At 67.9% G+C, this 112079-nt stretch carries 106 protein-coding genes and 1 tRNA gene; 62 read left to right on the top strand and 45 right to left on the bottom strand.

The window, feature by feature from the left end:
- Positions 1 to 148 precede the first annotated feature (148 nt).
- Positions 149 to 1348 carry an amino acid aminotransferase gene (locus ACSQ2F_RS12025; protein ID WP_436023045.1) on the bottom strand — a complete coding sequence of 400 codons (1200 nt, stop codon included), beginning with the start codon at positions 1346 to 1348 and terminating at the stop codon, positions 149 to 151.
- Between the two features lie 100 nt (positions 1349 to 1448).
- On the opposite strand from ACSQ2F_RS12025, the gene uvrB reads away from it, so the two are divergent.
- The 9 genes from uvrB to fdx all read left to right on the top strand — a co-directional run bounded on the left by uvrB (position 1449) and on the right by fdx (position 9805).
- Positions 1449 to 3590 carry an excinuclease ABC subunit UvrB gene (gene uvrB, locus ACSQ2F_RS12020; RefSeq protein WP_436023043.1) on the top strand — a complete coding sequence of 714 codons (2142 nt, stop codon included), beginning with the start codon at positions 1449 to 1451 and terminating at the stop codon, positions 3588 to 3590.
- 81 nt (positions 3591 to 3671) lie between these two features.
- Positions 3672 to 4259 (top strand): low molecular weight protein-tyrosine-phosphatase, encoded by a 588-nt coding sequence (locus tag ACSQ2F_RS12015; protein WP_436023041.1) that lies wholly within the window; start codon positions 3672 to 3674, stop codon positions 4257 to 4259.
- A gap of 172 nt (positions 4260 to 4431) precedes the next feature.
- Positions 4432 to 4965, top strand: a complete 534-nt coding sequence (gene iscR, locus ACSQ2F_RS12010; RefSeq protein ID WP_436023039.1) for a Fe-S cluster assembly transcriptional regulator IscR — start codon at positions 4432 to 4434, stop codon at positions 4963 to 4965.
- A gap of 25 nt (positions 4966 to 4990) precedes the next feature.
- The gene (locus ACSQ2F_RS12005; RefSeq protein WP_436023037.1) at positions 4991 to 6211 is read left to right on the top strand and encodes an IscS subfamily cysteine desulfurase; all 1221 of its coding nucleotides are present in this window, start codon (positions 4991 to 4993) and stop codon (positions 6209 to 6211) included.
- Between the two features lie 45 nt (positions 6212 to 6256).
- Positions 6257 to 6670 carry a Fe-S cluster assembly scaffold IscU gene (iscU, locus tag ACSQ2F_RS12000; protein ID WP_436023035.1) on the top strand — a complete coding sequence of 138 codons (414 nt, stop codon included), beginning with the start codon at positions 6257 to 6259 and terminating at the stop codon, positions 6668 to 6670.
- A 2-nt stretch (positions 6671 to 6672) separates the two neighbouring features.
- Complete coding sequence (gene iscA / locus ACSQ2F_RS11995; protein WP_436023033.1) at positions 6673 to 6996, top strand: iron-sulfur cluster assembly protein IscA; 324 nt, start codon at positions 6673 to 6675, stop codon at positions 6994 to 6996.
- 88 nt (positions 6997 to 7084) lie between these two features.
- Positions 7085 to 7603 carry a Fe-S protein assembly co-chaperone HscB gene (gene hscB / locus ACSQ2F_RS11990; protein WP_436023031.1) on the top strand — a complete coding sequence of 173 codons (519 nt, stop codon included), beginning with the start codon at positions 7085 to 7087 and terminating at the stop codon, positions 7601 to 7603.
- Positions 7604 to 7607: 4 nt separating this feature from the next.
- Positions 7608 to 9464 (top strand): Fe-S protein assembly chaperone HscA, encoded by a 1857-nt coding sequence (gene hscA, locus ACSQ2F_RS11985; protein ID WP_436023029.1) that lies wholly within the window; start codon positions 7608 to 7610, stop codon positions 9462 to 9464.
- 2 nt (positions 9465 to 9466) lie between these two features.
- Complete coding sequence (fdx, locus tag ACSQ2F_RS11980; protein ID WP_436023027.1) at positions 9467 to 9805, top strand: ISC system 2Fe-2S type ferredoxin; 339 nt, start codon at positions 9467 to 9469, stop codon at positions 9803 to 9805.
- 156 nt (positions 9806 to 9961) lie between these two features.
- On the opposite strand, the gene ACSQ2F_RS11975 is transcribed toward fdx, so the two are convergent.
- From ACSQ2F_RS11975 to ACSQ2F_RS11940, 8 genes are all read right to left on the bottom strand, one after another.
- Positions 9962 to 10420, bottom strand: coding sequence for a chemotaxis protein CheX (locus ACSQ2F_RS11975; RefSeq protein WP_436023025.1), 459 nt, complete (start codon positions 10418 to 10420; stop codon positions 9962 to 9964).
- A 4-nt stretch (positions 10421 to 10424) separates the two neighbouring features.
- A complete protein-coding gene (locus ACSQ2F_RS11970) occupies positions 10425 to 10799 on the bottom strand; it encodes a response regulator transcription factor (protein ID WP_436023023.1) in 375 nt (124 codons plus the stop codon).
- Positions 10800 to 10813: 14 nt separating this feature from the next.
- Complete coding sequence (locus ACSQ2F_RS11965; protein WP_436023021.1) at positions 10814 to 12955, bottom strand: ATP-binding protein; 2142 nt, start codon at positions 12953 to 12955, stop codon at positions 10814 to 10816.
- Between the two features lie 79 nt (positions 12956 to 13034).
- Positions 13035 to 13835, bottom strand: a complete 801-nt coding sequence (locus ACSQ2F_RS11960; RefSeq protein ID WP_436023019.1) for an ABC transporter ATP-binding protein — start codon at positions 13833 to 13835, stop codon at positions 13035 to 13037.
- Positions 13836 to 13851: 16 nt separating this feature from the next.
- Positions 13852 to 14748, bottom strand: a complete 897-nt coding sequence (gene ntrB, locus ACSQ2F_RS11955; protein WP_436026806.1) for a nitrate ABC transporter permease — start codon at positions 14746 to 14748, stop codon at positions 13852 to 13854.
- A 31-nt stretch (positions 14749 to 14779) separates the two neighbouring features.
- On the bottom strand, positions 14780 to 16030 hold the full coding sequence (locus ACSQ2F_RS11950) for a CmpA/NrtA family ABC transporter substrate-binding protein (protein WP_436023017.1): 1251 nt from the start codon (positions 16028 to 16030) through the stop codon (positions 14780 to 14782).
- 245 nt (positions 16031 to 16275) lie between these two features.
- Positions 16276 to 16929 (bottom strand): ANTAR domain-containing response regulator, encoded by a 654-nt coding sequence (locus ACSQ2F_RS11945; protein WP_436023015.1) that lies wholly within the window; start codon positions 16927 to 16929, stop codon positions 16276 to 16278.
- A gap of 90 nt (positions 16930 to 17019) precedes the next feature.
- Positions 17020 to 17307, bottom strand: coding sequence for a hypothetical protein (locus ACSQ2F_RS11940; RefSeq protein WP_436023013.1), 288 nt, complete (start codon positions 17305 to 17307; stop codon positions 17020 to 17022).
- A gap of 204 nt (positions 17308 to 17511) precedes the next feature.
- On the opposite strand from ACSQ2F_RS11940, the gene tsaD reads away from it, so the two are divergent.
- The gene (gene tsaD, locus ACSQ2F_RS11935; RefSeq protein WP_436023011.1) at positions 17512 to 18537 is read left to right on the top strand and encodes a tRNA (adenosine(37)-N6)-threonylcarbamoyltransferase complex transferase subunit TsaD; all 1026 of its coding nucleotides are present in this window, start codon (positions 17512 to 17514) and stop codon (positions 18535 to 18537) included.
- Positions 18538 to 18579: 42 nt separating this feature from the next.
- Here tsaD and ACSQ2F_RS11930 read toward each other — a convergent pair whose 3' ends face one another.
- Entirely contained in the window at positions 18580 to 19041 is a 462-nt protein-coding gene (locus ACSQ2F_RS11930; protein ID WP_436023009.1) for an Hsp20/alpha crystallin family protein, read from the bottom strand.
- Positions 19042 to 19384: 343 nt separating this feature from the next.
- Here ACSQ2F_RS11930 and rpsO point away from each other — a divergent pair, with 343 nt between their 5' ends.
- The 23 genes from rpsO (at position 19385) to ACSQ2F_RS11815 (ending at position 40577) form a co-directional block, all read left to right on the top strand.
- A complete protein-coding gene (gene rpsO, locus ACSQ2F_RS11925; RefSeq protein ID WP_085750380.1) occupies positions 19385 to 19651 on the top strand; it encodes a 30S ribosomal protein S15 in 267 nt (88 codons plus the stop codon).
- A 261-nt stretch (positions 19652 to 19912) separates the two neighbouring features.
- The gene (pnp, locus tag ACSQ2F_RS11920) at positions 19913 to 22030 is read left to right on the top strand and encodes a polyribonucleotide nucleotidyltransferase (RefSeq protein WP_436023007.1); all 2118 of its coding nucleotides are present in this window, start codon (positions 19913 to 19915) and stop codon (positions 22028 to 22030) included.
- A gap of 22 nt (positions 22031 to 22052) precedes the next feature.
- Positions 22053 to 23039 carry an NAD(P)H-quinone oxidoreductase gene (locus tag ACSQ2F_RS11915; protein WP_436023005.1) on the top strand — a complete coding sequence of 329 codons (987 nt, stop codon included), beginning with the start codon at positions 22053 to 22055 and terminating at the stop codon, positions 23037 to 23039.
- Between the two features lie 14 nt (positions 23040 to 23053).
- Positions 23054 to 23794: a triose-phosphate isomerase gene (gene tpiA / locus ACSQ2F_RS11910; protein ID WP_436023003.1), complete on the top strand. Its 741-nt coding sequence runs from the start codon at positions 23054 to 23056 to the stop codon at positions 23792 to 23794.
- 40 nt (positions 23795 to 23834) lie between these two features.
- Positions 23835 to 24281: a preprotein translocase subunit SecG gene (secG, locus tag ACSQ2F_RS11905; RefSeq protein ID WP_436023001.1), complete on the top strand. Its 447-nt coding sequence runs from the start codon at positions 23835 to 23837 to the stop codon at positions 24279 to 24281.
- A gap of 149 nt (positions 24282 to 24430) precedes the next feature.
- Positions 24431 to 24515 (top strand) — tRNA-Leu (locus tag ACSQ2F_RS11900).
- 66 nt (positions 24516 to 24581) lie between these two features.
- Positions 24582 to 24941, top strand: a complete 360-nt coding sequence (locus ACSQ2F_RS11895) for an NADH-quinone oxidoreductase subunit A (protein ID WP_436022999.1) — start codon at positions 24582 to 24584, stop codon at positions 24939 to 24941.
- A 15-nt stretch (positions 24942 to 24956) separates the two neighbouring features.
- On the top strand, positions 24957 to 25433 hold the full coding sequence (locus tag ACSQ2F_RS11890; protein ID WP_056659068.1) for a NuoB/complex I 20 kDa subunit family protein: 477 nt from the start codon (positions 24957 to 24959) through the stop codon (positions 25431 to 25433).
- Between the two features lie 12 nt (positions 25434 to 25445).
- Entirely contained in the window at positions 25446 to 26042 is a 597-nt protein-coding gene (locus tag ACSQ2F_RS11885) for an NADH-quinone oxidoreductase subunit C (RefSeq protein WP_436022996.1), read from the top strand.
- Entirely contained in the window at positions 26042 to 27295 is a 1254-nt protein-coding gene (locus tag ACSQ2F_RS11880; protein WP_436022994.1) for an NADH-quinone oxidoreductase subunit D, read from the top strand. The genes ACSQ2F_RS11885 and ACSQ2F_RS11880 overlap by 1 nt, the downstream gene beginning before the upstream one ends.
- A 4-nt stretch (positions 27296 to 27299) precedes the next feature.
- Positions 27300 to 27803 (top strand): NADH-quinone oxidoreductase subunit NuoE family protein, encoded by a 504-nt coding sequence (locus ACSQ2F_RS11875; protein ID WP_436022992.1) that lies wholly within the window; start codon positions 27300 to 27302, stop codon positions 27801 to 27803.
- Positions 27804 to 27817: 14 nt separating this feature from the next.
- Complete coding sequence (gene nuoF, locus ACSQ2F_RS11870; RefSeq protein ID WP_436022990.1) at positions 27818 to 29173, top strand: NADH-quinone oxidoreductase subunit NuoF; 1356 nt, start codon at positions 27818 to 27820, stop codon at positions 29171 to 29173.
- Positions 29174 to 29198: 25 nt separating this feature from the next.
- Positions 29199 to 31511, top strand: coding sequence for an NADH-quinone oxidoreductase subunit NuoG (nuoG, locus tag ACSQ2F_RS11865; protein ID WP_436022988.1), 2313 nt, complete (start codon positions 29199 to 29201; stop codon positions 31509 to 31511).
- A gap of 13 nt (positions 31512 to 31524) precedes the next feature.
- Positions 31525 to 32589, top strand: a complete 1065-nt coding sequence (gene nuoH / locus ACSQ2F_RS11860) for an NADH-quinone oxidoreductase subunit NuoH (RefSeq protein ID WP_436022986.1) — start codon at positions 31525 to 31527, stop codon at positions 32587 to 32589.
- A gap of 5 nt (positions 32590 to 32594) precedes the next feature.
- Complete coding sequence (gene nuoI / locus ACSQ2F_RS11855) at positions 32595 to 33092, top strand: NADH-quinone oxidoreductase subunit NuoI (protein ID WP_436022984.1); 498 nt, start codon at positions 32595 to 32597, stop codon at positions 33090 to 33092.
- 54 nt (positions 33093 to 33146) lie between these two features.
- Entirely contained in the window at positions 33147 to 33794 is a 648-nt protein-coding gene (locus tag ACSQ2F_RS11850) for an NADH-quinone oxidoreductase subunit J (protein WP_436022982.1), read from the top strand.
- Positions 33791 to 34129, top strand: coding sequence for an NADH-quinone oxidoreductase subunit NuoK (nuoK, locus tag ACSQ2F_RS11845; RefSeq protein WP_436022980.1), 339 nt, complete (start codon positions 33791 to 33793; stop codon positions 34127 to 34129). The genes ACSQ2F_RS11850 and nuoK overlap by 4 nt, the downstream gene beginning before the upstream one ends.
- A gap of 2 nt (positions 34130 to 34131) precedes the next feature.
- Positions 34132 to 36156: an NADH-quinone oxidoreductase subunit L gene (nuoL, locus tag ACSQ2F_RS11840; RefSeq protein WP_436022978.1), complete on the top strand. Its 2025-nt coding sequence runs from the start codon at positions 34132 to 34134 to the stop codon at positions 36154 to 36156.
- A 21-nt stretch (positions 36157 to 36177) separates the two neighbouring features.
- On the top strand, positions 36178 to 37671 hold the full coding sequence (locus ACSQ2F_RS11835) for an NADH-quinone oxidoreductase subunit M (protein ID WP_436022976.1): 1494 nt from the start codon (positions 36178 to 36180) through the stop codon (positions 37669 to 37671).
- 21 nt (positions 37672 to 37692) lie between these two features.
- Positions 37693 to 39171 (top strand): NADH-quinone oxidoreductase subunit NuoN, encoded by a 1479-nt coding sequence (nuoN, locus tag ACSQ2F_RS11830; RefSeq protein ID WP_436022974.1) that lies wholly within the window; start codon positions 37693 to 37695, stop codon positions 39169 to 39171.
- 10 nt (positions 39172 to 39181) lie between these two features.
- Positions 39182 to 39487, top strand: a complete 306-nt coding sequence (locus tag ACSQ2F_RS11825; RefSeq protein WP_436022972.1) for a DUF2818 family protein — start codon at positions 39182 to 39184, stop codon at positions 39485 to 39487.
- A gap of 9 nt (positions 39488 to 39496) precedes the next feature.
- A complete protein-coding gene (locus ACSQ2F_RS11820) occupies positions 39497 to 40096 on the top strand; it encodes an NUDIX domain-containing protein (protein WP_436022970.1) in 600 nt (199 codons plus the stop codon).
- A 25-nt stretch (positions 40097 to 40121) separates the two neighbouring features.
- Positions 40122 to 40577 carry a DUF1178 family protein gene (locus ACSQ2F_RS11815; protein ID WP_436022968.1) on the top strand — a complete coding sequence of 152 codons (456 nt, stop codon included), beginning with the start codon at positions 40122 to 40124 and terminating at the stop codon, positions 40575 to 40577.
- A 21-nt stretch (positions 40578 to 40598) separates the two neighbouring features.
- Here ACSQ2F_RS11815 and ACSQ2F_RS11810 read toward each other — a convergent pair whose 3' ends face one another.
- Both ACSQ2F_RS11810 and ACSQ2F_RS11805 read right to left on the bottom strand, forming a co-directional pair.
- The gene (locus tag ACSQ2F_RS11810) at positions 40599 to 42002 is read right to left on the bottom strand and encodes an FAD-binding oxidoreductase (protein WP_436022966.1); all 1404 of its coding nucleotides are present in this window, start codon (positions 42000 to 42002) and stop codon (positions 40599 to 40601) included.
- Positions 42002 to 42391, bottom strand: a complete 390-nt coding sequence (locus ACSQ2F_RS11805) for a DUF2069 domain-containing protein (RefSeq protein WP_436022964.1) — start codon at positions 42389 to 42391, stop codon at positions 42002 to 42004. The genes ACSQ2F_RS11810 and ACSQ2F_RS11805 overlap by 1 nt, the downstream gene beginning before the upstream one ends.
- Before the next feature lie 20 nt (positions 42392 to 42411).
- On the opposite strand from ACSQ2F_RS11805, the gene ACSQ2F_RS11800 reads away from it, so the two are divergent.
- The 11 genes from ACSQ2F_RS11800 (at position 42412) to ACSQ2F_RS11750 (ending at position 56758) form a co-directional block, all read left to right on the top strand.
- Positions 42412 to 43650 carry a YihY family inner membrane protein gene (locus ACSQ2F_RS11800; RefSeq protein WP_436022962.1) on the top strand — a complete coding sequence of 413 codons (1239 nt, stop codon included), beginning with the start codon at positions 42412 to 42414 and terminating at the stop codon, positions 43648 to 43650.
- Positions 43651 to 43768: 118 nt separating this feature from the next.
- Positions 43769 to 44236, top strand: a complete 468-nt coding sequence (locus tag ACSQ2F_RS11795) for a CBS domain-containing protein (RefSeq protein ID WP_436022960.1) — start codon at positions 43769 to 43771, stop codon at positions 44234 to 44236.
- A gap of 123 nt (positions 44237 to 44359) precedes the next feature.
- The gene (gene aroC, locus ACSQ2F_RS11790) at positions 44360 to 45469 is read left to right on the top strand and encodes a chorismate synthase (RefSeq protein WP_436022958.1); all 1110 of its coding nucleotides are present in this window, start codon (positions 44360 to 44362) and stop codon (positions 45467 to 45469) included.
- Positions 45470 to 45771: 302 nt separating this feature from the next.
- Positions 45772 to 48504: a S8 family serine peptidase gene (locus ACSQ2F_RS11785; RefSeq protein WP_436022956.1), complete on the top strand. Its 2733-nt coding sequence runs from the start codon at positions 45772 to 45774 to the stop codon at positions 48502 to 48504.
- A complete protein-coding gene (locus ACSQ2F_RS11780; RefSeq protein WP_436022954.1) occupies positions 48501 to 49001 on the top strand; it encodes a protease complex subunit PrcB family protein in 501 nt (166 codons plus the stop codon). Before ACSQ2F_RS11785 ends, ACSQ2F_RS11780 begins: the two co-directional genes overlap by 4 nt.
- Positions 49002 to 49199: 198 nt before the next feature.
- Positions 49200 to 51143 carry a protein-disulfide reductase DsbD gene (gene dsbD, locus ACSQ2F_RS11775; RefSeq protein WP_436022952.1) on the top strand — a complete coding sequence of 648 codons (1944 nt, stop codon included), beginning with the start codon at positions 49200 to 49202 and terminating at the stop codon, positions 51141 to 51143.
- A 68-nt stretch (positions 51144 to 51211) separates the two neighbouring features.
- Entirely contained in the window at positions 51212 to 51877 is a 666-nt protein-coding gene (locus tag ACSQ2F_RS11770; RefSeq protein ID WP_436026804.1) for a DUF1624 domain-containing protein, read from the top strand.
- A 187-nt stretch (positions 51878 to 52064) separates the two neighbouring features.
- Complete coding sequence (locus tag ACSQ2F_RS11765; protein ID WP_436022950.1) at positions 52065 to 54884, top strand: response regulator; 2820 nt, start codon at positions 52065 to 52067, stop codon at positions 54882 to 54884.
- 4 nt (positions 54885 to 54888) lie between these two features.
- Positions 54889 to 55251 (top strand): response regulator, encoded by a 363-nt coding sequence (locus ACSQ2F_RS11760; protein ID WP_436022948.1) that lies wholly within the window; start codon positions 54889 to 54891, stop codon positions 55249 to 55251.
- Between the two features lie 49 nt (positions 55252 to 55300).
- Positions 55301 to 56047: a 23S rRNA (guanosine(2251)-2'-O)-methyltransferase RlmB gene (rlmB, locus tag ACSQ2F_RS11755; protein WP_436022946.1), complete on the top strand. Its 747-nt coding sequence runs from the start codon at positions 55301 to 55303 to the stop codon at positions 56045 to 56047.
- A 237-nt stretch (positions 56048 to 56284) separates the two neighbouring features.
- Complete coding sequence (locus tag ACSQ2F_RS11750; RefSeq protein WP_436022944.1) at positions 56285 to 56758, top strand: hypothetical protein; 474 nt, start codon at positions 56285 to 56287, stop codon at positions 56756 to 56758.
- A 19-nt stretch (positions 56759 to 56777) separates the two neighbouring features.
- Here the strand turns inward: ACSQ2F_RS11750 and ACSQ2F_RS11745 are convergent, their stop codons facing one another.
- Genes ACSQ2F_RS11745 through ACSQ2F_RS11730 form a run of 4 tightly spaced genes read right to left on the bottom strand, consistent with a single transcriptional unit; the run spans position 56778 to position 60109 of the window.
- On the bottom strand, positions 56778 to 57329 hold the full coding sequence (locus ACSQ2F_RS11745) for a chromate transporter (protein ID WP_436022942.1): 552 nt from the start codon (positions 57327 to 57329) through the stop codon (positions 56778 to 56780).
- The gene (locus ACSQ2F_RS11740) at positions 57326 to 57898 is read right to left on the bottom strand and encodes a chromate transporter (protein ID WP_436022940.1); all 573 of its coding nucleotides are present in this window, start codon (positions 57896 to 57898) and stop codon (positions 57326 to 57328) included. The genes ACSQ2F_RS11745 and ACSQ2F_RS11740 overlap by 4 nt, the downstream gene beginning before the upstream one ends.
- Positions 57891 to 59102 (bottom strand): MFS transporter, encoded by a 1212-nt coding sequence (locus ACSQ2F_RS11735; protein WP_436022938.1) that lies wholly within the window; start codon positions 59100 to 59102, stop codon positions 57891 to 57893. Before ACSQ2F_RS11735 ends, ACSQ2F_RS11740 begins: the two co-directional genes overlap by 8 nt.
- Positions 59099 to 60109, bottom strand: coding sequence for a D-2-hydroxyacid dehydrogenase family protein (locus ACSQ2F_RS11730; RefSeq protein ID WP_436022936.1), 1011 nt, complete (start codon positions 60107 to 60109; stop codon positions 59099 to 59101). Before ACSQ2F_RS11730 ends, ACSQ2F_RS11735 begins: the two co-directional genes overlap by 4 nt.
- 98 nt (positions 60110 to 60207) lie before the next feature.
- On the opposite strand from ACSQ2F_RS11730, the gene ACSQ2F_RS11725 reads away from it, so the two are divergent.
- Complete coding sequence (locus tag ACSQ2F_RS11725; RefSeq protein WP_436022934.1) at positions 60208 to 60717, top strand: DUF1993 domain-containing protein; 510 nt, start codon at positions 60208 to 60210, stop codon at positions 60715 to 60717.
- A gap of 75 nt (positions 60718 to 60792) precedes the next feature.
- Positions 60793 to 63213, top strand: a complete 2421-nt coding sequence (locus ACSQ2F_RS11720; RefSeq protein WP_436022932.1) for a penicillin acylase family protein — start codon at positions 60793 to 60795, stop codon at positions 63211 to 63213.
- 49 nt (positions 63214 to 63262) lie between these two features.
- On the opposite strand, the gene mltB is transcribed toward ACSQ2F_RS11720, so the two are convergent.
- From mltB to ACSQ2F_RS11700, 4 genes are read right to left on the bottom strand one after another with little or no spacing between them, the layout of a single operon-like run.
- A complete protein-coding gene (mltB, locus tag ACSQ2F_RS11715) occupies positions 63263 to 64393 on the bottom strand; it encodes a lytic murein transglycosylase B (protein WP_436022930.1) in 1131 nt (376 codons plus the stop codon).
- 10 nt (positions 64394 to 64403) lie between these two features.
- Entirely contained in the window at positions 64404 to 66449 is a 2046-nt protein-coding gene (locus tag ACSQ2F_RS11710; RefSeq protein ID WP_436022928.1) for a transglutaminaseTgpA domain-containing protein, read from the bottom strand.
- Positions 66446 to 67456 (bottom strand): DUF58 domain-containing protein, encoded by a 1011-nt coding sequence (locus ACSQ2F_RS11705; protein ID WP_436022926.1) that lies wholly within the window; start codon positions 67454 to 67456, stop codon positions 66446 to 66448. Before ACSQ2F_RS11705 ends, ACSQ2F_RS11710 begins: the two co-directional genes overlap by 4 nt.
- Positions 67457 to 67481: 25 nt before the next feature.
- Positions 67482 to 68234 (bottom strand): lipase secretion chaperone, encoded by a 753-nt coding sequence (locus ACSQ2F_RS11700; protein WP_436022924.1) that lies wholly within the window; start codon positions 68232 to 68234, stop codon positions 67482 to 67484.
- Positions 68235 to 68733: 499 nt separating this feature from the next.
- Here ACSQ2F_RS11700 and ACSQ2F_RS11695 point away from each other — a divergent pair, with 499 nt between their 5' ends.
- On the top strand, positions 68734 to 69603 hold the full coding sequence (locus ACSQ2F_RS11695) for an alpha/beta hydrolase family protein (protein WP_436022922.1): 870 nt from the start codon (positions 68734 to 68736) through the stop codon (positions 69601 to 69603).
- A 151-nt stretch (positions 69604 to 69754) separates the two neighbouring features.
- Here ACSQ2F_RS11695 and ACSQ2F_RS11690 read toward each other — a convergent pair whose 3' ends face one another.
- Both ACSQ2F_RS11690 and ACSQ2F_RS11685 read right to left on the bottom strand, forming a co-directional pair.
- Positions 69755 to 70723, bottom strand: a complete 969-nt coding sequence (locus tag ACSQ2F_RS11690) for a recombination-associated protein RdgC (protein WP_436022920.1) — start codon at positions 70721 to 70723, stop codon at positions 69755 to 69757.
- 73 nt (positions 70724 to 70796) lie between these two features.
- Positions 70797 to 71726, bottom strand: coding sequence for an AAA family ATPase (locus ACSQ2F_RS11685; RefSeq protein WP_436022918.1), 930 nt, complete (start codon positions 71724 to 71726; stop codon positions 70797 to 70799).
- Positions 71727 to 71838: 112 nt separating this feature from the next.
- Here ACSQ2F_RS11685 and ACSQ2F_RS11680 point away from each other — a divergent pair, with 112 nt between their 5' ends.
- From ACSQ2F_RS11680 to ACSQ2F_RS11655, 6 genes are all read left to right on the top strand, one after another.
- Positions 71839 to 72774, top strand: a complete 936-nt coding sequence (locus ACSQ2F_RS11680; RefSeq protein WP_436022916.1) for a histone deacetylase family protein — start codon at positions 71839 to 71841, stop codon at positions 72772 to 72774.
- Between the two features lie 64 nt (positions 72775 to 72838).
- The gene (locus ACSQ2F_RS11675; protein WP_436022914.1) at positions 72839 to 74113 is read left to right on the top strand and encodes a mechanosensitive ion channel family protein; all 1275 of its coding nucleotides are present in this window, start codon (positions 72839 to 72841) and stop codon (positions 74111 to 74113) included.
- Between the two features lie 191 nt (positions 74114 to 74304).
- Complete coding sequence (locus tag ACSQ2F_RS11670; RefSeq protein WP_436022912.1) at positions 74305 to 74799, top strand: TlpA family protein disulfide reductase; 495 nt, start codon at positions 74305 to 74307, stop codon at positions 74797 to 74799.
- A 103-nt stretch (positions 74800 to 74902) separates the two neighbouring features.
- On the top strand, positions 74903 to 75121 hold the full coding sequence (locus ACSQ2F_RS11665) for a DUF4266 domain-containing protein (RefSeq protein WP_436022910.1): 219 nt from the start codon (positions 74903 to 74905) through the stop codon (positions 75119 to 75121).
- The gene (locus ACSQ2F_RS11660; RefSeq protein WP_436022908.1) at positions 75108 to 76295 is read left to right on the top strand and encodes a DUF3570 domain-containing protein; all 1188 of its coding nucleotides are present in this window, start codon (positions 75108 to 75110) and stop codon (positions 76293 to 76295) included. Before ACSQ2F_RS11665 ends, ACSQ2F_RS11660 begins: the two co-directional genes overlap by 14 nt.
- A gap of 65 nt (positions 76296 to 76360) precedes the next feature.
- Positions 76361 to 77236: an FAD:protein FMN transferase gene (locus tag ACSQ2F_RS11655; RefSeq protein ID WP_436022906.1), complete on the top strand. Its 876-nt coding sequence runs from the start codon at positions 76361 to 76363 to the stop codon at positions 77234 to 77236.
- Between the two features lie 64 nt (positions 77237 to 77300).
- Here the strand turns inward: ACSQ2F_RS11655 and ACSQ2F_RS11650 are convergent, their stop codons facing one another.
- From ACSQ2F_RS11650 to lexA, 8 genes are all read right to left on the bottom strand, one after another.
- Positions 77301 to 80069, bottom strand: a complete 2769-nt coding sequence (locus ACSQ2F_RS11650; RefSeq protein WP_436022904.1) for a carboxypeptidase regulatory-like domain-containing protein — start codon at positions 80067 to 80069, stop codon at positions 77301 to 77303.
- A gap of 93 nt (positions 80070 to 80162) precedes the next feature.
- On the bottom strand, positions 80163 to 80888 hold the full coding sequence (locus ACSQ2F_RS11645) for a hypothetical protein (RefSeq protein WP_436022902.1): 726 nt from the start codon (positions 80886 to 80888) through the stop codon (positions 80163 to 80165).
- A gap of 149 nt (positions 80889 to 81037) precedes the next feature.
- A complete protein-coding gene (locus tag ACSQ2F_RS11640; protein WP_436022900.1) occupies positions 81038 to 81460 on the bottom strand; it encodes a YbaN family protein in 423 nt (140 codons plus the stop codon).
- Between the two features lie 6 nt (positions 81461 to 81466).
- Positions 81467 to 83008 (bottom strand): glutamate--cysteine ligase, encoded by a 1542-nt coding sequence (gene gshA / locus ACSQ2F_RS11635; RefSeq protein ID WP_436022898.1) that lies wholly within the window; start codon positions 83006 to 83008, stop codon positions 81467 to 81469.
- Between the two features lie 163 nt (positions 83009 to 83171).
- Positions 83172 to 84641, bottom strand: coding sequence for an acyltransferase family protein (locus ACSQ2F_RS11630; RefSeq protein ID WP_436022896.1), 1470 nt, complete (start codon positions 84639 to 84641; stop codon positions 83172 to 83174).
- A 45-nt stretch (positions 84642 to 84686) separates the two neighbouring features.
- Positions 84687 to 85481, bottom strand: coding sequence for a GDSL-type esterase/lipase family protein (locus tag ACSQ2F_RS11625; RefSeq protein ID WP_436022893.1), 795 nt, complete (start codon positions 85479 to 85481; stop codon positions 84687 to 84689).
- Between the two features lie 310 nt (positions 85482 to 85791).
- Entirely contained in the window at positions 85792 to 86094 is a 303-nt protein-coding gene (locus tag ACSQ2F_RS11620; protein ID WP_436022891.1) for a helix-hairpin-helix domain-containing protein, read from the bottom strand.
- 4 nt (positions 86095 to 86098) lie between these two features.
- A complete protein-coding gene (lexA, locus tag ACSQ2F_RS11615) occupies positions 86099 to 86776 on the bottom strand; it encodes a transcriptional repressor LexA (protein ID WP_436022889.1) in 678 nt (225 codons plus the stop codon).
- Between the two features lie 73 nt (positions 86777 to 86849).
- On the opposite strand from lexA, the gene ACSQ2F_RS11610 reads away from it, so the two are divergent.
- Positions 86850 to 87791: an asparaginase gene (locus ACSQ2F_RS11610; protein WP_436022887.1), complete on the top strand. Its 942-nt coding sequence runs from the start codon at positions 86850 to 86852 to the stop codon at positions 87789 to 87791.
- Positions 87792 to 87836: 45 nt separating this feature from the next.
- On the opposite strand, the gene ACSQ2F_RS11605 is transcribed toward ACSQ2F_RS11610, so the two are convergent.
- On the bottom strand, positions 87837 to 88262 hold the full coding sequence (locus ACSQ2F_RS11605; protein WP_436022885.1) for an organic hydroperoxide resistance protein: 426 nt from the start codon (positions 88260 to 88262) through the stop codon (positions 87837 to 87839).
- Positions 88263 to 88564: 302 nt separating this feature from the next.
- Between ACSQ2F_RS11605 and ACSQ2F_RS11600 the strand changes: the two genes are divergently transcribed.
- On the top strand, positions 88565 to 90496 hold the full coding sequence (locus ACSQ2F_RS11600; RefSeq protein ID WP_436022883.1) for a methyl-accepting chemotaxis protein: 1932 nt from the start codon (positions 88565 to 88567) through the stop codon (positions 90494 to 90496).
- A 48-nt stretch (positions 90497 to 90544) separates the two neighbouring features.
- On the opposite strand, the gene ACSQ2F_RS11595 is transcribed toward ACSQ2F_RS11600, so the two are convergent.
- On the bottom strand, positions 90545 to 92506 hold the full coding sequence (locus ACSQ2F_RS11595) for an ABC-F family ATP-binding cassette domain-containing protein (RefSeq protein WP_436022881.1): 1962 nt from the start codon (positions 92504 to 92506) through the stop codon (positions 90545 to 90547).
- A gap of 58 nt (positions 92507 to 92564) precedes the next feature.
- Between ACSQ2F_RS11595 and ACSQ2F_RS11590 the strand changes: the two genes are divergently transcribed.
- Positions 92565 to 93800: a cystathionine gamma-synthase family protein gene (locus ACSQ2F_RS11590; protein WP_436022879.1), complete on the top strand. Its 1236-nt coding sequence runs from the start codon at positions 92565 to 92567 to the stop codon at positions 93798 to 93800.
- A gap of 43 nt (positions 93801 to 93843) precedes the next feature.
- On the opposite strand, the gene prmB is transcribed toward ACSQ2F_RS11590, so the two are convergent.
- The 9 genes from prmB to queF all read right to left on the bottom strand — a co-directional run bounded on the left by prmB (position 93844) and on the right by queF (position 102180).
- Positions 93844 to 94728, bottom strand: a complete 885-nt coding sequence (gene prmB, locus ACSQ2F_RS11585; protein WP_436022878.1) for a 50S ribosomal protein L3 N(5)-glutamine methyltransferase — start codon at positions 94726 to 94728, stop codon at positions 93844 to 93846.
- Complete coding sequence (gene dapE, locus ACSQ2F_RS11580; protein ID WP_436022876.1) at positions 94725 to 95870, bottom strand: succinyl-diaminopimelate desuccinylase; 1146 nt, start codon at positions 95868 to 95870, stop codon at positions 94725 to 94727. Before dapE ends, prmB begins: the two co-directional genes overlap by 4 nt.
- Positions 95871 to 95904: 34 nt before the next feature.
- Positions 95905 to 97104, bottom strand: coding sequence for a PilT/PilU family type 4a pilus ATPase (locus ACSQ2F_RS11575; RefSeq protein WP_436022874.1), 1200 nt, complete (start codon positions 97102 to 97104; stop codon positions 95905 to 95907).
- 95 nt (positions 97105 to 97199) lie between these two features.
- Positions 97200 to 98021, bottom strand: a complete 822-nt coding sequence (gene dapD / locus ACSQ2F_RS11570) for a 2,3,4,5-tetrahydropyridine-2,6-dicarboxylate N-succinyltransferase (RefSeq protein WP_436022872.1) — start codon at positions 98019 to 98021, stop codon at positions 97200 to 97202.
- Positions 98022 to 98033: 12 nt separating this feature from the next.
- On the bottom strand, positions 98034 to 99227 hold the full coding sequence (dapC, locus tag ACSQ2F_RS11565) for a succinyldiaminopimelate transaminase (RefSeq protein WP_436022870.1): 1194 nt from the start codon (positions 99225 to 99227) through the stop codon (positions 98034 to 98036).
- A gap of 73 nt (positions 99228 to 99300) precedes the next feature.
- Positions 99301 to 100518: a glycerophosphodiester phosphodiesterase gene (locus ACSQ2F_RS11560; protein ID WP_436022868.1), complete on the bottom strand. Its 1218-nt coding sequence runs from the start codon at positions 100516 to 100518 to the stop codon at positions 99301 to 99303.
- Between the two features lie 62 nt (positions 100519 to 100580).
- Positions 100581 to 101033, bottom strand: a complete 453-nt coding sequence (locus tag ACSQ2F_RS11555; protein WP_436022866.1) for an SET domain-containing protein — start codon at positions 101031 to 101033, stop codon at positions 100581 to 100583.
- Complete coding sequence (locus ACSQ2F_RS11550; RefSeq protein WP_436022864.1) at positions 101023 to 101580, bottom strand: NADPH-dependent FMN reductase; 558 nt, start codon at positions 101578 to 101580, stop codon at positions 101023 to 101025. Before ACSQ2F_RS11550 ends, ACSQ2F_RS11555 begins: the two co-directional genes overlap by 11 nt.
- 111 nt (positions 101581 to 101691) lie before the next feature.
- The gene (queF, locus tag ACSQ2F_RS11545; RefSeq protein WP_436022862.1) at positions 101692 to 102180 is read right to left on the bottom strand and encodes a preQ(1) synthase; all 489 of its coding nucleotides are present in this window, start codon (positions 102178 to 102180) and stop codon (positions 101692 to 101694) included.
- A 191-nt stretch (positions 102181 to 102371) separates the two neighbouring features.
- Here queF and smc point away from each other — a divergent pair, with 191 nt between their 5' ends.
- Together smc and ACSQ2F_RS11535 are read left to right on the top strand one after the other, a co-directional pair.
- Positions 102372 to 105887 (top strand): chromosome segregation protein SMC, encoded by a 3516-nt coding sequence (gene smc / locus ACSQ2F_RS11540; protein ID WP_436022860.1) that lies wholly within the window; start codon positions 102372 to 102374, stop codon positions 105885 to 105887.
- A 13-nt stretch (positions 105888 to 105900) separates the two neighbouring features.
- Positions 105901 to 106968: a cell division protein FtsZ gene (locus ACSQ2F_RS11535; RefSeq protein ID WP_436022858.1), complete on the top strand. Its 1068-nt coding sequence runs from the start codon at positions 105901 to 105903 to the stop codon at positions 106966 to 106968.
- Between the two features lie 17 nt (positions 106969 to 106985).
- Here ACSQ2F_RS11535 and ACSQ2F_RS11530 read toward each other — a convergent pair whose 3' ends face one another.
- The 3 genes from ACSQ2F_RS11530 to ACSQ2F_RS11520 form a co-directional block, all read right to left on the bottom strand.
- Positions 106986 to 107120, bottom strand: a complete 135-nt coding sequence (locus tag ACSQ2F_RS11530) for a hypothetical protein (protein WP_436022856.1) — start codon at positions 107118 to 107120, stop codon at positions 106986 to 106988.
- A 10-nt stretch (positions 107121 to 107130) separates the two neighbouring features.
- Positions 107131 to 107334 (bottom strand): hypothetical protein, encoded by a 204-nt coding sequence (locus tag ACSQ2F_RS11525; RefSeq protein ID WP_436022854.1) that lies wholly within the window; start codon positions 107332 to 107334, stop codon positions 107131 to 107133.
- 134 nt (positions 107335 to 107468) lie between these two features.
- On the bottom strand, positions 107469 to 107666 hold the full coding sequence (locus ACSQ2F_RS11520; RefSeq protein WP_436022852.1) for a hypothetical protein: 198 nt from the start codon (positions 107664 to 107666) through the stop codon (positions 107469 to 107471).
- Positions 107667 to 107849: 183 nt separating this feature from the next.
- Here ACSQ2F_RS11520 and ACSQ2F_RS11515 point away from each other — a divergent pair, with 183 nt between their 5' ends.
- The 4 genes from ACSQ2F_RS11515 to ACSQ2F_RS11500 all read left to right on the top strand — a co-directional run bounded on the left by ACSQ2F_RS11515 (position 107850) and on the right by ACSQ2F_RS11500 (position 110993).
- A complete protein-coding gene (locus tag ACSQ2F_RS11515) occupies positions 107850 to 108134 on the top strand; it encodes a hypothetical protein (RefSeq protein WP_436022850.1) in 285 nt (94 codons plus the stop codon).
- Positions 108135 to 108266: 132 nt separating this feature from the next.
- Entirely contained in the window at positions 108267 to 108452 is a 186-nt protein-coding gene (locus tag ACSQ2F_RS11510; protein WP_436022848.1) for a hypothetical protein, read from the top strand.
- A 156-nt stretch (positions 108453 to 108608) separates the two neighbouring features.
- Entirely contained in the window at positions 108609 to 109547 is a 939-nt protein-coding gene (locus ACSQ2F_RS11505; protein WP_436022847.1) for a hypothetical protein, read from the top strand.
- Positions 109548 to 109646: 99 nt separating this feature from the next.
- Positions 109647 to 110993: a phytase gene (locus tag ACSQ2F_RS11500; RefSeq protein ID WP_436022845.1), complete on the top strand. Its 1347-nt coding sequence runs from the start codon at positions 109647 to 109649 to the stop codon at positions 110991 to 110993.
- Between the two features lie 26 nt (positions 110994 to 111019).
- Here the strand turns inward: ACSQ2F_RS11500 and ACSQ2F_RS11495 are convergent, their stop codons facing one another.
- Positions 111020 to 112054 carry an SDR family oxidoreductase gene (locus ACSQ2F_RS11495; RefSeq protein ID WP_436022843.1) on the bottom strand — a complete coding sequence of 345 codons (1035 nt, stop codon included), beginning with the start codon at positions 112052 to 112054 and terminating at the stop codon, positions 111020 to 111022.
- Between the last annotated feature and the right edge of the window lie 25 nt (positions 112055 to 112079).

Genomic DNA, 112079 nt, shown 5'->3' with positions numbered 1-112079 from the left:
GCAGCATTCTAGGCAGTTGCATCCTATCGTGCGTCGGACGGCGCCGGGTTCAAGGCCGGAAAAACGCGATTTTTGTCCGCCAGACGTGCAAAGCGGAAGGGGCATGTCACTTGCGCGACATGCCCCTTGAGGGTCAGCCCCGATCCGCTCAGCTCACCTGGGCGATCGCCTTGACCACAGCGTCGATGTTCTTGCTGTTGAGGGCGGCCACGCAGATGCGGCCGGAATCCACACCGTAGATGCCGAACTCGCTGCGCAGGCGCTGCATCTGGGCCTGGTTCAGTCCGGAGTAGCTGAACATGCCCTTTTGCTGGGTGATGAAGCTCATGTCCTGCTTGACACCGGCGGCCTTGAGCTTGTCCTGGAGGGCCACCCGCATCTGCTTGATGCGCAGGCGCATGCCCGCAAGCTCTTCTTCCCACGTCGCGCGCAGGGCAGGGGTGGTCAGCACGGTGGCCACCACCTGGGCGCCGTGCGTGGGCGGGTTGGAGTAGTTCGTGCGGATCACCACCTTCAGCTGGCTCAGCACCCGGCCAGCCTCTTCCTTCGACTGGCAGGCCACGCTCAAGCCGCCCACACGCTCGCCGTACAGCGAGAAGCTCTTGGAGAAGGAGGTCGACACGAAGAAGTCCAGGCCGGCGGCCACGAACTTCTGGATGACGGCGCCATCTTCCTGGATGCCTTCGCCAAAGCCCTGGTAGGCCATGTCGAGGAAGGACACGAGGCCGCGCGCCTTGACGGTGGCCACCACCTGATCCCACTGGGCGGGGGTGATGTCGTAGCCGGTCGGGTTGTGGCAGCAGGCGTGCAGCACGACGATCGTGCCGGCCGGCGCAGCGTTCAGCGCGCCGAGCATGCCATCGAAGTTCACGCCGCGCTTGGCGGCGTCGTAGTAGGGGTAGGTCTCGACCTTGAAGCCGGCATTGGTGAACAGCGCGCGGTGGTTTTCCCAGCTCGGGTCGCTGATCAGGACGGTGGCGTTCGGGTTGATGCGCTTCAGGAAATCGGCACCGATCTTCAGGCCGCCCGTGCCGCCCACGGCCTGCACGGTGGCCACCCGGCCCTCGGTGACGATGGCGCTGTCGGCGCCGAACACCAGGCCCTGCACCGCCTTGTCATAGGCAGCGATGCCGTCGATCGGCAGGTAGCCGCGCGGCTTGGCCGATTCGACCAGTTGCTTTTCCGCCTCCTGGACGCATTTCAGGAGGGGCAGTTTGCCGTTGTCGTCGTAGTACACGCCCACGCCGAGGTTGACCTTGGCCGGGTTCGGGTCGGCGTTGAACTGCTCGTTGAGGCCGAGGATGGGGTCGCGCGGGGCCATTTCGACGGCAGTGAACAGCGATGTCATGGACAGTCCTTGTCAGTAGAGCAAACTTTGGATTTGGGCTACCCTGCGCGATTGGCCTGCGAGCACCGCGGCGCGGGATAACCCGAGGATTTTATCTGTCATGGCCGGAATCTCCGACACTTCCAACGACATCGCCACCGTGGTTTCACCGCCGGCGGGCGAATTCGTCAGTTTTCCGGATTCGCCGTTCCAGCTCTACCAGCCCTATCCGCCGGCCGGGGACCAGCCGACCGCCATCGACCAGTTGGTCGAGGGCGTGAACGACGGCCTGTCGTTCCAGACCCTGCTGGGCGTGACGGGCTCGGGCAAGACCTTCACCATGGCCAACGTGATTGCCCGCCTCGGCCGGCCGGCGATCGTCTTCGCGCCCAACAAGACCCTGGCGGCGCAGCTCTACAGCGAGTTCCGCGAGTTCTTTCCCAAGAACGCGGTCGAGTACTTCGTCAGCTACTACGACTACTACCAGCCCGAAGCCTACGTGCCGCAGCGCGACCTGTTCATCGAGAAGGACAGCGCCATCAACGAGCACATCGAGCAGATGCGCCTGAGCGCCACGAAGAGCCTGCTGGAGCGACGCGACGTGATCATCGTCGGCACCGTCTCGGCCATCTACGGCATCGGCAACCCGAGCGACTATCACCGCATGGTGATGACCTTGCGCACGGGCGACAAGATGGATCAGCGCGACGTCATCGCACAGCTGATCCGCATGCAGTACCAGCGCAATGACATGGACTTCAGCCGCGGCACCTTCCGGGTGCGGGGCGACACCATCGACGTCTTCCCGGCCGAGCACTCGGAGCTGGCCATCCGCATCGAGCTCTTCGACGACGAGATCGAGTCGCTGCAGCTCTTCGACCCCCTGACCGGGCGCATTCGCCAGAAGATCGTGCGCTTCACGGTGTACCCGTCCAGTCACTACGTCACGCCGCGCGACCGGGTGCTGTCGGCGGTCGAGTCGATCAAGCTCGAACTGCGCGACCGGCTGGCGGAGTTCGTCGCTGCCGGCAAGCTGGTGGAGGCCCAGCGCATCGAGCAGCGCACCCGGTTCGACCTGGAGATGCTCCAGGAGATCGGCCACTGCAAGGGCATCGAGAACTACACCCGCCACCTGTCGGGGGCCGCGCCCGGCGAGCCGCCGTCCACGCTGGTCGACTACCTGCCGCGCGACGCCATCATGTTCCTCGACGAGAGCCACGTGATGATGGGCCAGCTCGGCGGCATGTACAACGGCGACCGCGCTCGCAAGACCACCCTCGTGGAATACGGCTTCCGCCTGCCGTCGGCGCTGGACAACCGGCCGCTCAAGCTCGAGGAGTTCGAGAAGAAGATGCGTCAGGCCGTGTTCGTGTCCGCCACTCCGGCCGACTACGAGAAGCAGCATGCCGGCCAGGTGGTGGAGCAGGTGGTGCGCCCGACCGGTCTCGTCGATCCGATGGTCGAGGTGCGCCCGGCCACCCATCAGGTGGACGACGTGCTGCAGGAGATCCGCATCCGGGTCGAGAAGAACGAGCGCGTGCTGATCACCACGCTGACCAAGCGGATGGCCGAGCAGCTGACCGACTACCTGACCGACAACGGCGTGAAGGTGCGCTACCTGCACAGTGACATCGACACGGTGGAGCGGGTGGAGATCCTGCGCGACCTGCGCCTGGGCACCTTCGACGTGCTGGTCGGCATCAACCTGCTGCGCGAGGGCCTCGACATCCCCGAGGTCTCGCTCGTGGCCATCCTGGACGCCGACAAGGAAGGCTTCCTGCGCTCGGAACGCTCGCTGATCCAGACCATCGGCCGGGCGGCCCGGAACCTGAACGGCCGGGCCATTCTGTATGCCGATCGCATCACCGACTCGATGTCGCGCGCCATCGGCGAGACCGAGCGGCGTCGGGCCAAGCAGCAGGCGCACAACGAGGAGATGGGCATCACGCCGCGCTCGGTGGCCAAGCAGGTGCGGGACCTGATCGACGGCGTGTACTCCGAGAAGTCGGCCAAGGAAGACCTCAAGGCGGCGCAGGCGGCCGCAGAGGTCGAGGTCATGTCCGAGAAGGATCTCGGCAAACGCATCAAGCAGCTCGAGAAGCAGATGCTGGAGCACGCGCGCAACCTGGAATTCGAGAAGGCGGCACGCGTGCGCGACCAGTTGGCCCACCTGCGCGAGCAGGCCTTCGGCGCGCCGGGGACCGACAACGTCGTGCTCTCGGGTCCCGCGACCGCCCCGACGCCCAAGGGCCGCAAGAAATGAGGCGTGCGAGCCGCGACTTCCTTCCTCGCGCCGCCGGGCTGTGGCGGGCTACGATCGGCCGGTGACCGCCACCCGTCCGACATGATCCGCTGGGAGAGCCTCTGGCCTTTCCGGCCGCCGACCGATCCCGACCCTCGGGCCGGTACGGCACCTGCGCCCGCAGACGACGCGGCCGGGGACGACCGGCCCTATGGCGTCCTGTTCGTGTGCACCGGCAACATCTGTCGATCGCCCACGGCGGAGGCGGTGCTGCGCCACAAGCTGGAACAGGCCGGCATGGCCGACCGGGTGCGGGTGGCCTCCGCCGGCACCCACGGCACCTGGCATGCAGCGCAGCCGCCCGACCCGCGCGCGGTGGCCCATGCACTGCGGCGCGGCTACGACCTCAGCGCGCTGCGAGCCCGGGCGCTCGTGCCCGCCGACTTCGAGCGCCACGACCTCATCCTCGCCATGGACGAGGACAACTTCGCCATCCTGGCCCGCCGGTGCGACCCGTCCCTGGTGGGGCGGCTCGGCCGCCTGGCCGCTCACGGGCGACGTTTCGCGGAGTCCGAGATCGCCGATCCGTATTACGGCCCTCCGGAAGGATTTGACCGCGTGCTCGACCTGATCGAGGATTCGTGTGACGGAGTTCTCGAATACCTGCGGTCCCGACTCCCTCAAGCCTGAGGGGAACTTCCGGGACCAAAGCCGACCGAATCGGTAGGCTTCATGTATACTTGAGTAACGCCGTCGGAATAAAGCCGGGGGTTTACCCGCTACAACAGCGGGCGCTCGACAAGCGTGAAGTACCCCCTAACGCTCTCGTTGATTGTTTGCCCCCGGGCATCAGGAGGAATCCATGCGACTGACCACCAAAGGCCGTTTTGCCGTTACCGCCATGATCGACCTCGCCCTGCGCGAGAACACCGGGCCCGTGGCCCTGGCCGCGATCAGCGCACGGCAGCAGATCTCGCTGTCCTATCTCGAGCAGCTGTTCGGCAAGCTCCGCCGCCATGAACTCGTCGAGAGCACCCGCGGCCCCGGCGGCGGCTATGCGCTCGGCCGCAAGTCCGAAGAAATCACCGTGGCCGACATCATCGTGGCCGTGGACGAACCCATCGACGCCACCGGCTGCAGCGGCAAGGAAAACTGCATGGGCGAGGACACCGGCAAGTGCATGACGCACGACCTGTGGTCGAGCCTGAACAGCAAGATGATCGAGTACCTCGATTCCATCTCGCTGCGCAAGCTTGTCGACGAGCAGCTCGCCAAGGGCGTCTCCATCGAGGAGCACCCGGTCAAGCGCGCCATCTCGACCCAGCCGGTCGTCAAGCCGATCAAGATCACCGCTCCGAACTCCGTGTTCGCGCTCGGTACCGCCTTCTCGAAGTAAGCAAGCCACTTTTCCTGTTGACGCCATGGACATGACCCCGCACTTCCCGATCTACATGGACTACGGCGCGACCACTCCGGTGGACCAGCGCGTCGTCGATGCCATGATTCCGTGGTTGCGCGAGCACTTCGGCAACCCGGCTTCGCGCAGCCATGCGTGGGGTTGGGAGGCGGAGGCCATGGTGGAGAAGGCCCGGTCGGATGTGGCGGCGCTCATCGGCGCCGACCCGCGCGAAATCGTCTGGACCTCCGGTGCCACCGAGTCCAACAACCTGGCCATCAAGGGCGCTGCACACTTCTACAAGACGCGCGGCAAGCACCTCATCACCGTCAAGACCGAACACAAGGCCGTGCTCGACACCATGCGCGAGCTCGAGCGCCAGGGCTTCGAGGTCACCTACCTCGATGTCCAGGAAGACGGCCTGCTCGACTTGAACCGGTTCAAGGACGCGCTGCGTCCCGACACCATCCTCGCCTCGGTCATGTTCGTGAACAACGAGATCGGGGTGATCCAGGACATCGCCGCCATCGGGGCGATGTGCCGCGAGCGCGGGATCATTTTCCACGTCGATGCGGCGCAGGCCACGGGCAAGGTGCCCGTCGACCTGAGCACCTTGCCGGTCGATCTGATGAGCCTGGCCTCGCACAAGACCTACGGTCCCAAGGGCATCGGCGCACTGTATGTTCGTCGCAAGCCGCGCGTGCGCCTGGAAGCCCAGATGCACGGCGGTGGCCACGAGCGCGGCATGCGCTCGGGCACCTTGCCCACCCACCAGATCGCCGGCATGGGCGAGGCCTTCCGCATCGCTCGTGAAGAGATGGGCTCCGAGCAGGAGCGCATCCGCATGCTGCAGCAACGCCTGATCACCGGCCTGTCCGGCATCGAGCAGACCTTCCTGAACGGCCACCCCGAGAAGCGGGTGCCCCACAACGTGAACATGTCCTTCAACTTCGTCGAGGGCGAGTCGTTGATCATGGGCATCAAGGGAATCGCCGTGTCGTCCGGCTCGGCTTGCACTTCGGCCAGCCTGGAACCCAGCTACGTGCTGCGCGCCCTTGGCCGCAGCGACGAGCTCGCGCACTCGAGCCTGCGCATGACCATCGGCCGATTCACCACCGTCGAGGAGATCGACTACGTGGTGACCACGCTGAAGGAACGTGTCGCCAAGCTGCGCGAGCTTTCGCCTTTGTGGGAGATGTTCAAGGACGGTGTGGACATCAGCTCGATCCAGTGGGCTGCCCACTGACGTCGCGCCGAGTCACACGCCGCATGAACGACTAGGAGTATTGAGATGGCATACAGCGAAAAAGTGGTTGAGCACTACGAGAACCCGCGCAACGTGGGATCGTTCGAGAAGGGTGACGACACGGTCGGCACCGGCATGGTGGGCGCGCCGGCCTGCGGCGACGTCATGAAGCTGCAGATCAAGGTGAACCCGAGCACCGGGTTGATCGAGGACGCGAAGTTCAAGACCTACGGCTGCGGTTCGGCGATTGCCTCCAGCTCGCTCGTCACCGAGTGGGTCAAGGGCAAGTCGCTCGACGAGGCGCTCGCCATCAAGAACACCCACATCGCCGAGGAACTGGCGCTGCCGCCGGTCAAGATCCACTGCTCGATCCTGGCCGAAGACGCCATCAAGGCAGCGGTGGACGACTACCGGGCCAAGACGTCCGCACCGGGCGCCGCGGCGGCAAAGGCACATTGAACATGGCTGTCACGTTGAGCGAAGCGGCCGCGCGCCACGTGTCGCGCTACATCGCCAAGCGGGGCAAGGGCGTGGGCGTGCGCCTGGGCGTCAAGACCACCGGCTGCTCGGGCCTCGCCTACAAGCTCGAGTATGCGGATGACGTGGCGCCGGAAGACGTGGTCTTCGAAGGACACGGCGTGAAGGTCCTCATCGACCCCAAGAGCCTGCCTTACCTCGACGGCACCGAACTCGACTTCGTTCGCGAAGGGCTCAACGAAGGCTTCAAGTTCCACAACCCGCGCGAGAAAGACCGCTGCGGTTGCGGTGAGTCCTTCCGCGTCTGAGTTCTCCCGTCTCGCGGACCCGAAGGGCGCGGCCGCGAGCCGCGCCTTTTCACGTTCGACGCGCTCCACTCTTTCGGATCCCTGCCTCATGAAGCTCGACAGCGACGACTTCGAACTCTTTGGCGTGCCGCGCCGGTTCGAACAGGACCGCGGCGCGCTCGATGCCCGCTGGCGCGCTCTGCAGGCGGAGGTCCACCCCGACCGCTTCGTCGGCGAAGGCGGCGCGGCCCAACGGGTGGCGATGCAGTGGGCGGTGCGGGTGAACGAGGCCTACCAGCGTCTCAAGGATCCCCTGCGGCGGGGTGCGCTGTTATGCGAACTGGCCGGCACGTCGATCGACGCCGAGCGCAACACGGCCATGCCCGGCCCGTTTCTCATCCAGCAGATGGCGTGGCGCGAGTCGCTTGACGAGGCGGACACCGTCGAGGCGGTGAATGCCTTGAACGACGAAGTGGCCGAACACCACCGCAAAGGCCTTGCCGAGCTGCAGCGCCTCATCGACACCGATCACGACTTCCCCGCCGCGGCGCGCCAGGTGAGAGCCCTCATGTTCGTTGAGCGCTTCGCGTCCGACATCGACCGCCGGCTCGAGCAGCTGGGACAATGACAAGATGGCACTGCTTCAGATTTCCGAACCCGGGGGCGCCCCCGATCCTCACCAGCGGCGGATCGCCGTCGGCATCGACCTCGGCACCACGCATTCCCTGGTTGCTGGCGTGCGCAACGGCGTGGCCGAGTGCCTGCCCGATGACGCGGGCCGCGTGATCCTTCCGTCCGCGGTGCGCTACCTCGGCGGCGGGCGCCGCCACATCGGCCACGACGCCTTGAACGAGGCCGCCAGCGACCCCCGCAACACCATCGTGTCGGTCAAGCGCTTCATGGGCCGCGGCCTGCCCGACATCGACGGGCGAGAGAAGCTGCCCTACGACTTCGTCGACGCGCCCGGCATGGTGCAACTGCAGACGGTCGAAGGGGTGAAGTCGCCGGTGGAGGTGTCGGCCGAGATCCTCGCCACCCTGCGCCACCGCGCCGAGGACACCTTCGCCGACGACCTGTTCGGCGCCGTGATCACGGTGCCCGCCTATTTCGACGACGCCCAACGCCAGGCCACCAAGGACGCGGCCCAGCTCGCCGGTCTCAACGTGCTGCGGCTCATCAACGAACCGACTGCTGCGGCGATTGCCTACGGCCTCGAGAACGGCTCAGAAGGCCTGTACGCCGTCTACGACCTCGGGGGCGGCACCTTCGACATCTCGTTGCTGCGCCTGTCCAAGGGTGTCTTCGAGGTCGTGGCCACGGGCGGCGACTCCGCACTGGGCGGTGACGACTTCGATCGTGCGCTGGCCGATTGGGCGCTCGCCGAAGCGAACCTGCAGGCCGTGAGCCCGGAAGACAAGCGGGCCGTGCTGGTCGCAGCGCGCGCGGCCAAGGAAAAGCTGTCTGCGGCCGACCATGCCACGCTCGCCTGTCCGCTCAGCAGCGGCGAACTCTCGGTGCGCATCGGGCGCGACCAGTTCGAGACGATCACCGAGCCGCTGGTGGCCCGCACGGTCACCGCCATGCGCAAGGTGCTTCGTGACGCGCGCTCGGCCCGCGAGGACGTGGTCGGCGTCGTGATGGTGGGCGGCTCCACGCGCATGCCCAAGGTGCAGCGCGCCGTGGGCGAGTTCTTCGGCAAGACACCGCTCACCAACCTGAACCCGGACGAGGTCGTGGCGCTTGGCGCCGCCCTGCATGCCAACGCCCTGGCCGGCAACGCCGGTGCGGACGAGATGCTGCTGCTCGACGTGATCCCGCTGTCCCTGGGCCTCGAGACCATGGGCGGACTGGTGGAGCGCATCATCCCGCGCAACAGCACCATTCCCACGGCACGCGCGCAGGACTTCACCACCTTCAAGGACGGGCAGACGGCGCTGGCCATCCATGTGGTCCAGGGGGAACGCGAACTGGTGAGCGACTGCCGTTCGCTCGCCCGCTTCGAACTGCGTGGCATGCCGCCGATGGCCGCCGGCGCGGCCCGCATCCGCGTCACCTTCCAGGTGGATGCCGACGGACTGCTCAGCGTTGCCGCCCGCGAGGAGACCTCGGGCGTCGAGGCGGCGATCACGGTGAAGCCCAGCTACGGGCTCACCGACAACGACATCGCCCGCATGCTCAAGGAGAGCTTCACCACCGCCGAGTCCGACATGCAGGCCCGCAGCCTGCGCGAGTCGCAGGTGGAAGCCGAACGCATGCTGCTCGCCACCCGGGCGGCGCTGGCTGCCGACGGCGATCTGCTCGACGCTGATCAGCGCACGAAGATCGACGCCCTGCTCGACGACCTGGAGCGCCTGCGCAACGGCGAGGACCACCGTGCCATCGACACCGCCGTGGAAGCGCTGGCCGACGGCACCGAGGCCTTCGCCGCCGAACGAATGAACCGCAGCCTGCGCCAGGCCCTCACGGGCAAGCGGGTCGAAGAAGTCTGAACATGCCCATCATCCGCATCCTTCCGCACCCCGAGTACTGCCCCGAGGGCGCCGAGATCCAGGCCGACACCGGCACCTCCGTGTGCGAGGCCATGCTCGAGAACAAGATCAACATCGAGCACGCCTGTGACATGAGCTGCGCCTGCACGACCTGCCACGTCGTCGTGCGCGAGGGCTTCCGCTCGCTGGGCGAGATGGAGGAAACCGAGGAAGACCTGCTCGACCGGGCCTGGGGGCTGGAGCCCAACTCGCGCCTGTCCTGCCAGGCCATCGTCGCCAACCAGGACCTGGTGGTCGAGATTCCCAAGTACTCGATCAACCACGCCAAGGAAAACCACTGACGGCCAGCCGCGTCGTCCGCGGCCGAAAAAAAGCCGCCTGACCCCGGGAGGGGCCAGGCGGGTGCACAAAGGGCAGGGGCCCTACTGAGGAGACAGTCGACGAACAGTCACTGTCATCCGGACATCAGCAATCGATGTGCCAGCCACCGATTCCCCTCAAGCGGCCTCCAACAGGTCCACGCACACCATTCCGGGGTAGGAGTTCCACCGAAAGGTGATCACATAGGGATGTCGGCGCACCCGAGTTGCCGCAAGCTGTGCACCGCGCACGGTCCTGGGCACGGAGATGTCCAGGGTCTCGCCCAGTGTCCGGCGTGCATTGCCGGCCAGGGTGTTGGCGATTTCGCCCACGGCATCGAGCAGGTTGGCCTCGGTCAGGCGGGTCTCGTGCTGGATGAGCAGCAGCTCCGAGACGGCGCGCAGCGGCAGGGAGACGGTGACGTCGCCGGTGAACGCGCCGGAGAAGCTGACGATCCCGTTGAACTCGTGTGCCGGGACGTCGCCGATGCCGAGAAAGGCCGACGTGATTTCCGGTGCCACCCGGCTGGTCACCTCGAAATAGCGGCGGACCGAGTCGACGAACAGCCGCAGGTCGGATTCCTTGAGCGAGACCATCGTTTCAGCCCTTGTGCTGGATGAGGCCGAGCAGGGCGATCTGCAGCGCCTGGTCGGTGAAGGGTTTGGGGAGGAAGCCGTGGGCCCCGAGCCGCAGCGCGCGGATGGCGGTGGACTTGTCATCGAGGGCACTGATGACGAGGATGCGCGCGCGCTGATGAAGGGCCAACAGGGCCGGGATGCAGGTGAGCCCGTCCATGCCCGGCATGGTGAGGTCCATGGTGACGAGGTCCGGGCGCGCCTGGCGGGCCGCCCGCAGCGCCTCCGTGCCGTCGCGCGCGAGGCCGACGAGCGTGATCGGGCCCAGGGCGCCGCCCTGGACGATGCGGGCGATGCGCGAGCGCACCATGTTGGAATCGTCGACGACGAGCAGCTTCATGGCATCGGCCTCGTTCAGACGGCGAGCCGCACGCGGAAGGTGGTGCCGTGGCCCGGCCGCGTCGAGACCAGCAGCCGAGCGCCGAGCCGACGGACCTCGGCGGAGACGATGTCCAGACCGACACCCCGGCCGGCGTGTTCGGTCGGCTCCGTCTCGGTTGAAAACCCGGGCCGGAAGATCTGGGCCAGGCGCTGGGCCGGGCTCATCTCGGCCAACTGGGTGTCGCTGAACCAGCCCAGTTCGATGAGCCGCTGCCTGATCCGTGCGACGTCGACACCCGACCCGTCGTCGCGCACTGCGAGCTCGACATGGTCGCCCTCATCGCGCCGGAGGGTGACCTCCACGGTCGCCACGGCCGGCTTGCCACTCGCGGCTCTGCGCGCCGGCGCCTCCACCCCGTGAACGGCCGCATTGCGCACCAGCTGCAGCGCGATCTTGAGCAGCGCCTCGTGCGTGTCGGCCGGCAAGGCGGCCAGCGGCGCCAGCGAGGCGACGAGGCGTGCGGGCCGGCCCAGTTCATCGCCGATGCGGGCCACCAGCTTGGCGAGCGGTGCGCCGAAGTCAACCGGGGCAGCCGGTGGCTCCGCGGCCAACGCGGGCGGTGCCCGCAGGACCGAGCGCCGCAGGGCCTGAAGCCTCAGGAGCAGCGCTTCAAGGGGCAGGGGCAAGGCCAGCAGGGCTTCACCGCTCACCGTGCCGGCCTCCCGAAGCGACTGGATCTGTGTCTCGAACTCGTGCGCGCTGGCGGCCAGCAGGTCGAGCGCCAGCATCGAGGCCTCGCCCTTGACCGCATGCACGTGCCGGTGAATCGCATCCACCGTGCGGCGCAGCTGTCGCGCGTCTGCGCCGGCCTCGGCCTGGCGGAGCAGGTCGTTGACTTCAAGCAACGCAGCTTCGGCGCGATCGATGAAGCCGCGCAGGGCGGTCGGGTCCGCCTCGAAGGCGCGCACCAGCAGGTCGAACTCCCGCTGGGCGCGCTGCTGCTCGCCATGCAGCTGGCGCTCGAGCGCGACCCGTGCGCTGACATCCTGCACCGTGACCAGCAGGTGGCGGATGCCCTGTTCGGAGGGCACCCGGTTGAAGCGCATCGACAGGTGGCGGGTTTGCCGCTGGCCGAGGGCATCCGTCGTGGCCACTTCCACTTCGGTGAGCGGGTTGATCGTCTGCACCAGGTCTTCCTGGATGTGCGGGAGGAAGAGCAGGTCCATGTAGCCGCGGGCGTCTTCCAGGGTGGCGGGCGAGACCATCGGGCCGAGCAGGTCGAGGAATCGGTCGCCGGGCGCGACAGGGCGGCCGAGGATGGCGGGCACGGACTGCGACAGCTGACTGCCGAGGGTCAGCTCGGGCGTCACGAGGAACAGGCCCTCACGAACGACCGAGAGGATCTCGCGGGTCTCGCCGTTGGCCTGTTCGGTCGCCTGGTCCGACTGCCGCAGCCGCCGGATGAACTTGAAGAGGATGAAGAGGAAGTTCAGTAGCGCGAGCACGATGCCGGCCGTCTGGACCAGCCGCAGCTGGGAGGCTCGCGCGCTGGCAGCCGCTTCCAGGTCGGTGGTCAGTTCATTCATCAGGCCGAGCAGGGTCAGGTTGTAGTCGCGAGCGTAAGTGGCGGCCGTGCGCACCTGTTCCACCGAGGGCGGGCGCTCCGGATCGACAAGGGGTTGAAGGCGTTCGTGCCAGGGGCGCCACAGCGTCGTGCTCCGCGCCAGGATGTCCGCACTGCGCGGGCCTGCCGCCGCCACCAGGGCCACCGGCTTGCCGTCGCCTCCGGTGACCGAGCCCCCCTCACGGAAGGCGGACAGGGTCTCGTCGAAAAGCTTGGATCCGCTTCGCAGTTCATCGGTCAACGGCGTCGGAACGGCGCCGTTGACCACCGCGAGCTCCGCACTGAAGAGCGCTTTCGACAGGCGTTGCGTCAGCATACGCTGGCGTCCCGCCAGGTTGATGGAGACGGCGTCTTCCGCGATCTGGTAGGACACGTAGAAGTTGAGCACCAGCACCGCCAGGTCGAACAGCAGGAAGAACGCGACGGCGATCAGGATCTCGCGGTACTTGCCGAGCGTGAACCCGAGCGTCGGACGAGGCGCTCGCCGGGCAGTGCGTGAAGCAGGCCGGGCGCCTTCGAGCGCGAGGCCGGATGTGACGGACGAACTCAAGGCGTACCCCCAACGGTGATCTTGTTCTGTTCAGTCCCCTGCGGCGAGAGCTGCCGCAGGGATCGGCCTGCACCCGGAATCAGGCGGCGGCCCGCTCCACGTGACCATGCCGCGTGTACAGGAAGTCGAGCACCTCCTTGCGGTAGTGGACGTAGGTCGGGTCCTCCGCCAGCGCGACGCGGTCGCGCGGCCGGGGCAGTTCGACGGAGAGGATCTCGCCGATGGTGGCCGCCGGGCCGTTGGTCATCATCACGATGCGGTCACTCAGCAGCACGGCCTCGTCCACGTCGTGCGTCACCATCACCACCGTGCTCTGCGTGCGCTGCACGATCTTGAGCAGTTCGTCCTGGAGGTGAGCGCGGGTGAGGGCGTCGAGCGCGCCGAAGGGCTCGTCCATCAGGAGCACCTTGGGCTCCATGGCCAGTGCCCGGGCAATGCCGACGCGCTGCTTCATGCCGCCCGAGATCTCGTGCGGACGCTTGCTCGCCGCATGTCCCATGTTCACGAGCTCGAGTGCGGCCTGCGTGCGGGCCTTGAGTTGCGTGCGCGTTTCGCTGGCGCCGAACACCCGCTCCACGGCCAGGAAGACGTTCTCGTGGCAGGTGAGCCACGGCAGCAGCGAGTGGTTCTGGAACACCACCGCGCGCTCCGGGCCGGGCGCGGCGATCTCCCGGTTGTCGCACAGCAGCGCCCCGCTGGTCGGCAAGGTCAATCCCGCGATGAGGTTGAGCAGGGTCGACTTGCCACAGCCCGAGTGGCCGATGAGCGTGACGAACTCGCCACGGGCGACCGTCAGGTCGATCTCGCGCAGCGCGTGGAAGCGGCCCTTGCGGGTGTTGAACACCATCTCGGCGCGCTGGACTTGAATGAAGTTCTTCATGGTGGAGGCTCCGGGTTCAGACGTCGTCGTAGGTGAATCGCTTGGCGAGCGAGACCAGCATCCACTCGAGCAACAGCCCGACGATGCCGATCACGAAGATCGCGATGAGGATGTGGGTGACGTTGAGGTTGTTCCACTCGTCCCACACCCAGAAGCCGATGCCCACGCCACCCGTCAGCATTTCCGCCGCCACGATGACGAGCCACGCGGTGCCCACGCTGAGCCGCACGCCGGTCAGCATGTAAGGCAGCACGGCAGGGAACAGGATTCGGGTGATGATCTTCCACTCCGACAGGTCGAGCACCCGGGCCACGTTGAGGTAGTCGCTCGGCACCCGCTGCACGCCCACCGCGGTGTTGATGATCATCGGCCAGATGGAGCAGATGAAGATGGTCCAGACGGCAGCCGGGTTGGCGGCCTTGAACACCAGCAAGCCGATGGGCAGCCAGGCGAGGGGCGACACCGGCCGGAGCAGGCTGATCAGCGGCGAGAACATCCGGTTCAGGAACTCGAAGCGCCCGATCATGAAACCGAACGGGATGCCCACCAGGGCGGCGAGGCCGAAGCCGACCGCGACCCGCTGCAGGGAAAACAGGATGTTCCAGCCGAGGCCCTGGTCGTTCGGCCCATTGCTGTAGAACGGGTCGGAGAAGAGGACCACCGCCTCCTTGAAGGTCGCCAGTGGCGTGGGGAACGTGGTGCTCTTCATCGTGAGCAGGCCCCAGATGCCGATGAGTGCCGCCACGCCCAGCACGGGCGGGATGACGCTCAGCCAGAGACCCCGCCAATCGAAGGCGGGGCGTGGCACAGGGGGGGGCGGGGCGCTCGCGGCGGGCACCTTGGGGCGGGAGGCCGCCTCGGCGCGCGCCTCGTCGGCGGCGTCGAGCGGGGAATGGAAGACGGCACTGACCATGATGATCTCCTCGTGGGGCAGGGTGGGGTGCTCAGGCCTTGATGGCAAAGCCATCGGCGTACTTCTTCGGGTCCCGGCCGTCCCAGACCGTGCCGTCGATGAGCTTGCTGGTGCGCAGGACGTCCTTCGGGACGCTCACCTTCAGTGCGCTCGCGGCCTCGCGGTACAGGTCCACCCGGTTGACCTGGCGCGCGACGGCAAGGTAGTCCGGGTGCTCCTTGAGCAAGCCCCAGCGCTTGTGCTGCGTGAGGAACCACATGCCGTCCGACAGGTAGGGGAAGTTCACCGCACCGTCGTTGAAGAACTTCATGTGGTTGGGGTCGTCCCAGGTCTTGCCCATGCCGTTCTGGTAGCGGCCGAGGATGCGCTGGTTGATGGCATCCACGCTGGTGTTCACGTAGGCCTTCTGGGCCACGGTCTCGGCCATCTTCAGCTTGTTCTGCAAGCTGGCGTCGATCCACTGGCTGGCCTCCAGCACGGCCATCGTCACGGCACGTGCGGTGTTCGGATTGGCCTTTACGAAGTCGGCGGTGGTGCCGAGCACCTTCTCGGGGTGGTCTTTCCAGATGTCCTGGGTGGTGTTGGCGGTGATGCCGATGCCGTCCATGATGGCGCGGTGGTTCCACGGTTCACCCACGCAGAAGCCGTCCATGTTGCCGACCCGCATGTTGGCCACCATCTGCGGTGGCGGCACGGTGATCAGCTTGGCGCCCGACATGGGGTTGATGCCGGAGGCCGCCAACCAGTAGTGCATCCACATGGCGTGCGTGCCGGTCGGGAAGGTGCCGGCGAAGGTGTACTCCCGCTTCTCGCGCGCCATCAGCTTGGCGAGTGACGGGCCGTCGACGGCGCCCTTGTCGGCCAGCGTCTTCGACAGTGTGATGGCCTGCCCGTTGTGGTTCAGGTTCATCAGCACGGCCATGTCCTTCTTCGGGCCGCCCACGCCGAGGTGCACGCCGTACACCAGGCCGTACAGCACATGTGCCATGTCGAGCTCGCCGTTGACAAGCTTGTCACGCACGCCGGCCCAGGACGCTTCCTTGGTCGGGATGATCTTCACGCCGTACTTCTTGTCGAAGCCCAGCACCGACGCCATCACAACGGAGGCGCAGTCGGTGAGGGGAATGAAGCCGATGCGCACCTCGGTCTTCTCGGGCTTGTCGGAGCCGGCGGCGTAGACGGCGGAGGGCAGTCCCGGGACGATGGCTGCGGCGCTGCTCGCGGCAGCCTTGATCAGGGTTCGACGGCTCATCAGGTTCTTTCGGTCGATGGGGCGGGTCATGGCTGGTTCTCTGTGGTCTGCAAAGCAGGAAGACAAAACAAAAAGGCGTCCGCACGTCACCTGGGCCAGGCCCGGATGCGTGGGGACGCCGTCGTCCCACCAGACAGCACCGCCGTTGGCGCCACTGGTGTCATGTCGAAGGATCGCCGTTGATCCTTCGCGAAGTGAATTGCAAAGCCTGTGCCAACCTCGGGGACCGGTTCGGCGCGTTGCCGTGCACCCAGGTGGTGCCGGCGCGCCCGCCTTCAGGCCAGCAGGTCGCTCACGTCAATGAACCGCTGCGCCACCTCGGCGAGGCGCAGGCCACGGTCCATCGCGGTCTTGCGCAGGCGGGCGTAGGCCTCTTCCTCCGAGAGGTGGTGCCGGTTCATCAGCAGCGCCTTCGCCCGGTCGATGCGCTTGCGATCGGACAGCTCGGTGCGAGCGTCTGCCAGCTCGCGGCGCAGGCCCTCCTCGTGCTCGAAGCGGGCCATCGCCACCTCGAGCACCGGTTTGACGCGGTCCGGCGCCATCCCGGCCACCACGTAGGCGGTCACCCCCGCGGCGATGGCCGCACCGACATGGGACGTGTCCTCGTCGTCGGTGAAGAGAACGATGGGGCGGCGGGCTTCGCGCGTGGCCAGCACCACGTGCTCCAGCGTGTCACGCGCCTGGCTCTCGGCGTCGACGATGATCATGTCCGGCGCGATCTGGGCCAGCCGGTCAGGCAGGAAGACGTCGGCAGGCAGCACGGCGACGATGTTGTAGCCGCTCTCGAGCAAGCCGATGCGCAGTGCGCGGGATCGCTCGGCTTCGGTGAAGGCGCGGGTATCGGTCCCGTCGGCCAACAGGGAGTCGGGTGCGACGATCACGATGCGAAGGGCCGCGGCGGGACCGAGGGGAGGGCGCGTGGGGCTCATGACGCGCGGATCAGCAACATCTGCGCCAGTCGGCGTGCCTCGGGCGTGAAAAAGCCCGCCGAGGCGGGCTTGCAGCAAGGCGTGGCGAGGTCAGCGGCTGCCGTGCGACAGATTGAGCTTGCGTCGGACCCAGTCGCCGAAGGGGCGGAAGGAGTCGAGAAGGGTGTCTGATACGAACAGCTCGCGCTCGGCCAGCAGGCCGCGCGACTCGAGCACGTCGATGAACTGGCGGACGTCGTTGCGGCGCACGCCGCTGCTCGCCACCAGTTGGGACAGCGAGACATAGCGGTGCGACATGTCACTCAGCATGCGCCGGTACGGCGATGCCTGGTACGTGGGCGGGAGGTCCGGCCACGAGGTGAGGCGATATTCCTTCATGCGCGTTCCCAACTGCAGAATCAAGCTTGTTGTTGTGCCCGACGCCCCGGGTGGGGGCGTGGGAAGACCGCAGGGTAGTCCATTGCCGATGGGCGGACGATACGGTAAGCCCCTCATTCTCGGGAAAACCCGTGGTCGAAGTTGTGACAGAGTGAAAGTATTTTTCGATTCAGGCACGAAGTCACGGCTTGCTACACTGCCCCGATGAAGGTCCTTGGCGTTGAATCCTCGTGCGACGAAACCGGTGTGGCAGTGGTCGATGCCAGCGCGTCCGGTGTGCCTCGACTGCTCGCACATGCGCTGCACAGCCAGATCGACATGCACCAGGCCTACGGGGGCGTCGTGCCCGAGCTGGCATCGCGGGACCACATCCGCCGCGTCGTGCCGCTCGCTCGCCAAGTGCTCGGGGAGGCCGGGCTGGTGCTGGGCGACATCGACGTCATCGCCTACACCCGCGGGCCGGGTCTGGCCGGCGCGCTCCTCGTCGGAGCCGGCGTGGCCTGCTCGCTCGCGGCGGCGCTCGGCAAGCCGGTGCTCGGTGTTCACCACCTCGAAGGGCACCTGCTGTCGCCCTTCCTGGCCTCCGATCCGCCGGAGTTCCCGTTCGTGGCGCTGCTCGTGTCGGGCGGTCACACCCAGCTGATGCGGGTGGACGACGTGGGTCACTACGAATTGCTGGGTGAAACGATCGACGACGCCGCGGGCGAGGCCTTCGACAAGTCGGCCAAGCTGATGGGACTGGGCTATCCCGGCGGACCGGCCCTCGCGCGCCTGGCTGCCTTCGGCGACCCGTCGGCCTTCACGCTGCCGCGCCCGCTCCTTCACAGCGGCAACCTGGACTTCTCCTTTGCCGGACTGAAGACGGCGGTGCGCACCCAGTTGCTCCGCCTGTCGAACGTGTGCGAGCAGGACAAGGCCAACCTGGCGGCCGCCACCCAGGAGGCCATCGTGGAGGTGCTCGTGCGCAAGTCGCTGGCGGCCCTCAAGCAGACCGGCCTCAAGCGCCTGGTCGTGGCTGGTGGCGTGGGTGCGAATGCGCTCTTGCGCAGCCAGCTGAATGCCGAATGTGCCAAGCGGGAGGTGAGGGTGCACTACCCGGAGCTTTCCCTCTGCACCGACAACGGGGCAATGATCGCCCTCGCGGCCGCCATGCGCCTGCAGCGGGGCGCGAAGCCTGCGCTCAACCAGGGCTTCGACGTGCGGCCTCGCTGGGAGCTGGCCGCCGCCTGACGAGCGGGCCCGGCCGGGGCACACGCGGGCCGGGCGCGTGCATCAGCCGATCGTGACCTGGCGTGCGCCGGCGGCTTGCTGGCGGGCCACCGTGACGCTGAGCACGCCGTTCTCGAAACGGGCCGTCGCACTCGCCGCATCGACTTCCGCGGGGAGCACCACGGTCCGGGCGTAGCGGGGCGCGCTCCGCTCCCGATACAGCACGCGAGTCTCGCCCTTGCCCGCCTGATCGGCTTGCGGTGCGTCGGCCCGTGGCCCGGCGGGGGATTCGGTGCTCAGGGCGACGCGCCGGCCGTGGATGGTGAGCTTGAGCGACTCACGAGCGACGCCAGGGACTTCGAAGGCCAGCGTGTAGCCGGCGGCATCCTCGCTCACGTCCATGGCGGGGGCGCGGACCGCGCCCCCGGTGGGGGCCGCTTGAGCGAACAGCGCGTCCAGCAGCGGGCTGGCGGATGCGCGGCGGGCTGCGGCAGACGAAGGCACGGTGGCGGGGAAGACGAACATGGCATGCTCCTGGTGATGCGGTGGTGAGGGACGCCGTTCGCGGCCGGCCCATGACCTCCGACGTTGGCCCGCGCCGCGGCAATTCAAGGGACTTGAAAACCGCGGCTCCGTCCCGGGGTCGGCGCGAGCGTGAAATGCCGGCTTGTCGACGGTTCCCAGGGCCCGTCCGCAGGGCGCCCAGCTTCCGCTATAATCATTCGGCTTTGCGCCTCAAGGGGCCAGAGCGGCCCGCAAGGGCTTTCGCACGGCGCGGGGAGGTTTCCCCCGCTACCGCAAGTCAACCCACCCGAAACCGCTGGCCCGCCAACTCAGGGCCGCGCCGGGTATTCCTGGAAACATGCAGATGTCCACCACCGAACAAAAGGCCGAGATCGTCAAGGCCAACGCACGCAGCGCCAACGACACCGGGTCCCCCGAAGTCCAGGTCGCCCTGCTGACCGCTCGCATCAACGAGCTGACCCCCCACTTCAAGACCCACCTGAAGGACCACCACGGTCGCCGCGGTCTGCTGAAGATGGTCAACACCCGCAAGAGCCTGCTGGCTTACCTGAAGGACCGTGACGCTGACCGCTACACGGCCCTGATCCAGAAGCTGGGCCTGCGCAAGTGATCGTACGGGAACGCGTGAACCCCTTCTTGCGAGCAGTTCCGGCGCAGCGTTCCGGTTCATGAGTTCCCGAAAGAGCCTGTCTGGGGTATCCCGCACAGGCTCTTTGTTTTGGAGTCCGGCCATCCACCGATGACGATGTGTCATTCCATCGACGTTCCCGCGGCAACGCGCCGGAGCGTCCATGGAATGGCATCGCGCCAGGATGCAGCCACTCCGGGTTGTAGCGCCGCCCACCAGGCGCCGAACACACAGGAGAAATGCATGAGCATGTTCAACAAAGTCACCAAGACCTTCCAATGGGGTCAGCACTCCGTCACGCTCGAGACCGGTGAGATCGCCCGCCAGTCCGGCGGCGCCGTCATCGTCAACATCGAAGACACCGTCGTGCTCGCCACCGTCGTCGGTGCCAAGAACCCGAAGCCAGGCCAGGACTTCTTCCCCCTGACCGTCGACTACATCGAGAAGACCTACGCCGCCGGCAAGATCCCCGGCAGCTTCTTCAAGCGCGAAGGCCGCCCGAGCGAGCTCGAGACGCTCACGTCGCGCCTGATCGACCGCCCGCTGCGCCCGCTGTTCCCTGAAGGCTTCTACAACGAAGTCCAGGTCGTCATCCACGTGCTGTCGCTGAATCCGGAAGTGTCGGCCGACATCGCCGCCCTGATCGGTTCCAGCGCGGCCCTTGCCATCTCCGGCATCCCGTTCAACGGCCCGATCGGCGCTGCGCGCGTGGGCTACATCAACGGCGAGTACGTGCTGAACCCGGGCAAGACCCAGCTGCTCGACTCCAAGATGGACCTCGTCGTCGCCGGCACCGAAGCCGCCGTGCTGATGGTGGAATCCGAAGCCCAGCAACTGAGCGAAGAGATCATGCTCGGCGGCGTGGTGTTCGGCCACCAGCAAGGCAACATCGCCATTGCCGCGATCAACGAACTGGTGCGCGACGCCGGCAAGCCGGCGTGGGACTGGCAGCCGCCGGCGAAGGACGAAGCCTTCATCGGCAAGGTCACGGCCCTGGCCGAAGAGAAGCTGCGTGCCGCCTATCAGATCCGCTCCAAGCAGGCCCGCACCCAGGCCACGCGTGAAGTGACGTCCGGCGTGCTGGCCGCACTCGCCGCCGAAGGCGCCGACTTCGACAAGGTCAAGGTCGACAACGTGCTGTTCGACATCGAGGCCCGCATCGTTCGCAGCCAGATCCTGGCCGGCGAGCCGCGCATCGACGGTCGCGACACCCGCACCGTGCGCCAGATCGAGATCCGCAACGGCGTGCTGCCGCGCGTGCACGGCTCGGCGCTGTTCACCCGTGGCGAGACGCAGGCCCTGGTGGCCGCGACCCTCGGCACCGACCGTGACTCGCAGAAGATCGATGCGCTCGCCGGCGAGTTCAGCGAGCACTTCATGCTGCACTACAACATGCCTCCGTTCGCCACTGGCGAAACCGGTCGCGTGGGCACGCCGAAGCGTCGCGAGATCGGCCACGGCCGCCTGGCCAAGCGCGCACTCGTCGCCGTCCTGCCGGACCGCACCGAGTTCCCGTACTCGATGCGCGTCGTGTCCGAGATCACCGAGTCGAACGGTTCGTCGTCGATGGCCTCCGTGTGCGGTGGTTGCCTGGCCCTGATGGACGCTGGCGTTCCGCTGAAGGCCCACGTGGCCGGCATCGCCATGGGCCTCATCAAGGACGGCAACCGCTTCGCCGTGCTGACCGACATCCTGGGTGACGAGGATCACCTCGGCGACATGGACTTCAAGGTGGCCGGCACGACCGGTGGCATCACTGCCCTGCAGATGGACATCAAGATCCAGGGCATCACCAAGGAGATCATGCAGGTCGCACTGGCCCAGGCCAAGGAAGCTCGCCTGCACATCCTGGGCGAGATGACCAGCGCCCTGGGCGAGGCCAAGACCGAGGTGTCCCAGTTCGCGCCGCGCCTGTACACGATGAAGATCAACCCGGAGAAGATCCGTGACGTGATCGGCAAGGGCGGCGCCACCATTCGTGCGCTGACCGAGGAGACCGGCACCACGATCGACATCGGCGAAGACGGCACCATCACGATCGCCTCGGCCGACGCCGACAAGGCGGCCTACGCCAAGAAGCGCATCGAAGAGATCACCGCCGAAGTCGAAGTGGGCAAGATCTACGAAGGCCCGATCACCAAGCTGCTGGAGTTCGGCGCCCTGGTGAACCTGCTCCCGGGCAAGGACGGCCTGCTGCACATCAGCCAGATCGCCCACCAGCGCGTCGAGAAGGTCACCGACTTCCTGAAGGAAGGCCAGATCGTCAAGGTCAAGGTTCTCGAGACCGATGAGAAGGGCCGCGTCAAGCTGTCGATGAAGGCCCTGATCGATCGCGATCAGCAGCCTGCCGGCAACGAGTGATCGGCCTTCGGACGCCCACGCGATGAAAGCCATCGAGATCACGTCCTACGGTGCACCCGAGGTGCTCCGTGCGACCGAGCGCCCCGACCCCGTGCCTGGGGCCGGTGAGCTGTTGATTCGCGTGTCGGCGTCCGGCGTGAACCGCCCGGACGTGCTGCAGCGCAAGGGGTTCTACCCCGTGCCGCCCGGTGCGTCCGACCTGCCGGGCCTGGAGGTGGCAGGCACGATCGTCGAGGGTGATGCGGCAGCCATGACGGCCGCGGGCCTGGCCGTCGGCGATCGCGTCTGTGCCCTGGTGGCCGGCGGCGGCTACGCGCAGCTGTGCGTCGCACCGGTGGGCCAGTGCCTGCCCGTGCCCGCCGGCTTCAGCGACATCGAAGCGGCCAGCCTGCCCGAGACGTTCTTCACCGTGTGGTCGAACGTGTTCGACCGTGCGCGGCTGCAACCCGGCGAGGTCTTCCTCGTCCAGGGCGGCACGAGCGGCATCGGCGTGACGGCGATCCAGCTGGCCCGTGCCTGGGGAGCGACCGTCATCGCCACCGCGGGCAGCGACGAGAAGTGCCAGGCCTGCATCGGCCTCGGCGCGGACCACGCGATCAACTACCGCACGCAGGACTTCGTCGAAGAGGCCCGACGCCTCACCGAAGGTCGAGGCGTCGACGTCGTGCTCGACATGGTGGCGGGCGACTATGTCGCGCGCGAACTGCAGTGCCTCGCCGAGGATGGCCGCATCGTCATCATCGCGGTGCAGGGCGGCGTCGACGCGCGCATCGACGCGGGCCTCGTGCTGCGTCGGCGTCTGGTCGTCACCGGTTCGACCTTGCGTCCGCGGCCGGTGGCCTTCAAGGCCGCCATCGCGCAATCGCTCAAGCAGACGGTGTGGCCGTGGCTCGAGTCCGGCCGCATCCGGCCGGTCATCCACGCCACCTTCGTCGCCGACGAGGCGGACAAGGCCCATGCCCTGATGGAATCCAACCAGCACATCGGCAAGCTGGTGCTCACGTGGTGAAAGGAACAGGAACAATGCGTCGCAAGCTCGTGGTCGGCAACTGGAAGATGAACGGCAGCCGCGCGACCAATGCCGAGCTGTTGGCCGGATTGAACGCCGCAGGTCCCTGGGATGCCGATGTCGCCGTGTGCGCACCGTTTCCCTACCTGGCCGATGTCGCGCTCTCGCTGCAGGGCAGCCGCATCCGTTGGGGCGCGCAGGACTGCTCCGCCCACGAGTCCGGCGCGTTCACGGGTGAAGTGTCCCCCCTCATGCTGGCCGAGTTCGGCTGCCACTTCGTAATCGTCGGGCACTCCGAGCGGCGTGCATTCCACGGCGAGTCCGACCAGCTCGTGGCCGACAAGGCCAAGGCGGCGCTGGCGCACAAGCTCGTGCCCATCGTCTGCGTGGGCGAAACCCTGGCCGAACGCGAGGCCGGTGAAACGGACCACGTCGTCAAGCGCCAGTTGTCGGCGGTGATTCACGCGCTCGGCCACTGCATTTCGCAGATCGTCGTGGCGTACGAGCCCGTGTGGGCCATCGGCACCGGCAAGACGGCGAGCCCCGAGCAAGCGCAGACCGTGCACGCCCTGCTGCGTGCCCAGCTGCACGCGGCCACCACCAAGTCCGATGAAATGCTGATCCTCTACGGCGGCAGCATGAAACCCGACAACGCGTCGCAACTGATGGCCCAGCCCGACATCGACGGCGGCCTCATCGGCGGCGCATCACTCAAGGCGGCGGACTTCGCCGCCATCTGCAAGGCAGCGAACTGAACGTTCGGCCTTGCGCAGTAATTTTCCGGAGCAACAAGAAATGCAGATGCTGTTGAACGTGGTGTTGGTCGTCCAGATGCTGGCGGCCTTGGTGATGATCGGCCTGGTGCTCATCCAGCACGGCAAGGGTGCCGACATGGGGGCGTCGTTCGGCAGCGGTTCGTCGGGCAGCCTGTTCGGTGCCACCGGCAGCGCCAACTTCCTGTCGCGCTCGACCGCCATTGCGGCCGCCATCTTCTTCTGCTGCACGCTGGCGCTCGTGTACTTCTCGAGCAGCCGCACGGCACCCGAAGGCGGCAGCGTGCTCGACCGCGCGGCCGAAGGCGCCAGCGCACCGACGCAGATTCCTTCTGCCATCCTCGCGCCGGCCTCGGCCGTGCAGACGCCAGCCTCCGCCGTGACGGCGCCTGCTGCCTCTGATGTGCCTGCCGTCCCTGCTGCCGCTTCGGCTGCTGCATCGGTGCCGGCTGCTGCCGCGTCGAAGTGATGGGGCAGGGGGACATTTATCAAATGTCCTCTCAAATTTGTGCGTAGAAAGCTTGTGGGCCCCTGGGAAAACCCACGAATTTCAGGTTAGAATTTGTGGCTGTCTGGGGAGCAATCCTCACGCGATCCAGACGCTGTGAAAAGTGCACCGCCGACGTGGTGAAATTGGTAGACACGCTATCTTGAGGGGGTAGTGGCGAAAGCTGTGCGAGTTCGAGTCTCGCCGTCGGCACCAGATCTCTTTCGATGGAACGCGCCTTGCCGCGTTTCATCGTTGTCCCTAGCGACCTGAAGCCCTCCCATGAATCTGGACCCGTACCTGCCCGTCATCCTGTTCATCCTGGTCGGGGCGGCAGTCGGTGTCGCTCCCCAGGTTCTCGGCTTCCTCCTCGGCCCGCGTCGTCCTGACACGGCCAAGAACTCCCCCTACGAATGCGGCTTCGAAGCCTTCGAAGACGCTCGCATGAAGTTCGACGTGCGCTACTACCTGGTGGCCATTCTCTTCATCCTGTTCGACCTCGAGATTGCCTTTCTCTTCCCATGGGCAGTGTCGTTGAAGGAAATCGGACCCGTTGGCTTCTGGGCGATGATGGTGTTTCTGGGCGTCCTCGTCGTCGGCTTTGCCTACGAGTGGAAAAAAGGCGCCTTGGACTGGGAATGATCGCGAGGTAGCAGTATGGGCATCGAAGGCGTTCTCAAAGAAGGTTTTGTCACCACCAGCCTGGACACGGTCATCAACTGGTCCAAGACCGGTTCCCTGTGGCCGATGACGTTCGGCCTGGCCTGCTGCGCGGTCGAGATGATGCACGCCGGTGCGGCACGCTACGACATCGACCGCTTCGGCATGCTGTTCCGTCCGAGTCCGCGCCAGAGCGACCTGATGATCGTCGCCGGCACGTTGTGCAACAAGATGGCGCCGGCGCTGCGCAAGGTCTACGACCAGATGGCCGAGCCACGCTGGGTGCTCTCGATGGGCTCCTGCGCCAACGGCGGCGGTTACTACCACTACAGCTATTCCGTCGTGCGCGGCTGCGATCGCATCGTGCCGGTCGACGTCTACGTGCCGGGCTGTCCGCCCACGGCCGAGGCACTGCTCTACGGCATCCTGCAACTGCAGGCCAAGATTCGCCGCGAAAACACGATTGCGCGTTGAGGACCTGTTGCCATGAGCAAAATCGAAACACTGAAGGCCCACCTCGAGGCCGAATTGGGGCCGTCGGTCCACGCCCTGCGCCTGGATCGCGGTGAACTCACCCTCACCGTCAAGGCGGCCGACTACCTCGTCGTCGCCCGCCAGCTGCGCGACCACCCCGAGCTCAAGTTCGAGCAACTGATCGACCTCTGCGGCGTCGACTACTTCAGCTACAAGGACATGACCTGGGAAGGGGCCCGGTTCTGCGTGGTGTCGCACCTGCTGTCGGTCTCGAAGAACTGGCGTCTGCGCCTCAAGGTCTTCTGCCCCGAGGACGATCTGCCCAGCGTTGCCTCGGTCACGCCCGTCTGGAACTCGGCCAACTGGTTCGAGCGCGAGGCGTTCGACCTGTACGGCATCCTCTTCGACGGCCACGACGACCTGCGCCGCATCCTCACCGACTACGGCTTCATCGGGCACCCGTTCCGCAAGGACTTCCCGACCTCCGGCCACGTCGAGATGCGCTACGACGCCGACCAGAAACGCGTGATCTACCAACCGGTCACGATCGAGCCGCGCGAAATCACTCCCCGCATCATCCGTGAAGACAACTACGGTGGTCTGCATTAATGGCTGAGATCAAGAACTACACGCTGAACTTCGGTCCCCAGCACCCCGCGGCCCACGGCGTGCTGCGCCTGGTGCTCGAGCTCGACGGCGAAGTGATCCAGCGTGCCGACCCGCACATCGGGCTGCTGCACCGGGCCACGGAGAAGCTTGCCGAGAGCAAGACCTTCATCCAGAGCCTGCCGTACATGGACCGTCTCGACTACGTGTCGATGATGTGCAACGAGCACGCCTACTGCCTGGCCATCGAGAAGCTGATGGGCATCGACGTGCCCGTGCGCGCGCAGTACATCCGCGTGATGTTCAGCGAGATCACCCGCCTGCTCAACCACCTGCTGTGGCTGGGCGCGCACGGTCTCGACTGCGGCGCGATGAACATCCTCATCTACTGCTTCCGCGAGCGCGAGGACCTGTTCGACATGTACGAGGCGGTGTCGGGTGCACGCATGCACGCGGCCTACTTCCGTCCGGGTGGCGTGTACCGCGACCTGCCCGACAGCATGCCGCAGTACAAGGCGTCCAAGATCCACAACGCCAAGGCCATCTCGGCGATGAACGCGAACCGCCAGGGTTCGTTGCTCGACTTCATCGACGACTTCTGCCGCCGCTTCCCGAAGAACGTCGACGACTACGAGACGCTGCTCACCGACAACCGCATCTGGAAGCAGCGCACCGTCGGCATCGGCGTCGTCTCCCCCGAGCGCGCGCTGAACCTCGGCTTCACCGGCCCCATGCTGCGGGGCTCGGGCATCGCCTGGGACCTGCGCAAGACGCAGCCGTACGACGTCTACGCGAACATGGACTTCGACGTGCCGGTGGGCACGAACGGCGACACGTACGACCGCTACCTCGTGCGCATCGCCGAGATGCGCGAGTCGAACCGCATCATCCAGCAGTGCGTGGCCTGGTTGCGCGCCAATCCGGGCCCGGTCATCACCGACAACCACAAGGTGGCGCCGCCTCCGCGCGTGGACATGAAGTCCGGCATGGAAGACCTGATCCACCACTTCAAGCTGTTCACCGAAGGCTTCCGCGTGCCGGAAGGCGAGGCCTACGCCGCGGTCGAACATCCGAAGGGCGAGTTCGGCATCTACATCGTGAGCGACGGCGCCAACAAGCCCTATCGCCTCAAGATCCGTCCGCCGGGCTTCCCCCACCTGGCGGCACTGGACGAAATGGCGCGCGGTCACATGATCGCCGACGCCGTGGCCGTGATCGGCACGATGGACATCGTGTTCGGCGAGATTGACAGGTAATTCGATGAGCTCAACTGACGCCACCCCCTCGGCCGCCACCCTTGCGCGCTTTGCGCGGGAGGTCGCGAAGTACCCGGCTGACCAGCGGCAATCGGCGGTCATGGCATGCCTGGCCATCGTGCAGCAGGAGCAGGGCCACGTGACGCCCGAGGCCGAGCGCCAGATCGCCGACGTCCTCGGCATGCCCGCCATCGCGGTGCACGAGGTCACGACCTTCTACAACATGTACAACCAGCACCCGCTGGGGACGTTCAAGCTGAACGTCTGCGCCAACCTGCCGTGCCAGTTGCGCGACGGCCAGACGGCGCTCGACCACCTCTGCAGCAAGCTCGGCGTGGAGCCGGGCGGTACCACGGCCGACGGCCTGTTCACCGTGCAGAAGAGCGAGTGCCTGGGCGCCTGCGCCGACGCGCCCGTGATGCTCGTGAACGACCGCCAGATGTGCAGCTTCATGACCACCGAGCGCCTCGACGAACTCGTCGACACCTTGCGCTCCGCGGTCAAGTGACCGGGGCCCCCGCCATGCAACCCCAGCTCGATCTTTCCAAGTTCCAGGCCAAGGGCCAGGAGACCTGCTTCCACGACCGCCACATCGGTGCCCAGATCTATGCCGGCCTCGATGGCAAGAACTGGTCGCTCAAGGACTATGAGGCCCGTGGCGGCTACCAGGCGCTGCGTCGCATCCTGCAGGGCGCCGCCGGTGGCGAGCCGATGACGCAGGACCAGGTCATTGCCGAGGTCAAGGCCTCGGGCTTGCGGGGCCGTGGCGGCGCCGGCTTCCCGACCGGCCTCAAGTGGAGCTTCATGCCCCGCCAGTTCCCGGGCCAGAAGTACCTCGTCTGCAATTCCGACGAAGGCGAACCGGGCACGTGCAAGGACCGCGACATCCTGATGCACAACCCGCACATCGTCATCGAGGGCATGGCCATCGCCGCCTTCGCGATGGGCATCACGGTCGGCTACAACTACATCCACGGCGAGATCTTCGAGGTCTACGAGCGCTTCGAGGCGGCTCTCGAGGAAGCCCGCGCCGCCGGCTACCTCGGCGAGCGCATCCTCGGCTCCGCCTTCGACTTCCAGCTGCACGCAGCGCACGGCTTCGGCGCCTACATCTGTGGTGAAGAGACGGCGCTGCTCGAGTCGCTCGAGGGCAAGAAGGGCCAGCCCCGCTTCAAGCCGCCGTTCCCGGCCAGCTACGGTCTGTACGGCAAGCCGACCACCATCAACAACACCGAGACCTTCGCCGCGGTGCCGTGGATCATCCGCAACGGCGGCCAGGCCTACCTCGAGATCGGCAAGCCGAACAATGGCGGCACGAAGATCTTTTCGGTGGTGGGTGACGTCGAGCGCCCCGGCAACTTCGAGATCCCGATGGGCACGCCCTTCTCGAAGCTGCTCGAGCTCGCCGGTGGCGTGCGCAAGGGCCGCAAGCTCAAGGCCGTGATCCCGGGCGGTTCGTCCTCACCGGTGCTGCCTGCCAGCATCATGATGGACCTGACGATGGACTACGACTCGATCGCCAAGGCAGGTTCCATGCTGGGTTCGGGCGCCGTGATCGTCATGGACGACTCCCGCTGCATGGTGCAGAGCCTGTTGCGCCTGTCGTACTTCTACATGCACGAGAGCTGCGGCCAGTGCACGCCCTGCCGCGAAGGCACGGGCTGGATGTACCGCATGGTCAACCGCATTGCCCATGGCGAAGGCCGCATGGAAGACATCGAGCTGCTGAACTCCGTGGCCGACAACATCCAGGGCCGCACCATCTGTGCGCTCGGGGACGCAGCGGCCATGCCGGTGCGCGCCATGATCAAACACTTCCGCGACGAATTCGTGCACCTGATCGAGCACAAGACGTCCACGGTTCCCGCTTCTGTCTAGCGGCACCCGCAAGGCGACACACGACATGATCGAAATCGAACTCGACGGCAAGAAGGTTGAGGTGCAGGAGGGCAGCATGGTGATGCATGCTGCTGACAAGGCCGGCACCTACATTCCCCATTTCTGCTACCACAAGAAGCTCTCCATCGCGGCGAACTGCCGCATGTGCCTCGTCGACATCGAGAAGGCGCCCAAGCCGATGCCGGCCTGCGCCACGCCGGTCACGCAGGGCATGATCGTGCGCACCAAGAGCGAGAAGGCGCTGAAGGCCCAGCAGGGGGTGATGGAGTTCCTGCTCATCAACCACCCGCTCGACTGCCCCATCTGCGACCAGGGCGGCGAATGCCAGCTGCAGGACCTGGCCGTCGGCTACGGCGCCTCGACCTCCCGCTACAACGAGGAAAAGCGCGTCGTCTTCCACAAGGACGTCGGCCCGCTGATCTCGATGGAGGAGATGAGCCGCTGCATCCACTGCACGCGTTGCGTCCGTTTTGGCCAGGAAGTGGCCGGCAAGATGGAACTCGGCATGATCCATCGGGGCGAACACTCCGAGATCACCACGGTTGCCGGCGACACGGTCGACTCCGAGCTGTCGGGCAACATGATCGACCTGTGCCCGGTCGGTGCCCTCACCAGCAAGCCCTTCCGCTACAGCGCCCGCACCTGGGAGCTGTCGCGCCGCAAGAGCGTGAGCCCGCACGACAGCACCGGTGCCAACCTCATCGTCCAGGTGAAGGCCAACCGCGTCATGCGGGTGGTGCCCCTGGAGAACGAGGCCGTCAACGAATGCTGGCTCGCCGACCGCGACCGCTTCTCGTACGAATCGCTCAACAGCGACGATCGGCTCACGCAGCCGATGATCAAGCAGAACGGGGAGTGGCAGGCCACCGACTGGACCACCGCGCTCGAGTATGTCGCCCGCGCGCTGGATGGCGTGCGTCAGCAGCATGGCGTGCGTGCCATCGGCGCGCTCGGCTCGGCCCACAGCACCGTCGAGGAACTGCACCTGCTGAACAAGCTGGTGCGGGGCATCGGCAGCCCGAACGTGGACTACCGCCTGCGCCATGCCGACTTCACCGCCCCGGACGGCGTGCGCTGGCTGGGTACCTCGATCGCATCGCTGTCCGACCTGCAGCGTGTGCTCGTCGTGGGTTCCTTCCTGCGCAAGGACCATCCGCTGTTCGCGGCCCGCCTGCGCCATGCCGCCCGCAAGGGTGCCAAGGTGCACAGCCTGCATGCCGTCGCAGATGACTGGTACATGCCGATGGCCAGCAGCATCGCCGTTGCGCCGAGCGCGTGGGTGCAGACCCTCGCCGAGATCGCCGCCGCTGTTGCCGCCGAGAAGGGCGCAACGGCGCCCGTCAGCGCCAACGTCACCGATGCCGCCCGTGCGGTCGCTGCGTCGCTGCTGTCCGGCGAGCGCCGGGCCGTGCTGCTCGGCAATGCCGCCGCACAGCATCCGCAGGCAAGCGCGCTGCTGTCGCTTGCCAACTGGATCGGCGAGCAGACGGGCGCGTCGGTCGGCTACCTGACCGAAGCCGCCAACACCGTGGGCGCGCAGCTCGTGGGTGCGTTGCCAGGGGAGGGCGGCCTGAACGCCCAGCAGATGCTGTCGGGCGAACTCAAGGCCTGCATCCTGCTGAACGTCGAGCCCGCCTTCGACGCCGCCAATCCGGCGCTGGCCGTGCGCGCGCTGCAAGGCGCCGACTGCGTCATCGCGATGACGCCGTTCAAGAACGCGGCACTCGACGTGGCCGACGTGCTGCTGCCCGTGTCGCCGTTCTCCGAAACCTCCGGCACCTTCGTCAACGCCGAAGGCCGGGTGCAGAGCTTCCATGGCGTGGTCAAGCCGCTGGGCGAGACGCGCCCTGCGTGGAAGGTGCTGCGCGTGCTGGGCAACCTGCTGCAGCTCGACGGTTTCTCGCATGAGACGTCCGAGGAAGTGCGTGCGGAAGCCCTGGGCGACCTGTCCACCGTGCCGGCTCGTCTGAGCAACCGCTGCAGTGCGCCCATCAAGCCCGCGGCCTCCGGTTCCGGCCTCGAGCGCATCTCCGACGTGATGATCTACGGCGCCGATTCCCTCGTGCGTCGCGCCACGTCGCTGCAGCTCACCCGGGACGCGCGTCCTCCGGTGGCGAGCCTGTCGTCCGACCTCTGGGCTCAGCTGGGCCTGAACGGCACGGCCGCCGTCCGCGTCTCGCAGGGCGAGGCCATCGCCGTCATGACGGCACAGCTCGACCCGACGCTGGCAGCCAACGTGGTTCGCGTGCCGGCCGGCCATCCGGCCACCGCCGGCATGGGCCCGATGTTCGGCCCGATCACCGTCGAGAAAGCCTGAGGACGTCCTGACCATGCTCGACTCGATCACCACCTACGGTAGCGGCATGCTGGGCGGCGCCTGGCCTGTCGTGTGGACGCTCGTCAAGATCATCGCGGTGGTCGCACCGCTCATGATCTGCGTGGCCTACCTCACGCTGTGGGAGCGCAAGGCCATCGGCTGGACCCAGATCCGTCCGGGCCCGAACCGCGTGGGCCCGCTCGGCCTGCTCACCCCCATCGCCGACGCCGTCAAGCTGATCTTCAAGGAGATCATCATGCCGACGGCGGCCAACAAGAGCCTCTTCCTGCTCGGCCCCGTGATGACCATCATGCCGGCACTCGCCGCCTGGGCGGTGGTGCCGTTCGGCCCGGAGGTCGTGCTCGCGGACGTCAACGCCGGCCTGTTGCTCCTGCTGGCCATCACGTCGATGGAAGTCTACGGCGTCATCATCGCCGGCTGGGCTTCCAACTCGAAGTACGCCTTCCTCGGCGCGCTGCGGGCCTCGGCGCAGATGGTCAGCTACGAGATCGCCATGGGCTTCTGCATGGTCGTGGTGCTGATGGTGTCGGGCACCTTGAACATGTCCGAGATCGTGCTGCAGCAGGGCCGCGGCACCTTCGCCGAGATGGGCCTCACCATGCTCTCGTGGAACTGGCTGCCGCTGCTGCCCATCTTCGTGGTGTTCTTCATCTCGGGCCTGGCTGAAACCAACCGCCATCCCTTCGACGTCGTCGAGGGTGAATCGGAAATCGTGGCCGGTCACATGATCGAGTACTCGGGCATGGCCTTCGCCATGTTCTTCCTGGCCGAGTACGCCAACATGATCCTGGTGTCGATCATCACCGCGACGCTCTTCCTCGGCGGGTGGCTGCCGCCTTTCGACGTGGCGCCGTTCAACATGATTCCGGGCTGGATCTGGCTCGGCATCAAGACGTTCGTCGTCGTGACCGTCTTCCTCTGGGTGCGCGCTTCGTTCCCGCGCTTCCGCTATGACCAGATCATGCGGCTCGGCTGGAAGATCTTCATTCCGGTCACGCTGGTGTGGCTGCTGGTGGTGGGTCTCTGGATCCAGTCGCCGTACAACATCTGGAAGTGATACCCATGGCTGCAGTTGCCTCCATCAAGGACCTCTTTTCGAGTTTCCTGCTCATCGAGCTGTTCAAGGGCCTGGCCCTGACCGGCCGGCACTTCTTCTCGCGCAACATCACGATCCAGTTCCCGGAAGAGAAGACGCCGCTCAGCCCGCGTTTCCGCGGCCTGCACGCGCTGCGTCGCTACGAGAACGGCGAAGAGCGGTGCATCGCCTGCAAGCTGTGCGAAGCAGTGTGCCCGGCGCTGGCCATCACGATCGAGTCCGAGGTGCGTGACGACGGCAGCCGCCGCACCACGCGTTACGACATCGACCTGACCAAGTGCATCTTCTGCGGCTTCTGCGAGGAAAGCTGCCCGGTGGATTCCATCGTCGAAACCCACATCCTCGAGTACCACGGCGAGAAGCGCGGCGACCTGTACTTCACGAAGGACATGCTGCTGGCCGTCGGTGACCGCTACGAGGCCGAGATCGCCGCCAACAAGGAGGCTGACGCCCGCTACCGCTGACCCTCACCGGTCGGCGGCTCGGCGACCCTGCGGTCGCCCGGCGCCATCGAACCCATGGACATGACCACCGCGCTCTTCTACATCTTCTCCGCCATCCTGCTGGCGGCATCCTTCCGGGTCATCACGGCCCGCAGCCCCGTTCATGCGGCGCTGTTCCTCGTGCTCGCGTTCGTGTCCGCCGCCTGCGTGTGGATGCTGCTGCGTGCCGAGTTCCTCGCCATCTCGCTCGTGCTCGTCTACGTGGGGGCGGTCATGGTGCTGTTCCTCTTTGTCGTGATGATGCTCGACATCAATGTCGACGGCATGCGTGAGGGCTTCTGGAAGCACTTTCCGGTGGCCGCGCTCGTCGGCGTGGTCATCGTGCTCGAGATGGCGGCCGTGCTGCTGGGTGGCTTCCGTCTGAGCGACGCGCCGGCGCCCGAAGCCCGCGACGTGGCCCTCGGCAACACCAAGCTGCTCGGCATCGAGATCTACTCCCAGTACCTGTACCCGCTGCAGCTCGCTGCGGTGCTGCTGCTGATTGCCATCATCGCCGCCATCGCGCTGACGCTTCGCCCCCGCCGCGACACCAAGTCGATGAACCCCTCCCTGCAGGTGCGCGTCAAGGCGCGCGACCGCCTGCGTATGGTCAAGATGGACGCCGTGGTCGAGGCGCCTGCCGTGCCCGATGCCGCCCAGCCGCCCGCCGGAGAAACCAAATGACCAGCCTGGCCTTGGGCCCGATCACCCTCGGGCATTTCCTGTCGGTTGGCGCGATCCTGTTCGCGCTGTCGGTGATCGGCATCTTCCTCAACCGCAAGAACCTGATCGTGCTGCTCATGGCGATCGAGCTCATGCTGCTCGCCGTGAACCTCAACTTCGTGGCCTTCTCGCACTACCTGCCTGCGGTGGCCGACCGCATGGCCGGACAGGTGTTCGTCTTCTTCATCCTCACCGTGGCGGCCGCCGAATCCGCAATCGGTCTGGCCATCCTGGTGGTGCTCTTCCGCAACCGGGCCAGCATCAGTGTCGAAGAACTTGACGAGTTGAAGGGCTGAACATGTCTGCACAACTCAACCAGAACCTGTTGCTCGCGGTGCCGCTGGCACCGCTCGCCGGTGCGGTCATCGCCGGCTTCTTCGGCAAGCTCGTGGGCCGTCGCGGCTCGCACATCGCCACCATCCTGGGCGTGGCCATTGCCTTCGTGCTGTCCGCGATGACGCTCAACGATGTCATCAACGGCGCCCGCTTCAACGCCACCATCTACGAGTGGATGGTGCTCGGCGGCCTGAAGATGGAAGTCGGCTTCATGGTCGACGGCCTCACCGCCATGATGATGTGCGTGGTGACCTTCGTGTCGCTGATGGTGCACATCTACACCATCGGCTACATGGAGGAAGACGCCGGCTACCAGCGCTTCTTCTCGTACATCTCGCTGTTCACCTTCTCGATGCTCATGCTGGTCATGAGCAACAACCTGCTGCAGCTCTTCTTCGGCTGGGAAGCGGTGGGCCTGGTGTCGTACCTGCTGATCGGTTTCTGGTACACGAAGCCCTCGGCCATCTTCGCCAACATGAAGGCCTTCCTGGTGAACCGGGTGGGCGACTTCGGCTTCATCCTGGGCATCGGCCTGATCGTCGCCTACGCGGGCACGCTCAGCTACACCGAGGTCTTCGCCAAGGCGGACGAGCTGTCCAAGCTGGGCTTCCCCGGCACCGACTGGATGCTCATCACGGTGATCTGCATCTGCCTGTTCATCGGCGCGATGGGCAAGAGCGCGCAGTTCCCGCTGCACGTCTGGCTGCCGGACTCCATGGAAGGCCCGACCCCGATCTCCGCGCTGATCCACGCCGCCACCATGGTGACGGCCGGCATCTTCATGGTGGCGCGCATGTCGCCCCTGTTCGAGCTGTCGGACACCGCGCTCAACTTCATCCTCGTGATCGGCTCCATCACGGCGCTCTTCATGGGCTTCCTCGGCATCATCCAGAACGACATCAAGCGCGTGGTCGCCTACTCGACGCTGTCGCAGCTCGGGTACATGACGGTGGCGCTCGGTGCCTCGGCCTACTCGGTGGCGGTGTTCCACCTGATGACCCATGCCTTCTTCAAGGCCCTGCTGTTCCTCGCGGCGGGCTCGGTGATCATCGGCATGCACCATGACCAGGACATCCGCAACATGGGCGGCCTGCGCAAGTACATGAAGATCACCTGGATCACGTCGCTCCTGGGTTCGCTCGCGCTCATCGGCACGCCGTTCTTCTCGGGCTTCTACTCGAAGGACAGCATCATCGAGGCGGTGCACCTGAGCACGCTGCCAGCCGCCGGCTTCGCCAACTTCGCCGTGCTGGCCGGGGTGTTCGTGACGGCCTTCTACTCGTTCCGGATGTACTTCCTCGTCTTCCACGGCAAGGAGCACTTCCACCACAAGCCGTTCCCGGGCGAGCACGACCACCACGACGACCACGGTCATGGCCATGCGCACACGCCGCATGAATCCAAGTGGGTGGTGACGCTGCCGCTTGTGTTGTTGGCGATTCCTTCGGTGCTCATCGGCGGCCTGACGATCAAGCAAATGCTCTACGGCGACTTCTTCCGGGATGCCATCTTCATCAACAGCGATCTGCACCCGGCAATGAAGGAGCTCGGGGCGTCATTCCACGGTGCCGTCGCGATGGCGACCCACGGCGTCCAGACCGCCCCGTTCTGGCTGGCCCTGGCCGGTGTGGTCCTCGCCTACGTCTTCTACATGGTCAAGCCCGAGATCCCGGCCGCCATCAAGGCCCGCACCGGTTTCATCAACCGCATCCTCGAGAACAAGTACTACTTCGACTGGTTCAATGAGAACGTGCTGTCCGCTGGTGCACGCCTGCTGGGGCGCGGCCTCTGGAAGGGCGGCGATGCGGCCCTGATCGACGGCGCGGTGATCAACGGCTCGGCACGCCTCGTGGGCGGCCTGGCCTCGGTGGTTCGCCTGGTCCAGACCGGCCACCTCTACTGGTATGCGCTCGTCATGATCCTCGGCGTCGTCGGCCTCATGACCTGGCAGTTGTGGCCCTACCTCAGCAACCCGCTGGGCCAGTAAGCGGTCACGGAGAACAAGAACATGGGTTTGTTGAGTCTCGCCATCTGGCTGCCGGTGTTCGCCGGCGTGCTGCTCCTGGCCTTCGGCCGTGACCGCTATGCGGGCGCGGTGCGCTGGTTCGCGCTGGCTGCGGCCATCGTCAGTTTCCTCGTCACCTTGCCGCTCATCACCGGCTTCGACACCACCACGGCGGCCATGCAGTTCGTCGAGAACTCGGCCAACCCCGAGCGTGAGTTCTGGATCGAGCGCTTCAAGGCGCACTACCACCTGGGCATCGACGGCATCTCGGTGTGGTTCGTGCTGCTGACGGCCTTCATCACCATCATCGTGGTGATTGCCGGCTGGGAGGTCATCACCGACCGCGTGAACCAGTACATGGGCGCCTTCCTGGTGCTGTCGGGCCTGATGATCGGCGTCTTCTCGGCGATGGACGGCCTGCTGTTCTACGTGTTCTTCGAGGCCACGCTGATCCCGATGTACATCATCATCGGCATCTGGGGCGGCCCGCGCCGGGTCTACGCGGCCTTCAAGTTCTTCCTGTACACGCTGGCGGGCTCGCTGCTGATGCTCGTGGCGCTGATCTACCTGTACTACAAGTCGGGCAGCAGCTTCGACATCCAGACCTGGCACGACCTCCCGCTGTCGTTGCCGGCGCAGACGCTGCTCTTCTTCGCCTTCTTCGCGGCCTTCGCGGTCAAGGTGCCGATGTGGCCGGTGCACACCTGGCTGCCCGATGCCCACGTCGAGGCGCCCACGGGCGGCTCGGTCGTGCTGGCGGCCATCATGCTGAAGCTCGGCGGCTACGGCTTCCTGCGCTTCTCGCTGCCCATCGCCCCGGACGCGAGCCATGAGTACGCCTGGTTCATCATCGCGCTGTCGCTGATCGCCGTGATCTACATCGGTCTCGTGGCCCTGGTCCAGCAGGACATGAAGAAGCTGGTGGCGTACTCATCCATCGCCCACATGGGCTTCGTGACCCTCGGTTTCTTCGTCTTCAACGAACTGGGCGTATCGGGTGCCCTGGTGCAGATGGTGTCGCACGGCTTCGTGTCCGGCGCCATGTTCCTGTGCATCGGCGTGCTGTACGACCGCGTCCACTCGCGCGAGATCGCAAGCTACGGCGGCGTGGTCAACACCATGCCCAAGTTCACCGCCTTCGCCGTGTTCTTCGGCATGGCCAACTGCGGCCTGCCCGCCACCGCCGGTTTCGTGGGCGAGTGGATGGTGATCCTCGGCACGGTGAAGATGAACTTCTGGCTCGGCGCGCTCGCCGCCACGGCCCTCATCTTCGGTGCGGCCTACACCCTGTGGATGATCAAGCGGGTGTACTTCGGGCCGGTCGCCAACGATGACGTCCGCGCCTTGTCGGACATCAATGCCCGCGAGTTCCTGATGCTCGCCGTGCTGGCGGTGGCCGTGCTGTGGATGGGCGTGTACCCCAAGCCCTTCACGGACGTGATGCACACCAGCGTCACCGAGCTGCTCCGCCACGTGGCCGTCTCGAAGTTGAACTGATCAGGCCTCGGGAACGAAACAATGAACGACATGAACTGGTTGGCGATCTACCCCGAGCTCGTGCTGCTGTCCATGGCCCTCGTGGTGTCCATGGTCGACCTGTGGGTGAAGAGCCCGCGCCGCACGACGACCTATGCCCTGACGCAGTTGACCCTGGCCGTGGTGGCCGGGATGCACTTCGCATACCTCGACATGGATGCCATCTACGCCATGCAGGGCATGGTGGTGAGCGACTCCCTCGGGCACCTGCTGGCCTTCTTCGCCGCCCTGTGCACGATGGTGTCGCTGGTCTATGCACGCCCCTATGCCGGTGAGCGTGACATGCTCAAGGGCGAGCTGTTCACCCTGAGCCTGTTCTCGATGCTGGGCATCAGCGTGATGGTCTCGGCGAACAACTTCCTGGTGATGTACCTCGGCCTCGAGCTGATGTCGCTGTCCCTGTACGCCCTGATCGCGCTCCGTCGCGACCATGCGCCTGCCACCGAAGCGGCCATGAAGTACTTCGTCCTGGGCGCGCTCGCGAGCGGTTTCCTGCTGTACGGCCTGTCGATGATGTATGGCGCTACCGGATCCCTCGAGATTCCGCGCGTGTTCGACGCCATCGTCACCGGCCAGATCAACCCTGCCGTGCTCGCGCTCGGCCTGGTGTTCGTCGTGTCGGGCGTGGCCTTCAAGCTGGGTGCGGTGCCGTTCCACATGTGGGTGCCCGACGTGTACCACGGTGCCCCCACGGCCGTGACCCTGCTGGTCGCCGGCGCGCCGAAGCTGGCCGCCTTCGCGATGATGTTCCGGCTGCTGGTCGAAGGCCTGCTCGGCCTGGCCGCGGACTGGCAGCAGATGATCATCCTGCTGTCGGTGGGCTCGATGCTCATCGGCAACCTGGTGGCAATCGCCCAGACCAACCTGAAGCGAATGCTGGCGTACTCGACGATCAGCAACATCGGCTTCGTGCTGCTCGGCTTCGCGCCCACGGTCATTGCGAATAACACCTTGTCGGCGGCCAACGGCTATGGCTCGGCGGTGTTCTACATCGTCACCTATGTGTTCACGACGCTCGGCACCTTCGGGTTGATCCTGCTGTTGTCGCGTCGCGGGTTCGAGGCGGAACAGATCGACGACTTCAAGGGCCTCGCCAAGCGCAGCCCGCTCTTCGCCGGCGTGATGGCGATCTTCATGTTCTCGCTGGCGGGCATTCCGCCGACGGTGGGCTTCTACGCCAAGCTGTCGGTGCTGCAGGCCATCATCACGACGAACGTGACGGGCTACATCGTGCTGGCCGTGGTGGCAGTGCTGCTGTCGCTCGTGGGCGCGTATTACTACCTGCGCCTCGTCAAGGTGATGTACTTCGACGAGCCGACCGACGCATCGCCCATCGTGGCGCCGGTGGACGTGAAGGCCGTGCTGGCCCTGAACGGGTTTGCCGCGCTGCTGTTCGGCATCCTGCCGAGCGGCCTGATGGCCTTGTGCGCGGGCGCCATCGTCAACGCGCTGAAGAGCTGAGTTCCCTCGGATGAACGCGTCCGCGGACATCGCCCTGGTGCTCGCCGTCGCCGTGGTGATGGCGAACCTGCCGTTCGTCAATGAACGCATCGCGGTGGTGGGCCCGCGGGCCACGGGGCGCAAGCACTGGTTGGTTCGGCTGCTGGAGCTTTTCGTGGGTTGCGGGCTGACCCTGGGCCTGGGCATGGCGCTCGAATCCCGCTTGGGCCAGTTGCATGCGCAGGGCTGGGAGTTCTACGCCGCGATGGCTTTCCTTTTTCTGACCCTGGCCTTTCCCGGCTTCGTGTGGCGCTACCTCACGCGCCAGCGCGGGTGAACCGCGCCCATGTCGAGCGACGCCGCCTCCTTGCCCGTTGATCACCATCTCGCCGAGCACCTCGTTCGGTCCGAGACGGTTTACCAGGGCAGCTTCCTCGAGATCCGTCGCGACCAGGTCCGGCTGCCGGACGGCCGGCCTGCCACTCGCGAGTGGCTGGTGCACCCGGGCGCGGTGATGATCGTGCCGCTGCTGGACGATGGGCGGGTCGTCATCGAGCGGCAGTTCCGCTATCCCCTGGGTCGGGTGATGATCGAGTTTCCGGCAGGCAAGCTCGACCCGGGCGAGGCGCCTGCCGCCTGCGCCGCACGGGAGCTCGCCGAGGAAACCGGTTACCGGGCGGCCGAGTGGGCGCGTGCCGGCATCCTGCACAACGCCATTGCCTATTCCAACGAGGGCATCGAAGTCTGGTTCGCCCGCGGGCTCACGCTGGGCGACAAGCATCTCGACGACGGCGAATTCCTCGACGTGCAGTCCGCAAGCGTTGAGGAGCTGCTCGACGGGTCGGCGTCCGGGGCGCTCACCGATGCCAAGACCCTCATCGGGTTGATGTGGCTGCAAAATTGGCAGTCGGGCCGGTGGACTTTACAGTGGCAGCCTGCAAGCTGAGCCCGCATGTGCCGATAATGCCGGCATGAAAGTCCTGAACCTGCGCTGCGCTCTGGATCACACCTTCGAAGGGTGGTTCGCATCAGAGGCCGATTTCCAGTCCCAGCTGGAACGCGGGTTGGTCGCGTGCCCGCTGTGCGGCGACGGTCAGGTGTCGAAGATGCCCAGCGCACCGCGCATCAGCATCTCCCGCACGCGCGAACACGCCGAGCCGTCCGGGCACGACGGCGTGACGCCCGTTTCTCCCGAGGCCCTCACCATGCAGTCGCTGTGGATGCGCGCCGTGCAGCATGTGCTCGCGCACACCGACGATGTCGGGGAGCGATTCCCGGAGGAAGCGCGCCGCATTCACTACGGCGAGGCCGAGGAGCGCGCGATCCGCGGCCGGGCCACCCCCGAGGACCGTCAGGCGCTGCAGGAGGAGGGCATCGATGTGCTCTCCATCCCGCTGCCCGAGACCCCGAGCGGCCCGCTCCAGTAAAGGGCGGCGCTCAGCCTGCGTTCAGAGCAGGCGGCCCGGGTTCATCAGCCCGTGAGGGTCGAGCGCCTGCTTGACCGCCCGCATCAGGCCGAGCGCCACGGGCGACTTGCGGCGCACCAGTTCCTCGCGTTTGAGCATGCCGATGCCGTGCTCGGCCGAGATGGAGCCGTCGTGCGCGGTCACCGCGTCGTACACCACCGCATTCACGCCGGCTTCGTGCTCGCGCAGGAAATCAGCCGCCGAGCCGCCGGCCGGGGCCTGCACGTTGTAGTGCAGGTTGCCGTCGCCCAGGTGCCCGAAGTTCACCAGCCGCAGGCCCGGCCAGCGGGCGGTGAGGGCCGCGTCGGTGCGTTCGACGAACTCGGGAATGCGGGAGATGGGCAGCGAGATGTCGTGCTTCACGTTGAGGCCTTCCTCGGCCTGGGCCAGGGGAATCGACTCGCGCAGGTGCCACATCGCATGGGATTGGTCGATGGTCTCGGCCACGGCGGCATCGGTGATGGTGCCCGACTCCAGCGCCGCCTCCAGCAGGCCTTCGAACAGGCTGCGCGCGTGGGCCTCGCCTTCGGCATCGGACTGTTCGAGCAGCACCGTCCATTCCGAGGGGGGCAAGGGCTGCCGCAGGTGCGGGAAGTGCTGCCGAACGAGCTGCAGGGAAAAACCGTTCATCACCTCGAAGCCGGTGAGACCGGAGCCCAGGCGCGACTGGGCCGCCTGGAGCAGGGCGACCGCCGCTTCCATCGACGGCACCGTGGCCAGGGCCGTCATCACCGCGGCCGGGCGCGGGTACAGCTTCAGGGTGGCGGCCGTGATGATGCCCAGCGTGCCTTCGCTGCCGATGAAGAGGTCGCGCAAGTCGTAGCCGGTGTTGTCCTTGCGCAGGCCCGCCAGGCCGTTCCACACGTCGCCGGCCGAGGTCACCACCTCCAGGCCCAGGCACAGGTCGCGGGCGTTGCCGTACCGCACCACCTGCGTGCCGCCGGCGTTGCAGGCAAGGTTGCCGCCAATGGTGCAGCTGCCCTCGGCCGCGAGGCTGAGCGGGAACATCAGGCCGGCGGCATCAGCGGTCTCCTGCACGGTCTGCAGGATGCAGCCGGCGTCGACGGTCATCGTCAGGTTCGCTGCGTCGACCTCACGGACGCGGTTCAGCCGCGTGAGGCTGAGCAGCACCTGGGTACCCGAGGCGTCCGGCACCGAGCCGCCGACCAGTCCCGTGTTGCCGCCCTGGGTCACCAGCGGCACGCCGTGCGCGGCGCAGGCCTTGACGACGGCCGCCACCTGCTCGGTGGAGCCCGGGCGCACCACGGCCAGCGCCCGGCCGCGATAGCGCTTGCGCCAGTCGACTTCCCAGGCGCTGAGGTCGCCCTCCGTCAGGACGTTGGCGGGGCCGACAGCGGCACGGAGAAGTTCGAGGACAGGGTTCATCAGAGGGCTTTCGAAGGGGCGGGCTCGACCCGGGGCGCATGCTTGAGCCGCCAGCGGACGTGCACGGCGCAGGCTGCGAAGAGCACGGTGCACAGCAGCACCTCGATGCCCGCCAGTGCGGCGCTCAGGCCGCGATCGCTGGCGGCGCGAACCACGCCTTCGGTGAAGTACAGCCAAACCATCAGGCTGAGCCAGCGGTAGGTGTACATGCGGTTCTTGAGCAGGCCCGCCAACGGGAAGGCGAGCGGCAGCACCTTGAGCGCGAGCCAGGAACCTCCCGGGCGGATGGGTGCCAGCCAGAGTTCCCAGGCGAGGCCCAGCACGATCAGGCCCAGCAGGCTCGCCACCGCACAGCGGCGGGTCCAGTCGACAACGGAGACAGAGTTCATCGCTGGATATGATGCCACCAATGAACCTTTCCCCCTCGTTCAAGGCCAGCTGGCGCACCCAGTTGGCCGAAGGACTCGCCGAACTCCAGCACTGGCCATGGCGCGCGACGCTGCTGACCTTGCGTCTGCGGTTTCGCGAAGACCGCCTCGGCGTCACCGCCAGCAGCCTCACCTTCACGACCCTCATCTCGCTCGTGCCGCTCGTGACGGTGATGCTCGCCCTGTTCACTGCCTTCCCGATCTTCGCCAAGTTCCAGGATTCGCTGCAGAAGTACTTTCTGCAGGCCCTCGTGCCGGACAACATCGCGCGTCCGGTGCTCAATGCGCTCACCCAGTTCGCGAGCAAGGCCAACCGGCTGGGCGCGTTCGGCCTCGTGCTGCTGGTCTTCACCGCGGTGACGCTGATGCTCACCATCGATCGCACCCTCAATGCCATCTGGCGCGTGCCCAAGCCACGCCCGATCGCGCAGCGGGTGCTGGTGTACTGGGCCTGCATGACACTCGGGCCCTTGCTGCTCGGGGTCAGCCTGTCGCTCACGTCCTATGCCATCTCGGCCTCCAAGGGCTTCGTCGGCGCCATGCCGGGCGGCGTGACCTTCCTCCTCAACGTGCTGGAGTTCCTCATGCTGGCCGGCGGCATGGCGGCGCTCTTTCGCTATGTGCCCAACACGCACGTCCGATGGCGGCATGCGCTGTCCGGCGGCGTCTTCGTGTCCGCGGGCTTTGAAGTCGCGAAGAAAGGGCTCGCGCTGTACCTCGGCAACGTGCCGAGCTTTGCCAACATCTACGGCGCCTTCGCCACCGTGCCCATCCTGCTGATCTGGATCTACCTGGGTTGGGTGATCGTGCTGCTGGGGGCGGTGGTGACCGCCTATGCGCCCAGCCTGCAGATGCGGGTGGTGCGCCGCCCGGAGGTGCCGGGTTTCCGCTTCGAGCTCGCGATTGCCATGCTGCGCGAATTCGCGCTGGCGCGCCGCGCGCCCCACCACGGGCTCAGCGCCGCACAGTTGTCCGAGACCTTGCGCACCGACCCGCTGCAGATTGAACCGCTGCTCGACAGCCTGGTCGAGATCGATTGGCTCGGCCGCCTGGACGAGGAGGGCGGTGCGCGCTACGTGCTGCTCTGCGACCCTTCCGCCACGTCGGCCGAAGCCCTGTTGCGACGCGTGCTGGTGGAGCGCACGGCCGGCGTCGCGCCCTTCTGGCAGCAGGCCCGCCTCGACGACATCAAGCTCCAGGACCTGATCGGGGTGCCGTGAAGACGTCGGAGACCTGGGGAATCCCCTTCCGCCGGATCACGCCGGGAACGGCCGCGAGGGGTGTTGCGGATCCGGGTTTCGGGCTATATTGATTCGAAATCGCCTGGAAGGAGCTCCCATGAAAGTCGCCGATATCCTGCGTGTCAAAGGGGGCACGCTGTTCACCGTCTCGCCTGATCAGTCCCTGCACGATGCACTGGAGACGATGGCCGAGCGCGACATCGGCTCGCTGGTCGTGATGGACCATGGCGACCTGGTCGGCATGCTGACCTTCCGCGAGGTGATCCTGGCCATCGTCGGCAATGGCGGGTCGGTGGGCAACTCCACCGTGCGAGGCGTGATGGACGACCATCCGCTGACCTGCACCCCCGACACCGAGATCGACGAAGTGCGCCGCATGATGCTCGACCGCCATGCCCGCTACATGCCGGTGCTGACGCAACGCACGCTGATGGGCGTGATCTCCTTCTACGACGTCGCGCGCGCCGTGGTCGAAACGCAGGACTTCGAGAACCGCATGCTCAAGGCCTACATCCGGGACTGGCCGGCTGGCGAAGAGCAAACCGTTCCGCAGACCCAACTCTGAACGTCCGCTGTGCGCTCGGCGCGTGCAACCGCGTTGCGCGAGCCCGGGCCCTCGTGACTGCCGTGCCGCCGCAGGGCAGGGCGCGGCGTAAAATGCCAGCCCGTCCCCTCGGTCACCATCCCCATGTCCGGCAGCACCTTCGGTTCCCTGTTCTGCGTCACCAACTTCGGTGAATCCCACGGCCCTGCCATCGGGTGCGTGATCGACGGCTGCCCTCCGGGCATGGCGCTCTCCGAGGCCGACATCCAGCCCGAACTCGATCGGCGCCGGCCCGGCACCTCCCGCCACGTCACGCAGCGCAACGAGCCTGACGCGGTCGAGATCCTCTCCGGCGTGTACGAGGGCCGCACGACGGGCACGCCCATCTGCCTGCTGATCCGCAACACCGACCAGCGCAGCAAGGACTACGGGAACATCCTGCAGACCTTCCGCCCCGGGCATGCCGACTACACCTACTGGCACAAGTACGGCGTGCGCGATCCGCGCGGCGGCGGTCGCTCGTCTGCGCGCTTGACGGCGCCGATGGTCGCCGCCGGTGCGGTCGCCCGCAAATGGCTGCGTGAACAGCACGGCACCACCTTCGACGGCCACATGGTGCAGATCGGCGAGATCGAGATTCCCTTCGAGTCGATGACGCATGTGCCGGAGAACCCGTTCTTCGCCGCCAACCAGACGGACATCCCGCGCCTCGAAGCGTACATGGACGAGCTGCGCAAGGCCGGGGACAGCTGTGGCGCGCGCATTGCCGTCGCCGCCCGGCACGTGCCGGTGGGCCTCGGCGCGCCCCTGTTCGACAAGCTCGACGCCGACATCGCCTACGCCATGATGGGCATCAACGCGGTCAAGGGCGTGGAGATCGGGGCTGGCTTCGCGAGTGTCAGCCAGCGCGGCACGACCCACGGCGACGAACTCCACCCCACCGGCTTCGGCGGGAACAACGCCGGCGGCATCCTGGGCGGCATCTCGACCGGGCAGGACATCACCGTCGAGATCGCCATCAAGCCGACCAGCTCCATCCGCACGGCCCGCCCGTCGGTAGACCTGCACGGCACGCCCACCATGGTCGAGACCTTCGGCCGCCATGACCCGTGCGTCGGCATTCGCGCCACTCCCATCGCCGAGGCGATGCTCGCGCTCGTGCTGATGGACCACACCTTGCGCCATCGTGCGCAGTGCGGCGACGTGAAGGTGGACATGCCGCCGCTCGCGGCCGGACGCGGCTCGGTCGCCTGACTTGACGCACGGCTCCATCGAAGGCGCATCCTAAACCCGGCCGGCCGGCCGGCCGGCCGGGCCGCGCACCTGGCGGCCAGGCGGCTTGGCCGTGCCTCTTGACGACCGGCCGGCGAGGCCGTGCGGAACCTCGTGGCGCTGCGGCGCACCCGAACGCCTGCCACCGGCGGGGCTCACACCCGGTTGCAATCCCCCCATTCGGGCCCCCTATCCGTAGGGACTTCGTTGGTCGGTCATCGGGGCGCATCGGGCTACGATCGGGTTTTGCGCAGATCAGGGGGGCCGCAGAGCCCGAACGCTTCATGGTCAAGACAAGCATTTTCAACTCGCTGCTCGCCTCCGCTCTGGTGGTGCTCGCTGGGTGCGGCGGTGGTGGCGGTGGTGGTGGTCCGGTCGAACCACCGGCCGAGGGCTACACGCTCGGCGGCACGCTCACCGTGCCCGAAACCTCCGCGGTCGATTCCGACAGCAACGATCCGAATCAGGCGGGACGCAAGGCGAACGACAGCTTCGCCACCGCGCAACAGCTGATGTCGCCGGTCTATGTGCTGGGCTCGGTGAATCTGCCCGGCAAAGGCCCCGAGGGTCCCAACTTCTCGGTGGGCGACGAACTCGACGGATTCCAGGTCGATTTGAAGGCCGGTCAGGTGATCGAGCTCGAATTCAGCGCCGATCCGACCGTCAACGACGTCGACCTCTATGTCTTCGCAGAAGGCTCCAATGTCGATTCCCCGCCCATCGGCGTGTCCGATGGCCAGCGGAGCTACGAATGCTTGCGCATCGAGCGCCCGGGGCGTCACTACATCGCCGTCGTGGCCTACACCGGCGCGGCCCTCTACAACATGCGCATTGGCGCTCCAGGTGAGGGCGGCAATTGCAGCAACGTCGTCCAGACGGCCGGCGGGATGGTGGCGGGCGAAATCGTGGCCAAGCCGCGCTCGGCCGCGGGCGCCGATGCGCAAGCGGGTGATCAGGCTCGTGCCCGGGCTCTGCGCGCCGGCGGCCTGAGCGTGGCGGCCACGGCCGCCGGCGTTCCCGGTCTGCTGCGCCTGCCGGCCGATGACGCTGAACGCGCGCTCGCCCTCGATCGCCTGGCCAGCCTGTCGAACCCGTCAACCGGCGAACGCACCAAGCAACTGGCCTCCGGTGAAGGCTCGGCAAGCACTGCCGCGGCCCACGCCGCCAAGCGCGCAGCGCGCGGCCTGCCGCCTGCGTTCCAGCACGTCATCGACACCGTCACCTACGCCAAGCACCTGGCGCGCACCGGCCTCTACGACTACGCCGAGCCGAACTACCGCATGACCGCCTCGGCGCTCGTCGGCCCATACCCGCCCAACGATCGCCTGTACGCCAACCAGCGCTGGCACTACGAGATGATCGGCCTGCCGGCTGCCATGAACCGCCTCGTGCCACTGGCGGCCCAACTGACGCAGCGCCCGATCGTGGCCGTCATCGACAGTGGCATCGTGGCCGATCACCCCGACCTGCAGTCCCAGATCGTCGACGCGGCGAGCTTCACCGGCGGCAACGGCAGCTTCCTCGCCAACGCCGACGACCCCAGCCGCCCGGGCGACCCGACCGGCTTCCACGGCACGCACGTGGCCGGCACGGTGGCGGCGCTCACGTTCGATGGCAATGGCGTCGCGGGCGTCGCGCCCATGGCGCAGCTGCGCCCGATCCGCGTCTTCGCCCAGGGTGCCGACACGAGCAGCAGCAACGACATCGCGCAAGCCATCCTGTACGCCGCGCGACTGGCCAACGTGTCGGGCCGCCTGCCGCAACGCCGCGCCGACGTCATCAACCTCAGCCTCGGCGGAACGCGCAGCTGCCCGGCCGTGTATGCGGACGTCATCAATCAGGCTCGGGCGGCCGGCGTGATCGTCGTGGCCGCATCGGGCAATGAAACGGCCTCGGCCAACAACGCACCGGCCAACTGCCCTGGCGTGATCTCGGTCGGCGCCGTGGACGCCACCAAGAAGCGCGCGTTCTACTCGAACACCGATCCCGCCCTGAGCCTGGCCGCTCCCGGCGGCGACTCGCGTCAGTCGACCACCGGTACCGGTCTGCCCGACGAGGTGTTCAGCACGCTCGGCGACTTCAACGGCAGCACCCGGGTGCCGAGCTACGGCGGCATGATGGGCACCTCCATGGCCACGCCGCACGTGGCGGCCGTGATGGCGATGATGCGCTTCGCCAACCCGAACATCACCGTCGAACAGATCGATGCACTGCTCGCCGCCGGCCGCCTGACCGATGACCTCGGCGCCGGCGGGCGGGACAGCGCCTTCGGTTTTGGCCTGATCAACGCCGACAAGGCTGTCGCCGAGGCCCTCGCGACCTCGGGGACGGCGCCGGTGCCGATCGCTGGCACCATCGTGGCCCAACCCTCCTCCATCGACTTCGGCGCACTGCGCACCACGGCGGACCTGACGCTCGCCCTTCAAGGCGGAGCGTCCGGCGAAACGGTGGTGTCCGTGACCAGCAGCAGCCCCGCCGTCACCGTCACGCCCGTGGCGGTCGACGCGGCGAACCTCGGCACCTACACCGTGACGGTGTCGCGCGACAGCTTGCCGACGGGAAGCACCTTTGCCACGCTGCGGGTCACGACCAGCGCGCGCGCTTTCGACGTGCAGATCAGCATCCAGAAGCTCGCGCCGGGTGCGGTGCCGGCCGCGGACTTCGGCCGTGTCTACGTGCTCGTGATCGACCCCGCCACCGAGGAACCGGTGGGGCAGGTGGCCGCCAACGCGGTCAACGGCAAGTACAGCTGGAGCTTGCCCGGCATCAAGCTGTCGCGGGTGCAGATCGTGGCCGGCACGGACCTGGACAACGACAACCTGCTGTGCCAGCGCGGCGAGGCCTGCGGCGGCTACCCGCAGTTCGGGGCCGGTCTGTCCGTGCTCGAACTCACCGGCAACCGGACGGACATCGACTTCGAGCTCTCGCCCTATGGGGGCGTCAGTACGGCAGGCGCAGGGGCCACGTCGGAGCCGCCGCGCGTGTTCAGGCGCCTGGCGGCAGGTGCGGCACGATGACGCGCTGCCTGAGCCTGCTGGCAACACTCGGCGTGACGATCGGCATGGTGGCCTGCGCGGCGCCCGGAGAAGAGGCCACGCGCTGGCCCATTGCGTCCGCGCGCAGCCACGCACAGTGCCCTCTCGCTGGCGACCGTCCTGCGGCGTGGCTCGTCGAGTCGGCTGCGCAATGGTCTTCGCTGGCCCAGGGCACGGCCGAACGTGCGGCCGGTACCCCGGTCGACTGGTCCCGCGACCAGCTCATCGTGGTGTCGATCGGCATGAAGCCCACCTTGGGCCATCAGGTCGCCGCGAGCAGCGACAGCGTGTCACTGCAGGGACGCGACGCCCGGCTGGCCGTCAACGTCTCCGCGCCGGCACCCGATGCGATGACGGCTTCGGCGCTGTCCCACCCCTGCGTGGTGCTGCGGGTCGCGCGGCGCAACTGGCAGGACCTAACCGTGGTGGACCAGGCGGGTGCCACGCTCTGGCAGGGGACGCTGTCCGGCCGCCGGTGAACCCGGGCGCGGGTTCAGCCGCCGGCATGGCGTGCTGACCTGCGCGGCCAGCACGCGGCCGGGTCAGGCACGGCCGACCGTGCGCGTGTGATCCTGCCCAGCTGTTGCAGATCAAACGCCTTGTCACGGGGAACGTCCCGAAGTTTTTACAATCCCAGGGATGCGCGGCGCTGTGGCCGCGACGAAAGCAACGAGATCATGGGCTTGCGTTCCCTGTCGAACCGCCTGCTGGGCGCCTGCGTGGTGCTGCTGGCCACCTGCGCGCCCGCCGTCTGGAGTGCGGAGGAGAAGTACCTGCCGCCGGAGCAGGCCTTTCCGCTGGCAGTCCGGCTGCTCGACGCGCAACGCATCGAGCTGCGCTTCGACGTCGCGCCCGGCTACTACCTGTATCGCGACAAGATCACCGTTACGGCGCAGCCGTCCAGCGTGGCGCTGGGTGAGACCACCGTGCCGCGCGGCACGGTCAAGTACGACGCGACGTTCGAGAAGGATGTCGAGAGCCTGCGCGAGCGCGTGCCGGTGGTCGTCAGCGTGCCGTCGTCGACGCTGCAGCCCGGCGCGTTCCAGCTGCAGGTCGGCAGCCAGGGCTGCGCCGACAAGGGCCTGTGCTATCCGCCCATGCAGCGCACGGTCCAGGTCGAGGCCGGACCGGCGGGCCTGCTGGCCGTCAATCTGCCGAACGCCGTGCCGGCTGCCACGGCATCCAGCGGCGGAGGCCTGCTTGCTGCGCTGACCGGCGGTGGCGTCCGCAGCGCGTCCGAGATGCCATCGGCGACTGGCACCGGCGCGGGCACGAGCACGGGCGCATCCGGTGCTGCCGGAGACGAAGCCTTCGGTCGCGTGCTGGCTTCCCGCAACCTGCTGTCGGTGGGGGGCGTCTTCCTGCTCGCCGGGCTGCTGCTGTCGTTCACGCCTTGCGTGCTGCCGATGGTGCCCATCCTGTCGTCGATCATCGTGGGGCAGTCCGAGCGCGTTTCGCGCGCCCGGGGTTTCTCGCTCGCCTTGTCGTATTCGCTGGGGATGGCGATCGTGTACACCGCCTTCGGCGTCGCTGCCGCCTTGCTCGGCGAAGGCCTGGGCGCAGCGCTGCAGAACCCGTGGGTGCTGGGCGCCTTCGCCTTGCTGCTCGCGGCGCTCTCGCTCTCGATGTTCGGCGTCTATGAACTGCAGATGCCGCAGGCCCTTCAGCAGCGGTTCGCCGCCGCATCGAACCGCTTCAAGGGCGGACAGTTCATCGGCGTGTTCGTGATGGGCGGCCTCTCGGCCGTCATCGTCGGACCGTGTGTCGCCGCGCCGCTGGCCGGGGCCCTCGTCTACATCAGCCAGACGCGCGACACCGTGCTTGGCGGTGCCGCGCTGTTCTCCATGGCGGTGGGCATGAGTGTGCCGCTCCTGCTGGTCGGGCTTTCGGCCGGCACACTGCTGCCACGCACCGGCGCCTGGATGCGCCACGTCAAGCACTTCTTCGGCCTGCTGCTCCTTGGCGTGGCGCTGTGGATGGTGACCCCGGTGCTGCCGGTCTGGGTCGTCATGGTGGCCGCTGCGGTGCTGCTGCTCGCCGGTGGCGTCTACCTGGGGGCGTTCGAGCCGCTACAGGGGCACGGCCATGGCCATCCCGGGCGCACGCTGACCAAGGGGGTGGGCATCGGCCTCTCGCTGCTGGCTGCGATGCAGCTGGTGGGCGTGGCCTCTGGCGGTCGCAGCCTGTTGCAGCCGCTCGCCCACCTGGCGGCCGGACCGACCGGTTCAGCCGGCGCGGCAGGCCAGGCGGAACTGCGGTTCGCGCCCATCGCCACGCTGGCCGCGCTCGACGAAGCGGTGCGGACGTCCACGAAGCCGGTGATGGTCGACTTCTATGCCGACTGGTGCGTCTCCTGCAAGGAGTTCGAGACCTTCACCCTGACCGACCCCGCCGTGCGGGCAAAGCTCGCGGGCATGAATCTGCTTCGGGTCGACGTGACGGCCAACAGCGAGGCCGACAAGGAGCTGCTTCGCCGCCACCAGCTGTTCGGTCCCCCGGCCATGCTGTTCTTTCCGCCCGCCGGTGGGGAGATCCCCGGTTCCCGGGTGATCGGCTTCCAGTCGGCGCCGCGCTTCCTGGAACACCTCGCCCGCATCGAACCGCTGACGCGCACCCAGTGAACCCATCACCTTCGCCATCGCTTCGCTTCGACCGGCTCGATGCCCTGCGCGGTATCGCGGTCGTGTGGATGGTGGTGTTCCATTTCTGCTTCGACCTGAACCACTTCCGGTTCATTCGCGAAGACTTCTACCGCGATCCCTTCTGGACCGGCCAGCGCACCGCCATCGTGTCGCTGTTCCTGTTCTGCGCCGGTCTCGGCCAGGCCGTTGCCTGGACGCAAGGGCAGCGGTGGCCGCGCTTCTGGCGCCGCTGGGCGCAGGTGGCGGCGTGTGCGCTCCTGGTGACGATCGGCTCGTGGTTCATCTTTCCGCGCAGCTTCATCACCTTCGGCGTGCTGCACGGCATCGCGGTGATGTTGATCATCGTGCGCGTCACCGCGCCGGCAGGCCGCTGGTTGTGGCTGCTCGGCCTGGCCGCCGTCCTGCTGCCGCAGGTCGTGCAGTCGCCATGGTTCGACACGCGCGCCACGCAGTGGATCGGGCTCGTCACGCGCAAGCCCGTGACCGAAGACTTCGTGCCCGTCCTCCCCTGGTTGGGCGTGATGTGGTGGGGCATGGCGGCAGGCCAATGGATACTGGCCCGTCGACCGCACTGGCTGAGCGGCAACGTGCCGCGACCGGGCGCGTGGCTTGCCATCGCGGGACGTTGGTCCTTGAGCGTCTACATGGTGCACCAGCCTCTCTTCTTCGGCCTGCTTGCCGGCTGGATCGCACTGCGCCAGGCCCTGGCCTGAGCGGCTCGCCCTCGGGACCTCCGGTGCCTTAGGGTCGACCGAGGTTCCCGGCGGCGCAGGCCTGTGTTAAACCTTGGATCATCCCGGCGCGACAAGGGAGCCGGCCCCAGACACCGAACCACGGTGCGGGTGCCGTGCAGTTGCACCGGGACCAGCTCGATCTCGGTCTGTCATCCTGGGAGCGTCGATGGGGCACCTGTCTGTACGTCAGTGGGCGTTGTTCGGCTTGTCGGCCGGCGCCGTGCTGATCCTCTCGCTGGCCGGGTTCGCCTGGAACTTCGCACAGCAGACGCTGACAGCTTCGAACTTCGTGAACCACACGCAGCAGGTGATCAGCGAGGTGACCACGCTGCAGTCCAACCTCGAACGCGCGGAGTCGGCTCATCGCGCCTTCATTCTCTCCCGACGCCCGTCCTTCGCGACCGATCGCGACGAAGCCCTGGCCGCCTTCGACACGAGCACGAGCAACGTGTCGCGGCTGACCGCCGACAACCCGGCCCAGCAAGACCGGTTGGCAGACTTGCGCAGGGCGATGATGGAGCGGCTCAACATCATCCGCGACACCGATCGCCTGCTGCGCAACGGCACGTCCTTCGATCCGGTCGCGCGGCTCGACGAAGGCCTGGCGGTGCTGCAGCGCGTTCGGCCCTTGCTCGCCGCCATGGTCGATGCAGAGCGGCGGCTGCTCGCTGATCGAGCCAACGTCGAGAACGAGCGGGCGACGGTGACCGGTGCGCTTTTCTCGACCTTGATCGTGCTGTTGCTGGTGTCGATGCCGATCATCTACTGGCGCGTGCGGCGCGACCTGCTGGCACGGCAGGCGGCCGAGCACCAGGTGCGGGTGACGCAGCGGCAGGAAGACCTGCATGCGCGCGCGCTCACCTTGTACAACGGCAAGCCGGACGAGGACACCGTCATCACCGGCACGTTGGAGGTGCTCTCCGGCAACCCGGCCTTCATCTGCTCGGCCTACTACGACCATGAGGAACTGGGTGGCGCGCTGCGATTGGTGGCCTCGCACGGCGCGCCGGACGATCTTCAACCCCTGGTCCGCAACGGTGAAGGGCCGCTCGGCATGGCGGCGCGCGACCAGAAGACCGTGGTCGTCAACAACCTGGACGACCCCTCGGGCCTGCGCATCGAGACCGGCCTGGCGCGCCTTGCCCCTGCGTCCCTGCTGTTCGTTCCCGTCGCTTTCCAGGGCAACCTGTGTGGCGTGCTCTCGCTGGCCACGGCCGGTCCGGTGCAGGACGGCGACCGCCGCTTCGTGGAGCGTCTGGCGGCCCAGTGGGGCGTCGCGCTACACAACCTCGCGCAGATGGCCGAGCTGAACCTGCTGGCCGACCAGCTGCGCGCCCGCGGCGAGGACATCCAGCTCAAGAACGCGGAACTCAGCAAGGCCGACCGCATGAAGAGCGAGTTCCTGGCCAACATGTCGCACGAGCTGCGCACGCCGCTCAACGCGGTCATCGGGTTCTCCGAGATCCTCAAGGACGGCATGGTGGGCGACCTCACCGCGGAGCAGACCGAGTACATCACGGACATCTTCACGAGCGGCAAGCACCTGCTCTCGCTGATCAACGACATCCTCGACTTGTCGAAGGTGGAGTCCGGCCACTCGCCGCTCGAGTTGGCGCCCCTCGAGGTCGCACAGCTGTCGAGCAGCGGCGTGTCGGTAATGCGCGAGAAGGCCGGGACCCAGAGCGTTCGCTTGCGAGCCGTGTGCCCGCCGGACCTGGGCAGCGTGATGGTCGACCCGCGCAAGGCCAAGCAGATCGTCTACAACCTGCTCGCCAATGCCGTGAAATTCACACCTGAAGGCGGGCACGTCACCCTGACGATGTCGAGGGTGACCGCGGCGCAGGTCCGCATGGCGACCGAGCACCGTCACGCCCGGGTGTTCGCGCCCCCCGAGATCGACCGGCATTCGGCGTACCTCATGATCAGCGTCGCCGACACGGGCATCGGCATCCAGCCCAGTGACCTCGAAAGGCTCTTCCAGCCCTTCGTGCAGATCGACTCCAGCTTGTCCCGCAAGTTCGCGGGCACCGGACTCGGCCTCATGATGGTCAAGCGCCTGGCGGAGCTGCACGGCGGTGGCGTCATGGTGACCAGCGAACCCGGCCAGGGCTCCACCTTCACGGTCTGGCTGCCATGGCGCGTGCCGACTTCCGAGCAGGTCGCGGCGGTCCCCGACGTCACCGGCCGCGCCATCGTGATGGCGCAACCTGAGCCTGCGCCGCCTCGCGAGGCACAGCGGGTGCTGGTCGTGGAAGACGACCCCCGTGCCGGCACGTTTATCGTCGGCCTGCTCGAAAAGGAGGGCTACGCCGTCGAGCTGGTGCGGACGGCGGAGGAGGGCCTCATCCTCGCCCGCCAGCACACGCCAGCCGTGATCGTGCTCGACATCATCCTGCCGGGCGCCGACGGCTGGGACATGCTGGGCAAGCTCAAGGAGCATGCCGACACGCGCAATGTGCCGGTGGTGATCGTGTCGATCACTGACGAACGTCGCCGCGGGTTCGCAATGGGGGCATCACAAGTGCTGACCAAGCCCGTGAACCCGGACGACCTGCTGGCGGCGGTTGCGTCGGTCGACCTCAACGGGCAGCGCCCCGGAGCGCGAGTCCTGGTGGTGGACGACGATCCCAAGGCCGTCACGCTGGTCAGCAAGCACCTCGAACTGGCCGGCTTTCATCCGGTGGGTGCCTACGGTGGCGCAGAAGCGCTCGACCTGGCGCGTGGGGAACGGCCGGCCTTGATCGTGCTCGACCTGATGATGCCCAGCGTGTCCGGCTTCGATGTCGTGCGGGCGCTGCGAGCCGACCCCCAGACTTCCGAAATTCCGGTCATCGTGCTCACCGCGAAACTGCTGACCCTGGAGGACCGCGCGATGCTGTCCGGCCGGGTTCAGCAGGTGCTCGAGAAATCCGATTTCCTGCCTTCCAGCTTGCTGGCTGAAGTGAAACGCGCACTGGCCAGGCAGCGCACAACCCCGACGGAGTGACACCATGGCGAAGCTGCTCGTGGTCGAAGACAACCCACAGAACCTGAAGCTCGCACAACTGCTCCTGCAGCGGGCCGGACATGAAGTGCTGACCGCGACCGACGGCGAGGCCGGTTTGATGCAAGCCCGCCAGGGGCGGCCTGACATGGTGTTGATGGACGTCCAGATGCCCGGACTCGACGGCCTGCAGGTCACCCGCCAGCTCAAGGCCGACCCCGCCACGGCCCACATCAAGGTCATCGCGCTCACGGCGTTGGCGATGAAGGGCGATGCAGAGCGCATTCTCCAGGCCGGTTGCGACGCTTACCTTGCCAAGCCGTTCCAGTACGCGGAGTTGGTCGCCGTGGTCGACAAAGTGCTGACCTGAAGCCGAGCCGAAGGCGGTTCCCCACGGGCGCACCGGCTACCATGCCGGCATGAGCAACAAGATCCTCTTCGGCTTCCATGCCGTCACGGTGCGCTTGAAGACCGCGCCGAAGTCCGTCACGGAAATCCACTTCGACGCCAGCCGGCGCGACCAGCGCATGCGCCAGTTCCTGGAGCGCGCGCGCGAGGCCGGCGTCCGGCTGGTCGACAGTGACGATGACCGTCTCCAGAAGCTGTGCGGCACGCACCGCCACCAGGGGGTGGCCGCCCGCGTCGAGGCGGTCGCGATGAGCCACTCGCTGGACGATACGCTCGATGCGGTCGAGGCCGTGCCCTTGCTCCTGGTCCTCGATGGCATCACCGACCCGCACAACCTCGGCGCCTGCCTGCGAGTGGCCGATGGTGCCGGTGCGCACGCGGTGATCGCCCCGAAGGATCATGCCGTGGGCGTGAACGCCACCGTGGCGAAGGTTGCCAGCGGTGCGGCCGAAACGGTGCCGTACTTCATGGTCACCAACCTGGCCCGTACCCTGAACGAGCTCAAGGAGCGTGACATTCGCATCATCGGCACGTCCGACCAGGCGACACGCTCGCTCTTCGACGTGGACCTGAGCGGCCCGGTGGCGCTGGTGCTGGGCGCCGAGGGCAGCGGCATGCGGCAGCTCACCACCAAGACCTGCGACGAACTCGTCCACCTGCCGATGCTCGGCGCGGTGGAAAGCCTCAACGTGTCCGTGGCCAGCGGCATCTGCCTCTACGAAGCCCTGCGGCAGCGGAGGCGGCCGGAATCGGATTGAAGACAATCCCCCAGATTGCCCGGGGGAATGCTGCCAACGATTCGTCGAGGACCGGGGCGGGAGCGTGTGACGGCTGCTGCGATGCAACAGGGTAGGGGCCCCGCCGCCGCGGCTGTTCCGTCTGCAGGCACGCCAGCCCCTAGGATACAAAATATTACATTGGCTGCGCCGAGCGGCGCTTGATCGGCTCCTGCGCCCCGAGTACGGTGCGTACCTCAGCGTGCGAAGGAGCTCTCGATGAAGAATCCGTTTCGCTTCTGGATGACCGGCGGGGCCGCGATGATCCTCACTGCGCTCAGCGGTGGAGCGCGGGCCCTGGGCGTGGAGGACCGGCATGTCCACACGCGGGTCAGCCGCTACAGCGTGGAGGAAACCGTCTCCCGCATCGAGGCCACGGCGCTTCGACACGGCCTGCCCGTCATGGCACGCCTCCACCAGGGGCACCCGGCGCGCGCGCCACGCGATCCCAGCGAACGTCGGCTCATCATCGTGCTCGAGTCCTCCCAGGGCGGCACGCCGGTGTCCATGGACGATGACACGGGGCCGCCCGCGCTGCTGCTGAGTGTGGTGGTGCGGCGCGGGGTCGGCGGCGACACCGAGGTCTGGTACGCCGACAGCGCCTTCGAGCAGTGCCCCGACGGCATGACGCCGGAAGTCCAGAACGACCTGGCCGACCTCCCTCGTGTGGTGGACGAGGCGCTGGCCGCCTGACGCGGCGCTCGGGGGCGTCTCAGGCGTAGCCCAGCGCCCCGACCACGGCGCCGGCCGCCACGAGCCACATCGGACTCAGCCGGGTGCGTGCCATCACGACGGCCGACACCGCGACCAGACCGATGGCGCCGGGATGTTCCAGCGCGGGCTGGGCCAATACCCAGCCGGTGGCCAGCAGCAGCCCGAGGGTGAGCGGCGCCATGCCGACCGTGAAGGCCCGCACGCCACGGGTTTCCTTGCGAGAGCGCCCCCATCGCGTGGCCCACAGGGCCAGGGTGGTCGACGGCAGCATGATGCCCGTCATGGCGGCCAGCGCGCCCGCCAGGCCGGCCACGTTGTAGCCCAGCACGGCCACGAAGAGCACATTCGGACCCGGCGCGGCCTGGGCCAGCGCTACCGACGCCGTGAACTGCTCATGGCTCAGCCAGTGCTGCTCGCTCACGAGGTAGCGGTGCATGTCGGGCGCGGTGGTGATGGCGCCCCCCACGGCCAGCAGGCTGAGCACCAGGAAATGCAGGAAGAGCGGCAGCAGGTCGGCGGCCGTGAATGCGGCGGTGGTCACGGCAGTCATGGCGCGAGGCGCCACCAGGCGATGGCCACGGCGATCGGGCCCAGCCCGAGCACCACCCAGGCGAGCGGCCATTTGAGGACGGCCACCATCAGCAGCGTGAGGGCGCCAAGAACCAGGCACAGCGGCAACCCCAGGGCATTCCTGCGCAGTGTTCCAACCAGCTTGAGCGCCGTCGCCAGCACGAGCCCTGCAGACACCGCACCCATGCCGCGCAAGGCGCCGCTCACCTGGGGGTGGTCAGCGAACTGGCCGTACAGGACGGCGAGCAGCAGCATCAGCACGAGGGGCAGGGCGAGCATGCCGGCCAGCGCCGAGGCGGCCCCGCGCAGGCCGAAGAACCGGTCGCCGATCATCATGGAGAGGTTGACCACGTTCGGGCCGGGCAGCACCTGTCCGACCGACAGCATCTCCATGAACTCTTCGCGGGTGAGCCAGCGTTCGCGCTCGACCAGTTCCTGCTGCGCGACGGCCAGCACGCCGCCAAAGCCCTGCAATGCCGTTCGGGTGAAGACCCAGAACAGGTGACTGCAGGACCGTGGCGCCTGCAGCGGGAGGGCGGTGTCAGGCACGTCCACCCCGGCGTCCGAGTTCGCGGTGTGCCCAGACGCTGAGGCCGAGTGCCGCGGTGATCCACAACAACCCGAGCCAGTGCAGCTGGGCATAGCTGTCCTGTGGCGTGGCGCCCGCGGCCACGTTGGAGGCCACCAGGGCGCCGCCCCCGGCCGCGCCGATGGCCTGGCCAAGGTAGATCGCCGAGGTGTTGAGGGCCATCAGGGCCGAGGCGAACTGCGGCGCCGCGCCGCCCAGCCGGGCTTGCTGGGCCGAGTTGGAGGCGAATCCGCCCAGACCCCATGGCACCATGATGGCCGCCATCAGGGGCAGCGTGATGGCCAGCGGCCAGAGCAACAGGCTCAGCCCCATGAGCGCCAGCGAGCCGGCCACGATGCGGTCCGCGCCCAGCCGGTCGATGTAGCGCGACAGCAGCAGGTTGCCCAGGAGGCCGAAGGCGCCGAACCAGAAGAACAGGCCGCTCGTCTGGGCCGCGTCGGCCTGCAGCACCTGCCGGTAGTAAGGGGCGAGGTAGGCGAACACGCTGAACTGGCCCGCACTCGTGAGGGCCGTGACGGCGATGATGGCCATCAGCACGGGGTGGGTGAACACCTCGCGCCAGGCGGCCAGCTTCATGGCGGGCAACTCCAGGCCCGCCGGCATCACGCGCCATACCCACCAGGCGGCACCCGTGGACAGCACGGCCACCAGCCCGAAGGCCCAGCGCCAGCCGTAGGCTTCGCCGATGAAGCTGTGCACGGGCATGCCCACCACCGAAGCGACCGACCAGCCGAGAAAGATGAAGATGATGGAGCGGCCCCGTTCCTCGGGCGGCGCGACGTGTCCCATGACGGCAGCCGCCTGCGGGGTGAAGACGGCGGCCGACAGCATGCACAGCGCGCGCACCGGCATGAGCAGCGAGTAATTGGGCGCCAGGGCGCTCAGCAGGTGGCCGGCGGCGTACCAGGCCAGGGCGAAGGTGAGAAGGCGGCGCCGATCCCAGCCGCCGACGACGGCTGCCATGACGGGCGCGCCGATGCACATGACGATCGCCGCCGCGGCAATGAGTTGCCCGCCCAGCGCGACGCTCACCTCCAGCGAACGGATCAGGTCATTGAGCGAGCCGGCCACCACCATCACGCCGCAGCCGATGGTGAAGTTGCCGAACATGAGCGCCCAGCGGGCCTGTGAGACCCGCTGGTGGGCCGAGGCCGCGGCGCTCATCCGCGCATCACCTTCAGCGCCTCCGGGTTGACGATGTGGGTCGGGTTGCCGTTGATGAAGTTGACGACGTTCTCGAACGCCGCGTTGAAGTACACCTCGTAGCTGGTCTGCTCGACGTAACCGATGTGCGGCGTGCACACCGCATTTTCGAGTCGCAGCAGCGGATGGCCCTGCAGGATGGGTTCGCTCTCGAAGACGTCGACGGCGGCCATGCCCGGGCGGCCACGGTTCAGGGCCGACACCAGCGCACCTTCCTCGATGAGCTCCGCCCGCGAGGTGTTGACCAGCAGGGCGGTCGGTTTCATGCGGGAGAGGTCTTCCGGCTTGACGATGGCGCGGGTGCCGTCTTCCAGGCGCAGGTGCAGCGACAGCACGTCGCAGGTCTCGAAGAACGCCTCGCGCGACGGCGCCGTGCCATAGCCGTCGGCCTGGGCGCGATGGCAGGACGCTTCGCTGCCCCAGACGATCACCTCCATGCCGAACGCGCGGCCGTACGAGGCCACCAGCTGGCCGATGCGCCCGTAGCCCCAGATGCCGAGCGTCTTGCCGCGCAGCACCGTGCCGATGCCGAAGTTGGGCGGCATGGAGGCCGACTTGAGGCCGGATTGTTGCCAGGCGCCGTGCTTGAGGTTGCCGATGTACTGCGGCAGCCGCCGCATGGACGCCATGATGAGCGCCCAGGTCAGTTCGGCCGGAGCCACCGGGGAGCCCACGCCTTCGGCGACCGCGATGCCCAGCCGCGTGCAGGTCTCCAGGTCGATGTGCGGGCCGACCCGGCCGGTCTGGGCGATCAGCTTGAGCTTCGGCAGTTTCTCGAGCAGCTGCCGGGGAAACTGGGTCCGTTCCCGGATGAGCACGAGCACCTCGGCGTCCCGAAGGCGCACCGACAGCTGGCCGATGCCCTTCACCGTGTTGGTGAAGACCTTGGCGTTCAGGTGCTCGAGGTGCGCCGCGCACTTGAGCTTGCGCACGGCGTCTTGGTAGTCGTCGAGGATGATGATGTTCACGGGGCTTCTGGCGTTGGGACTGCTGTCGTGATTGTGCACGTTGTGCAGGACGGGGCCGGGCGAAGTAGCATCGGCCCTCACATCCATCCGGAGAACCCATGCCCATCTCGATGTACTCCGCCAGCGTGCCCCTGTTCACCCACATGTTCGGCAACCTTGCCCAATGGCTGGACCGTGCCGAGGCGCATGCCGCCGAGCGCAAGTTCGACACATCCGTGCTGATGGCCGCCCGGCTGGCGCCCGACATGCTGCCCTTCGTGAAGCAGATCCAGATCGCCTGCGACGGCCCGAAATTCTGCGTCGCCCGGCTGGCGGGCATCCAGGCCCCGAGCTTCGCCGACGACGAGACCAGCTTCGCGCAGCTGCGCGAACGGATCGCCCGCACCGCCGAGTTCGTTCAAGGCGTCCGCCCGGACCAGATCGACGGCACCGAGGACAAGGAAGTCACCATTCCGCGCCGGGACGGCAGCTTCACCATGAAGGGCGAGGCCTACCTCAAGCACTTCGTGCTGCCGAACTTCTATTTCCACCTGACCACCGCCTACGGGCTGTTGCGCCACAACGGCGTGCCGCTCGGCAAGCCGGATTTCCTCGGCCGAATCGCCTGACGCAAGCGGCGCCGCGCGGGCGACAATCGGCCGCGCCCGATCGGGAGGCGCGTCGCAGGCGCAAGGGAGACGCGAATGCTGAGATGGCTGCGCCGCATGGCGTTGTGGGGACTGGCCCTGCTGGTGCTGGCAGCGCTTTCACTTTCGGTCTACGCGTGGCGCGTGCTCCCTCGCACCGATGGCGTGCTGCGGGTACCGGGCCCGGTAGCCGACATCACCATCGAGCGCGACGCCGACGGCATTCCGACCATCCGCGGCCAGTCGCGCGACGACGTGCTGTTCGGCCTGGGTTTCGCCCATGCCCAGGACCGCCTCTGGCAGCTCGAGACGCACCGCCGCATCGGCTCCGGCCGGCTGGCCGAGGCCTTTGGCGAACCGGCACTCGACACCGATCGCTTCCTGCGTGCCCTGGGTGTGCGCCGGGCGGCCGAGGCGCAGTGGGCGCATTCGGGCCCCGACGCGCGTGCCGCCGTCCTGGCCTACACCGCCGGCATCAATGCCTTTCTGCAGCGGGGGCTGCAGGCGCGGCCGCCCGAATTCGTGCTGCTCGGCCTGCAGCCCGCGGCCTGGACCCCGCAGGACACCATCGCCTGGACCACCATGATGGCCTGGGACCTCGGCGGCAACTGGAACGCCGAACTGCTGCGCATGCGACTGGCACTGACGCTGCCGGTGGAACGCATCAATCAGCTGTTGCCGCCGTACCCGGGCGAGCAGCCCCTCGCCACCGCCGACTACGCGGCCCTGATGCGCGGCCTGCAGGTGGACGGCCGCCTGGCCCAGGCGGCTGTTCGGGCGGCGCCGCCGTCGGGCATCGATGGCGTCGGATCCAACAACTGGGTGGTCCACGGCTCGCGCACCGTCACCGGCAAGCCGCTGTTGGCCAACGACCCGCACCTGAAGCTGAGCGCGCCCGCGCTGTGGTACTTCGCGCGCCTGGAGGCGCCCGGATTCAAGGTCGCCGGTGCCACCATGCCTGGGTTGCCCATGGTCGTCCTCGGGCAGAACCAGCGCATTGCCTGGGGCTTCACGAACACCGCGCCCGACGTGCAGGACCTGTACCTCGAGCGCGTGCATCCCGGCGACCCGATGCAGTACCAGACGCCGACCGGCTGGGCGCGCTTCGAGACCGCGCAGGAAACGATCCGGGTGCGGGGCCAGCCTGATGTTCCCGTGACCGTGAGGAGCACCCGCCACGGGCCGGTGATCTCCGACGCCGGCGGCCCCACTGACGGCCTGACGGGCCCTGCCACCGGGGGCTACGCCATTGCCATGCGCTGGACGGCGCTCGACCCCGACGTGCGGTCCATCGACACCGGGCTTGCCCTCAACACCGCGGAGTCGGTGGGCAGCTTCCTCGAGATCGCCCGGCGCTACGTGGCGCCGATGCAGAACATGGTCGTGGCCGATGTCGACGGCCGCATCGCCATGGTCGCGGCCGGTCGGGTGCCGCTGCGCGGACCCGACCACGACCTCAAGGGACTGGTGCCGGCCCCCGGCTGGGAGACGCGCTACGACTGGACGGGCTTTCTCGACCCGGCGCTCACCCCACGCGACATCGATCCGCCGCGCGGCTTCGTGGCCACGGCGAACCAGCGGGTACATGGCCCGGAGTACCCGCACTTCATCACCAGCGAATGGACGGTGCCCTACCGCCACGCCCGCATCGTCGAGCTCCTGGCCTCTCGCGAGCGCCATGACCTGGACAGCCTGCGCGCCATCCAGGCCGACGAGTGGTCTGGCGCCACGGCCCGACTGCTGCCGCTGCTGCGCAGCGTCCGCAGCACGCACCCGCTCGCAGAGGCGGCCCGCCACGAGATCGCCGCGTTCGACGCCACGATGTCCGCCGACAAGGCGGCGCCACTCATCTTCTGGGCCTGGGCACGCCACCTGACTGCTGCGGTGTTCGCCGACGAGGTCGGGCAGCCGCTGTTCGAAGTGCAGCTCGGCACGCGCACGTTCCGCGAGGCGCTGGAAGCGGTGCTGCTGCGGCACGACGCCTGGTGGTGCGACGACAAGGTCACCGGGCCGGCCGAGACCTGCGCCCAGCAGATCGACCGGGCGTTCGAGAAGGCGCTCGAAGAGCTGCAATCGCGCCATGGCAGCGATGTCGCCACCTGGCGCTGGGGCGATGCCCACGAGGCTCGCTCGGAGCACCGGCCGTTCAGCAAGGTCGCGGCCCTCGCATGGCTGTTCGAGACCCGCGTGCCGGTGGGCGGCGACACCTACACCGTCAACGTCTCCAAGGTGCGGATGCGGCCCGATCCCGTGACCGGCGCGCTCTACGTCTCGGAGCATGGCGCATCGTTCCGGGGGCTGTACGACCTGGCGGACCCTGCTCGCTCGCGGATCATGCTGTCCACCGGCCAGTCCGGCAACGTCTTCTCGCCCCGCTATCGCAGCTTCGTCGAACCGTGGGCACAAGTGCGCGACGTTCCGCTCTGGCCGGCGTCCGTCAGCGACGAGCGGCTTGTGCTGAGCCCGGAGGCGCCGTAGGAACGCCGGCCGTTGCGACGTCCCCGGGGCACGGTCCAGGCCACGGTCGTCAGCGGTCGGTATGTCGCAGTCGCGCGATGGTCTCGCCGAGTTCGATTACCGCGAGCGCGTAATAGCTCGACCAGTTGTAGCGCGTGACCGCATAGAAATTCGCGGTGCCGGCCACATAGCTTGGGGCGGCATCGCCGTTCTGCAGTTCGACGAGGGCGAGCTTGCCCTCGTGTGCCTGACCTGCAGGCTCGAGCACGGCGCCGCGGGCGGCGAATTCCTGGGCGGAGAAGGTGGGCAGGATGTCGGGGCCCAGCAGGGCGGCCCGGTCCACCGAATCGACGGGTGGACTCACCACGTAGCGGGTGGGCTGTCCGCGTTGCCAGCCGGCCTCGGCCAGGAAGTGGGCGACGCTGCCGATGGCATCGGCCGGGCTGTGGTTCATGTCGATGCGCCCATCACCATCGAAGTCGACGGCGAACTTGTTCCAGCTGCTCGGCATGAACTGGCCCATGCCCATGGCGCCGGCGTAGCTGCCCTTGGGGGCGAGCGGGTCCAGGCCTTCACTGTGGGCCATCACGAAGAACTGCTCGAGCTCGTCGCGGAAGAAGGCACTGCGGTCACGGCGACCGGAAGGGAAATCGAACGACAGGGTGGCCAGCGCGTCGATGACGCGGAAGGTTCCCATGTGACGGCCGTAGATGCTCTCCACGCCGATCACGCCGACGATGATCTCCGCCGGCACGCCGTACATCGCCTGTGCCCGGACGAGCCACCGCTCATGCTCGCGCCAGAACGCCGTGCCGGCACGCAGGCGCACCGGTTCGATGAAGCGGGCGCGATAGGCGGCCCAGTTCTTGGCCGTGCCGGCAGGCGGCGGCATGATGAATCGGGCCACGCTGGGCACGTAGCGCGACTCCGCCAGATGGCGCTGGACCCACTGGACGTCGAGCCCCCGCCGCGCGGCGAGCTCGGCACCGAAGCGCATGACGTCCTCGCGCTGGCCGTAGGTGACGACGTCGGGCGCGCTGTCGTCGCGCACGGGAACGGCGGAACGGGTGGTCGGGGTGGCCGATGCGGGCGGCACGCTCGGGGGCGCGCCGGTTTGTGCGGCGGCAGGCAGCGCCAGCAACGCGAAGCCGAGCCCGTGGGCCAGGGCGAGAACGGGGTAAGAAGCGCGTGGAAATCGCATGGATGGATTATCAGGTGATGGGGCCGGCAGAACGCAGGCGGCGCGATGCGCCCCGCAGCGCCGAAAGCCAGGCGCTCGACGGCCGGGTGATGGCGGATGGGCCGTAGCGCTCGCGCTCCAGATTCAGCAGCAACCGGGCAAGCGGCTCGCCCGCGTCGCCGAAGCGCTGTCCCACGAGCATGGCCAACTGCCGCGGCGTGTCATGCAGCGCCGCCTCGATGCCGAGCGGGCGCAGCAGGGCAGCGATCGCCAGGGCCTGGCGGCGCCACGGGTCCTGGCGCTGGCGGTCCCACCAGGCCCAGGCGGCGCCGGCGAGGCTCAAGCCGGTGAGCACGAGCACCAGCAACCGGGCCAGGTCCTGCCAGCTCGGCGCCGTGAAGCCGAGGCGGGACAGCAGGTCGAGCTGCTGTCCGCGTGCATAGTTCAGCACCCACTGGTTCCACCGGTTGTCGACCGACTCCCACAGCGCGCGCAGCCGCGCACTGAGCTCCGGGCTGACGGTGTCGATGGCGCCGCTCATCAATCCCGGTGGCGGCCGCAGGTTGCGGCTGCTGAAGATGCGTTCGGGTGCCACCGCCGCGGTGGGGTCCGCCCGGGTCCAGCCTCGTGCCGGGTGCCAGTACTCCGCCCAGGCGTGGGCCTGGCTTTGCCGGACGATGTGAAAGCCGTCGACCACCGTGGGGTCGGTTCCCTGAAAGCCGGTCACGATGCGAGCCGGCACGCCAAGCTCCCTCAGGATGACGACATAGGTGGCAGCGAAGTGTTCACAGAAGCCCTCGCGACGGTCGAGCCAGAACTCATCGATGGCGGCCGCGGGATCCACTTCGCCGTAAGCCCCCGGCGCGAGGGTGTAGGTGTAGCCGCTGCTGCGGATGTGCTGCATCACGGCGGCGCTGAGGGCGGCCGCATCGGCGCGCGCCAGTGCCGGCTGTGCCCGCAGTTCCCGCGCCCAGGCACGCGTGCGCGGCGCCACCGACTCGGGCAACCGCAGCGCCTCGGCGTTGGCGGCCTGGGACAGGCCGTCGGCGTCGAGGCGAAAGTTCGGGTACGCCGTCGTTGCAAAGCGAATACGCTCTCGCACCGGACGGTTGGTGGCCCAGCCGAGGTCCTCGCGCCGGCGCGTCCACAGGCCGTCGAGCCGTGGCAACGCGGGCGTCGCATCGAGGAGTGCCAGCACCGGCAGGCGTGACGGTTCGAGCGTGACCTCGTAGCGCACGCCCTGGCCGTTCACGACCAGCCCCTCGTCGCGCGGCGGCAACGGGTAGTCGGTGTTGAGAGGCGACCAGACGCGGCCGTCGAAGCGCGTGAGCACGGGCCCGCGGAAATAGAGCTGGCTCGGCGCCGGGGCGCCGTCAGGGAACCGGAGGCGCATGGCAATGCGGTCGTCGGTGGCGATCTCCGCCACCGAGCCGAAGCTGAGTTCGTTGGAGAGCCCGGTGGTCGCGAGCGCGTCCTGCGGCACGCCCCACAACGGGCCCATCCGCGGGAACAGCAGGAACAGCAGCACCATGACCGGTGCACCGAGCGCCGCGGTGCGCAACGCCAGCGCTCCCGCCTGTCGCAGCGGCGGGCGGCCCACGGGCATGTGCGCCAGCACCAGCGCGGTGAGCATGCCCCATACCGAGCCCAGCATGGCAAAGGCCACCAACAGGGACTGCGAATAGAGGAAATGCGTGAGCACGAGGAAGAAGCCGAGGAAGAAGACCACGAACGCATCGCGCCGGGCGCGCAGTTCGAGGGTCTTCAGGGCCATCAGGACCACGGCCATGGTGACCCCGGGCTCCTTGCCGAGCAGGGTGCGGAAGGACAACAAGGTGCAGGCGGTGGCCACGACGAGCACCGCCACCGGCAGCCAGCGTCCGGGCAACGGCGAGTTGGTGGCGGCGAGCCAGGCGCGCCACATCAGCACGGTGGCGGTGAGGAGGGAGCACCACAGCGGCAGATGGCCCACGTGCGGCAGCACCGTCCAGGCAATGACGACCAGGAGGAACAGCGTGTCACGCGCCTCGCGCGGCAAGTGGCGAAGACCGCGCCAGCGGGGAAGGGTCGTCGTCATTGCCACAGGGCCAGCCCTTCCAGGCAGCGGCGCTGGTGCGCGTCGCCCACGTCGGGTTCGATCTGCAGCCCGGGAAGGCGCAGGCCGTGCGGCGTGCCGGCACGCTCGGCAACCAGCAGCCAGGCTGCAAGTCGCGAGAGCCTGGACTCCGGCGGCAAGCCGGCACACTGGTCCCACTCCAGCCACAGGTCCTGCTGGGCGACCGCGCTCGTGTCGCGGCTGACCAGCTCACCACCGGTTTCCAGCTGGCGGGCAGCCTTCTTCCAGAGCACGAGCTTGAGCGGATCGCCGCGGCGGTAGCCGCGCACGCCTTCCACCTCGCCGCCGTCGGATGCGCGCCGGGCGGTGGACTTGCCGTGTCCCGCTGCCCGCCTCACCGGCAAGGGCGCGGCCGGGTGCTCAGGGGCGGGGTAGGCCAGGACGCGCGCGGCCGGCCGCCATACCGCCCAGGCGCGGAAGAGGCCGAGCGGGAAACGGGTCTCGGCCACCAGGGCGGGAACCGGGTGAAGGCCGCGCGTCGGCGGCACGAAGCTCACCTGGGCGTGGGCGTGCCCGCCGGCCTCGACGTCAGTCCAGGTCAGGCCTTGGGCCGGCTGCGACTCCACGCGAAGGCCGATGCCGAAGCGGGCCCGGCCGGTGTTGCCCAGGGTGACGTCCAGCACCGCGGGCGTTCCGGTGAACACCGGCTGCGGCGAGCGAAGCTGCAGCGTCAGGCCGCGCAGGGTGCTGTGCGTCAGGTGCATCGACACCACGCCGCTGCCTGTCAGGAGGAAGGTGAGGATGTAGCCCAGGTTGAGCTGGTAGTTGATCGAGGCCAGGAGCAGCACGATCAAGGTGGCGCCGAACATCAGTCCCGCCCCCGTGGGGAGGATGTAGATGTTGCCCTGGGTCAGCAGTTGGGTGTCGGTGCAGGGCAGGCGCTGCAGCCACCAGGCGCGAAAGCGCTGGCGGATGGCGGCAAACGGGTGGAGCAGGGGAAAGAGGCGGGCACTCGGGGCAGACGGCATCGGCGAATCGTACTGCCCCGCAGACTCACTGCGTCGGGGACGACGGCGGCTCGGCGGGCAATTCCGGGATGGAATTGCGTTGTGCTTCGGGCACGGTGGCGCGCAGGGCGTCGAGCTGCTCCTTCTTCTGGGCGTGGGTGAGGTTCGGATCCATCTGGATCAGGGCCGCGTCCAGCACGGTCCGCGACAGCCTGTTCTGGTCGCCGAACATCGCGTCGACCGCCTGCGGTTCGAAGCTGCGATGCTGGATGCCCTCCATGCGCGCGATGAGCGCGTCAGCTTCCGCCCGGGTGGTCGGAATGCCCATTTGCATGACCTCCTCTCGCATGGCGGTGTTGTAGGTGCGGTAGCCGCGGAAGAGGTTGATGGCCTTCTCGGCCTCCTCGCGGGGCAGGCCTTCGCGCAGCTTGTTCTCGAGCTTGGCGATGTCGTCCGGCGTCGGATTCTCGCCGAGGAGGGTGTGCAGGCGATCGAGCGCGGTCACGGTGCCGGGATCGATGACCAGGCCGCCGGCATAGCCCAGGTCGAACACCCGGGCGGGGTCCTCGGCAGGGGCAGGTGGGAGGTCGGCGCCCATGCCGGGCAGGCCGAGCGGACGCGCCGGCGCGTTGACCTGTGCGGTGGGGGTGGCAGGCGTCGGAGGCGCCGATGGCACGGCCGGGCGATCTCCGAGCGCGCCGCCCGACGACAGCCAGATGATGGCCGCGATGCCGGCCAAGCCGGCCGCGACGGCGAGGGCCAGCGGCAGCCGCCTCGACTTGTTGGTGACGATCAGCATGGTTTGTCTCTTCCGTTCTCGTGAGGAGGCGCCTTCGTTGGGCGCTTGCCGTGAAGAATAAGGCACCGGGCCGGTTTGCGCAGTCGGGTTCGCCCTCGCGGTCGCTGCGCCCCTCGAAGCCGGTCGAGGCTTGCCCGACAGCCGAACGGGGCGAATGATATTCACGCGTCAAAACGGTCTGACAGACAGAACATAATCACCGCGACGACAGGTCTGTCAGGCAGAACATATTCACGCGCATATACCTGAAGGCAAAGTGCTTACCCTCGGAGTGCACGAAATTCCATGGGTTTTGCAGGGGTGAAGCGTGTACCGGTTTGAATACTCAAGCGGGTTCGTAGGGAAACTTCCAATTCTTTTGGATCGCCGATCTGGGAATATCCACTCCGGTCGACGGAGGCGCATGGACCTTGATTCATCAAGGTCCGGGACAAGCCCCTGCGGCCGGCCCAGGCGAATGCCCGGGTCGGAAATCATTCCATCCATAACAGGAGACACCATGTTCAAGAAGTTCCGCGTTGCGGCGGTTGCCGCCGCATTGCTCACCACGGCCTCTGCCTTCGCCCAGTACGCCAAGGGTCCGGACCCGACCGCATCGGCCCTCGAGCGCGCAGGCACCTTTGCCACTCGCACCGTCGACGTCTCCAGGCTTTCCGCATCCGGTTTCGGTGGCGGCCGCATCTGGTATCCCACCACCGCGGGCAAGTACGGCGTCGTCGCCGTGTCGCCGGGCTTCACCGGCTCCGCCTCCACGATGTACTTCTGGGGCGAACGCCTCTCCTCGCATGGCTTCGTGGTGATCGTCATCGAGACGAACTCCCTGTACGACCAGCCGGGAAGCCGCGCCACGCAGCTCATGGCCGGCCTGAACCACGTGGTCACGCAAGGCAACCGCAGCACCAGCCCGCTGTACGGCAAGGTCGACGGCACCCGCCGCGCCGTGGCCGGCCACTCGATGGGCGGTGGAGGTACCCTCATCGCTGCAGCCGACAACCCGTCGCTGAAGGCAGCCATTCCGATGGCACCGTGGAACACCTCGTCGCTGGCCTTCCGCAGCATCAGCGTGCCGACCTTCATCTTCGCCTGCCAGAACGACGCCATCGCAGGGGTCTCCTCGCACGCAAGCCCGTTCTACAACGCGATCCCGTCCAGCACCAAGAAGAACTACGTCGAGATGCGCGGCGACGATCACTTCTGCGTGATGAACGGCGGCGGGCACTACGAGACCCTGGGCAAGCTGGGCATCTCGTGGGTGAAGCGCTTTGTCGACAACGACACCCGCTACAGCACCTTCCTGTGCGGTGCGGAGTACAACGCGACGGTCAACACGACCGAGGTGTCCGACCGCCGCAACACCTGCCCGTACTGATCACCGCGGCCTCCGGCTTGCGCTGGAGGCCGGTGCACCCTCGCCGGGGTGCGCAGCGATGGTCGCGGGCAGATGGCGCGCATGACGCCATCGCCAGCAGCAAAGCAAAAGGCCACCCTCGGGTGGCCTTTTCTTTGGTCGGCGAGGTCGCTCAGGCCGCGAGCTTGTCCGGGCGCGCCGGCGCCGTGGCCGTGCTGGTGACGGCAGCCAGGGTGCTGTCCTGCTCGCCGCCGAGCGCGGCCAGCAGGTCGGGGATCAGCTGGCGCAGCTCGCCGGTGCTGATGGCAACGTCGGCGTCGAAGCCGTCGTCGTCCTTGCTGGCGTTGGCAGAGGTCTTCTCGTCGGTGACAACGTCGAGGAGCTTGATCTTCTTGATGGCCATGCCTTCGGTGAGCATGAACGACACCCGGTCGGACCAGGTCATGGCCAGCTGAGTGGGCAGCTTGCCCTGCTTGATGTGCTCGCCGACCTCGTCGATGTCGAGGGTGTGGCGGGCGTAGCGGACGGCGGACTTCTCGCTGTCAGGTTGCTTGAGCTCGCACTCGCGGTCGACGGTGAAGCCCGCCGGCGCCTCCTTCGACTGCAGCCACTCGGCCATGGCCGTGGCCGGGGCGACCTGGGTCTGCACGAGGCGCAGCACGATGCCGCCGCCGAGGGTTTCGACCAGCAGGGTGATGATGCGGTCGGCCCCCTTGACGCTGCCTGCGTTCACGATCACGAAGCCGGCCTGCGGGTCGATCCAGATGAGGTGTGAGCCGCGCTTGGGAAACGCACGCGGAAGCAGCTCCTGGAGGACCTCTTCCTTGATTTCCTTGGCTGCCTTCCCCTTGGGACGGCGACCGGTCTCCTGCTCGATCTTGTCGAGCCGCTCCTCCAGCCGGCTTTTCACGGCCGAGCCCGGCACCGCCTTGCGCTCGACGGCCAGGCGCAGGATGAGCTGGCCACCGATGCTCTCCATCAGGGACGTGTGCTTGTCGCCGCGAGGCTGCACCCAACCGGCGGACTCGGGCTGCGTGGCGCTGCACGCCATGAAGCGCCCGGCCGCGAGGCGGTCTTCGATCTGGTCGAGGGACGAAGCGTCCCATTGGGAGATGCGGTAGATGAGGACGTTCTTGAACATGGGGAAACTTCGGAGCAGGGCGCGAATTGTAGGCGCCGCCCTCGCTGGGCAGCGCCTTCAGACCGCGCGGGATTCAGGGCAGGGCGACGGCTTCGAGCATGGCGCGCACTTGTTCACGGGGACCACGGCCGGCACCGGCCACCGGCACCAGGCGGTGCGCGACGGTCTGTGGGAGGATGGCTTGCACGTCGTCGGGCGCGACGTAGTCGCGCTGGTCGAGCAACGCGATGGCCTTGGCCGCCCGCAGGATCGCGATGCCGGCGCGCGGGCTGAGCCCGTCGACGAACCATTTGCCACTGCGGGTGGCGGCGATGAGCGACTGCAGGTAGTCGAGCAAGGCATCGGAGGCGTGGACCTTGAGCACCTCCTGCTGGGCCGCCACCAGTTCCTCGGGGGTCATGACGGGCTGCAGGGCATGGATGGCCTCGCGCCGGTCGGTGCCGGCGAGCAGCGCGCGCTCGCTGGCCTGGTCGGGGTAGCCGAGCGTGAGGCACATCAGGAAGCGGTCGAGCTGCGACTCGGGCAAGGGGTAGGTGCCGAGCTGGTCGGTGGGGTTCTGGGTGGCGATCACGAAGAAGGGCACCGGCAGGGGACGGGTTTCGCCCTCGACGGTGACCTGGTGCTCTTCCATCGCCTCGAGCAGCGCGCTCTGGGTCTTGGGCCCGGCCCGGTTGATCTCGTCGGCGAGCAGCACCTGCGCGAAGACGGGCCCCGGGTGGAAGACGAAGCCTTCCTTGCTGCGCTCGTAGATGCTCACGCCGACCAGGTCGGACGGCATCAGGTCGGCGGTGAACTGGGTGCGTGAAAAGCGCAGGCCGAGCGACACGGACAAGGCGTGGGCGAGGGTGGTCTTGCCGACCCCCGGCACGTCCTCGATCAGCAGGTGGCCGCCGGCCAACAGGCAGGCCACACAGTCGCGTATGTGCGGACGTTTGCCGACGATGATCGTGCTAATCTGGTCGATAAGCCCGATGAGGCGCGGCGCAAGATCGGGATTCACCATGTGACCGGGCCCTCGGCCGCCGAAGCCGGCGGACAATGTGGACTGCAACTACTGAAGGCGTCTGGGTGTGTCATGCCGCGCACCTTACCCGAAACCGCAACACGAGACACGCATGGCAACCGCCTATTACAGCCACCCCGAATGCGCCGGTCATGACATGGGCCGCGGCCATCCGGAGTGCCCGGAGCGGCTCGGCGCCATCAGCGATTTTCTCCTGGCCAGCGGCCTCGACGTCGCCCTGGAGCACCGTGAGGCGCCGCTCGTCGACCTGTCCGACGTGGCGCTTGCCCATGACAACGGCTACATCGCCGAGTTGCGCGACATGCTGTCGCAGATCGAAGCGGCGGGAGAGTCCCGGGCGGTCGACCCCGACACCGTGGCAGCGCCGGGCACGTGGCGCGCCGTCCAGCGGGCCGCCGGTGCGGCCGTGGCTGCCACCGACGCGGTGATCGACGGCGAGGTGAGCAACGCCTTCTGCGCGGTGCGCCCGCCCGGCCACCATGCCACGCGCCACGAAACCATGGGGTTCTGCTTCTTCAACAACGTGGCGGTCGCCGCGCGGCATGCGCTCGACCGCCGGGGGCTGAAGCGGGTCGCCATCGTCGACTTCGACGTGCACCACGGCAACGGCACGGAAGACATCGTGGCGGGCGACGACCGCATCCTGATGGTGAGCATCTTCCAGCACCCGCTGTATCCCGGCAGCGGCGGTGTGCCGCTCGGCCCCAACATGGTCAACGTGCCCGTGCCGCCCTACACCCGGGGCGACGAGATCCGCGAGATGATCGAGGCCATGTGGATGCCTCGCCTCGAAGCCTTCAAGCCGCAGATGGTGTTCATCTCCGCCGGCTTCGATGGTCACCGCGAAGACGACCTGGGTCAGCTCGGCCTCGTCGAGGCGGACTACGAGTGGATGACCCGCCGCATCAAGGAAGTGGCCGATCGGCATGCCGGGGGGCGCATCGTCTCCTGTCTCGAAGGTGGCTATGACCTGAGCGCCCTGTCGCGCAGCGTGGCCACCCACCTGCGGGTGCTCGCCGACCTCTGACCCTCGCCCGCCTTGCTGCCCCGGGCGCGCGTGATCCGGGGATGTCTTCCTGCCTGCCGCTTTCATGAACTTCGACGACCTTCACATCCTGCTGCGCCAACTCACCTCGCCGTCGGCGCTCATGGGCGCTGCGGTGCTGGCCGCCTGCCTGCTCGGCTCCTGGCTCGTCTGCAAGGGGCTTCGCCGCATCGTGAGGTTCGAGGGGTCGGTGCTGTTCGGGCGCAAGACCGTGGATGGCGTGTTGTTCCCGGTGCTGGCCCTCGTGTTCGCCCTGCTTGCGCAGTACCTGCTCGTCGGCGTGGTGCTGAAGGGCGCGGTGTTCAAGGTCGCCATTCCGATTCTCAGCTCGCTGGTGGCCATCCGCCTGCTGGTGCGAGTGCTGTCCCACGCCTTCCCGCAATCGGAATGGGCGCGTGCGTTCGAGCGGACGGTGTCGTGGCTGGCGTGGATCGTTGCCGTGCTGTGGATCACGGGCGTGATGCCCGCCGTGCTGGACGAACTCGACAAGGTCTACCTGAAGATCGGCGGCGCCAACGTGTCGGTGCGCACCATGATCGAAGGCTCGCTGACGGCCGCCGTGGTCATGGTCCTGGCGCTCTGGGTGTCCGCCTCGATCGAAAAGAAGCTGGTGCGCGGCACCGGCAACGACCTCTCCCTTCGCAAGGTCGTGGCCAACGTGGTGCGCGCGGTGCTGCTCTTCATCGGCCTCATCTTCGCCATGTCGGCGGTGGGCATCAACCTGACTGCGCTGAGCGTGCTCGGGGGCGCCGCCGGCGTGGGCATCGGCTTCGGCCTGCAGAAGATCGCGGCCAACTACGTCAGCGGCTTCGTCATCCTGGCCGAGCGCAGCCTGCGCATCGGCGACATGGTGAAGGTGGACAACTTCGAGGGCCGCATCACCGACATCCGGACGCGCTACACCGTGATCCGGGCCACCAACGGGCGCGAGGCCATCGTGCCCAACGAGATGCTGATCGTGCAGCGCGTGGAGAACGCATCCCTCGCCACGGCCGAGTCCCAGGTGCTCATCTCGGTGGTCCTGCAGGTGGCGTACGGCACCGACGTGCGGGCCCTGGGCCCGAAGCTCGAAGCCGCGTTGGCCGGAAACCCGCGCGTGCTCAAGCCCTTCGTGCAGTTGAGCAACTTCGTCGCCAACGGCATGGAGTTGACCATCCGCTACTGGCTCACCGACCCGAACAACGATCAGGACCGGGTCAAGGCCGAGGTCAACCTCGCCATCCTCGACGCGCTCACCTCGGAGAAGGTGGAGTTCCCCGGGCCGCAGCGCGTGTTGCTGCAGACCCGCCAGGCCCGCGGCGAGGACGACCGCACCGGCTGAACCGGTTCGCCGGTGACAATTCCCGGCACCCGGTCCGACCATTTCTGTGCGCCTGCGCCGGTGAAGGCGGCAGCGCGCCACGCGCGCCAGCCTGGCAAGCCTCCTGCTATGTACGAACCATGGGGCCTCGCGGCCCTCGGGACGTAAGGGAAGGTATCGCAATGGAAGTCAGGCGCAGGGAACGGTGGGCGGTGGCAGTCGTCGCCTTGACCTTGGCATTGGCCGGCATGGCCACGGCATTCCGCGCTCAGGCGGTGGAGTCCGGCCAAGCCGCACCCGCAATCGAACTGCCAGGAAGCAAGGGGCCTGTGAGCCTGGCGCCACTGCAGGGCAAGCTCGTCTACCTCGACTTCTGGGCGTCGTGGTGCGGGCCGTGCCGCCAGTCCTTCCCCTGGATGAACGACATGCAGGCCCGCTATGGCGAACGGGGTCTGCAGGTCGTGGCCGTCAACCTGGATGCCAAGCGCGCGGATGGGGAGAAGTTCCTCGCGCAGGTGCCGGCCTCCTTCCCGGTGGGCTTCGACCCGACGGGTGAGACCGCACGGCGCTACGCCCTCAAGGGCATGCCCAGTTCGGTGCTGATCGGGCCGGACGGCCGGGTCGTACGGGTGCACGAAGGGTTTCGGCCCGAACAACGGCAAGCGCTCGAAGCGGCCATCGTGGCGGCGCTGCCGCCGGTGCGCTGACGGGACGTCCTGACTCACCCCCAGGCAGACCGCACGGCACACGATTTCGCGCACGACACACGACACACAACACAGAGCACTGCTCAAGGCTCCGGGGAACAACATGAAACTCGTGTCGATTTCGGCGTTGCTGGTCCTGATCCTCGCCGGCTGTTCGGCGTTCACGCCGCCGCAGCCCTGGGAGAAGGGCGCGCTGGCCAAGCCGGCGATGTCCATGGGTGGCGACGCCCTGGAGCAACGCAACGCGTTGCACATCTACGCCAGCAAGGAGAACGCCAGCGGCGGCGCCGGGGTGGGCGGGGGTGGCTGTGGCTGCAACTGAGCGGCTGGCGTGGCGCCGCTTCGGTTCGGTGGTGGCCGCGGCGCTCAGCCTGCCGGGGGTGCTGCCGTCCGTTGCGCGGGCGGAGACCGCGCCCGACAAGGGCTCGGTGTCACTCAAGTACCTGTACTACAAGGACTTTCAAGAGACGAAGGCCACGTACCCGAACGAGCCACGGCCGACCGGCGAGCGCTTCGACCGCATCACCGTCAAGGCCCCCTCGGTGCAGGTCATGGCGCCGGTCGGCAGCGACTGGACCCTCGAAGCCGGTGGCACCGTGGATGACGTGTCGGGCGCGACGCCTCGCTACTACAGCTCCGTCTCGGGCGCGACGCAGGCCCCGGGCGGAATGAAGGATCGGCGTGAAGCCGGTGACGTCAAGGTCACCCGCCACTTCCACCGCGGCGCCGTGGCGGTCGGCGTCGCCCGTTCCCACGAGAACGACTATGACTCCAACGCCGCAGCGCTGGAGGGCCGCGTGTCCAGCGAGGACAACAACACCACCTGGCATGCGGGTGTCGGCGTCGCGCGCGACAAGATCGGCTCCAGCAACGACCCGTCGCTCGCGGCCAGGCGCCGGACGAACGAAGCCATGGTGGGAATGACCCGGGTGCTGAGCACCAATGACGTGGTGCAACTGAACGTTGCCTACCGCCACGGCCGTGGTCATTTCAACGATCCCTACAAGTCGGGCGACCGCCGGCCGGACCTGCGGCGCCAGGGCACCGTGCTGGCGCGCTGGAACCACCATGTGCCGTCGCTCGGCAGCACGGTGCGCGGCAGCTACCGCTTCTACAAGGACAGCTTCGGCGTCACCGGCCACACCGCCGAGGCGGTCTGGGTTCAGCCGGTGGCCGACCTCTGGTCGCTGGCCCCTTCGCTGCGCTACCACTCACAGGGAGCGGCGCGCTTCTATTGCGATCCGTCCCCGGATCCGACCGTCTTCCCGGCCTGTCCGGGCACGCCGGTCTACAGCACCACCGACCACCGCATGTCGGCCTTCGGGGCGTTCACCCTCGGCGTGAAGGTGGCCGTGCAGCTGCACGACTGGACGGGCGACCTGAAGTACGAGCGCTACACGCAGAAATCCGACTGGCGGCTGGGCGGCAAGGGCTCGCCGGGTGTCGACACCCTGCATGCCGACATCGTGCAGGTGGGCGTGAGCAAGGCGTTTTGAACTCGCCGGCCCGTCCGCATCCGCCGCACCCCGGTGCGCCTGACCATGGCTTCGAGTTCCAGGCCATGGGAACGGTGTGTCAGCTGCGCTTGTGCGGCGTCGAGGCCGACGCCGCCGAATCGGCGGCCCGGCGCGCGATCGACGAGGTGCGCCGGATCGAGGCGAAGTACTCCCGCTATCGCCCCGACAGCATCGTCTCGCGCATCAATGCGGCGGCCGGCAGCGGTCGTCCTGTTGCGGTGGACGTGGAGACCGCCGGCCTGCTCGGCTTTGCCGCCCAGTTGTTCGACGCCAGCGCCGGCCTCTTCGACATCACCTCCGGCATCCTGCGCCGGGTGTGGGACTTCAAGGCAGCGCGGGTGCCGGCCCCGGATGCGGTGCGGGCGCTGCTGCCCTTGATCGGCTGGCGTCAGGTGGGCTGGGACGGTGCGTCGGTGTCACTCGCGCGTGCGGGCATGGAGCTCGACTTCGGCGGCTTCGGCAAGGAGTACGCCGCAGATCGCGCGGCCACCGTGCTGCGCGAGGCCGGGGTGCCCGGCGGTACGGTGAACCTGGGCGGGGACGTATGCCTGATCGGCCCGGCCGCCGATGGCTCGCCCTGGCGCCTGGGCATCGCCCATCCTCGTGAGCCGGGCGGCGTGATCGCGTCCATTGAGCTCACCCACGGCGCCCTCGCCACGAGCGGCGACTACGAGCGTGCGTTCGTCGAAGGCGGACGCCGCTACTGCCACATCCTGAACCCGCACACCGGCTGGCCGGTGTCGCATTGGCAGTCCGTCAGCGTGGCCGGGCCCACCTGCCTGGCGGCCGGGGCGCTGACGACGATCGCCATGCTGATCGGTGACGGCGCGCACGACTTCCTGCGCGAGCAGGGCGTGGACTTCCTGACCATCGACGGCGAAGGTGCAATCCACCGGGAGAGCGGCACCGTGCCCGCCTGAGATGGGGCGGCCGTGCGGCCGCCCGGTCCGCGGCCCGCGTCGATGACGGCGGGCCGCGAGGTCTTCAGCGTGCCACGGCGCGCATGCGTGGCATGCCGGTCATCGGGGCGATGGTTGCCGTGCGGCGGGTCGTGGCGCCCGAAGACAACGGGCCCGCGCTCGCCGGGATGCCGCCGTTGAGCACTTCGACCCCATAGCCGGCCTGCGTTCCGGAGATGCGGGCCACCTCGACGCCATTGGCCGTGATGGACACCGTGCCGCTGCCGGTGGCGCCCGTGGTGCCGTTGAACTCGAAGGCCACGAAACCGTTGAAGACGTAAGTCACGCCGCCGCGGGTGAAGGTGTAGGCGCTGAAGTCCTGGCGCATGCGGGTGGCCATTCCGCCAACTTCGTCGAAGCGGGTGGAGACACTGCCGCTGACGGCGGTGGAGGCGAGGCCCGAGTCCACTTGCGCGAAGCTGAAGCCGCTCGCCGGGATGAAGCGCATGTTGGTGGTCTCGGTCGTGCCGACGAGGCTGCCGTCGAACTCGATGCGGGCCTGCCCGTTGGTCCGGATCGACTGGGCGTCGCCGTTCGGGTCCGTGCCCTGGTGCACGAAGTCCGTCACCGTGGCGTCCGCACTGCCGGTGCGCAGGGCGGTGTCGTTCATGGTGTAGGTGACGCTGCTCGCGCCATCGAACACCGCGCCATCGGTGCCACAGGTGCTGAAGCGGGCCGCAAGCGCATGGGTGCCGAAGGGCAGGGTCTGACCCGGAGCCGGGAGGGCGCCGCCGTCCAGGGTGGCGGTCACCGAGCCGGTGCTGCAGACCTCGGCCGCAGGCAACACGATGAAGTCCTCGTCGGTGACGCTGAGCGGCGCCGTGACGGCCATCAGGCCCGTGCTCCACTCGCCGAAGAGACGCAGCACGCGTTCGGTCTGGTCGCTGGTGCCCGCATTGACCGTCAGGACCGCCGCCTCGCTCGGGGTGCTGCCATGCGCGTTGCTCACCACGACGCGGAACGCGGCGAGGTGGTCCGATGCGGCGATGGCATTGAGCGTGTACGTCGACCCGGTCGCTTGTGCGATGTCCACACCGTTGCGTTGCCAGCGGTAGGTCAGCGGTCCGCTGCCGGTGGCGGCCACCGAGAAGGTGACGGAATCGCCCACCGAGGCCACCCGGCCGACGGGTCCTGCCACGATGACCGGTGGCGAGGTCGATGACACCACCGTCAGCTGGGCCCCGCCGCTGGTGGCCGTGCCGGCGGTGTTCCGCACCACCACGCTGTACACCGCGCCGTTGTCGGCATCGCTCGCGGTGATCGACAGCAGCGGTTGCGTCGCGCCCGCGATGTCGATGCCATTGCGTCGCCATTGGTAGGCGAGGGGGTTGCTGCCCGTTGCGCTGACCGTGAAGACCGCTGCGGCGCCTGCGTTCACGGTGAGGGGCCGCGGTTGCAGCAGGATGGCGGGAGCGACCGGGGTGGTGCTGACCGTCAGCGTCGCGCCGGTGCTCGTCACGGTGCCCGCCACGTTGGTCGCGGTGACCGTGAAGACGGCACCGTCATCCGTCGCCAGCGCAGGGCCGACGAAGAGCACGCTGCTGACCGCGCCGTCGATGGGCTGGCCGTTGCGGCGCCATTGGTACTGCATGGGTTGGGTGCCCTCGACCACCGCGGTGAAGAACGCGTAGCCGTCCACCTCGATGGTGGTGTTGCGGGGGTTCTGCAGCAGGCGGGGGGCGAGCTTGCCCGGCGTGCCGGCGTTGGCCGCGCCGAGCTTCATGCAGGCCGGCATGGTCATGTCGGTCGCGCCGACGGCCACGTCATGCACGGTGGTGACGCGGTCCAGCGTGGCCGCCCAGACGGCCGTCGTGGAGTTCCTGCGCACCTGCATGCGGAAGCGGCCCTCGGCATCGGTGATGGCGCTGGTCAGGCCCGAATAGTCGACCCCGCTTCCGCTCACCTGCACGCGGCCAGCCGGCTTGCCGGCTTCGTCGACGACGCAGCCATCGAGCCACACGGTGTCGGCGACCATGTCGGCGTTCCAGTAGCTGAAGTGGCTCACCGTGCCTTCGTAGTACGGCTCGCCGTCACCGGTCTTGAGGGTGGCGCTCCCTTCCTGCGTCCAGAAGCCCGTGGTCTCGTCGAAGTGGAACAGGGGCACGGTGGCCGGCGGGTTGGGCGAGCGGGTCGACAAGGGAATCCGCACCGTGGCAGTTTGATTGGGCGCCAGGTCCAGGCGGCGGCCGTTGGCATCGCGAAGGTCCACCTTGACCGCGCCGAAACTCTCGATCGAGCGCACCTCGCCGGATTGTTCCGTGGTGAAGGCGCCTGGCATGCGTCCGGGGTCGCTCGCGGGATCGATGTCCGTGAGGCTCGCCGACACCGTGCCCGACACCGGAGCGCCCGTCTCGGCGTCCACCAGCGCGCCGGCCGGCAACATGACCTGGGCGGGCGAACCGGCCAGGGTCAAGGTGGTCGCGACGCTGGCGTCGATTGCCCGGGCAGGGGCCAGCTTGACGAGGCGCACGCGCAGTTCGGCGGTGTCACCCTGCGACACTGCGACGCGTGCGACGTTGGCGCCGTGACCGGCCGCCTCCACCTTGACACTGGCCGTCGCGGAGGCGGGCAGACCGTCCAGGACGAACTGGCCGTCCGGACCCGTCCGGACGCTGCGGTCGCCGACACTCACGCTGGCGTTCGGGAGCGGTTCGTCCGTGTCGGTCTGGACCACCTGGCCCGTGATGCGTCCGCCGCCTGACGGCTCCTGGGTGGGCGGGGCGTCGTCGCCCCCGCAGGCGGCAAAGAAGGCGGCGCTGGCGGCGAGCGCCAGCCAGGAGAGGCATCGTTTCATTTCGGCTTTCCGTGAGGAGTCATGGGAAGGTGCGGCGCAGCGCCGGGTGCGGGGCGAGCTCGGGCAGGCGCCGCGGGCTGGCCGTGCGTCGATTCATGCGTACTTGACGATTGCCGTGCGGCCGAGGGCGCGCATCAGCTTGATCCATCCACTGCTGTCCAGGTGCGGCTGAACGGTGTCGAGCACGGCCTGGAAGGCGTCCGGCGCCATGCGGGCCTGCAGGCCGCTCATGAAGCCCGCCCGCTCGGCGGGGGACAAGGCCGGCACCATCCACCGCGCCATGCGCAGGTGCTCGGCCGGTGCCAGCGTGTCGAGCAGCCGACACTGGACCTCCCGCAGGTCGTCGTCGGCATAGTGCGACCACAGCACCGCGTTGTTCGAGGTTTCCTCGACGTGCATGTGCTGGTGGTTCTCGGCGATGAAGAGTGCGAGATGGCGGTAGAGCCGCTGCGCCAGCGTGCCGCGTGATTCCGGGCGCGCAGCGCGCAGCGCGAGGGCCTGGTTGTGCAGGACCTCGATGCTCTCGATGTGGGTGTCGTGGTCCTCGGCGGTGCGACTGGCTCCCGTGGGCATCTGCGATTCGATGGCCGGATGGATGAACTCGTTCTCGTGGCGGATGTGCGCGGTGCAGAAGTGCAGCAGTTCGTCGAGCTGCACCAGCGCCTGGTGCATGTCCTCGTCGTCGAAGACGTCGATGCGACCCACGCGCAGGAGGGTGTCGGCCATGAAGTTGCGCATGGCCTTGTGGATGGGCATGTACAGGTCCACGCGCGAGGCGTTGACGGTGGCGGCGGGACGGGGGGCGAGCGTCGTGTTCATGCGGATCTCCTCTCCTGCAAGCCGCATCGGTCGCGGCAAGGTGGGGAGTGTTCCGGATGCGTGGCGCGGCCGCATCCCCCAAAGGGCCGGTCGGTTGCGGTCTCGACCCCCACGTAAGGGGGTGAGCCCGGCGCCGGAGGCGGGCAGGGTCAGTCGTGCCGGCGGCGCGGCGGGGTGGTGGGCAGCCACCACAGCCACGCGGCCACGGCCAGGCATGCCGTTCCCGGCAACCAACGCCACGGCTCCGGCAGTACCCACCAGGCACCGGCCGAGCTGATCGACATCATGACGGTGGCGACCTGCTTGGCCCGCAGCGGCACGGCGCGGTGCTCACGCCATTCGCGCGTCACCGGACCGAAGTGCGGGTGCGAGAGCAGCCACCGCTCCCAGCGCGGGCTGCCGTTGGAAAAGCAGAAGGCAGCCACCAGCACGAACGGCGCCGTGGGCAGCAGAGGCAGGAACAGGCCGACGAAACCGAGCACCATCGCGGACCAGCCGGCGACGAGCCACAGGTGCCTCGCCCAGGCCGGGCGCAGCGTGGAGGGAGGCGGCGAGTCGGACTCCTGCGTCATGGGCCTTCACCAGGCCTTGGGCGTGACGCGGGGCCCGCCCAGCCGGGAGGTGTCGAGGTAGGCGGTGCGGTAGACCTCGAAGGGCATGGAGTCTGCGGCCTCGATGGCGGCCTGCTCCTCGATGGAGGTACGCGCGATGGCGGCCAGCCGTGCAGCTTCGGCTTCGGGAAAGGGCAGCGCCGTGAGGTGGGCCTTGACCTGCGACGACCGCTGGCGCGCGAAGTCGGTGAAGGAGCCCGCGTGCTCGGCGGTCATCGCTTCAAGCACCCGAGCCGATGGCAGCGAGGCGGGGTCGCGGAGCGCGGTCCGCGCGGCCTGGACGGCCTCGGCATGGCCCGTGGTTCGCAACGACTCGTCGAGCGCCTGGGCGAGCGGCGCACAGGCGTCGATCACTTCCTCGGCCCACTCGAGCAGCGTGACCTCGGCGCCGCCCCGCTCGAGCCGCAGGCCGGGCTCGCGCCCGCGGGCCGCGGTACGGTGCTGGTTGCGGGCGAGGGTGGCAATCTCCTCCGGTGTGTCCGGCGGGCTGTCGCTGAGCAGGCAATGCAGCAGGAAGACATCGAGGAAGCGCATGGTGGACGCCGCGATCCCGACGGGGACGAAGGGGTCGAGGTCCATGCAGCGCACTTCGACGTACTCCACACCACGCTCGCGCAAGGCGTGTAGGGGGCGCTCGCCGGAGAAGATGGTGCGCTTCGGGCGGATGGTGCCGTAGAACTCGTTCTCGATCTGCAGCAGGCTCGTGGCGAGCTGGTTGTACTCGCCAGCCGGGTTGCGCACGCCGATCGATTCGTAGGCCGGGTACGGTCGGGTGAGGGCGTCCTGCAGCGATGCGGCGTAGCCTTCGAGTCCGTTGTAGCTCACCGACAGCGAGGATTGCGCATCGCTCTGGTAACCCAGGCGCCCCATGCGCAGCGACGTGCCGTGGGGCATGTGCAACGACCGGCCCGCCAGGTCCTGCAATTCATGTTCGCGTCCGGCCACGAAGCTGCTGCACACCGCCGGCGACGCGCCGAAGAGGTAGAGCAGCAGGAAGGAATGGCGACGGAAGTTCCGGATGAGCGAGAAGTAGCCGTCGTTGGTGATGCCCGGCATCGACCAGTTGTAGTGGATGCCCGAGATGGTCTGCATGCGGCGGCCGTAGCGGTGCCCGAGCCCCATGCGGTAGACGCTCTTGGCCTTTCCGACGTTGGACGATCCGTAGCGGCCGAGCGGGATGGTCTCGTCCACCGGCAGGCCGCACGGCATGCTGGCGACCCAGAGCATCTCGTCGCCGATCGCCCGGTAGACGAACTGGTGGATGCGGGTGAGCTCGTCCACCACCCCGTCCACGCCGGCATGCACCCCGGTCACCAGCTCGATCTGCGATTCGCTGAAATCGGTGGTGATGTTGGGATTGGTGAGGGCCGACCCCAGTGCGGCGGGGTGGGGGGTCAGTGCCAGGCCGCCGTCGGGCAGCGCGCGCAGGCTCTCCTTCTCCACTCCGCGCCGGATCGCGGCGAGTGCGTCCGGGGTCAGTGCGCGGAGGCCTTGTTGCAGACTGCTCACGCAGGTCTCCTGGATTCGTTGTCGGGGGGCGAAAGGTAGCAGACCCGGCAGAACCGTGCTGTGAGGTGCATCATCTCCCGCCGCGTACGGCCGGATTGTCGCGCGTTCCCGAGTGAGGGCCCGGAAACGTGCTTGCCTGGCGCCGCTTGGGCCGCCGGGCGCCCTACTGGGGCATCAAACCGGGGGGCAGCACGGCACCGGGCTCGGCCTCCGGTTCGGTGGTCCCAGTCAGCCTCGCCTCGGTCGCGGCCGCCCGCCCCACCTCGGTGGCCGCTGCCAGGCCAGCTGCCACGGTCGACGCTGCCACCGCCACCGCACCCGTGAGGACCTCGGCGGGAGAGGGCTGCTGCGACGGGGCCAGCGACGGTTCCGACGCTGGCCCCTGCAGGGGTGCAGGCGCGGCCACGGGCCGGTGGGGTGCTGCGGCGCTCGCTCCGGCGGTCGATGGGGCGGCGGGTTGGGCTGCCGCCACGGCCGCGGCGGGAAGCAGCGCCCGGTTCAGGCGCGGCCTGAGCCAGCTGCCGACCGTGCGATGCCGCTTCTCGAAGGCCTGGTAGACCAGCCAGGCGATCCCGTGGGCCAGCGCCACGGCGATCGCGACGGCTGCGGCCTTCGGGATGGCCGTGTCACGCGTGGCCTCGAACACCAGCACCAGCACGGTGTTGTGCACCAGGTACAGGCTGTAGCTGTACGAGGCGAGGAACGAGGACAGCTTGGCCGGCACCTTCCATGCGGTGGTGGCGCGATTGAGCCGCAGGAAAACGCCCAGGAAGATGACGACGATCAGGAAGGCCGTCTGCAGGTCGTAGGGATCGAAGGGAATCTTCACCATGCGCCCGGCGAGCGCGACGACCCCGAAGCCGGTCAGCCACAGCCACAGACTGCGCGAACGCGCGACGGGGGTGTCGCGCCCGGCCCGCACGACGATGAAGCCCGCGACCCCGCCCAGGATCCAGATGAGCGAGAGCGCCTTGCCGGCACCGTCAGCGGCGTTCCATACCAGCACCGGCAGGCTGACCAGCGCGAGCAGCAGCGCCCAGTGGCGGCGGATCGGCTCCTTCAGCAGCAGCACGTAGACGAGCAGGCCCGCGGCCACGTACAACCAGAACTCGATGGCAACCGTCCAGTAGGGCTCGGCGGTGTTGTACGGGCGAATTCGCCATGGGACGTCCATGCCGACGATGCTCAGCGCTTGGAAGACGGGGTAGTCGAACAGCAGCAGGAGGTTGCCGGCCAGTGCGATGAAACCGGTGTTGAGCCCGTCGCCGCCCATGCGGCTTTCAATGACCGTGGCGTTCAGCAGCGCGATCATCAGCATGACGGGCACGAGCGGCGTCAGGATGCGCGCCATCCGGTCGGCGAGAAAGTTGGGGAGGTGAGGGCCCGGTTTCTGGGAGCGAATCAGGAGCGATTGCGTGATGAGAAAGCCGGACAGGATGAACAGGAAGGTGACCGCCAGCCCCCGCCCCCAGAAGTGCAGCTCGTTGTTGAAGAACACCAGGATGACGTGGGACAGCACCACGAGGTTGGAGGCCAACGCACGCAGGCCGTCCATGTAGGCGGTGGCGGCCTCCGACGTGCGGAGGGAACGTGCCGGTGGCTGCCCGGCGGCGGGAACGGAGTCAGACTTCATCTCACGGTCCTTGTGAAGGGTTGGGGGTGGACGCGCGCAGGCGCATCAACGGCCGTCGGGCACCACGGTCCGCAGGGCTTCGTGGAAGCGCTCGTACCCCTTGGCATTGAGGTGCAGGCGGTCCTTGCCGAAGTAGGTCGCCTCCGGGCTGCCATCTGCCGCGGTGAACCAGGGTTGCAGGTCCAGCAGGGTGACGTTCGGCCTGGCGGCGGCAATGCGGCGAATGTGGCCGTTGAGGGCGTCGAAGTCGCCCGGTTTCACGGGCGCGGCCGGGTTGGCGCGCGGTGTGAGGGTGCACAGAACGACGGGCAGCTTGGGATCCTGCGCGGCTGCTGCATCCAGCACGCGCTCGATGTTGCGGGCGGTCTGCCGCGGGTCCTGGTGCGCGCTGAGGTCGTTGCCGCCGATCAGGAGCACGATGCGGCTCGGCTTCAGGTCGAGCACATCCTCCTGGAATCGGAACACCAGGCCGCGACTGGTGTCGCCGCCCACGCCGCGGTTGGCCACGACGGCGGGCGCCAGATCCTGTTCGGCGGATTTCCAGCCTCCAAGCAGGGAGTCGCCGGCAAGCACCAGCGCGCCCTGCTTGCGTTCCCGCTCTTTCCAGAACCGCTTGCGGTCTTCTGTCATCCAGCCGAATACCCGGATGGCCCCTTCGCCCGGCCAGGCCTTGGCGTCGGCCGGGTAGGGCGTCGGCGCATCGGCTGCGAGCGTCGGTGTGGCAGAGCCGGCCAATACGACCAGAAAAAATGCGATGAGTGTCGGTACAAATGGCCGCATAAGATGAGGTTGCTGGATGTTTCGAAGAATTGGCGGAAACCCTAGCAAGACCGCTGCCAAGACGCCCGGGATGAGACCGCGTGCCCCGCACCTCGCCGGGGCCGTCGCAGGGATCAGCGGCAGGTGGCCCTCTCGGCAAACCGGTGCGCTGCGGCGCATGCCGAGGGATCGGCGCACGTCAGTTGCGCTCAGGCCGCAAGCGAATCGGTTGTGGACAAACGGGTTCGTCATGTGCCCGCCGCGCGTGTGCCGGTTCCGGACTCACGCGCCGCGGACTTTGAAGCCGACTGACAAGCAGCCGGGCCGGTGCGGGGAGTGTCGCGGGCAGCGCCCAGCGTGCAGCCGCCCGGGATGCCGTGGCTGCGCGCGCTCAGAGCGAGCCGAACGCCGCCTTGCGCCGGGCGGTGTACGCCCACCACGGTGCGGGCGCCGCGCCGGCCATGAAATCGGTGGCCGCCATGAAGGTGTCGAGGACGCAAGGGTCCTGGCGATGCCCGGTGACTTGGCACAGTTCGCGGTACAGGGCGTAGGCATCCTTGCCCCGCAGCTCGCGGGGATGCTGGATGCCGAGGCGGCGCAAGGCGTCGGCCAGTGCAGGCCCGATGTTGGGCAACTGTTCCAGGCGCTCGCAGTGGTCTGGCGAGTGCGCCTTCGGGGCCTTGATCGCCGCCATGGCGCTACATGAACGCCGAGTTGCGAATGAGGCCGACCGCCAGTCCTTCGAGTTCGAAGTCGGTCGCGTCGGGCGGGACCACGATGGGCTCGAACTCCGGGTTCTCCGGGAGGAGTTCGATTCCGCCGCGGGTGCGCTTGAAACGCTTCACGGTGACGTCGTCGCCCAGCCGGGCCACGACGATCTGGCCGTTCTTCGCTTCCTTGGTTTTCTGGACCGCGAGCAAGTCGCCGTCGAGGATGCCGGCGTCGCGCATGCTCATGCCGCGCACCTTGAGGAGGTAGTCGGGCCGGCGCGAGAACATGCTGGCTTCCATGAGGAAGGTCTGGTCGATGTGTTGCTCGGCCAGGATGGGGCTGCCGGCAGCGACCCGACCCACCAGCGGGAGCGACAGCTGCGCGAGGCTCGGCAGGGGCAGGGTGTACTGGCGGCCCCGCGTGTCATTGAGGGCGCGCAGTGTGTCAGACTTCAAGCGGATGCCGCGCGAGGTGCCCCCGACGAGCTCGATCATGCCCTTGCGCGCCAGCGCCTGCAGATGCTCCTCGGCCGCGTTGGCGGACCGAAAGCCGAGCTCGGCGGCGATCTCGGCGCGGGTCGGAGGGGCGCCGGTGCGCTCGATGGCGCTCTGCACCAGATCGAGAATCTGCTGCTGGCGGTCGGTGAGTTTCGGGACGTCTTGCATGGCCATCCTTGTGGTGTTCTTCGGCAGCTGAACGTTCATCCAGTGGCTGTATTTTTATCCAGCTGAATCAAAAATGCAAAACGTCAATTCGACCGTGGTGGTGCTCGGCACCGGCGGCACCATCGCGGGGACGAGCCCGCCCGGTGCCGACGAGCGTAATTACCGGGCGGCGCAGCTCTCGGTGGCCGCGCTGCTGGAGGCCGTGCCGGGGCTGCCGGCCGGCCTCGTGTGCGAGCAGGTCGCCCAGGTCGACAGCAAGGACATGGGCCACGCCGTGTGGTTGCAGCTGGCGCAGCGGGTCTCGGTTCACCTGGCGTCCTCTCAGGTCGGCGGCGTGGTGGTGACCCACGGGACCGACACGCTCGAGGAAACGGCCTTCTTCCTGCAACGCGTGCTGGCCCCGGCCAAACCGGTGGTGTTCACCGCCGCCATGCGCCCGGCCACGGCGGCCGAGCCGGACGGGCCCGGCAACCTGCGGGACGCGGTGGCATTGGCGGCCGATGCGAGTGCGCACGGCGTGCTCGTCGTCATGGGCGGCGTGGTGTTCGGGCCGCGTGACGTGCGCAAGGCTCACCCGACGCGCCTCGATGCCTTCTCGAGCGGCTCGGCCGGGCCGCTCGGGCAGTTGCGGGACGGGAAGGTGTCGTGGCGGCGCGAGGTGCCCCGGGAGGTGGCCCTCGGTCTCGACTGGCTGCCGGCGAACCCGTCCGACTGGCCGCGTGTCGACCTGGTGGTGAGCCATGCCGGCGTGGACGGCGCCCTGGTGGATGCGCTGTGCGGGATCGGCACGCGCGGCATCGTGGCAGTGGGCACCGGCAATGGCACGCTGCACGAGGCGCTGGAGGCTGCCCTGCTCAGGGCGCAGTCGAAGGGGGTGGCGGTACGCCGGGCGACCCGCTGCCGGGACGGCGCGATGGTGCCTCGATCGAGCGACCCGTTTCCTGACGTGGGCGATCTCACGCCGGCCAAGGCGCGCATCGAGCTCATGCTGGAGCTGATGCGGTCGACCGGGTGAGCAGGGCGTTGCTGGCGGCCCCGATGAGGGAGCCGCCGGAGACGATCAGACGACCGTCAGCGTGACGTCGATGTTGCCGCGGGTGGCGTTCGAGTACGGGCACACCTGGTGGGCGGCTTGCACGATCTGCTCGGCGACGGCGCGCTCGACGCCGGGGATGGACACCTTCAAGGCAGCCTGGATGCTGAAGCCGGCCGGAATCGGGCCGATGCCCACGTCCGCGGTGATCGACGTCTCGGCCGGGAGGGCGATCTTCATCTTGCCGGCGACGACCTTCATCGCGCCGATGAAGCAGGCCGAATAGCCCGCTGCGAACAACTGCTCAGGGTTGGTCCCCACGGCGCCATTGCCGCCCAGTTCCTTGGGCGTGGTCAGCTTCACGTCGAGCACGCCGTCGGACGAACGTGACGTGCCTTCACGGCCGCCGGTGGAGGTGGCGGTGGCGGTGTACAGGACTTTTTCGAGGCTCATGGTCGTTCCTTTGAGAGGGGCAGCAGGGCCGAGTCGACAGGCTCGGCAGCGTCCGGCATGTCGAACGCATGGGCGGACTTTATCAAATCGAATGCAATTCAATTGTTCGCAATGAAATCGCCATGCGCGACGAGGGGACATGGGCCAAAAAAGGATGCCCGCGGACCCGCGTTTGGCCTGGATCAAGCGGCCTGCCGCCGAGTTGAGCCGAACCGCTCAAGTCGCCGGCGGTTTCGGCCGATGTGGACCCCATGGTGCGAACGGAGCCGACGGCTCCCGCACGGGACACTCCAGGACTGAGCATGAGACGTTGGGTTGGGAAACTGAAGATGTGGCAGAAGTTCGCCGTGCTGGGGCTGCTGGCCTTGGCCATGGTGGTGCCTGCCGCGAGCATGGTGGTGTGGACGATCTCGGGCCTCACCCGCAGCTATGACGCACAACTGGCCGGCATGAAGCCGGCCGCCGACGTGCTGACGTTGGTGCAGCTGACCCAGCAGCACCGCGGCCTCACCGCGGCCGTGCTCGGCGGCGATGCCGCCCGTGCGGGCGCCCGCGCCGAGAAGCAGCAGCAGGTCGACGCCGCCCTGAAGCAGTTGCACGCGAGCCTCGCACCGTACCAGACCCGGCGGCTGGTGAACCGCTTCAACGCCGTGCAGGCCGACTGGCAGAAGCTCGCCACCGCCGTGGCTTCCGGCGGCGGCGTGACGCCACCGGCGAGCTTCAAGGCGCACACTGCCCTGATCGCCGAGCAACTCGACCTGCTCGAAGACGTCAACGAGGCATCGACGCTGGCCATGAGCTCGACGCCGGAAGTGCATGCATTGACGAAGGCGGTGCTCGGCGAGCTCCCCGTGATGACCGAAATGCTGGCCACGGTGCGTGGCAGCGCGTCGGCCCATGTCGCCCAGGGCAGCCTGGCGCCGGAAGACCGGCTGCGCCTGGCGATGCTGGTCGAGCAGGCCAGCCGCACCGCGGCCCGTGCCCATGTCGCCTTCGCGAAGGTGGCCGACGGCGGATTCGGCCCGGCCGACAAACCCCTGCTGGCGGCCATCGAAGCGTCGGAAGCGGCGTCGCGCGAGGCCCTCGCCTTCACCGAGAAATCAGTGCTCGCCGCCGAATCGTTCACCGTCTCGTCTGCCGATTACTTCGCCCAGATGACGCGCCACATCGACGCACAATTCGCGCTGAACAACGTGGCCTTCGAGCGCCTGCGCGACCGCATCGCCGCGGATGGCGACAACGCCCGCATGTGGGGTGGCCTGCTGGGTCTCGTGCTGTTCGCCGGCAGCACGCTCGGCCTGTGGGTGATCGTGACGGTGACCCACACCACCTCCCGGTCGGTGCGCAGCGCACTGGCTGCGACCGAGGCGCTCGCCCGAGGCAATCTGTCCCACGACGTGCGGGTGGACACCGAAGACGAGATCGGACTCATGCTGCGTGAACTGGGCCGCTCCATGCACCAGCTTGCCGGCGTCGTGCAGAGCATCAAGGCGTCGAGCGACTCCATCGCCACCGGCTCCGACCAGATCGCCGCCGGCAACGCCGACCTCAGTCAGCGCACCGAGCAACAGGCCGCAAACCTCCAGCGCACCGCCGCGTCGATGCAGCAGATTTCCGAGACGGTGCGGGCGAATGCGCAGAATGCCCATGCCGCTGCTGAACTGGCCGGCTCGGCCAGCAGCGTGGCATCGCGCGGCGGCGAGGTGATGGCCCAGGTGGTGGCCACCATGGGTGACATCGCCAGCCGTTCGCATCGCATCGGCGACATCATCGGCGTGATCGACGGCATCGCCTTCCAGACCAACATCCTTGCCCTGAACGCAGCGGTGGAGGCGGCGCGCGCCGGCGAACAAGGGCGCGGCTTCGCGGTCGTCGCCGCCGAAGTGCGCAGCCTGGCCCAGCGAAGCGCCCAGGCGGCCCGCGAGATCAAGACGCTGATCGGTGCCAGCGTCGAGAAGGTCGAGGAAGGCTCGCGCCTCGTCGACAACGCCGGCAAGACCATGACGGACATCGTGAACCAGGTGCGCCGCGTCAGTGACCTGATCGGAGAGATCGGCAACTCCACCGACGAGCAGACCGCCGGCATTGGTCACGTGAGCCACGCAGTGGCCGAGCTGGACCAGGTGACACAGCAGAACGCTGCCCTCGTCGAGGAGTCTGCTGCCGCGGCCGAAAGCCTCAGGCAGCAAGCCGACCTGCTGGTCGACGCCGTCGGGTCATTCAAGCTCGCCTGAGCCGGACCGTGCGCGGATGGCCGGTCGTCAAGTCGACCGGCCGTTCGTTCATCCCGCCGACAGCGCGTCGAGCGCCTCGGTGAGCTCCAGCCAGCGCGACTCGGCCGCCTGCGTCTCCGCTTCGATCTGCTTGAGTCGCTTGCCCTGCTCCACGCGTTGGGCCGGGCTCAGGTCCGGGCTTGCCGCGGCGGCCTCGATGTTGGCCTTTTCCGCACCCAGGGTCTCGATCCGGCGCTCGACGGTCGCGAGCTCCGTCTTCAACGGCTTGGCCTGCTCGGCCAGCTTCTGGCGCTGCTGGGCGTTGGCCTTGCGGTCTTCCTTGACGATCGGCGAGGGGGCCGCCGCCACCGCAGCCGCAGCGGAAGCCGCGGCCTTCTGAGCCTTGACCTTGGCGGAGCCCGCCTCGCGGGCGGCCTTGGCCATCTCGCGGGACGTGTCGAGCAACCACTTCTGGTAGTCGTCGAGGTCGCCGTCGAACGGCTTGACCGCGCCACCGCTCACCAGCCAGAACTCATCGCACACCTCACGCAGCAGGGCCCGGTCGTGGCTCACCAGCATGACGGTGCCCTCGAACTCGTTGAGCGCCATGCTGAGGGCTTCGCGGGTGGTGAGGTCCAGGTGGTTGGTCGGCTCGTCCATCAGCAGCAGGTTGGGGCGCTGCCACACGAGCATCGCCAGCACCAGCCGCGCCTTCTCACCGCCGCTGAGCGACCCCACCGCCTGCGTGACCATTTCGCCCACGAAGCGGAACGAGCCCAGGAAGTCGCGCAGCTCCTGTTCGCGTCCGGCCGGGCCGACGTCGCGCGCCAGGCGCACCATGTGCATCAGCGGGCCGTCGTCGAGCTGCAGCACGTCGAGCTCCTGCTGGGCGAAATAGCCGATCGACAGGCCCTTGCCCTCGGTGACTTCGCCGTGGATCAGCGGAATCTCCTTGGCGATGGTCTTCACGAGCGTCGACTTGCCCTGGCCGTTCGCGCCCAGGATGCCGATGCGCTGGCCGGCCAGCACCGACCGGTTGATGTGGCTCACGATGGGGATGCCGGCGTAGCCGCACGACACGTCGGAGAACGCCAGCATCGGGTTCGGCAGGCTCTGCGGTTCGCGGAACTCGAACTGGAAATCGCTGCTCGTGAGCACCGGCCCCAGCTTTTCCATGCGAGCCAGCGCCTTGACCCGGCTCTGCGCCTGCTTGGCCTTGCTTGCCTTGGCCTTGAACCGGTCGATGAACTTCTGCAGGTGCGCCATGCGCTCCTGCTGCTTGGCGAAGTTGGCCTGCGCCTGCATCAGCCGCTCGGCCCGCATCTCCTCGAACGCGGTGTAGTTGCCGGTGTAGCGGGTGAGCCGCGTCTCGTCCAGGTGCACCGTCACGCGGGTGATGGCGTCGAGGAACTCGCGGTCGTGGCTGATGACGATCATCGTGCCTTCGTAGCGCTGCAACCAGGCTTCCAGCCAGACCAGGGCGTCCAGGTCCAGGTGGTTGGTCGGTTCGTCGAGCAGCATCAGGTCGGCTGGGCACATCAGCGCGCGCGCCAGCTGAAGGCGCATGCGCCAGCCGCCGGAGAAGCTGTTCACCGGGTCGTCGACCTGGTCGATGCGAAAGCCGAGGCCCATCAGCAGCGCCTGGGCGCGAGGCCGCGCCTCGAAGCCCCCGGCCTCGCTGATCGCCTGGTGCGCTTCCGCCATGGCGTTGCCATCGTCCGCCGCTTCGGCGGCGGCCAGGGCGGCGTTCGCCTCCATCAGGCGGGTGTCGCCCTCGAGCACGAAGTCGGTCGCCGGCTGGTCGGTCTCGGGCATGGACTGCGCCACCTCGGCCATCCGCCAGCGAGGCGGCATGGCGACGTCGCCCCCGTCCGGTTGCAGGCGCCCCGTCAGCAGGGAAAAGAGCGACGACTTTCCAGCGCCGTTGCGGCCGACGAGGCCGACTTTTTCGCCGGGTTGCAGCGTGACGCTCGCGTCCTGCAGCACGATCTTCGTGCCACGGCGCAGCGTGATGTTCTTGAGGACAATCATGGTGAAATCAAATCGACAGGGCTCGATTCTGACCGACACACCGAATGAGGACATTCCGATGACGCTGGGACTGACGACCAGGCTGCTGCACGCCGACCATTTCAAGGGCGTCGAACACGGTGCGACGCACGAGCCGACGCACACGGCGGTGGCCTTCGGCTACGAGTCCGCCCGCGACCTCGCGGCCGTGTTCCAGGGCGATCGCAGCGGCCATGTCTACGGCCGCCAGGGCAACCCGACCTCGGCGGCGCTGGAGCGCAAGGTCTCGATGCTCGAGGGCGGTACCGGTACGGTGACCTTCGCGACCGGCATGGGTGCGATCGCCGCCGTGCTGCTCTCGTTGCTGCGCCGGGGCGACCATCTGGTGGCCAGTCGCTTTCTCTTCGGCAACACCAGCAGCCTGTTGCAGACGATCGAAAGCCTGGGCTGCGAGGTGACACTCGTCGACGCCACCGAGTCGGGGGCGGTGGCGGCCGCCATCGGGCCGCACACGCGCATGGTGTTCACGGAGACGGTGGCCAACCCGCGCACGCAGGTGGCCGACCTCGCCGGCATCGGCCGCCTGTGCGCAGAACGCGGCATCCTGTTCGTCGTCGACAACACCATGACGACGCCCTACCTGTTCCAGCCTGCCGCCGTGGACGCCGGGCTGGTGGTGAACTCGCTCACCAAGTCGATCAGCGGGCACGGCAACGTGCTGGGCGGTGCCGTCACCGACACCGGGCGCTTCGACTGGAGCCGGTACCCCAACATCCTGCCGCCGTACCGCAAGGGGCCTGCAGCGGGTTGGGGTCTGCTGCAGGTCCGCAAGAAGGGGCTGCGCGACATGGGCGCCACGCTGAGCGGCGAAGCCGCGCACCGCATCTCGACAGGGGCGGAGACGCTCGCCCTGCGCATGGACCGCGCCTGCGACAACGCACTGCGCCTGGCCACCTGGTTGTCGGCGCAACCTGGCGTGGTGCAAGTGCATTACCCCGGCCTCGAGGCACATCCACAGCACGCGCGGGCGCGTGAACTGTTCCGGCAGTTCGGCGCCCTCATGAGCTTCGAGCTGGAGGACCGGCGTGATCCGTTCGCGTTCCTCGATGCGCTCAAGGTGGTCATCAAGTCGAGCCACCTCGGAGACAACCGCACGCTCGCCATTCCGGTGGCCCACACCATCTTCTTCGAGATGGGGCGGGAGCGGCGCGAAGCCATGGGCATCGCCGAATCGCTGATCCGCCTGTCCATCGGCATCGAGGACTACGCCGACCTGCAAGACGATTTCGCCGTGGCGCTGGCCGCCACTGCCTGAGGGCTCGGGCGTGGCCGGCCCGGTCGCGGGGGGCGGGCCTGGCTCAGCGCATCCCGCGCAGCAGACCTTCGCGGGTGACGAGCAGCACCTGGTCGGCGCCAGCGCTGGCCTCGAGCCATGCCACCTCGAGCCGCGGGAACGCTGCCTCGAAGTGCTCGCGCTCGTTGCCGATCTCGAGCACCAGCACCGCGTCGCGGGTCATGTAGCCGGGCGCATCCTTCAGGATGCGGCGCACGAGCCCCATGCCGTCGTCACCTCCGGCCAAGGCCAGCTCCGGCTCGTGGCGGTATTCCGCGGGCAACTGCGCCATGCTGTCGGCGTTCACGTAGGGCGGGTTGCAGACGATCAGGTCGTAGGGGCCGCGCACATTGGCGAAGAGGTCCGACTTGAAGAGTGTGATCCGCTTGGTCAGCTTGTGCTGCTCCACGTTGATGCGGGCCACGGCCAGGGCCTCGTCGGAGACGTCGGAGGCATCGACGGTGATCTCCGGATAGGCCATGGCGGCGATCACGGCCAGGCTGCCATTGCCGGTGCACAGGTCGAGCACGCTGTGGGTCTTGTCGGACAGCCATGCGTCGAGCGTGCCGTCGCCTTCGCCGTCGGCCAGCAGTTCCGCGATGAAGCTGCGCGGAATGATGGTGCGCTGGTCCACATAGAAGGGGACGTTCTGCAACCAGGCCTGCTGGGTGAGGTAGGCGGCCGGCAGGCGGGTGTCGATGCGGCGGGTGATGAGGTCATCCGCCTTGGTGAACTCGGCAGGGGTGATGGCACGTTGCGCCTGCGTCTCGAGCGCGTCCAGCGGCATGCCCAGCACCCACGTGACGAGCCAGGCCGCCTCGTCGAAGGCGTTGGTCGTACCGTGCCCAAACGAAACGCCCGCCTCTTTCAGGCGGGCGCTTTGCGCGGTGATGAATTCGATCAGGGTCATGACAACAGGTTCTCCAGGGTCCGCCGGTAGATGTTCTTCAGCGGCTCGATGCTTGAGACGTCGACGTTCTCGTCGATCTTGTGGATGGTTTCGTTGAGCGGGCCGAACTCGACCACCTGGCGGCAGATCTTGGCGATGAAGCGGCCGTCGGAGGTGCCGCCCGTGGTGGACAGCTCAGGGGTGAACCCCGTCTCGTGGCGAATGGCTTCGGTGAGCGCCTCGCTCAGTTCGCCGACCGGCGTGAGGAAGGGCTCGCCACTCAGTGACCAGGTGATGTCGTGCTCCAGGTGGTGCTTGTCCAGCACGGCGCGCACGCGGGCCTTGAGCGAGTCCGGGGTCGATTCGGTCGAGAAGCGGAAGTTGAAGTCCACCACCAGCTCGCCCGGAATCACGTTGGTTGCGCCGGTGCCGGCGTGGATGTTGGAGCACTGCCAGCTGGTGGCCGGGAAGTAGGTGTTGCCGGCATCCCAGTCGAGGGCGGCCAGTTCGGCCAGGGCCGGCGCCGCGAGGTGGATCGGGTTGCGTGCGAGCTGCGGGTAGGCGATGTGACCCTGCACGCCCTTGATGGTCAGCTTGCCCGACAGGGAGCCGCGCCGACCGTTCTTGATGACGTCGCCGAGGGTGTGCACCGAGGTCGGCTCGCCGACGATGCAGTAGTCGATCTGCTCATTGCGCTCGCGCAGCAGTTCAACGAGCTTCACCGTGCCGTCGACGGCCGGGCCTTCCTCATCGCTGGTCAGCAGGAATGCGATGCTCCCGCAGGTGTCCCCGTGCGCGGCGACGAACTCCTCCACGGCCACCACCATGGCAGCAATGGACGTCTTCATGTCGGCGGCACCGCGCCCGAAGAGCTTGCCCTCGCGGTGCGTGGGCACGAAGGGGTCGCTCGTCCATTGGGCCAGCGGGCCGGTGGGCACGACATCGGTGTGGCCGGCGAACACCAGCAGCTTCTTGCCCGGCTGGCCGCGTCGCAGCGCCCAGAGGTTGGTCACACGGAACGACGCCGGGCCGCTCTCGATCGTCTCGCAGTGGAAGCCGAGCGGGCGGAGGCGGTCCGCGATCAGCGCCTGGCAGCCGCCGTCCTCCGGCGTGACGGACGGGCAGGCGAGCAGGGCTTCGGTGAGTTCGAGCGTGGCGGACATGCGGCGGTGCAAAGAGAGGCGATCGGGGGAAGGCTCAGAAGCGCGAGGCGAAGCTGCTCGAACGGCCGTCGTCCCCCGGCACGTCCAGGGTGATCTCGGTGAAGGTGGGCTGGTCGGCGTCCGGCTCTTCCTTCTTGGGGGCCAGACGGGAGACGGGCTCCATGTCGTTGGCGAGGCGCCACATCAGGTTGGTGGGCGAATCGGCATAGGCCAGGCCCTCGTCGCGGGTGATGAAGCCCTCGGTGATCATGCGGGCGAGTTCGGCCTCGAAGGTCTGCGAGCCTTCCGCCAGGGACTTCTCCATGGCCTCCTTCACGCCGTTGAAGTCGCCCTGCTCGATGAACTCGGACACCAGCTTGTTGTTGAGCAGCACCTCCACCGCCGGCATGCGGCCGCCGGCCGATGCGCGGATGAGCCGCTGCGAGACGATGGCGCGCAGGCCCGAGGCCAGGTCGGCCAGCAGGGCAGGGCGGGACTCCGGCGTGTAGAACGACAGGATCCGGCCGAGGGCGTGGTAGCTGTTGTTCGCGTGCAGGGTCGACACCACCAGGTGGCCCGACAGCGAGTACGAGATCGCGGCCGTCATGGTCTCGCGATCACGGATTTCGCCGATGTAGATGCAGTCGGGTGCCTGGCGCAGCGCGTTCTTCAGGGCCACCTGCAGCGACTGGGTGTCGCGGCCCACCTCGCGCTGGTTCACCATCGAGCGCTTGTTGGTGAACATGAACTCGATCGGGTCCTCGATGGTGAGGATGTGGCCGGCGATCTGCTGGTTGCGCTGCTCGAGCATGGCGGCGAGCGTCGTGCTCTTGCCGGTACCCGTGGCGCCCACGAGGAGAATGAGCCCGCGCTTCTCGAGCACCAGGGTGTTGAGAATGGGCGGCAGGTTCAGGCTGCCCAGCGCCGGAATGTCGTGCGGGATGTGGCGGAACACGGCGGCGATCGAGCCGCGCTGGCGGAAGGCGCTGAGCCGGAAGCTGCCGACACCGGAGATGCCGATGCCGACGTTCAGCTCGCCCGTGTCTTCCAGGTCCTCGAGCTGGCTCGGCGTCAGCAGCTCGGCCAGAAGCTGGCGGGGCTGCGATGGCGTGAGCGGTTGGTCGCTCAGCTGCAGGATCTGCCCGTTGATCTTGATCAGGATCGGGGTGTTGGCCGAGAGGTACACGTCGGATGCGTGCTTGTCCGCCATCAGCCGGAGCACCCGCTCCATGTTGCCGCCATTGCTCGATGCCATCGTGTCCTCTTGTTCAGGCTCGTCAGATCCCCGTGCCGGCGGCACGGGGCGTCATGTGAGGGCGGCGCCGTTCCCCATGGCCGGCGCCCCCTGCATCAGCTGCGCAGCAGGTCGTTGATGCTCGTCTTGGCGCGGGTCTGCGCATCGACGCGCTTGACGATCACCGCGCAGTACAGACTGTACTTGCCATCGGCGCTCGGCAGGCTGCCGCTCACCACCACCGAACCGGCCGGAACCCGGCCATAAGTCACTTCACCGGTGGCGCGGTCGTAGATCTTGGTGCTCTGGCCGATGAACACGCCCATGGAGATGACCGAGTTCTCTTCGACGATCACGCCCTCCACGACCTCGGAACGCGCGCCGATGAAGCAGTTGTCCTCGATGATGGTCGGGTTGGCCTGCAGGGGCTCCAGCACGCCGCCGATGCCCACGCCACCCGACAGGTGCACGTTCTTGCCGATCTGGGCGCAGGAGCCGACGGTGGCCCAGGTGTCCACCATGGTGCCCTCGTCGACGTAGGCGCCGATGTTCACGTACGACGGCATCAGCACCACGTTCCTGGCCACGTAGGCGCCGTGGCGGGCCACGGCCGGCGGCACGATGCGCACGCCGGTGGCGCGGATCTCGGCCTCGTCCAGGTCGGCGAACTTCGGGCGGACCTTGTCGAAGAAGTTGAGGCCGCCCGACTGGATCAGCTTGTTGTCGTTCAAGCGGAACGACAGCAGCACGGCCTTCTTCACCCACTGGTTCACCGTCCACTGGCCCACGCCCTGGCGCTCGGCAACGCGCAGCCGGCCGGCGTTCAGGTCGTTGATGACGGTGTCGACCGCCTCGCGCACTTCCGGGCTGTTGTCGGCAGTGATGGAGGTGCGCGCCTCCCAGGCGAGTTCGATGGTGGATTGGAGCTGTTGGGTCATGGTGGACGCTGTTCAGTGGGCGAGGGATCGGGTGAAGGCCGCCAGGCGATGGGCGGCTTCCAGGCATTCTTCGGCTTCGGCAACCAGCGCGAGCCGGATGCGGCCGGCACCGGGGTTGATGCCGTGGGCTTCTCGGGCCAGCAGGCTGCCCGGCAGCACGGCCACATTGTATTGAGCCAGGAGTTGGCGCGCGAACTCGATGTCGTCCCCCGGCACACCGGCCCAGAGATAGAAGCCGGCGTCCGGCAGGGCGACGTCCAGTACCTCGGCCAGCACCGGCGTGACCTGCGCGAACTTGCGCCGGTACTGCTCCCGGTTGTCGACGACATGCGCTTCGTCGTTCCAGGCGGCGATGCTGGCGTGCTGGACGGCCGGGCCCATGGCGCTGCCGTGGTAGGTGCGGTAGAGCAGGAACTGCTTGATGAGTTCGGCATCGCCCGCGACGAAGCCGGAGCGCATGCCCGGCACGTTGGAGCGCTTGGACAGGCTGGTGAACGCGATGAGGCGGCGGAAGTCCGGCCGGCCGAGCTGGGTGGCCGCTTCGAGCGAACCGAGCGGCGGTTCCTCGCGGAAGTAGATTTCGGAATAGCACTCGTCCGAGGCGATCACGAAGCCGAAGCGGTCGCTCAGCTCGAACAGGCGGCGCCATTCGTCGAGGGGCATGACGGCGCCCGTGGGGTTGCCGGGCGAGCAGACGTACAGCAACTGGGTGCGGGCCCACACCTCATCGGGCACGGTGTCCCAGTCCGGGGCGAAGTTGCGGGCCGGGTTGCTGTTGACGTAGTGCGTCGACGCGCCTGCCAGCAGGGCTGCGCCCTCGTAGATCTGGTAGAACGGATTGGGGCACACCACCGTGGCGCCCGGCTTCGACGGATCGATCACCGTCTGGGCCAGGGCGAACAAGGCCTCGCGCGAGCCGTTGACCGGCAGCACCTGGGTGGCAGGGTCCACCGCCACACCGTAGCGGCGGTGAATCCACCCGGCCATGGCCTCCCGCAGCGCGGGTTCCCCCGCGGTGCCGGGGTAGGCGGCCAGGCCGCCCAGACCTGCCACCAGCGCGTCCTTGATGAGCTGCGGCGTGGCGTGCTTGGGCTCGCCGATGCCCAGGCTGATCGGCCGGTGGGCCGGGCTTGGCGTGATGTCGCGCGTGAGCGCGCGCAGCCGCTCGAAGGGGTAGGGATGCAGGCGGGTCAGCAGCGGATTCATCCCCCGATTATCCAGCCTGCGAGCGTCTCCGGACGGGCGGCCTCCCACCTCCTGCGAGGGGGCTGCGCGCCGCTCAGTCGCAACGCCAGTGCCGCGGCGCCTGGCCGGTGTAGCAGTCGGCGTAGTCCGGGTCGGTCTTCAGGCGGTGCAGCACGCGCGCGGCGACGGCGGTGTCCGGAAAGTCCGAGAACACGCCGTCGATGCCGAGGGCGAAATACTGCAGGTACTCGTTCACCGGGTTGCCGGCATAGTCGCTCGGCAGGCGCGAGGCCTCGTTGCGGAAGGTGTAGGCGTGCACCAGCAGGCCCGCCTTGTGAGCCCGGGCGATCAGGTCGGTGGGTGGCGCCAGCTTCAGGCGCGCTTCGCCCGGCCCGGTGCCGTTGGGGTCAGCGATGGTGCTCACGATGTAGCGTTTCCAGGGGCCGATGCCGTCGGCATAGCTGCGAACCTCGCGCAGGCCGGCGTCGGTCGTGAGGTAGGCGAAGGTCCGGGCCAGCAGCGCGGGGTCGCCCGAGGCGGTCCAGTCGTAGGGGCGATCGTAGGGCGCGGTGAAGTCGAGGGAGCCGTCCGGCTTCACGTCGTTCGCATCGATCAGCTGCACGAGCTTCACTCGGGTCATGCGGCGCAGCTGCTTGAGGTTCGCCTGCTCGAACGACTGGATGAACACCGGCGCTTCGCGGTAGTTCCAGCCTGCGCGGTTGAGGGCGGCCAGCAGCCGGGGCTCGAGCGCGAGGCCCAGCTTCTGGTGATACGTCGGGTGCTTGGTCTCGATGTAGACGCCGACGGTGCGACCGGCTTCACGGCCGCGGCGCTTGGCCAGGGCAATGACTTCGTCGAGCGTCGGCACGCTGAACTGCCCGTTGAAGGCCTGCGGCCGGTCGCCGAACGCCTGGCGGGCGCGCAGCGAGCGAATCTCGGCGAGGGTGAAGTCCGAGGCGAAAAAGCCCTCTTCGGTGGCCCCATCGACCACCGCGGTGCGGCGACGGCTCGCGAACTCGGGGCGGCTCGCCACGTCGGTGGTGTTGGTGATGTTGGGCTCGTGCCGGGCGATCAGGTGGCCGTCGCGGGTGGCGACGACGTCGGGCTCGATGAAGTCGGCGCCCAGTTCGATCGCGAGCGCATAGCTCTCGAGCGTGTGCTCGGGCAGGTAGCCGCTGGCACCCCGGTGGCCGATCACGAGCGGCGCGTCAGCGCGGTCGTGGCCGTGACGGTGCGGCTCGTGGGCCGAAGCCGCCAGCCCCGTGAGGGCCAGCGTGCAGGCGAGGGCCAGGCCGGGCAAGGAAAGGCGCATGGGTCGTTCTCCTGTTGAAACCGGGGACCGTAAGCGCCCGTGGTGACGCCATCGTGACGCTGTCAGAGCCGGCCGACGCAGCCCGGTGCTCCGCAGCGGCAGGCGAGCCGGCCCTCGTGATGGGTCTCGCCGTAGTTGACCGTGATCTCCTCGCCCGGCGCGATGGCTCGCAGCGAATAGAACTCGACCCGGCCGCGCACCACGCTCAATCGGGCATTGGCGGCACAGGAGTGGTTGGTGTAGCGCATCGGGTCGGTGGACTTGTGGAAATCGATCGCATGTTCCGCGGACGTCTCGACGATCATGACCCGCTCATGTCGGGTGGCGCGGATGCGCGCTTCGATCACGCTGATCGACTCGCCCCGGATCTCGCCGATCTTGCGCCAGCGCGGAATGGGCTCCAGGGCAAACACGCCCTGGCCGTCGATGGCGCTGGGCCGCACGGCGACGTCGAACTTCTGGTAGGCCGGGCGGGCCGGCGGGGCGTCCGCCGAGGGGGCGATGTCAGTGGGCAAGGTTGCTTTCGATCCAGCCGGCGAACCGGTTCAGCAGCTGGGTGAGGAACTGTCGGGTGCTGTCGTTGGCCAGCTTGCCGGCGTCGTCGAACAAGGTGTGGGCGCTGCCGATGTAGGCCTCGTGCGGCAGCATGGGCACGTTCAGGAAGACGAAGGACTGGCGCAGCGCATGGTTGGCACCGAAGCCGCCGATGCCGCCGGGCGAGGCTGTCACGACGGCGCCGGGCTTGCCGTTCCAGGCGCTCTTGCCGTAGGGGCGCGACGCCACGTCGATCGCGTTCTTCAGGACGCCGGGCACCGAACGGTTGTACTCGGGGGTGACGAAGAGGACCGCATCAGCCGCCTCGATGGCCGACTTGAAGGCCGTCACGGCCGGGGGCGGAGAGGCTTCCCAGTCCTCGTTGAAGTGCGGCAGCTCGCCGATCTCGACAATGGACAGCTTCAGCGAAGGCGGCGCGAGTTCGGCCATGGCCAGCGCGAGCTTGCGGTTGACCGAGGCCTTGCGGAGGCTGCCGACGATGACAGCGACATTGCGGGGGGTGGCCATGGGGGTCCTTTCGGGGAAGTGGGGGCTGGGGCGCACATCCTCCGTCAAGCTTGCCCAACCCGCAATGCCTTCGCCCGAGGGCGAGTGGCGCGGCGGGTTTTTGCCGGTCGCTCAGGCGAGGCCGGTGGCCGCGGCGTGCGCAGGCATGACGACCACCGGCTCGGGCTTCCAGCCCTTCTTGCGGTGCTCGGCCACCACGTTGGTGTAGATGCCGCCGCGCACGTACCACTTGGCGGTGATCCGCACGAAGCGCGGGTCGGTGGCGCGGACGATGTCGTCGAGGATGTCGTTGGTCACCTTTTCGTGAAAGGCCCCTTCGTGGCGGTAGCTCCACATGTACATCTTGAGGCTCTTGAGCTCGATGCAGAGCTTGTCCGCGATCATGTCGATCGTGAAGTGGGCGAAGTCGGGCTGGCCGGTGAGCGGGCAGTGGCAGGTGAACTCGGGCACCTGGAACTGGATGGCGTAGTCGCGCTTGGGGCTCGGGTTGGGAAACACGTCGAGCTGCTTGCTCGGGGCGCTCGGCGCTTTCGCGGGCTTCGCGCGCTCCCCCACCGCCGTGACGGGCTTGGAGGTGGGCGGGGCGACTTTGGAGGACATCTTGGCCATGACGGTCTGGTGGGCAGGAGGTGGGCCGAGGCGTTTCGGCAGAGAGGGGCGATGGTATCATCGCGCCTCGCCGAAGGCTCGCCAAGAGGCGATATTTGATAGAAGAATCAAGTACTTAGGCGCATCCGCCAGCGCCTCGCACGGCACGCGGCCACCACTCCGTCAGGGCACGATTCCTTTCCATGCGTCTGAACTCCATCAAGCTGTCCGGCTTCAAGTCGTTTGCCGAGCCCACGCACTTCCAGTTGCCGGGGCAGTTGGTGGGGGTGGTAGGCCCGAACGGCTGCGGCAAGTCCAACATCATGGATGCCGTGCGCTGGGTGCTCGGGGAATCGAAGGCCAGCGAGCTGCGGGGCGAGTCCATGCAGGACGTGATCTTCAGCGGCTCGGGCAACCGCAAGGCGGCCAGCCGCGCCAGCGTCGAACTGGTCTTCAGCAATGAGGATGCGCGCGCCGGCGGCCAGTGGAACCAGTTCACCGAGATCGCCGTGCGACGGGTGCTCACCCGTGACGGCACCAGCAGCTACTTCATCAACAACCAGCCGGTGCGGCGCCGTGACGTGCAGGACGTGTTCCTCGGCACCGGCCTCGGCCCGCGTGCCTACGCCATCATCGGCCAGGGCACCATCAGCCGCATCATCGAGAGCAAGCCGGAGGAACTGCGGCTCTTCCTCGAGGAGGCGGCCGGGGTGTCCAAGTACAAGGAACGGCGCCGCGAGACCGAGAACCGCCTGAAGGACACGCGGGAGAACCTCACCCGCGTGGAAGACATCCTGCGGGAGCTGAACGCCAACCTCGACAAGCTCGAGAAGCAGGCCGAGGTCGCCACCCGCTACCGCGGCCTGCAGGAGGCCGGCACGCTCAAGCTCCACCAGCTCTGGTTCCTCAAGCACCGCGATGCAGCGAGCGAGCAGGAGCGTGTGCGCCGCGATGTGCTGGAGGCCACCAACGCCCTGGAGGCCCGCGTGGCCGAGCTGCGGCACGGGGAGGCCGAACTCGAGACGGTTCGCCAGGCGCACTACGCGGCGAGTGACGAGCTTCACACGGCGCAAGGCTCGCTGGCTGAGGCGGCTCTGGAGGTAAGTCGCCTCGAGGAACGCATTCGCTATGTGGTGGAAGGCCGCCAGCGGGTCGAGCAACGGCTGGTCGAGCTGAAGGTGCAGAACGAGACCTGGGCGGAGCGCCAGGCCCAGGCCCAGGACGAACTCGAGACCATCGCCGAACAGATCGCCGCGGCCGAGGAGCAGAGTGAAGTGCTCGCGGCCCAGGCCGAGGAACAGGCAGGCAACCTGCCCGGTGTGGAAGATGCGCTGCGCGCCGCGCAGTCGCGCAGCAATGAGCAACGCACGGCGGTGGCGGCCGTGCAGCAGCAGATCCAGGTCCTGGCCGCGGAAAGCCGCAGCCTCGACGACCAGAACCGGCAGTTCCAGCAGCGCCGCGACCGACTCGACGCCGAACGCCGTCAGCTCGCCGTGCCCGACCTCGACCGCCTGGGCGACCTGCGCGCGCAGTTCGGCGTTGCCGAGGAGGCGCAGGCGGTGGCCGACGAGCGCCTGCACGAGCTGACCGAACAGGTGCCCACACTTGACGAGGATCGCCGCGCCAGGCAGGAGCAGGTGAATGCCGACACGGGCAAGCAGGCCGACCTCAGCGCGCGGCTCGACGCCCTGCGCGCACTGCAGGAGAAGGTGCAGACCGAAGGCAAGCTCAAACCGTGGCTGGCGCGCCATGGCCTCGACGGTTTGCAGGGTCTCTGGACGCGGATCCACATCGAGAACGGCTGGGAGACGGCGCTCGAAGCCTCGCTGCGCGAGCGACTGAGCGCGCTCGAGGTCGGCCGCCTCGAGACGGTGCGCGCCTTCGCGCTCGACGCTCCGCCGGCCAAGCTGGCCTTCTACAGCCCGCCCCAGGCGGCGATCGCCAACACCCACCAGACCCTGCCGCGCCTCTCCGACCTGCTGCGCCTGGGAGACGCCGGGCTGAAGGCGCTGCTCAACGACTGGCTGGAGGGCGTCTACACCGCGGCCAGCATCGAGGACGCCCTGGCCGCGCGCGACAAGCTGACGCACGGCGAGATGATCATGACCCGGGAAGGGCATGCGGTCTCCCAGTTCTCGGTGTCGTTCTACGCGCCCGACTCGGAGCAGGCCGGCATGCTGGCGCGTGCGCAGGAAATCGAGAACCTCGAGCGCCAGCTGCGGGCCCAGACGCTGATCGCCGAGGAGTCGCGCGGCGGCCTGGTGCGGGCCGAGGCCGCTTACACCGACGCCTCGCAGCGCCTGGTGACGGCGCGTCGCGATGCGGCAGAAGCCCAGACGCGCACTCACCAGCTGCAGGTCGAGCTCTTGCGCCTGTCCCAGCTGGCCGAGCAGACCAGCGCCCGTCGGGGCCAGCTCGACGAGGAACTCGCCGAGATCGACGCGCAGATCGAGGAGCTCAACGAGCGTCGTGCCACGGGGGAGGCCCGCTTCGAGGAGCTCGACATGCAGCTGGCCACCACCCAGGAACGCCACGCCGAGCTGGAAGAAGCCGTGATCGCCGCGGAACGCCGCCTGGCCGACGCCCGCGAGCAGCTGCGCTCCCTGGAGCGCCAAGCCCAGGAGGCCCAGTTCGCCTCCCGCGCCCTGGCCGCTCGCCGGGGCGAGTTGCAGCGCAGCCTGGAGACGGCCGCCCAGCAGGTGCAGGGCAATGCCCAGTCCGAAGCACAGCTGCGCGAGGAGCTCGGCCGCCTGACCGATGCGTCGGCACAGGTGGGACTCGAAGCCGCGCTGTCATTGCGCCTTGAGCGCGAGTCGGCCCTGGCCGCCAAGCGCAGCGAATACGACGACCTGACGCTGCGGCTGCGCCGGCTCGACGAGCAGCGTCTGTCGCACGAGCAGAGCCTGCAGCCGCTGCGCGACCGCATCACCAAGCTCCAGCTCGAAGAGCAGGCCGCCCAGCTCGGTGGCGCCCAGTTCATGGAGCAGCTGGTCGCAGCGGGCGTGGACCTGGATGCCCTGGCCATCAACATCGCCGACAACGGCGTGAAGCTGTACGGCCTGCAAGGTGAGATCGATCGGATCAACCGGGAGATCATGGCGCTTGGCGCCGTCAACCTGGCCGCGCTCGACGAACTCACGTCGTCGAGGGAGCGCAAGACCTTCCTCGATGCCCAGAACGCCGACTTGACCGAAGCCATCAACACGCTCGAAAGCGCCATCCACCGCATCGACCTGGAAACGCGCGACCTGCTGATGAGCACCTTCAACCAGGTGAACGACGGCTTCGGTCGCATGTTCCCGAGCCTTTTCGGCGGGGGCAACGCCAAGCTCATCATGACGGGCGACGAGATCCTGGACGCCGGGGTGCAAGTCATGGCGCAACCGCCCGGCAAGAAGAACAGCACCATCCACCTGCTGTCGGGTGGCGAGAAGGCCCTGACCGCCATCGCCCTGGTCTTCGCGATCTTCCAGCTCAACCCGGCGCCGTTCTGCCTGCTCGACGAGGTGGATGCCCCGTTGGACGATGCGAACACGGAACGCTATGCCAAGCTGGTGAAGACCATGTCGTCGGGCACGCAATTCCTCTTCATCAGCCACAACAAGATCGCGATGGAGATGGCCGAGCAGCTGATCGGCGTCACGATGCAGGAGCAGGGTGTCTCGCGCATCGTCGCCGTCGACATGGAAGCTGCCGTCGGCATGGTCCAGGCAGCTTGAGGAAACCGGATTCATGGACAACCTGACCATTGCGCTCGCCTGTGTGGGCGGCATCGTTCTCGCGGGGGTCGTGGCCCATGGCGCGTGGCAGGCGCGTCGCGCCGGCCCGTTGCGGCCGATGCAACCACCGGCACCTCCGTTGGAGCCTCGGGAGCCGGTGCTGGCCGATGTTCCGTTGGGCGACAACCCGGCCGAGCCCTCGGGCGCACTGGTCGGCGACGAGCCGACCCCCGAGACACTGCTGATCGCCCGCAAGCCCAGCGTGCGCATCGATGCCTTGATCGACGCCATCGCCCTGCTCACCATCGAGTCGCCGATCAGCGGGGACATGGTCCTGTCTCACCTGCCACCGTCACGCCGGGCAGGCACCAAGCCCTTCCTGATCGAGGGCTTGAACACCGAGACGGGCCAGTGGGAAATGCCGCTGCCGGGCCGCCGCTATGGCGAGTTCCAGGCGGGCGTGCAACTGGCCAACCGCACCGGGGCATTGAACGAGATCGAGTACTCGGAATTCGTGCAGAAGATCCAGGGTTTCGCCGAACTGATCGGCGCGCTGGTCGACTTTCCCGACATGCTCGACGCCGTCGCCCGCGGACGCGAACTCGACGCCTTTGCCAGCCAGCATGACGCGCAACTGGCCATCCACCTCCACGCGCGCATGACCGCTTGGAGCGTGGGCTACATCCATCAGCATGCGGCGCGCCACGGCTTCGTGCCCGGCATGGTGCCGGGGCGCCTGGTGCTTCCCTCGGTGGATGACGGTGCGCCCCCCGTGCTCGTGCTGAGCTTCGACGCGCAGGCCGCGCTTGCCGACGACCCGAACCAGGCCGCCGTGCGCGACGTGACGTTGAGCTTTGACGTGCCGCAGACCGAAGCCGCAGCCGAGCCGTTCTCGGCCTGGCAGGCGAGTGCGCAAGCCTTGTCCCTGGGCATGGACGCTGCCATCGTCGACGACAACGGCCAGCCGCTGAGCCCGCAGGGCTTCGCCGCGATCGGCGCCGAGCTCGGCCGTCTCTACGAGGCGCTCGAGGCGCGCGATCTCGCCGCCGGCGCGCCGGTGACGCGCCGGTTGTTCAGCTGATCGCCCTCGGCCGGCACTCAGGTGGGCGCCGGCAGCTCCGGTTCGCCCTCGTCGGGTGACGCCGGCGGCGGCTGTGCCCCCTGGTCGGGTTCGACCGGGAGTTCGCCGGGCTCCGGCTTGCCGGGTGGCATGGGCTCGTGGCGCCGGCTCATCACCTCGACCTCAGATGATGCGGCTTGCGGCTTCGTGCAGGGCGGCCGAGATGGCGCGCTCCTGCGTGTCGGACAGCCCGCCCTCGTTGGAGAGCGACTCCTCGTCCATTTGCACCTGCCAGTCCCAGCCGTCAGGCAGGTGGCGGGTGCGCACGATGATCTGCCGGCCATCCATGGGGAGGGCTGATTCGTGCCACTGCGTCCGGTCGTTCATGCTGTTCTCCGAGAACCGATGTGGAGGGCAGCGTGCTGCCCCATGAGGCGGAGTCTCGGCGCAGAGCCTTGCGGACGGGGTAGGGTGCCTGCGCGGACTGCTGTCGGGAATATCCGACAGCAGCCCGGCCGGCTTCAGCTGGCGGTGACGGTCCGACGACGGCGGCGGAGCTCGGCGCGTCCGGCGTCGGTCAGCGTCAGCACGCCGTCGACTTCCTTCAGGTAGCCGCAGGCACAGTAGGCCTGCACCAGGTCCTCGCTGATCGAGTTGCCGTGGCGTTCGAAAAGGAACTGCATGGCCTGATCGAAAGCGGGCAGGTAAGTCGCGTCCATGTGTTTCCTCCGGTGTATCGGTGTGACCATATTTTGCGAACGTGTGCGTCCGCCCGGAACACGCGTTTGGGGGGAGACGGGTTGTTCACAACACCCCCGTTCGTGGGGGATGGCTGGTGCGGCCGTCCCGCTCCGGCTGCAGAATGAGCCGCTGCCGGCGTGCCGGCGCCTCAGGAGATCGCCATGGCATCGAAGAACCTTCCCGCGGTCGCGCTCGCTGCAGCGGGTGGCGCACTCGCCTCGCTCGGGGCCGCGCTGGCACTCGGTTTCGGCATCGGCGGCGCGACTGCGGTGGCGCAGCCCGCGGGCACGCCGGCCCTGACCCTGCTCACGCCCCCGGCCTGCACGTGCTCCGAGGCCGTCAGTGCGGCAGGGGGCCTTCTCCAGAATTGCTCCTGCGGCGCGCTGCAGTGCGTCGTCGCGGGAAACAAGTCGGCCGTGGCTCCGGCGCTCACCTGCGTGAAGTAAAGTGAAGTGACGTGACGCGGCGCTGCGGCGCTTGCAGGCGTTTGCTGACGTGCAGGTGCGGCGTGTCGGCGATTGCGGTGCGTGCGCAGAGGTATAGGCTGGAATCTCCATCCCACGCAGGAGCTGAACGCCATGTCGAACTCATCGAACAACCGGCATCCGGAGCATCCGGAGCACAACAAGCCCAGCAAGGAAGCCACGCAGAAGAACGAGGCGAAGCGCACACCGGAGAGCCGGCACGACCGCGAAGCGCATGTCGGCAGTGCCAACCAGACCAAGGCGCGCATGGGCGGCGGGTCGCCCAACCAGGGGCACTGACGCCTGGCAGCAGGCAACGGCGTTGCGCGCACCCCCTGCTTGCGGGGGCGCGCAACGCCGATCGGTCTCGGTTGCGTCCGGTCACCGTGCGCGTGCCTGTTCCGACTACCTTCTTCTCCTGCGGCGCAGTTCGCCGCGATCACGAAGGAGTCGGAGATGATGCAGTTCCACGATGCGGCCAAGACGAACCGGTCTTCAGGCAAGGTCGCCCGGCCCCGCCTGCTGGCTGCCGCGACATGGGCCGGCACCGTGCTGGTCCTCAGCGCCTGCGGCGGTGGTGGAGGCGGAGACGCCGCACCGGCCGCGTCAGCGCAGGTGCCCGTGACGCTCGGCACGGCTGGCCCGGGCGATGCACAGAACCACCTGCCCCTGGCCGTGGGTCACAGCTGGCAATTCGAGGGCACGATCACCGAGGGCGCCAACAGCAGCCCGACGAGCACCACGGTGACCATCCCGTCGACCCGCGATGTCGGCGGCGCGACGGCGCTCGTGCTGCGGGAGAGTGTCGTGGCGGGTGGCCAGACGACGGTCATCGAGGAGGCGCTGGTCAAGGATGCGAATGGCGTGGCGGTGCTTGCCGCGGCCGATGACGTGCTCAGCAAGGCCCTCGTGCCCTACTGGGAACTGCGCTTTCCGCTGACGGCCGGTGCCCCGTTCGTTCAGCTCGACAAGACCGGCCTTGATTTCGGCGAAGACCTGGACGGCGACGGCCGCAATGAACTGGTTTCTCTGTACTCGTCGGTGCAAGTAGTCGGCGTCGAGTCCGTCACGGTGCCGTTCGGCACCTTTCCGACCGCCGTTCATGTCCGGCGGGTCCTTGAACTGACGGTACGGCGGTCGAGCGATGGCCTGGCATTCGATGCCACCGAGACCGGCGATGCGTGGTTTGCGCCCTCGGTCGGCTGGGTCCAGCGCAAGAGCGAATTGGTCGGCATGGGTGAGAAGCTGTCCTCCCTCGAGCGCCTGACGGCTTACACCCCGGGCTCACTCGGCAGTGCCGGTGCGAGCCAGGGCGCCACGTCGACGACCGGTTCGACCCTTGCGACTGAGCCGGCCTGGCGCCGCGTGCTTCGGGCAAGCGCCAGCGCACGCTGAGACCCCGCGACGCAGCGGCCTTCATTCGCCCGTCACGAGCAGGTCACACCCGCCCTGGACACTGCCGGGCTTTGCCCACCACCGGGCGGGAGACAACGAATGACATCGGTTCAACTGGGACGTTGGGTACTGGGTGCGGCCTGCCTGCTCGCCTTGCACGCGTGTGGGGGAGGGGGCGACGACGGTCCGTCCACCACCGTCACCGCGCTCGAGCCGGTCCTTGAGACGCCCAACGAGACCGGCCTGGCCGACATGGATGACCCGGCCGTCTGGTTGCACCCGGACGACCGTGCCAAGTCGCTCGTCATCGCCGCAGCCAAGCGTGGCGGCCTGCGCGTCTTCGACCTGCAGGCGCGGCAGGTGCAGCGAGTCGACATCTCGTTCGATGGCGAGGGTGAACCGGCCAACCGCTTCAACAACGTCGACGTGCAGTACGGCTTCAACCTGAACGGCGCTCGGGTCGACCTGGTCGTCGCGACCGACCGCCTCCAGGACAGCCTGCGCATCTGGAAGGTCGACGCCTCGCGGACCACCTCGCCGCTGGTGGACATCACCGATCCCGCCATCGGCCGCACCTTCCCCACGCGACCGGATCCGGCGAACCGTACCGGCGCCACCGTGCCGAACCCCAACGACGGCGACAACACCGCTTATGGCCTCGCACTCTGGCGCGACCGCGCCAACGACAAGCTCTTCGCCGTCGTGGCCCAGAACAACGAGTCCGTCGTCTCCATGTTCGAACTCGTGGCGCGCGCTGACGGCAGCGTCGGCATGCAGCCGGTGACGACCTGGCAGTTCCCGTACGTCTGGCGTGGCCAGGACCTCACCGAGGAAAACGACGACGACCCGACCAAGGACTTCAGCCCCCAGTTCGAAGGCATGGTGGTGGACCAGCAGCGGGGCATGCTCTACGCCGGACAGGAGGACGTCGGCATCTGGCGCATCGACCTGAAGACGCGGGTGGCCGAAGCTGCGCCCTTCGTCGAGTCCACCGCCTTCAAGCCCGACAGCCCGGTCGCCCGCGACGTCGAAGGCCTCACGCTGTACTACGCCGCGGACGGCAAGGGCTACCTGCTGGCGTCGAGCCAGGGCCAGGCTCATGGCGAGGCGCCCACCTTGGCCACGCCGGGGCGTGATGATACCTTCGCGGTCTTCAGCCGCGATGGCGGCAATGCGTACCTCGGCAGCTTCTCGGTGCCGAAGAACGCGGCGCTCGGCATCGATGCCGTGCAGGAGTGCGACGGCGCCGACGTGACCAACGTGGCGCTGCCCGGGTTCCCCGGCGGCCTCCTGATCACGCAGGACGGCTACAACGACGACCTGAACGACCTGGACGGCGAAGAGGCGGCCACCAACCTCAAGTTCACCCCATGGGCTGGCGTCGCCGCCCACTTCCCGGGGGGCCCGCTGTTGGTGGACACCACCTTCGACCCGCGCAACCCCTGAGGTGACGAGGCAAGGGGCCCTGCCCTTCAGGGCCCCGAACGGCCGCCGGTGCTGCTGAAGACCTCGCCGGAGGCGTAGCTGCTTTCGGTGGAGGCCAGGGTCACGAAGAGCGGAGCGATCTCCGCCGGCTGACCCGGCCGGCCGTACGGCGTGTCGGCCCCGAACGTGGGCAGGTCTTCGGGCAACTGGCCGCCGCTCGGCTGCAGGGGCGTCCAGAACGGCCCCGGGGCGACCGCGTTCACCCGGATGCCTTTCTCGGCCAGCTGCTTGGCGAGCGACTTGGTGAAGGCCACGATGCCGGCCTTGGTGGTCGAGTAGTCGAGCAGCTCGGCCGGGGGCTGGTAGGCCACCACCGACGCCGTGTTGATGATGGCCGCGCCGGCCGGCAGATGGGGCAGGGCGGCCTTGGTGATCCAGAACATGGCGTAGAGGTTGGTCTTCAGCGTGGCGTCGAACTGCTCGGTCGTGATGTCCGCAATGGACTTCTGCGCGCGCTGGCGTGCGGCGTTGTTGACGAGGATGTCGAGGCCACCCAGCCCGCTCACCGCACGCTGGACGAACTGCATGCAGAACCCCTCGTCGCGGATGTCGCCCGGCAGGGCCACCGCGCGGCGGCCTTCGGCGCGGATCAGCCGCAGCACTTCTCTGGCATCCTCTTCCTCGGCCGGCAAGTAGCCGATCGCCACGTCCGCACCCTCGCGCGCATAGGCGATCGCCGCGGCCCGGCCGATGCCGGAGTCGCCGCCGGTGATCAAGGCCTTGCGGCCGGCCAGCCGGCCGGAGCCGACATAGCTGCGTTCGCCATGGTCCGGAACCGGTGTCATGCGCGAAGCGAGCCCGGGCCAGGGTTGCTGCTGCACCGGGAACGGGGGCTTGGGGTACAGGTTGCGCGGGTCGGCCAGCGGCGGCCGCGGCCGACCGCCCCCGTGGCGCGCCGCGCCCATCTCCGTCTGGGCCTGTGCGCTGCCGACCCAGGCTGGCGCCGTGGCCAGGCCGGCGCCCAGCAGGCCGATGGCGTTGCGGCGGGTGGCCGAGGGCGATCGATCGTCTTTGGAATCCATGAACGAACCTCCGTGGTTGGGAAAA

Source organism: Rhizobacter sp. LjRoot28 (assembly GCF_964253025.1).
Taxonomy (GTDB): Bacteria; Pseudomonadota; Gammaproteobacteria; order Burkholderiales; family Burkholderiaceae_C; genus Rhizobacter.
The sequence above is the reverse complement of the archived record's forward strand: the minus strand, read 5'-3'. Positions and strand labels throughout refer to the sequence as shown.

Excerpts from the sequence above, each read along its gene's own strand:
- ACSQ2F_RS11550 (WP_436022864.1), bottom strand. The coding sequence starts at position 101,580 with ATGGCCACCCCCCGCAATGTCGCTGTCATCGTCGGCAGCCTCCGCAAG.
- ACSQ2F_RS11700 (WP_436022924.1), bottom strand. The coding sequence starts at position 68,234 with ATGCTGATCGTCACCAACAAGTCGAGGCGGCTGCCGCTGGCCCTCGCC.
- nuoH (WP_436022986.1), top strand. The coding sequence starts at position 31,525 with ATGCTCGACTCGATCACCACCTACGGTAGCGGCATGCTGGGCGGCGCC.
- ACSQ2F_RS11880 (WP_436022994.1), top strand. The coding sequence starts at position 26,042 with ATGGCTGAGATCAAGAACTACACGCTGAACTTCGGTCCCCAGCACCCC.
- ACSQ2F_RS11975 (WP_436023025.1), bottom strand. The coding sequence starts at position 10,420 with ATGGTCTCGCTCAAGGAATCCGACCTGCGGCTGTTCGTCGACTCGGTC.
- ACSQ2F_RS11735 (WP_436022938.1), bottom strand. The coding sequence starts at position 59,102 with ATGAGCGCCGCGGCCTCGGCCCACCAGCGGGTCTCACAGGCCCGCTGG.
- tpiA (WP_436023003.1), top strand. The coding sequence starts at position 23,054 with ATGCGTCGCAAGCTCGTGGTCGGCAACTGGAAGATGAACGGCAGCCGC.
- ACSQ2F_RS11560 (WP_436022868.1), bottom strand. The coding sequence starts at position 100,518 with ATGCGCCTTTCCTTGCCCGGCCTGGCCCTCGCCTGCACGCTGGCCCTC.
- ACSQ2F_RS11940 (WP_436023013.1), bottom strand. The coding sequence starts at position 17,307 with ATGAAGGAATATCGCCTCACCTCGTGGCCGGACCTCCCGCCCACGTAC.
- ACSQ2F_RS11760 (WP_436022948.1), top strand. The coding sequence starts at position 54,889 with ATGGCGAAGCTGCTCGTGGTCGAAGACAACCCACAGAACCTGAAGCTC.
- ACSQ2F_RS11890 (WP_056659068.1), top strand. The coding sequence starts at position 24,957 with ATGGGCATCGAAGGCGTTCTCAAAGAAGGTTTTGTCACCACCAGCCTG.
- ACSQ2F_RS11820 (WP_436022970.1), top strand. The coding sequence starts at position 39,497 with ATGTCGAGCGACGCCGCCTCCTTGCCCGTTGATCACCATCTCGCCGAG.
- ACSQ2F_RS11810 (WP_436022966.1), bottom strand. The coding sequence starts at position 42,002 with ATGAACCCTGTCCTCGAACTTCTCCGTGCCGCTGTCGGCCCCGCCAAC.
- ACSQ2F_RS11800 (WP_436022962.1), top strand. The coding sequence starts at position 42,412 with ATGAACCTTTCCCCCTCGTTCAAGGCCAGCTGGCGCACCCAGTTGGCC.
- tsaD (WP_436023011.1), top strand. The coding sequence starts at position 17,512 with ATGAAGGTCCTTGGCGTTGAATCCTCGTGCGACGAAACCGGTGTGGCA.
- ACSQ2F_RS11885 (WP_436022996.1), top strand. The coding sequence starts at position 25,446 with ATGAGCAAAATCGAAACACTGAAGGCCCACCTCGAGGCCGAATTGGGG.
- mltB (WP_436022930.1), bottom strand. The coding sequence starts at position 64,393 with ATGCGATTTCCACGCGCTTCTTACCCCGTTCTCGCCCTGGCCCACGGG.
- nuoL (WP_436022978.1), top strand. The coding sequence starts at position 34,132 with ATGTCTGCACAACTCAACCAGAACCTGTTGCTCGCGGTGCCGCTGGCA.
- secG (WP_436023001.1), top strand. The coding sequence starts at position 23,835 with ATGCAGATGCTGTTGAACGTGGTGTTGGTCGTCCAGATGCTGGCGGCC.
- ACSQ2F_RS11495 (WP_436022843.1), bottom strand. The coding sequence starts at position 112,054 with ATGGATTCCAAAGACGATCGATCGCCCTCGGCCACCCGCCGCAACGCC.
- ACSQ2F_RS11960 (WP_436023019.1), bottom strand. The coding sequence starts at position 13,835 with ATGAAGAACTTCATTCAAGTCCAGCGCGCCGAGATGGTGTTCAACACC.
- ACSQ2F_RS11530 (WP_436022856.1), bottom strand. The coding sequence starts at position 107,120 with ATGAGCCGGCGCCACGAGCCCATGCCACCCGGCAAGCCGGAGCCCGGC.
- ACSQ2F_RS11945 (WP_436023015.1), bottom strand. The coding sequence starts at position 16,929 with ATGAGCCCCACGCGCCCTCCCCTCGGTCCCGCCGCGGCCCTTCGCATC.
- fdx (WP_436023027.1), top strand. The coding sequence starts at position 9,467 with ATGCCCATCATCCGCATCCTTCCGCACCCCGAGTACTGCCCCGAGGGC.
- nuoG (WP_436022988.1), top strand. The coding sequence starts at position 29,199 with ATGATCGAAATCGAACTCGACGGCAAGAAGGTTGAGGTGCAGGAGGGC.
- ACSQ2F_RS11720 (WP_436022932.1), top strand. The coding sequence starts at position 60,793 with ATGCTGAGATGGCTGCGCCGCATGGCGTTGTGGGGACTGGCCCTGCTG.
- ACSQ2F_RS11620 (WP_436022891.1), bottom strand. The coding sequence starts at position 86,094 with ATGGCGGCGATCAAGGCCCCGAAGGCGCACTCGCCAGACCACTGCGAG.
- nuoI (WP_436022984.1), top strand. The coding sequence starts at position 32,595 with ATGGCTGCAGTTGCCTCCATCAAGGACCTCTTTTCGAGTTTCCTGCTC.
- ACSQ2F_RS11665 (WP_436022910.1), top strand. The coding sequence starts at position 74,903 with ATGAAACTCGTGTCGATTTCGGCGTTGCTGGTCCTGATCCTCGCCGGC.
- ACSQ2F_RS11520 (WP_436022852.1), bottom strand. The coding sequence starts at position 107,666 with ATGGACGCGACTTACCTGCCCGCTTTCGATCAGGCCATGCAGTTCCTT.
- ACSQ2F_RS11525 (WP_436022854.1), bottom strand. The coding sequence starts at position 107,334 with ATGAACGACCGGACGCAGTGGCACGAATCAGCCCTCCCCATGGATGGC.
- ACSQ2F_RS12005 (WP_436023037.1), top strand. The coding sequence starts at position 4,991 with ATGGACATGACCCCGCACTTCCCGATCTACATGGACTACGGCGCGACC.
- iscR (WP_436023039.1), top strand. The coding sequence starts at position 4,432 with ATGCGACTGACCACCAAAGGCCGTTTTGCCGTTACCGCCATGATCGAC.
- ACSQ2F_RS11770 (WP_436026804.1), top strand. The coding sequence starts at position 51,212 with ATGGTGGTGTTCCATTTCTGCTTCGACCTGAACCACTTCCGGTTCATT.
- dapE (WP_436022876.1), bottom strand. The coding sequence starts at position 95,870 with ATGTCCGCCACGCTCGAACTCACCGAAGCCCTGCTCGCCTGCCCGTCC.
- ACSQ2F_RS12025 (WP_436023045.1), bottom strand. The coding sequence starts at position 1,348 with ATGACATCGCTGTTCACTGCCGTCGAAATGGCCCCGCGCGACCCCATC.
- dapC (WP_436022870.1), bottom strand. The coding sequence starts at position 99,227 with ATGAATCCGCTGCTGACCCGCCTGCATCCCTACCCCTTCGAGCGGCTG.
- dsbD (WP_436022952.1), top strand. The coding sequence starts at position 49,200 with ATGGGCTTGCGTTCCCTGTCGAACCGCCTGCTGGGCGCCTGCGTGGTG.
- ACSQ2F_RS11510 (WP_436022848.1), top strand. The coding sequence starts at position 108,267 with ATGTCGAACTCATCGAACAACCGGCATCCGGAGCATCCGGAGCACAAC.
- ACSQ2F_RS11850 (WP_436022982.1), top strand. The coding sequence starts at position 33,147 with ATGGACATGACCACCGCGCTCTTCTACATCTTCTCCGCCATCCTGCTG.
- ACSQ2F_RS11690 (WP_436022920.1), bottom strand. The coding sequence starts at position 70,723 with ATGTTCAAGAACGTCCTCATCTACCGCATCTCCCAATGGGACGCTTCG.
- nuoK (WP_436022980.1), top strand. The coding sequence starts at position 33,791 with ATGACCAGCCTGGCCTTGGGCCCGATCACCCTCGGGCATTTCCTGTCG.
- uvrB (WP_436023043.1), top strand. The coding sequence starts at position 1,449 with ATGGCCGGAATCTCCGACACTTCCAACGACATCGCCACCGTGGTTTCA.
- dapD (WP_436022872.1), bottom strand. The coding sequence starts at position 98,021 with ATGACCCAACAGCTCCAATCCACCATCGAACTCGCCTGGGAGGCGCGC.
- aroC (WP_436022958.1), top strand. The coding sequence starts at position 44,360 with ATGTCCGGCAGCACCTTCGGTTCCCTGTTCTGCGTCACCAACTTCGGT.
- iscU (WP_436023035.1), top strand. The coding sequence starts at position 6,257 with ATGGCATACAGCGAAAAAGTGGTTGAGCACTACGAGAACCCGCGCAAC.
- ACSQ2F_RS11915 (WP_436023005.1), top strand. The coding sequence starts at position 22,053 with ATGAAAGCCATCGAGATCACGTCCTACGGTGCACCCGAGGTGCTCCGT.
- hscA (WP_436023029.1), top strand. The coding sequence starts at position 7,608 with ATGGCACTGCTTCAGATTTCCGAACCCGGGGGCGCCCCCGATCCTCAC.
- ACSQ2F_RS11685 (WP_436022918.1), bottom strand. The coding sequence starts at position 71,726 with ATGGTGAATCCCGATCTTGCGCCGCGCCTCATCGGGCTTATCGACCAG.
- ACSQ2F_RS11610 (WP_436022887.1), top strand. The coding sequence starts at position 86,850 with ATGCAAAACGTCAATTCGACCGTGGTGGTGCTCGGCACCGGCGGCACC.
- ACSQ2F_RS11795 (WP_436022960.1), top strand. The coding sequence starts at position 43,769 with ATGAAAGTCGCCGATATCCTGCGTGTCAAAGGGGGCACGCTGTTCACC.
- ACSQ2F_RS11815 (WP_436022968.1), top strand. The coding sequence starts at position 40,122 with ATGAAAGTCCTGAACCTGCGCTGCGCTCTGGATCACACCTTCGAAGGG.
- ACSQ2F_RS12015 (WP_436023041.1), top strand. The coding sequence starts at position 3,672 with ATGATCCGCTGGGAGAGCCTCTGGCCTTTCCGGCCGCCGACCGATCCC.
- lexA (WP_436022889.1), bottom strand. The coding sequence starts at position 86,776 with ATGCAAGACGTCCCGAAACTCACCGACCGCCAGCAGCAGATTCTCGAT.
- ACSQ2F_RS11725 (WP_436022934.1), top strand. The coding sequence starts at position 60,208 with ATGCCCATCTCGATGTACTCCGCCAGCGTGCCCCTGTTCACCCACATG.
- ACSQ2F_RS11535 (WP_436022858.1), top strand. The coding sequence starts at position 105,901 with ATGGACAACCTGACCATTGCGCTCGCCTGTGTGGGCGGCATCGTTCTC.
- ACSQ2F_RS11750 (WP_436022944.1), top strand. The coding sequence starts at position 56,285 with ATGAAGAATCCGTTTCGCTTCTGGATGACCGGCGGGGCCGCGATGATC.
- ACSQ2F_RS11605 (WP_436022885.1), bottom strand. The coding sequence starts at position 88,262 with ATGAGCCTCGAAAAAGTCCTGTACACCGCCACCGCCACCTCCACCGGC.
- ACSQ2F_RS11675 (WP_436022914.1), top strand. The coding sequence starts at position 72,839 with ATGAACTTCGACGACCTTCACATCCTGCTGCGCCAACTCACCTCGCCG.
- ACSQ2F_RS11645 (WP_436022902.1), bottom strand. The coding sequence starts at position 80,888 with ATGAACACGACGCTCGCCCCCCGTCCCGCCGCCACCGTCAACGCCTCG.
- prmB (WP_436022878.1), bottom strand. The coding sequence starts at position 94,728 with ATGACCCTGATCGAATTCATCACCGCGCAAAGCGCCCGCCTGAAAGAG.
- ACSQ2F_RS11630 (WP_436022896.1), bottom strand. The coding sequence starts at position 84,641 with ATGAAGTCTGACTCCGTTCCCGCCGCCGGGCAGCCACCGGCACGTTCC.
- ntrB (WP_436026806.1), bottom strand. The coding sequence starts at position 14,748 with ATGGTCAGTGCCGTCTTCCATTCCCCGCTCGACGCCGCCGACGAGGCG.
- pnp (WP_436023007.1), top strand. The coding sequence starts at position 19,913 with ATGAGCATGTTCAACAAAGTCACCAAGACCTTCCAATGGGGTCAGCAC.
- ACSQ2F_RS11600 (WP_436022883.1), top strand. The coding sequence starts at position 88,565 with ATGAGACGTTGGGTTGGGAAACTGAAGATGTGGCAGAAGTTCGCCGTG.
- ACSQ2F_RS11780 (WP_436022954.1), top strand. The coding sequence starts at position 48,501 with ATGACGCGCTGCCTGAGCCTGCTGGCAACACTCGGCGTGACGATCGGC.
- ACSQ2F_RS11515 (WP_436022850.1), top strand. The coding sequence starts at position 107,850 with ATGGCATCGAAGAACCTTCCCGCGGTCGCGCTCGCTGCAGCGGGTGGC.
- ACSQ2F_RS11655 (WP_436022906.1), top strand. The coding sequence starts at position 76,361 with ATGGGAACGGTGTGTCAGCTGCGCTTGTGCGGCGTCGAGGCCGACGCC.
- queF (WP_436022862.1), bottom strand. The coding sequence starts at position 102,180 with ATGTCCTCCAAAGTCGCCCCGCCCACCTCCAAGCCCGTCACGGCGGTG.
- ACSQ2F_RS11710 (WP_436022928.1), bottom strand. The coding sequence starts at position 66,449 with ATGACGACGACCCTTCCCCGCTGGCGCGGTCTTCGCCACTTGCCGCGC.
- ACSQ2F_RS11745 (WP_436022942.1), bottom strand. The coding sequence starts at position 57,329 with ATGACTGCCGTGACCACCGCCGCATTCACGGCCGCCGACCTGCTGCCG.
- ACSQ2F_RS11650 (WP_436022904.1), bottom strand. The coding sequence starts at position 80,069 with ATGAAACGATGCCTCTCCTGGCTGGCGCTCGCCGCCAGCGCCGCCTTC.
- ACSQ2F_RS11950 (WP_436023017.1), bottom strand. The coding sequence starts at position 16,030 with ATGACCCGCCCCATCGACCGAAAGAACCTGATGAGCCGTCGAACCCTG.
- ACSQ2F_RS11765 (WP_436022950.1), top strand. The coding sequence starts at position 52,065 with ATGGGGCACCTGTCTGTACGTCAGTGGGCGTTGTTCGGCTTGTCGGCC.
- rpsO (WP_085750380.1), top strand. The coding sequence starts at position 19,385 with ATGTCCACCACCGAACAAAAGGCCGAGATCGTCAAGGCCAACGCACGC.
- nuoN (WP_436022974.1), top strand. The coding sequence starts at position 37,693 with ATGAACGACATGAACTGGTTGGCGATCTACCCCGAGCTCGTGCTGCTG.
- iscA (WP_436023033.1), top strand. The coding sequence starts at position 6,673 with ATGGCTGTCACGTTGAGCGAAGCGGCCGCGCGCCACGTGTCGCGCTAC.
- ACSQ2F_RS11930 (WP_436023009.1), bottom strand. The coding sequence starts at position 19,041 with ATGTTCGTCTTCCCCGCCACCGTGCCTTCGTCTGCCGCAGCCCGCCGC.
- ACSQ2F_RS11505 (WP_436022847.1), top strand. The coding sequence starts at position 108,609 with ATGATGCAGTTCCACGATGCGGCCAAGACGAACCGGTCTTCAGGCAAG.
- ACSQ2F_RS11805 (WP_436022964.1), bottom strand. The coding sequence starts at position 42,391 with ATGAACTCTGTCTCCGTTGTCGACTGGACCCGCCGCTGTGCGGTGGCG.
- nuoF (WP_436022990.1), top strand. The coding sequence starts at position 27,818 with ATGCAACCCCAGCTCGATCTTTCCAAGTTCCAGGCCAAGGGCCAGGAG.
- ACSQ2F_RS11705 (WP_436022926.1), bottom strand. The coding sequence starts at position 67,456 with ATGCCGTCTGCCCCGAGTGCCCGCCTCTTTCCCCTGCTCCACCCGTTT.
- ACSQ2F_RS11875 (WP_436022992.1), top strand. The coding sequence starts at position 27,300 with ATGAGCTCAACTGACGCCACCCCCTCGGCCGCCACCCTTGCGCGCTTT.
- ACSQ2F_RS11695 (WP_436022922.1), top strand. The coding sequence starts at position 68,734 with ATGTTCAAGAAGTTCCGCGTTGCGGCGGTTGCCGCCGCATTGCTCACC.
- rlmB (WP_436022946.1), top strand. The coding sequence starts at position 55,301 with ATGAGCAACAAGATCCTCTTCGGCTTCCATGCCGTCACGGTGCGCTTG.
- ACSQ2F_RS11835 (WP_436022976.1), top strand. The coding sequence starts at position 36,178 with ATGGGTTTGTTGAGTCTCGCCATCTGGCTGCCGGTGTTCGCCGGCGTG.
- ACSQ2F_RS11680 (WP_436022916.1), top strand. The coding sequence starts at position 71,839 with ATGGCAACCGCCTATTACAGCCACCCCGAATGCGCCGGTCATGACATG.
- ACSQ2F_RS11785 (WP_436022956.1), top strand. The coding sequence starts at position 45,772 with ATGGTCAAGACAAGCATTTTCAACTCGCTGCTCGCCTCCGCTCTGGTG.
- ACSQ2F_RS11575 (WP_436022874.1), bottom strand. The coding sequence starts at position 97,104 with ATGGCATCGAGCAATGGCGGCAACATGGAGCGGGTGCTCCGGCTGATG.
- hscB (WP_436023031.1), top strand. The coding sequence starts at position 7,085 with ATGAAGCTCGACAGCGACGACTTCGAACTCTTTGGCGTGCCGCGCCGG.
- ACSQ2F_RS11895 (WP_436022999.1), top strand. The coding sequence starts at position 24,582 with ATGAATCTGGACCCGTACCTGCCCGTCATCCTGTTCATCCTGGTCGGG.
- ACSQ2F_RS11595 (WP_436022881.1), bottom strand. The coding sequence starts at position 92,506 with ATGATTGTCCTCAAGAACATCACGCTGCGCCGTGGCACGAAGATCGTG.
- smc (WP_436022860.1), top strand. The coding sequence starts at position 102,372 with ATGCGTCTGAACTCCATCAAGCTGTCCGGCTTCAAGTCGTTTGCCGAG.
- ACSQ2F_RS11970 (WP_436023023.1), bottom strand. The coding sequence starts at position 10,799 with ATGAAGCTGCTCGTCGTCGACGATTCCAACATGGTGCGCTCGCGCATC.
- ACSQ2F_RS11825 (WP_436022972.1), top strand. The coding sequence starts at position 39,182 with ATGAACGCGTCCGCGGACATCGCCCTGGTGCTCGCCGTCGCCGTGGTG.
- ACSQ2F_RS11500 (WP_436022845.1), top strand. The coding sequence starts at position 109,647 with ATGACATCGGTTCAACTGGGACGTTGGGTACTGGGTGCGGCCTGCCTG.
- ACSQ2F_RS11590 (WP_436022879.1), top strand. The coding sequence starts at position 92,565 with ATGACGCTGGGACTGACGACCAGGCTGCTGCACGCCGACCATTTCAAG.
- ACSQ2F_RS11640 (WP_436022900.1), bottom strand. The coding sequence starts at position 81,460 with ATGACGCAGGAGTCCGACTCGCCGCCTCCCTCCACGCTGCGCCCGGCC.